This is a genomic window from Nocardia coffeae (genome assembly GCF_019890715.1).
Lineage (GTDB): Bacteria > Actinomycetota > Actinomycetes > Mycobacteriales > Mycobacteriaceae > Nocardia > Nocardia jiangxiensis.
Map to the genome: position 1 here is coordinate 976,000 of NZ_JAINZY010000001.1, position 115,343 is coordinate 1,091,342.

General features: G+C 67.6%; 111 protein-coding genes (2 of these 111 only partly in view). 41 read left to right on the forward strand and 70 right to left on the reverse strand.

Features of this window, described 5'->3' with window-relative positions; genetic code table 11:
* On the reverse strand, positions 1-948 hold the 5' portion of the coding sequence (gene lpdA, locus K7711_RS04235; protein WP_222965003.1) for a dihydrolipoyl dehydrogenase. 456 nt of this gene lie to the left of the window's left edge; 948 of the gene's 1,404 nt are visible here — the first part of the coding sequence; its start codon is at positions 946-948; the stop codon falls past the left edge of the window.
* A gap of 103 nt (positions 949-1,051) precedes the next feature.
* Between lpdA and K7711_RS04240 the strand changes: the two genes are divergently transcribed.
* The gene (locus tag K7711_RS04240) at positions 1,052-3,115 is read left to right on the forward strand and encodes a prolyl oligopeptidase family serine peptidase (protein ID WP_222965005.1); all 2,064 of its coding nucleotides are present in this window, start codon (positions 1,052-1,054) and stop codon (positions 3,113-3,115) included.
* A gap of 1 nt (position 3,116) precedes the next feature.
* On the opposite strand, the gene K7711_RS04245 is transcribed toward K7711_RS04240, so the two are convergent.
* The 6 genes from K7711_RS04245 to K7711_RS04270 form a co-directional block, all read right to left on the reverse strand.
* Entirely contained in the window at positions 3,117-3,977 is an 861-nt protein-coding gene (locus K7711_RS04245; RefSeq protein WP_222965007.1) for an alpha/beta hydrolase family protein, read from the reverse strand.
* A gap of 25 nt (positions 3,978-4,002) precedes the next feature.
* The gene (locus K7711_RS48840; protein WP_222965009.1) at positions 4,003-5,676 is read right to left on the reverse strand and encodes an NAD-binding protein; all 1,674 of its coding nucleotides are present in this window, start codon (positions 5,674-5,676) and stop codon (positions 4,003-4,005) included.
* A 178-nt stretch (positions 5,677-5,854) separates the two neighbouring features.
* On the reverse strand, positions 5,855-6,487 hold the full coding sequence (locus K7711_RS04255; protein ID WP_235746550.1) for a TetR/AcrR family transcriptional regulator: 633 nt from the start codon (positions 6,485-6,487) through the stop codon (positions 5,855-5,857).
* Positions 6,488-6,885: 398 nt separating this feature from the next.
* A complete protein-coding gene (dmpG, locus tag K7711_RS04260) occupies positions 6,886-7,938 on the reverse strand; it encodes a 4-hydroxy-2-oxovalerate aldolase (RefSeq protein WP_040828258.1) in 1,053 nt (350 codons plus the stop codon).
* 14 nt (positions 7,939-7,952) lie between these two features.
* A complete protein-coding gene (locus K7711_RS04265) occupies positions 7,953-8,879 on the reverse strand; it encodes an acetaldehyde dehydrogenase (acetylating) (RefSeq protein WP_222965011.1) in 927 nt (308 codons plus the stop codon).
* Between the two features lie 10 nt (positions 8,880-8,889).
* A complete protein-coding gene (locus K7711_RS04270; protein WP_222965013.1) occupies positions 8,890-9,675 on the reverse strand; it encodes a 2-keto-4-pentenoate hydratase in 786 nt (261 codons plus the stop codon).
* A gap of 140 nt (positions 9,676-9,815) precedes the next feature.
* Here K7711_RS04270 and kstD point away from each other — a divergent pair, with 140 nt between their 5' ends.
* Both kstD and chsH3 read left to right on the forward strand, forming a co-directional pair.
* Positions 9,816-11,510, forward strand: a complete 1,695-nt coding sequence (gene kstD / locus K7711_RS04275; RefSeq protein ID WP_222965015.1) for a 3-oxosteroid 1-dehydrogenase — start codon at positions 9,816-9,818, stop codon at positions 11,508-11,510.
* 40 nt (positions 11,511-11,550) lie between these two features.
* Entirely contained in the window at positions 11,551-12,414 is an 864-nt protein-coding gene (chsH3, locus tag K7711_RS04280; protein ID WP_222965017.1) for an enoyl-CoA hydratase ChsH3, read from the forward strand.
* A 99-nt stretch (positions 12,415-12,513) separates the two neighbouring features.
* On the opposite strand, the gene K7711_RS04285 is transcribed toward chsH3, so the two are convergent.
* The 4 genes from K7711_RS04285 to K7711_RS04300 form a co-directional block, all read right to left on the reverse strand.
* Entirely contained in the window at positions 12,514-12,783 is a 270-nt protein-coding gene (locus tag K7711_RS04285; RefSeq protein ID WP_222965019.1) for an alcohol dehydrogenase catalytic domain-containing protein, read from the reverse strand.
* Positions 12,784-12,931: 148 nt separating this feature from the next.
* Complete coding sequence (locus K7711_RS04290) at positions 12,932-13,882, reverse strand: WS/DGAT domain-containing protein (protein ID WP_235746792.1); 951 nt, start codon at positions 13,880-13,882, stop codon at positions 12,932-12,934.
* Entirely contained in the window at positions 13,882-14,178 is a 297-nt protein-coding gene (locus K7711_RS04295) for a hypothetical protein (protein WP_222965023.1), read from the reverse strand. Before K7711_RS04295 ends, K7711_RS04290 begins: the two co-directional genes overlap by 1 nt.
* Positions 14,179-14,406: 228 nt before the next feature.
* Entirely contained in the window at positions 14,407-15,048 is a 642-nt protein-coding gene (locus K7711_RS04300; protein ID WP_222965025.1) for a TetR/AcrR family transcriptional regulator, read from the reverse strand.
* A gap of 127 nt (positions 15,049-15,175) precedes the next feature.
* Between K7711_RS04300 and K7711_RS04305 the strand changes: the two genes are divergently transcribed.
* From K7711_RS04305 to K7711_RS04340, 8 genes are read left to right on the forward strand one after another with little or no spacing between them, the layout of a single operon-like run.
* Complete coding sequence (locus K7711_RS04305) at positions 15,176-15,976, forward strand: enoyl-CoA hydratase-related protein (RefSeq protein WP_222965026.1); 801 nt, start codon at positions 15,176-15,178, stop codon at positions 15,974-15,976.
* 2 nt (positions 15,977-15,978) lie between these two features.
* Positions 15,979-17,124, forward strand: coding sequence for an acyl-CoA dehydrogenase family protein (locus K7711_RS04310; protein ID WP_222965028.1), 1,146 nt, complete (start codon positions 15,979-15,981; stop codon positions 17,122-17,124).
* 23 nt (positions 17,125-17,147) lie between these two features.
* Positions 17,148-17,894: an SDR family NAD(P)-dependent oxidoreductase gene (locus K7711_RS04315; protein ID WP_222965031.1), complete on the forward strand. Its 747-nt coding sequence runs from the start codon at positions 17,148-17,150 to the stop codon at positions 17,892-17,894.
* A 13-nt stretch (positions 17,895-17,907) separates the two neighbouring features.
* Entirely contained in the window at positions 17,908-19,521 is a 1,614-nt protein-coding gene (locus K7711_RS04320) for an AMP-binding protein (RefSeq protein WP_222965033.1), read from the forward strand.
* A 46-nt stretch (positions 19,522-19,567) separates the two neighbouring features.
* Positions 19,568-20,338 (forward strand): enoyl-CoA hydratase/isomerase family protein, encoded by a 771-nt coding sequence (locus K7711_RS04325; RefSeq protein WP_222965034.1) that lies wholly within the window; start codon positions 19,568-19,570, stop codon positions 20,336-20,338.
* A gap of 2 nt (positions 20,339-20,340) precedes the next feature.
* Positions 20,341-21,234: a 3-hydroxyacyl-CoA dehydrogenase family protein gene (locus K7711_RS04330; protein WP_235746551.1), complete on the forward strand. Its 894-nt coding sequence runs from the start codon at positions 20,341-20,343 to the stop codon at positions 21,232-21,234.
* Between the two features lie 2 nt (positions 21,235-21,236).
* Positions 21,237-22,388, forward strand: a complete 1,152-nt coding sequence (locus K7711_RS04335) for an acyl-CoA dehydrogenase family protein (RefSeq protein WP_222965038.1) — start codon at positions 21,237-21,239, stop codon at positions 22,386-22,388.
* Positions 22,389-22,420: 32 nt separating this feature from the next.
* Positions 22,421-23,593, forward strand: coding sequence for an acyl-CoA dehydrogenase family protein (locus K7711_RS04340; RefSeq protein WP_222965040.1), 1,173 nt, complete (start codon positions 22,421-22,423; stop codon positions 23,591-23,593).
* 187 nt (positions 23,594-23,780) lie between these two features.
* Here K7711_RS04340 and K7711_RS04345 read toward each other — a convergent pair whose 3' ends face one another.
* From K7711_RS04345 to K7711_RS04405, 13 genes are all read right to left on the reverse strand, one after another.
* Positions 23,781-24,209 (reverse strand): hypothetical protein, encoded by a 429-nt coding sequence (locus K7711_RS04345; RefSeq protein WP_222965042.1) that lies wholly within the window; start codon positions 24,207-24,209, stop codon positions 23,781-23,783.
* A complete protein-coding gene (locus K7711_RS04350) occupies positions 24,206-25,480 on the reverse strand; it encodes a DUF58 domain-containing protein (RefSeq protein WP_222965044.1) in 1,275 nt (424 codons plus the stop codon). Before K7711_RS04350 ends, K7711_RS04345 begins: the two co-directional genes overlap by 4 nt.
* Positions 25,477-26,439: an AAA family ATPase gene (locus K7711_RS04355; RefSeq protein ID WP_222965045.1), complete on the reverse strand. Its 963-nt coding sequence runs from the start codon at positions 26,437-26,439 to the stop codon at positions 25,477-25,479. The genes K7711_RS04350 and K7711_RS04355 overlap by 4 nt, the downstream gene beginning before the upstream one ends.
* Positions 26,440-26,471: 32 nt before the next feature.
* The gene (locus tag K7711_RS04360) at positions 26,472-26,993 is read right to left on the reverse strand and encodes a hypothetical protein (RefSeq protein ID WP_235746552.1); all 522 of its coding nucleotides are present in this window, start codon (positions 26,991-26,993) and stop codon (positions 26,472-26,474) included.
* Between the two features lie 34 nt (positions 26,994-27,027).
* The gene (locus K7711_RS04365; protein WP_308014457.1) at positions 27,028-27,960 is read right to left on the reverse strand and encodes a DUF4129 domain-containing protein; all 933 of its coding nucleotides are present in this window, start codon (positions 27,958-27,960) and stop codon (positions 27,028-27,030) included.
* 195 nt (positions 27,961-28,155) lie between these two features.
* Entirely contained in the window at positions 28,156-29,301 is a 1,146-nt protein-coding gene (locus K7711_RS04370) for an RNA polymerase sigma factor (RefSeq protein WP_222965047.1), read from the reverse strand.
* Positions 29,298-29,705 carry a YciI family protein gene (locus K7711_RS04375; RefSeq protein ID WP_222965049.1) on the reverse strand — a complete coding sequence of 136 codons (408 nt, stop codon included), beginning with the start codon at positions 29,703-29,705 and terminating at the stop codon, positions 29,298-29,300. Before K7711_RS04375 ends, K7711_RS04370 begins: the two co-directional genes overlap by 4 nt.
* A gap of 28 nt (positions 29,706-29,733) precedes the next feature.
* A complete protein-coding gene (locus K7711_RS04380) occupies positions 29,734-30,234 on the reverse strand; it encodes a pyridoxamine 5'-phosphate oxidase family protein (protein ID WP_222965051.1) in 501 nt (166 codons plus the stop codon).
* A 129-nt stretch (positions 30,235-30,363) separates the two neighbouring features.
* A complete protein-coding gene (locus K7711_RS04385; RefSeq protein ID WP_222965053.1) occupies positions 30,364-31,173 on the reverse strand; it encodes an SDR family oxidoreductase in 810 nt (269 codons plus the stop codon).
* Positions 31,170-32,447: a DUF2087 domain-containing protein gene (locus K7711_RS04390; RefSeq protein WP_222965055.1), complete on the reverse strand. Its 1,278-nt coding sequence runs from the start codon at positions 32,445-32,447 to the stop codon at positions 31,170-31,172. The genes K7711_RS04385 and K7711_RS04390 overlap by 4 nt, the downstream gene beginning before the upstream one ends.
* A complete protein-coding gene (locus K7711_RS04395; RefSeq protein ID WP_222965057.1) occupies positions 32,444-33,121 on the reverse strand; it encodes a hypothetical protein in 678 nt (225 codons plus the stop codon). Before K7711_RS04395 ends, K7711_RS04390 begins: the two co-directional genes overlap by 4 nt.
* On the reverse strand, positions 33,105-34,328 hold the full coding sequence (locus K7711_RS04400; protein WP_222965059.1) for an MFS transporter: 1,224 nt from the start codon (positions 34,326-34,328) through the stop codon (positions 33,105-33,107). The genes K7711_RS04395 and K7711_RS04400 overlap by 17 nt, the downstream gene beginning before the upstream one ends.
* A complete protein-coding gene (locus K7711_RS04405; RefSeq protein ID WP_222965061.1) occupies positions 34,325-35,533 on the reverse strand; it encodes a hypothetical protein in 1,209 nt (402 codons plus the stop codon). Before K7711_RS04405 ends, K7711_RS04400 begins: the two co-directional genes overlap by 4 nt.
* Before the next feature lie 1,170 nt (positions 35,534-36,703).
* Between K7711_RS04405 and K7711_RS04410 the strand changes: the two genes are divergently transcribed.
* Entirely contained in the window at positions 36,704-37,774 is a 1,071-nt protein-coding gene (locus K7711_RS04410; protein WP_222965063.1) for an LppU/SCO3897 family protein, read from the forward strand.
* Positions 37,775-38,014: 240 nt separating this feature from the next.
* Here the strand turns inward: K7711_RS04410 and K7711_RS04415 are convergent, their stop codons facing one another.
* The 4 genes from K7711_RS04415 to K7711_RS04430 form a co-directional block, all read right to left on the reverse strand.
* Positions 38,015-38,326, reverse strand: a complete 312-nt coding sequence (locus K7711_RS04415) for a hypothetical protein (RefSeq protein WP_222965065.1) — start codon at positions 38,324-38,326, stop codon at positions 38,015-38,017.
* Between the two features lie 315 nt (positions 38,327-38,641).
* Positions 38,642-38,902: a Txe/YoeB family addiction module toxin gene (locus K7711_RS04420; protein ID WP_040828280.1), complete on the reverse strand. Its 261-nt coding sequence runs from the start codon at positions 38,900-38,902 to the stop codon at positions 38,642-38,644.
* A complete protein-coding gene (locus K7711_RS04425; protein WP_067668192.1) occupies positions 38,899-39,183 on the reverse strand; it encodes a type II toxin-antitoxin system Phd/YefM family antitoxin in 285 nt (94 codons plus the stop codon). The genes K7711_RS04420 and K7711_RS04425 overlap by 4 nt, the downstream gene beginning before the upstream one ends.
* 89 nt (positions 39,184-39,272) lie before the next feature.
* Positions 39,273-40,217 carry a DUF3048 domain-containing protein gene (locus K7711_RS04430; protein WP_222965067.1) on the reverse strand — a complete coding sequence of 315 codons (945 nt, stop codon included), beginning with the start codon at positions 40,215-40,217 and terminating at the stop codon, positions 39,273-39,275.
* A 183-nt stretch (positions 40,218-40,400) separates the two neighbouring features.
* Here K7711_RS04430 and dapA point away from each other — a divergent pair, with 183 nt between their 5' ends.
* Positions 40,401-41,291, forward strand: a complete 891-nt coding sequence (gene dapA / locus K7711_RS04435) for a 4-hydroxy-tetrahydrodipicolinate synthase (RefSeq protein WP_222965069.1) — start codon at positions 40,401-40,403, stop codon at positions 41,289-41,291.
* A 188-nt stretch (positions 41,292-41,479) separates the two neighbouring features.
* Here dapA and K7711_RS04440 read toward each other — a convergent pair whose 3' ends face one another.
* On the reverse strand, positions 41,480-42,052 hold the full coding sequence (locus K7711_RS04440) for a TetR/AcrR family transcriptional regulator (protein ID WP_222965071.1): 573 nt from the start codon (positions 42,050-42,052) through the stop codon (positions 41,480-41,482).
* 162 nt (positions 42,053-42,214) lie between these two features.
* Between K7711_RS04440 and K7711_RS04445 the strand changes: the two genes are divergently transcribed.
* Both K7711_RS04445 and K7711_RS04450 read left to right on the forward strand, forming a co-directional pair.
* Positions 42,215-42,802 carry a hypothetical protein gene (locus K7711_RS04445; protein ID WP_235746553.1) on the forward strand — a complete coding sequence of 196 codons (588 nt, stop codon included), beginning with the start codon at positions 42,215-42,217 and terminating at the stop codon, positions 42,800-42,802.
* A 161-nt stretch (positions 42,803-42,963) separates the two neighbouring features.
* Positions 42,964-45,078 (forward strand): oxidoreductase, encoded by a 2,115-nt coding sequence (locus tag K7711_RS04450; protein ID WP_308014458.1) that lies wholly within the window; start codon positions 42,964-42,966, stop codon positions 45,076-45,078.
* A gap of 7 nt (positions 45,079-45,085) precedes the next feature.
* Here the strand turns inward: K7711_RS04450 and K7711_RS04455 are convergent, their stop codons facing one another.
* Positions 45,086-46,009, reverse strand: coding sequence for an NmrA/HSCARG family protein (locus tag K7711_RS04455; RefSeq protein ID WP_222965073.1), 924 nt, complete (start codon positions 46,007-46,009; stop codon positions 45,086-45,088).
* A gap of 101 nt (positions 46,010-46,110) precedes the next feature.
* Here K7711_RS04455 and K7711_RS04460 point away from each other — a divergent pair, with 101 nt between their 5' ends.
* Positions 46,111-46,683: a TetR/AcrR family transcriptional regulator gene (locus K7711_RS04460; protein ID WP_222965074.1), complete on the forward strand. Its 573-nt coding sequence runs from the start codon at positions 46,111-46,113 to the stop codon at positions 46,681-46,683.
* A 52-nt stretch (positions 46,684-46,735) separates the two neighbouring features.
* On the opposite strand, the gene K7711_RS04465 is transcribed toward K7711_RS04460, so the two are convergent.
* From K7711_RS04465 to K7711_RS04500, 8 genes are all read right to left on the reverse strand, one after another.
* Positions 46,736-47,125, reverse strand: coding sequence for a type II toxin-antitoxin system VapC family toxin (locus K7711_RS04465; RefSeq protein ID WP_222965076.1), 390 nt, complete (start codon positions 47,123-47,125; stop codon positions 46,736-46,738).
* Between the two features lie 40 nt (positions 47,126-47,165).
* The gene (locus K7711_RS04470) at positions 47,166-47,393 is read right to left on the reverse strand and encodes an AbrB/MazE/SpoVT family DNA-binding domain-containing protein (RefSeq protein ID WP_222965078.1); all 228 of its coding nucleotides are present in this window, start codon (positions 47,391-47,393) and stop codon (positions 47,166-47,168) included.
* Between the two features lie 317 nt (positions 47,394-47,710).
* The gene (locus tag K7711_RS04475; RefSeq protein ID WP_222965080.1) at positions 47,711-48,880 is read right to left on the reverse strand and encodes a lipid-transfer protein; all 1,170 of its coding nucleotides are present in this window, start codon (positions 48,878-48,880) and stop codon (positions 47,711-47,713) included.
* Positions 48,877-49,293 (reverse strand): MaoC family dehydratase, encoded by a 417-nt coding sequence (locus K7711_RS04480; RefSeq protein WP_222965082.1) that lies wholly within the window; start codon positions 49,291-49,293, stop codon positions 48,877-48,879. Before K7711_RS04480 ends, K7711_RS04475 begins: the two co-directional genes overlap by 4 nt.
* On the reverse strand, positions 49,290-50,183 hold the full coding sequence (locus K7711_RS04485; protein ID WP_222966673.1) for a bifunctional MaoC family dehydratase N-terminal/OB-fold nucleic acid binding domain-containing protein: 894 nt from the start codon (positions 50,181-50,183) through the stop codon (positions 49,290-49,292). The genes K7711_RS04480 and K7711_RS04485 overlap by 4 nt, the downstream gene beginning before the upstream one ends.
* 60 nt (positions 50,184-50,243) lie before the next feature.
* A complete protein-coding gene (locus tag K7711_RS04490; RefSeq protein ID WP_222965084.1) occupies positions 50,244-51,413 on the reverse strand; it encodes an acyl-CoA dehydrogenase family protein in 1,170 nt (389 codons plus the stop codon).
* Positions 51,398-52,462 (reverse strand): acyl-CoA dehydrogenase family protein, encoded by a 1,065-nt coding sequence (locus K7711_RS04495; RefSeq protein ID WP_222965086.1) that lies wholly within the window; start codon positions 52,460-52,462, stop codon positions 51,398-51,400. Before K7711_RS04495 ends, K7711_RS04490 begins: the two co-directional genes overlap by 16 nt.
* A gap of 27 nt (positions 52,463-52,489) precedes the next feature.
* Complete coding sequence (locus K7711_RS04500) at positions 52,490-54,724, reverse strand: acyl-CoA dehydrogenase family protein (RefSeq protein WP_235746554.1); 2,235 nt, start codon at positions 54,722-54,724, stop codon at positions 52,490-52,492.
* 190 nt (positions 54,725-54,914) lie between these two features.
* On the opposite strand from K7711_RS04500, the gene kstR reads away from it, so the two are divergent.
* The 5 genes from kstR to K7711_RS04525 all read left to right on the forward strand — a co-directional run bounded on the left by kstR (position 54,915) and on the right by K7711_RS04525 (position 61,706).
* Complete coding sequence (gene kstR / locus K7711_RS04505; RefSeq protein ID WP_222965090.1) at positions 54,915-55,574, forward strand: cholesterol catabolism transcriptional regulator KstR; 660 nt, start codon at positions 54,915-54,917, stop codon at positions 55,572-55,574.
* 246 nt (positions 55,575-55,820) lie between these two features.
* On the forward strand, positions 55,821-58,394 hold the full coding sequence (otsB, locus tag K7711_RS04510) for a trehalose-phosphatase (RefSeq protein ID WP_222965092.1): 2,574 nt from the start codon (positions 55,821-55,823) through the stop codon (positions 58,392-58,394).
* Positions 58,395-58,579: 185 nt separating this feature from the next.
* Entirely contained in the window at positions 58,580-59,470 is an 891-nt protein-coding gene (locus tag K7711_RS04515) for a metal ABC transporter solute-binding protein, Zn/Mn family (RefSeq protein ID WP_222965094.1), read from the forward strand.
* Positions 59,471-59,961: 491 nt separating this feature from the next.
* Positions 59,962-60,786, forward strand: a complete 825-nt coding sequence (locus K7711_RS04520) for a metal ABC transporter ATP-binding protein (protein WP_235746800.1) — start codon at positions 59,962-59,964, stop codon at positions 60,784-60,786.
* Complete coding sequence (locus K7711_RS04525; RefSeq protein ID WP_222965096.1) at positions 60,783-61,706, forward strand: metal ABC transporter permease; 924 nt, start codon at positions 60,783-60,785, stop codon at positions 61,704-61,706. The genes K7711_RS04520 and K7711_RS04525 overlap by 4 nt, the downstream gene beginning before the upstream one ends.
* Positions 61,707-61,779: 73 nt before the next feature.
* On the opposite strand, the gene K7711_RS04530 is transcribed toward K7711_RS04525, so the two are convergent.
* Complete coding sequence (locus tag K7711_RS04530; protein ID WP_040828488.1) at positions 61,780-62,655, reverse strand: HhH-GPD family protein; 876 nt, start codon at positions 62,653-62,655, stop codon at positions 61,780-61,782.
* A gap of 299 nt (positions 62,656-62,954) precedes the next feature.
* On the opposite strand from K7711_RS04530, the gene K7711_RS04535 reads away from it, so the two are divergent.
* A complete protein-coding gene (locus tag K7711_RS04535) occupies positions 62,955-63,578 on the forward strand; it encodes a carbonic anhydrase (RefSeq protein ID WP_040828313.1) in 624 nt (207 codons plus the stop codon).
* A gap of 106 nt (positions 63,579-63,684) precedes the next feature.
* Positions 63,685-64,371 (forward strand): hypothetical protein, encoded by a 687-nt coding sequence (locus K7711_RS04540; protein WP_222965098.1) that lies wholly within the window; start codon positions 63,685-63,687, stop codon positions 64,369-64,371.
* 11 nt (positions 64,372-64,382) lie between these two features.
* Here the strand turns inward: K7711_RS04540 and disA are convergent, their stop codons facing one another.
* The 3 genes from disA to K7711_RS04555 form a co-directional block, all read right to left on the reverse strand.
* Positions 64,383-65,483, reverse strand: a complete 1,101-nt coding sequence (gene disA / locus K7711_RS04545) for a DNA integrity scanning diadenylate cyclase DisA (protein WP_222966677.1) — start codon at positions 65,481-65,483, stop codon at positions 64,383-64,385.
* Positions 65,484-65,524: 41 nt separating this feature from the next.
* Positions 65,525-66,919 (reverse strand): DNA repair protein RadA, encoded by a 1,395-nt coding sequence (gene radA / locus K7711_RS04550; protein ID WP_222965100.1) that lies wholly within the window; start codon positions 66,917-66,919, stop codon positions 65,525-65,527.
* 104 nt (positions 66,920-67,023) lie between these two features.
* A complete protein-coding gene (locus tag K7711_RS04555; RefSeq protein ID WP_308014460.1) occupies positions 67,024-67,704 on the reverse strand; it encodes a copper chaperone PCu(A)C domain-containing protein in 681 nt (226 codons plus the stop codon).
* 282 nt (positions 67,705-67,986) lie between these two features.
* On the opposite strand from K7711_RS04555, the gene carD reads away from it, so the two are divergent.
* The 6 genes from carD to K7711_RS04585 all read left to right on the forward strand — a co-directional run bounded on the left by carD (position 67,987) and on the right by K7711_RS04585 (position 72,625).
* Positions 67,987-68,475, forward strand: a complete 489-nt coding sequence (gene carD, locus K7711_RS04560) for an RNA polymerase-binding transcription factor CarD (protein WP_019931623.1) — start codon at positions 67,987-67,989, stop codon at positions 68,473-68,475.
* Positions 68,476-68,486: 11 nt separating this feature from the next.
* Positions 68,487-69,230: a 2-C-methyl-D-erythritol 4-phosphate cytidylyltransferase gene (ispD, locus tag K7711_RS04565; RefSeq protein WP_222966681.1), complete on the forward strand. Its 744-nt coding sequence runs from the start codon at positions 68,487-68,489 to the stop codon at positions 69,228-69,230.
* 14 nt (positions 69,231-69,244) lie between these two features.
* Complete coding sequence (gene ispF / locus K7711_RS04570) at positions 69,245-69,712, forward strand: 2-C-methyl-D-erythritol 2,4-cyclodiphosphate synthase (RefSeq protein WP_040828492.1); 468 nt, start codon at positions 69,245-69,247, stop codon at positions 69,710-69,712.
* 89 nt (positions 69,713-69,801) lie between these two features.
* Positions 69,802-71,208 (forward strand): cysteine--tRNA ligase, encoded by a 1,407-nt coding sequence (gene cysS / locus K7711_RS04575; RefSeq protein ID WP_222965102.1) that lies wholly within the window; start codon positions 69,802-69,804, stop codon positions 71,206-71,208.
* Positions 71,208-72,182 carry a 23S rRNA (guanosine(2251)-2'-O)-methyltransferase RlmB gene (gene rlmB, locus K7711_RS04580; RefSeq protein WP_222965104.1) on the forward strand — a complete coding sequence of 325 codons (975 nt, stop codon included), beginning with the start codon at positions 71,208-71,210 and terminating at the stop codon, positions 72,180-72,182. Before cysS ends, rlmB begins: the two co-directional genes overlap by 1 nt.
* 119 nt (positions 72,183-72,301) lie before the next feature.
* Entirely contained in the window at positions 72,302-72,625 is a 324-nt protein-coding gene (locus K7711_RS04585; RefSeq protein WP_040828494.1) for a DUF4190 domain-containing protein, read from the forward strand.
* A 13-nt stretch (positions 72,626-72,638) separates the two neighbouring features.
* On the opposite strand, the gene K7711_RS04590 is transcribed toward K7711_RS04585, so the two are convergent.
* Positions 72,639-73,448: an enoyl-CoA hydratase/isomerase family protein gene (locus tag K7711_RS04590; protein WP_040828495.1), complete on the reverse strand. Its 810-nt coding sequence runs from the start codon at positions 73,446-73,448 to the stop codon at positions 72,639-72,641.
* A 269-nt stretch (positions 73,449-73,717) separates the two neighbouring features.
* Between K7711_RS04590 and K7711_RS04595 the strand changes: the two genes are divergently transcribed.
* The 3 genes from K7711_RS04595 to K7711_RS04605 all read left to right on the forward strand — a co-directional run bounded on the left by K7711_RS04595 (position 73,718) and on the right by K7711_RS04605 (position 76,140).
* Positions 73,718-74,461: an alpha/beta fold hydrolase gene (locus tag K7711_RS04595; RefSeq protein ID WP_222965106.1), complete on the forward strand. Its 744-nt coding sequence runs from the start codon at positions 73,718-73,720 to the stop codon at positions 74,459-74,461.
* Between the two features lie 148 nt (positions 74,462-74,609).
* Complete coding sequence (locus K7711_RS04600; RefSeq protein WP_040828320.1) at positions 74,610-75,782, forward strand: acyl-CoA dehydrogenase family protein; 1,173 nt, start codon at positions 74,610-74,612, stop codon at positions 75,780-75,782.
* Between the two features lie 43 nt (positions 75,783-75,825).
* Positions 75,826-76,140 carry an antibiotic biosynthesis monooxygenase family protein gene (locus K7711_RS04605; protein WP_040828321.1) on the forward strand — a complete coding sequence of 105 codons (315 nt, stop codon included), beginning with the start codon at positions 75,826-75,828 and terminating at the stop codon, positions 76,138-76,140.
* Positions 76,141-76,242: 102 nt separating this feature from the next.
* Here the strand turns inward: K7711_RS04605 and K7711_RS04610 are convergent, their stop codons facing one another.
* From K7711_RS04610 to K7711_RS04620, 3 genes are all read right to left on the reverse strand, one after another.
* Positions 76,243-76,686, reverse strand: a complete 444-nt coding sequence (locus K7711_RS04610; protein WP_222965108.1) for an OsmC family peroxiredoxin — start codon at positions 76,684-76,686, stop codon at positions 76,243-76,245.
* Between the two features lie 209 nt (positions 76,687-76,895).
* Positions 76,896-77,744, reverse strand: coding sequence for an ABC transporter permease subunit (locus K7711_RS04615; protein ID WP_222965110.1), 849 nt, complete (start codon positions 77,742-77,744; stop codon positions 76,896-76,898).
* A gap of 53 nt (positions 77,745-77,797) precedes the next feature.
* Positions 77,798-78,715 (reverse strand): ABC transporter ATP-binding protein, encoded by a 918-nt coding sequence (locus K7711_RS04620; RefSeq protein ID WP_222965112.1) that lies wholly within the window; start codon positions 78,713-78,715, stop codon positions 77,798-77,800.
* A gap of 287 nt (positions 78,716-79,002) precedes the next feature.
* Between K7711_RS04620 and K7711_RS04625 the strand changes: the two genes are divergently transcribed.
* The 3 genes from K7711_RS04625 (at position 79,003) to K7711_RS04635 (ending at position 81,752) form a co-directional block, all read left to right on the forward strand.
* A complete protein-coding gene (locus tag K7711_RS04625; protein WP_308014463.1) occupies positions 79,003-80,199 on the forward strand; it encodes a sensor histidine kinase in 1,197 nt (398 codons plus the stop codon).
* The gene (locus K7711_RS04630; protein WP_222965116.1) at positions 80,196-80,873 is read left to right on the forward strand and encodes a response regulator transcription factor; all 678 of its coding nucleotides are present in this window, start codon (positions 80,196-80,198) and stop codon (positions 80,871-80,873) included. The genes K7711_RS04625 and K7711_RS04630 overlap by 4 nt, the downstream gene beginning before the upstream one ends.
* A gap of 84 nt (positions 80,874-80,957) precedes the next feature.
* Positions 80,958-81,752, forward strand: coding sequence for an LLM class flavin-dependent oxidoreductase (locus K7711_RS04635; RefSeq protein ID WP_222965118.1), 795 nt, complete (start codon positions 80,958-80,960; stop codon positions 81,750-81,752).
* Between the two features lie 15 nt (positions 81,753-81,767).
* Here the strand turns inward: K7711_RS04635 and K7711_RS04640 are convergent, their stop codons facing one another.
* The 19 genes from K7711_RS04640 to ftsH form a co-directional block, all read right to left on the reverse strand.
* Positions 81,768-82,583, reverse strand: a complete 816-nt coding sequence (locus K7711_RS04640; RefSeq protein ID WP_222966683.1) for a TrmH family RNA methyltransferase — start codon at positions 82,581-82,583, stop codon at positions 81,768-81,770.
* Between the two features lie 94 nt (positions 82,584-82,677).
* Positions 82,678-85,224, reverse strand: a complete 2,547-nt coding sequence (locus tag K7711_RS04645; protein ID WP_222965120.1) for an ATP-dependent Clp protease ATP-binding subunit — start codon at positions 85,222-85,224, stop codon at positions 82,678-82,680.
* Positions 85,225-85,467: 243 nt separating this feature from the next.
* A complete protein-coding gene (locus K7711_RS04650) occupies positions 85,468-86,409 on the reverse strand; it encodes an esterase/lipase family protein (protein WP_222965122.1) in 942 nt (313 codons plus the stop codon).
* A gap of 477 nt (positions 86,410-86,886) precedes the next feature.
* A complete protein-coding gene (locus K7711_RS04655; RefSeq protein WP_222965124.1) occupies positions 86,887-87,510 on the reverse strand; it encodes an FHA domain-containing protein in 624 nt (207 codons plus the stop codon).
* 227 nt (positions 87,511-87,737) lie between these two features.
* Positions 87,738-88,103 carry a histone-like nucleoid-structuring protein Lsr2 gene (locus K7711_RS04660; RefSeq protein WP_222965126.1) on the reverse strand — a complete coding sequence of 122 codons (366 nt, stop codon included), beginning with the start codon at positions 88,101-88,103 and terminating at the stop codon, positions 87,738-87,740.
* Between the two features lie 116 nt (positions 88,104-88,219).
* The gene (gene lysS / locus K7711_RS04665; protein ID WP_222966685.1) at positions 88,220-89,686 is read right to left on the reverse strand and encodes a lysine--tRNA ligase; all 1,467 of its coding nucleotides are present in this window, start codon (positions 89,684-89,686) and stop codon (positions 88,220-88,222) included.
* A 298-nt stretch (positions 89,687-89,984) separates the two neighbouring features.
* Complete coding sequence (locus K7711_RS04670; protein ID WP_222966687.1) at positions 89,985-90,407, reverse strand: rhodanese-like domain-containing protein; 423 nt, start codon at positions 90,405-90,407, stop codon at positions 89,985-89,987.
* 5 nt (positions 90,408-90,412) lie between these two features.
* Positions 90,413-91,108: a cysteine dioxygenase gene (locus tag K7711_RS04675; RefSeq protein ID WP_222965128.1), complete on the reverse strand. Its 696-nt coding sequence runs from the start codon at positions 91,106-91,108 to the stop codon at positions 90,413-90,415.
* Positions 91,109-91,285: 177 nt separating this feature from the next.
* Positions 91,286-92,098: a type III pantothenate kinase gene (locus K7711_RS04680; RefSeq protein WP_222965130.1), complete on the reverse strand. Its 813-nt coding sequence runs from the start codon at positions 92,096-92,098 to the stop codon at positions 91,286-91,288.
* 7 nt (positions 92,099-92,105) lie between these two features.
* On the reverse strand, positions 92,106-92,525 hold the full coding sequence (gene panD / locus K7711_RS04685; protein WP_040828332.1) for an aspartate 1-decarboxylase: 420 nt from the start codon (positions 92,523-92,525) through the stop codon (positions 92,106-92,108).
* A 13-nt stretch (positions 92,526-92,538) separates the two neighbouring features.
* Positions 92,539-93,495: a pantoate--beta-alanine ligase gene (gene panC / locus K7711_RS04690; protein WP_222965132.1), complete on the reverse strand. Its 957-nt coding sequence runs from the start codon at positions 93,493-93,495 to the stop codon at positions 92,539-92,541.
* Positions 93,495-94,475, reverse strand: coding sequence for a Rossmann-like and DUF2520 domain-containing protein (locus K7711_RS04695; protein ID WP_235746556.1), 981 nt, complete (start codon positions 94,473-94,475; stop codon positions 93,495-93,497). Before K7711_RS04695 ends, panC begins: the two co-directional genes overlap by 1 nt.
* A gap of 148 nt (positions 94,476-94,623) precedes the next feature.
* Positions 94,624-95,502, reverse strand: coding sequence for a DUF6779 domain-containing protein (locus K7711_RS04700; protein WP_222965136.1), 879 nt, complete (start codon positions 95,500-95,502; stop codon positions 94,624-94,626).
* A 72-nt stretch (positions 95,503-95,574) separates the two neighbouring features.
* Positions 95,575-96,042 (reverse strand): DUF3180 domain-containing protein, encoded by a 468-nt coding sequence (locus K7711_RS04705; protein ID WP_222966689.1) that lies wholly within the window; start codon positions 96,040-96,042, stop codon positions 95,575-95,577.
* Between the two features lie 55 nt (positions 96,043-96,097).
* Positions 96,098-96,634: a 2-amino-4-hydroxy-6-hydroxymethyldihydropteridine diphosphokinase gene (gene folK / locus K7711_RS04710; protein ID WP_222965138.1), complete on the reverse strand. Its 537-nt coding sequence runs from the start codon at positions 96,632-96,634 to the stop codon at positions 96,098-96,100.
* Positions 96,631-97,017, reverse strand: coding sequence for a dihydroneopterin aldolase (gene folB, locus K7711_RS47310; RefSeq protein WP_308014578.1), 387 nt, complete (start codon positions 97,015-97,017; stop codon positions 96,631-96,633). The genes folK and folB overlap by 4 nt, the downstream gene beginning before the upstream one ends.
* A gap of 233 nt (positions 97,018-97,250) precedes the next feature.
* Complete coding sequence (folP, locus tag K7711_RS04720) at positions 97,251-98,084, reverse strand: dihydropteroate synthase (RefSeq protein WP_222966690.1); 834 nt, start codon at positions 98,082-98,084, stop codon at positions 97,251-97,253.
* A 119-nt stretch (positions 98,085-98,203) separates the two neighbouring features.
* On the reverse strand, positions 98,204-98,836 hold the full coding sequence (folE, locus tag K7711_RS04725; RefSeq protein ID WP_222965142.1) for a GTP cyclohydrolase I FolE: 633 nt from the start codon (positions 98,834-98,836) through the stop codon (positions 98,204-98,206).
* 78 nt (positions 98,837-98,914) lie between these two features.
* The gene (gene ftsH / locus K7711_RS04730; protein WP_222965144.1) at positions 98,915-101,266 is read right to left on the reverse strand and encodes an ATP-dependent zinc metalloprotease FtsH; all 2,352 of its coding nucleotides are present in this window, start codon (positions 101,264-101,266) and stop codon (positions 98,915-98,917) included.
* Between the two features lie 470 nt (positions 101,267-101,736).
* Here ftsH and K7711_RS04735 point away from each other — a divergent pair, with 470 nt between their 5' ends.
* Positions 101,737-102,576, forward strand: a complete 840-nt coding sequence (locus K7711_RS04735) for a hypothetical protein (RefSeq protein ID WP_308014466.1) — start codon at positions 101,737-101,739, stop codon at positions 102,574-102,576.
* A gap of 47 nt (positions 102,577-102,623) precedes the next feature.
* Here K7711_RS04735 and K7711_RS04740 read toward each other — a convergent pair whose 3' ends face one another.
* On the reverse strand, positions 102,624-103,445 hold the full coding sequence (locus tag K7711_RS04740) for a DUF1266 domain-containing protein (protein ID WP_040828339.1): 822 nt from the start codon (positions 103,443-103,445) through the stop codon (positions 102,624-102,626).
* Positions 103,446-103,604: 159 nt separating this feature from the next.
* Between K7711_RS04740 and K7711_RS04745 the strand changes: the two genes are divergently transcribed.
* On the forward strand, positions 103,605-103,856 hold the full coding sequence (locus tag K7711_RS04745; RefSeq protein WP_040828340.1) for a DUF2277 domain-containing protein: 252 nt from the start codon (positions 103,605-103,607) through the stop codon (positions 103,854-103,856).
* Positions 103,857-103,975: 119 nt separating this feature from the next.
* Here the strand turns inward: K7711_RS04745 and K7711_RS04750 are convergent, their stop codons facing one another.
* Complete coding sequence (locus K7711_RS04750; RefSeq protein ID WP_308014467.1) at positions 103,976-105,322, reverse strand: PucR family transcriptional regulator; 1,347 nt, start codon at positions 105,320-105,322, stop codon at positions 103,976-103,978.
* 1,063 nt (positions 105,323-106,385) lie between these two features.
* Between K7711_RS04750 and K7711_RS04755 the strand changes: the two genes are divergently transcribed.
* The 3 genes from K7711_RS04755 to K7711_RS04765 are packed head-to-tail and all read left to right on the forward strand — an operon-like array spanning position 106,386 to position 109,649.
* Positions 106,386-107,912, forward strand: coding sequence for an aldehyde dehydrogenase family protein (locus tag K7711_RS04755; protein ID WP_222966694.1), 1,527 nt, complete (start codon positions 106,386-106,388; stop codon positions 107,910-107,912).
* Entirely contained in the window at positions 107,909-108,748 is an 840-nt protein-coding gene (locus tag K7711_RS04760; RefSeq protein WP_222965148.1) for an SDR family oxidoreductase, read from the forward strand. Before K7711_RS04755 ends, K7711_RS04760 begins: the two co-directional genes overlap by 4 nt.
* Before the next feature lie 25 nt (positions 108,749-108,773).
* The gene (locus tag K7711_RS04765) at positions 108,774-109,649 is read left to right on the forward strand and encodes a PfkB family carbohydrate kinase (RefSeq protein WP_222965149.1); all 876 of its coding nucleotides are present in this window, start codon (positions 108,774-108,776) and stop codon (positions 109,647-109,649) included.
* On the opposite strand, the gene K7711_RS04770 is transcribed toward K7711_RS04765, so the two are convergent.
* The gene (locus K7711_RS04770; RefSeq protein ID WP_222965151.1) at positions 109,634-110,317 is read right to left on the reverse strand and encodes a nucleoside/nucleotide kinase family protein; all 684 of its coding nucleotides are present in this window, start codon (positions 110,315-110,317) and stop codon (positions 109,634-109,636) included. The genes K7711_RS04765 and K7711_RS04770 overlap by 16 nt on opposite strands.
* Before the next feature lie 60 nt (positions 110,318-110,377).
* On the reverse strand, positions 110,378-112,744 hold the full coding sequence (locus K7711_RS04775; RefSeq protein ID WP_235746809.1) for a serine/threonine-protein kinase: 2,367 nt from the start codon (positions 112,742-112,744) through the stop codon (positions 110,378-110,380).
* Between the two features lie 191 nt (positions 112,745-112,935).
* On the opposite strand from K7711_RS04775, the gene K7711_RS04780 reads away from it, so the two are divergent.
* Complete coding sequence (locus tag K7711_RS04780) at positions 112,936-114,354, forward strand: amidase (protein WP_222965155.1); 1,419 nt, start codon at positions 112,936-112,938, stop codon at positions 114,352-114,354.
* A gap of 177 nt (positions 114,355-114,531) precedes the next feature.
* Here the strand turns inward: K7711_RS04780 and K7711_RS04785 are convergent, their stop codons facing one another.
* Positions 114,532-115,343 carry the 3' portion of a LysR family transcriptional regulator gene (locus K7711_RS04785; RefSeq protein WP_222965157.1) on the reverse strand. The gene runs 49 nt beyond the window's last position, so 812 of the gene's 861 nt are visible here — the last part of the coding sequence; the start codon falls outside the window, past its right edge — the gene reads right to left on this strand; the stop codon is at positions 114,532-114,534.

Consider the following 115,343-nt stretch of genomic DNA (forward strand, 5'->3'; position numbering starts at 1 on the left):
TTTCGCGGTGACGTCACCGATCGCGTAGATGTGCGGGACGCTGGTGCGCATGTAGTCGTCGATCGCGATCGCGCCGCGATCGGTGAGCTGCACACCCGTGTTCTCCAGGCCGTAGCCCTGCACGCGGGGTGCGAAACCGACGGCCTGCAGTACCTTGTCGACCGTCACGGTCTCGATCGAACCGGACTTGTTGTCCTTGATCGACACCGAGACCTTCGAACCGTTGTCCTCGATGGACTGCACCGACGCACCGGTGGTGATCGTGACACCCAGCTTCTTGTACGCCTTGGTGATCTCCTTGGAGACGTCGGCGTCCTCGTTCGGCAGCGCGCGGTCCAGGAACTCCACGATCCGCACGTCGACGCCGTAGTTCTTCAGAACGTACGCGAACTCCATGCCGATCGCGCCGGCGCCGACGATCAGGATCGACCCCGGCAGATCACGGGTGAGGATCTGCTCCTCGTAGGTGACCACGTTCTGCGACAGCGACGTGCCCGGCAGCAGTTTGGTCTCGGTGCCGGTGGCGATGATCGCGTTGTCGAACGTGATCGTCTCGCTGCCGCCCTTGCTCAACGCGACCGAGAGCGTGTGGGCGTCGGTGAACGTACCGGCCCCGTCGTACTCATCGATCTTGTTCTTCTTCATCAGGAAGTGCACGCCCTTGACGCGGCCGTCGGCGACCTTGCGGCTGCGGTCGAACGCCGCGCCGAAGTCGAAGCTCGCCTCGCCCGAGATTCCGAACGTCCTGGCTTCTTTGGTGAAAATATGCGCGAGCTCCGCATTGCGCAGCAGGGCCTTGGACGGAATGCACCCGACGTTCAGGCACACCCCACCCCAGTATTTCTGCTCGACGATCGCTGTTCGCAATCCGAGCTGTGCGGCGCGGATCGCGGCGACGTAACCGCCGGGCCCGGCGCCGAGAACGACGACATCGTAGTGGGAAGTCACGGCGACGAGTCTAGTCACGGCGTGTTGCCTTGCAGCCGTGGGTGGTGATCCACAACCACAGTTCGCCGCGAGGACCGCGGAGTCCTCGGTAAGAATGTCAGCTATGAGTGGTGCGCAGGAACAGCAGACCGACCCCTACCTCTGGCTCGAGGAGGTGACGGGCGATCGGGCCCTGGACTTCGCGCGCGCACACAACGACGTGGTCGTCGAGCGGTTCGCCACCACGGACCGGTTCAACGAGCTCGAGCATCGCATCCTGGACATGCTCGACACCGACACCCGCATCCCGTACCCGACTCGGCGCGCGCAGTGGCTGTACAACTTCTGGCGCGACGCCGAACATCCCAAGGGCCTGTGGCGACGCACCACCTTCGCCGAGTACGCGACCGACAGCCCCGAGTGGGAGGTGCTGATCGATCTGGACGCGCTGGCCGCGGCCGAGGAGGAGAACTGGGTGTGGGCCGGTGCGGCGGTGCTGCGGCCGGCGCAGTCCCTGGCGCTGATCAGCCTGTCCCGCGGCGGCGCGGACGCCAAGGTGGTGCGCGAATTCGATATGCGGACCAAACAATTCCGCGCACCCGAGGACGGCGGGTTCCACCTCCCCGAGGCCAAATCGCAGCTGAGTTGGATCGACGCCGATTCGGTCTATGTCGGAACGGATTTCGGCCCCGACTCGCTCACCGACTCCGGCTATCCGCGGATTGCCAAGCGCTGGCGGCGCGGCACCCCGCTCGAGCAGGCGCACACCATCCTGGAGGGTGAGGCGACCGATGTCGCGGTCTCCGCCGGATACGACCGCACCCCCGGCTACGAACGCCATTTCGTCTCTCGCGCAACAGATTTCTACAACGAGATCGCCTATCTGATCGAGGACGACGGCACCCTGCGGCGCTTGGAGACCCCCACCGACGCATCGGTGTCCTGGTACCGGGACTGGCTGCTGCTGCGCCTGAAGACACCGTGGGAGGTGGGCGGCGCGACCTATCCCGCGGGTGCGCTGATCACCATGAGCCTGACCGAATTCCTGGACGGCGCAAGGAATTTCGAGACGATCTTCACCCCCGACGAGCACACCGCACTGCACGGCTACGGCTGGACCGAACACCATCTGCTGCTGATCACCCTCGAGGACGTGCAGACCAGGCTCTACGTGCTCACCCAGACCGACAGCGGCTGGACGCGCGAAACGCTCACCGACGTCCCGCCGATGGCGACCACCAATGTGATGAACCTCGACCCGCTCGAGGGCGGCGACGAATTCATGCTCACCTCCAGCGGTTTCACCACACCGGCCACCCTGCTGTCCGGTTCGGTGGGCGGGCCGACCACGCTGCTCAAACAGGAACCCGGATTCTTCGACACCGAGGGCATCGAGACCGAACAGTTCTTCGTCCGGTCCGATGACGGAACGATGGTGCCCTACTTCGTGATCCGGCATCGCGATCGGCGCGGGCAGGCCGGTCCGACGGTGATGTCCGGCTACGGCGGCTTCGAGATCTCCCGCACGCCGGGCTACAACGGCGCGTCCGGGATGGGCTGGCTCGAGCGCGGCGGCACCTGGGTGATGACGAATATCCGCGGCGGCGGCGAGTACGGGCCGCAGTGGCACACCCAGGCGCTCAAGGCCGATCGGCACCGGGTCTACGAGGACTTCTCCTCGATCGCGAAAGATCTCGTGGCCCGCGGCATCACGACCGCACCGCAGCTGGGCGCGGTGGGCGGCAGCAACGGCGGGCTGCTGATGGGCGTGATGCTCACCCGGTATCCGGAACTTTTCGGCGCGATCGTCTGCCAGGTGCCGCTGCTGGATATGCGGCGCTATCACCTGCTGCTGGCCGGGGCGTCCTGGGTGGCCGAATACGGCGACCCGGACAAGCCCGAGGAATGGGAGTACATCAGCAAGTACTCCCCCTATCAGAACGCGCGCGCCGACCGGCCCTATCCGCCGATCCTGCTGACCACCTCCACCCGCGACGACCGCGTCCACCCCGGCCACGCCCGCAAGATGGCCGCACTGCTCGAAGAACAGGGCCACACCCTCTGGTACCACGAGAACATCGAGGGTGGGCACGGCGGCGCGGCCGACAACAAGCAGATGGCGTTCCAGGCAGCGCTGATCTACGAGTTCTTCACCCAGATGCTCATGGAGGACCGCGAGCAGGCGTGAATCACCGGTCCCGCAGCCAGGTTTCGATGCGATCGACGGTGCTGCCGGGATCGGTGATCCAGCCGTTGTGCCCCAACGGTTTCGGCTCGTGCCAGGTCGTCACCGCCGCGTTCGGCAGCTTCTCCAGCAGGTGCGCGGCCGAACCGCGCGGAGTCAGATCGTCGCCCTCGACGGTGATCGACAGCACCGGCAGTTTCAGGCGCGCGATGCGTTCCTCGTAGTCGATGTCCGCACCGACGGGGACGAATCGGCCGGTGCGGGCCAGCCGCGCCCAGTCGGAGATGAGCACCTTGGACTGGCGGCCGAATCCTCCGGCGGTGATGCGGTCGCCGGGCCAGAAGCCCGCGAGATTGGCCGTGAGCGAGATGGCGGCCGGACCCAGCAGCATTCCGGACCGGAAGATACCGCTGTAACCGCGGAAATACGGTGTGCCGGAGGCGATCAGAATCAGCCCGCCCAGGCGTCCGCGGATCCGCGCGGCGTACATCGTGGCGAGTTGCCCACCCATGCTGTGCCCCAACAGAATCGGCGTGCTGTCCGGGAAACGTTCGCGCACCACCTCGAAGATCGCCGGGAAGTCCACCGAGACGAGTTCGTGGTAGCCGTAGGTGCTGTCCGCATCCGGTTTCGGACTGCTGTCGCCGTTTCCGCGCAACTCCCCGATCGCCACGTCCACCCCGCGTCCGGCCAGCTCCCGGGCGAAATCGCCGTAATAGATCCCCGGCACCCCCAGCCCGGGAATGATCACCACCACCGCCCGCGGCGCGTCCGGCGTGATCGGATGCCGATGCTGCCCGCGGGCCGCAACCAACCGCACCGGCACGGTACTACCATCGGGCACCTGAATCGGAACAGTCTCCATGCGGGCACGCTACCGCGCGCACGTCTCAGGCACTGACCGTGTCGGGCTCGGGGGTATCCCCCTCGACGGCTTCGCTGCGCTGCAACAACTCGCCCAATCCGGTGCGGGTGGTGACCACGACGATCTGATTACCTTCGGCGAGTTCGGTATCCGGGGCGGGCTGCCATTCGAGTCCCGCGCCCCCGCTGTGCTGCATGGCGATGACGCGGGTGTGTTCGGGCAGGTCCGCGGTGTCCAGCGGCTTGCCGACCAGGTCCGAACCCGCTTGCACCGGAACCTCGGCGACCATCAGGTGGGCCGCGCCGACCGACAGCGTCGCGATCACCCGGCGTTCACTCATCGCCGCCGCGAATCCGTCGGCGGCGAGCTGGAAGACGCTGCGCACCACGGCTTTGCGCAGGCTGCGCTGCACTCGGTCGGCGAGATCGTCGTCGGACAGGCGCAGCACCACCTGCAGATCGTCGCGATAGGACTGGCCGAGCATGGCGGCCTCGAGATTCACCGCATCACTGCTGGTGGCCAGCACGAGGGCCCGCGCCCGCGAAACTCCGGCAGCGCGCAGCGAATCGTCCCAGGTGGCCTGGCCGATGACGACCGGCGCCCCCAGCGCGCGAGCCTGCGCGACACCGCGCGCGTTCTCGTCGTGATCCAACCCGACCACGCGAACACCGAGGTCACTGAGCTGTTCGAGAACGCGTCGACCGACATTGCCGAGCCCGGCCACGATGACGTGATCGGTGAAGCGGGCCGGGTCGGGCGCGCCGACATCGGACAGTTGCGCCCGCAACACCCCGCCCACCACCAGCGCGGTCACCACCGGCGTCATCGTCAGGCCCAGGAAGGTGATGCCCAGCTGCACCACCTTGAACGTCGTGCTCTTCTCCGGCTCGGGTGCGGCCGCCCCCGCCGCATCCAACATCGTCTCGTAAACCGCTGTGCCCCAGCCAGTTCCAACCATGACGAGCAGGCAGCAGCCGAACGCTATCATCGCGATCAGCCCCAGCAGCAGCCGAATCAGGGCGTGGCGCGCCAGATACCGGATCAGGCTCAACCAGACTCGCGGCGCACCAGGCGAATACGGCTCCCGGCCGGACAGTGCGAGCACCCGCCCGGTCGCGGGCGCGACGGGCGTCAGCGCGATATCCGATCCGGGTCCCTCCACGAGTCCGCACACCACCCGGTCCGCGGGCGTCTCGGCCGAACTCCCGACATACAGGGTGCGGTCGGCAAGCCGCAGATAGTCGAAGGCATTCTCACTGACCGCCGCCGCGATGAACGAGGGCGCGGCCATCTCCGACATGGACAGCACCACACAGTCGGCGAACAACGTCCGAATGCGAAATCCCAAGCCGGTATTGAACATTCGGATGACCAGCCGGATCCCCGGATTCAGCTCGTTCGCCCGCAGCGCCGCGTGAAAGTTCTCCACATCGGCCTGATCCACCAGCGCCAACGCCCGCGCCTCGGCCACTCCGGCCGCACGCAACGTCTTCTCGTCGATCCGCGACGCACACTGGATCCGAACCCGCTCCAACCGCTCGAGCTGCGGGATGTAACTCCCCTCCAGATTCGGCACCACGACCGTCACCGTGGCCCGAGCGAACCGAGTCACCAGGCGCAACGCCAACTGATAAACGAGCGGATTATCCCCGCAGACAACGAAACCCGGCCCCACCGCATGCTCCTGCCCCGAACTCACATCCCCGATGCTAGCGGGCCGAACCTCGCCTCACAGGAACCTTTGCCACGCGACAAAACCGAAACACCAGTTCGCAGCACCAAGTTTCACCAACCCCGGAGAGCACCGACACCCGGTTTGCGGCGCGGTGAGCCCAAGGGCGCCGCAAACCCGCCGGATCGAAGCGGAGGCAGAAAACTCAGGCACCTACCGCACCGATGATGATCCGGCGTAAGACTTGGATGATGTCGTCCAGGCTGGGGCGAGGGTCGGTGCCGCTCCAGGCGTCGACGACGTAGTTGACCGCACCGATGATCGCCAGGACGCGCATCTCGTAATCGCCGGTCGGGATTTCTCCGTGTAGCGCAGCGTCTTCCGCGGCGCCGGCCAGCAGGGCGCCCCAGGCGCGGCGCAATTCCAGCCGGAACTTCTCCACCTTCGGGCCCGCGCCGACCACTTCGACCAATGCCACGCGAGCCTTGCGCGGATCGCGGCCGATGGCCTCGATATAGGAACGCACGCAGGCGTCGATGACCTCGACCGCGGGACGATCGGCATGATCGGCCAATGCGGCGGCCACCGCGTCCCGCGATTGCCGGTCGATCTGTTCGTATAGCTCGAGTAGCAGTGATTCGCGGCCGGTGAACTCCTCGTAGAACTGTCGCGAAGAGAGGCCGGCGTCTTTGCAGATCGCACCGACCGAACTATTTCCATACCCGTCTCTGGCGAACACCGTCAATCCGGACTCCAGAAAACGCGCACGTCGTTGTCGCTGCCGGTCTTCTACGGGCTGCCCGGCGTACATTCTGCCCGCATTAGTCTCCTGTGACATTGCGCCAGACAATACAGAAGGGCCCGATCCCCTCGTCATGGATCGGGCCCTTCGTTTTCACCTTCGACCAACCGGGCATTAGCCGAAAGTTGGCTGTATTACCGGCAATACCGATGACCTACCGCACCGGGCCGGTGTCCAACCGTTAGCCAACTCGGAGCATTCCGAGCGGCCCTCGCAATCATAACCGTTTTATAGGATTTTTCTAGAGTTAATTTGAATCGTCTCACTGAACGCACGCGGAACCGCCCGCCATTCTCCGGAACATCCGGTACGGCTCCATCCACTCATCGCCCGCGAACCGACACTCGTTACAACCCGAAAACTGACACTCGTTACAGCACAACGACGAGGGGCCGCGGACGGTGATCCGTCCGCGGCCCCTCGGGCAGCTGTGGTCAGGCGGTGACGGCCTGCTGCTCGCGCTGAAGTTCCAGCGCGATATCGATCAACTGGTCCTCCTGCCCGCCGACGAGCTTGCGCTTACCCGCGCGCACCAGCATCTCCGCCGCGGAGACCCCGTACCGCTCGGCTTGGCGCTCAGCATGTTTGAGGAAGCTCGAGTACACGCCCGCGTAGCCCATCATCAGAGCCTGACGATCGAGCAGACATTCCTGCGGCATCGCCGGACGCACCACGTCCTCGGCCGCATCGGCGATCGCGAAGAAGTCGATCCCGGTCTTGATCCCGATCTTGTCGGCCACCCCGATGAACGCCTCGACCGGCGTATTGCCCGCGCCGGCGCCGAACCGCCGCGCACTCCCGTCGATCTGCTTCGCGCCCGCGCGCACCGCGTAGATCGAATTCGCCACGGCCAGATCGAGATTCTCGTGCCCGTGGAAGCCGACCTGCGCATCATCACCCAGCTCGGCGACCAGCGCGGAGATGCGATCGGAGACCTGATCCAGCACCAGCGCACCCGCCGAGTCGACGACGTACACGCACTGGCATCCGGCATCGGCCATGATCCGCGCCTGCTTCGCCAGCACCTCCGGCGGCTGCGAATGCGACATCATCAGGAAGCCCACGGTCTCCAGACCAAGATCCCGCGCATAGCCGAAGTGCTGGATGGACACATCCGCCTCGGTGCAGTGCGTGGCGATGCGCACGATCGACGCACCGTTGTCCTGCGAGATCTTGATGTCCTCCTTGACGCCCACACCGGGCAGCATGAGAACCGCGATCTTGGCCTGCTTCGCGGTCTGCGCCGCGATGGTGACCAGTTCCTGCTCGGGGGTCTTGGAGAATCCGTAGTTGAACGAGGATCCGCCCAGGCCGTCGCCGTGCGTCACCTCGATCACCGGAATACCCGAGTTATCCAGGGCCGCAACGATATCGCGCACCTCGGTCGCGGTGAACTGATGCCGCTTGTGGTGCGATCCGTCCCGCAGCGAGGTATCGGTGACGCGAACGTCCAACTCCTGCGAATAGGGCTGCTTCACGTAATTCATGATGGTGCTCCCTTCTACACCCGGGCCGAGAGGATCTGATCGGCGACGACCTCGCCGACCCGCGTCGCGGCGGCGGTCATGATGTCCAGGTTGCCCGCGTAGGGCGGCAGGAAATCGCCCGCGCCCTCGACCTCCACGAACACCGAAACCTTCGCCATGCCACCGGAAACCACGCTCGGCTCGTCGAACTGCGGCTCGTTGAGCAACCGGTAACCCGGCACGTACTGCTGGATGTCCGCGACCATCCGATGGATCGATTCGGCGATCGCCGCGGTGTCGGCGTCCTCGGGAATCGCGGCGAAGATGGTGTCGCGCATGATCATCGGCGGCTCGGCCGGGTTCAGGATGATGATCGCCTTACCCCGCTTCGCTCCGCCGATGGTCTCCACGCCCCTGGACGTGGTCTTGGTGAATTCGTCGATGTTCGCGCGAGTTCCGGGCCCGGCGGACACCGAGGACACCGACGCGACGATCTCCGCGTAGGGCACCTCGACCACCCGCGAGACGGCCGCGACGATCGGAATCGTCGCCTGCCCGCCGCAGGTGATCATGTTGACGTTCGGGGTGTCCAGATTCGCGTCCAGGTTCACCGGCGGCACCACGGCCGGACCGACCGCGGCCGGGGTCAGATCGATCGCGCGGATCCCCGCCTCGGCGTACTTCGGCGCGTACTCCCGGTGCACGTAGGCCGAGGTCGCCTCGAACAGCATGTCCGGCTTCTCGGGCAGACCCAGCAGCCAGTCCGCGCCCTCGTGCGAGGTCTCCAGACCGAGCCCGGCCGCACGCTTCAAACCCTCACTGTCCGGGTCGATTCCGATCATCCAGCGCGGTTCGATCCGGTCCGAACGCAGCAATTTGTACAGCAGATCGGTGCTGATGTTGCCGGACCCGACGATGGCGGCCGAAACCTTCTTCCCGGCGGCATTTCCGTTGTCGCTCACTCGACTCTCCTCAGCTGAAACGCAAACGAACAGAACCGAGTCCGTCGAACTCGGCATGGAAGTCATCACCCGGACGGGCATCGATCGCGCGGGTGCACGAACCGGGCAGCACGATGTCACCGGCCTTCAACCGCACGCCGAACGAGGCGACCTTGCGCGCCAGCCACGCCACCGCGATCGTCGGATCGCCCAGTACCGCATCGCTGCGGCCCTCGGCGATCGGTTCACCGTTGCGGGTCAGGCGGGCGTCGATCTTCTTGACGTCCAACGCATCCGGCGCGATCCGCTCGGGTCCGAGCACCCAGCCCGCCGAGGACGCGTTGTCGGCGATGGTGTCGCACAGCGCGATCTTCCAGTCCTTGATCCGGCTGTCGATCAACTCGATCGAGGGTGCGTAGGCGACCGTCGCGGCCAGCACGTCGGCCTCGGTGCAGTCCTCGCCGGGCAGATCCGCGCCCAGTACGAATCCGACCTCCACCTCGACTCGCGGATAGAGGTACTTCGAGGTGTCCACGGGTGTGTTCTCGAACACTTCCATCTCGCCGAGCAGATGGCCGTAATCCGGCTCGTCCACGCCCATCATCTGCTGCATCGCCTCGGACGAGAGCCCGACCTTGTGGCCGACGACCTTCGCGCCGCCGTCCAGGCGAGCGCGGATGTTCTGCAACTGGATCTCGTAGGAATCGACCACGTCGATGTCGGGATAGCGCGCGACGAGCGGGTCGATCGGCACCCGGTCCCGTTCGGCAGCCGCGAGCTCCGCAGCCAGTTCCCTCCGTACCGCGTCGGACAGCACGCTACTTCCTTCCACTGAGGGCCCGGTCCGGTGACTGAGACAGAAACTGAAACGAGTTTTCCTGCGGAAACTTGCCCCAGCAGTACCTTCTGCCTGACCAATATAGACCAAACGTAGGCCGATTCTATAACGTGTTCTACATGACTGATCGGGAATACGACGTGGTGGTGGTCGGCAGCGGCGCCGCCGGTATGACGGCCGCCCTCGCCGCGGCGCACCACGGCCTGCGCGTGGTGCTCATCGAGAAGGCCGCGCACTACGGCGGGAACACCGCGCGCAGCGGAGGCGGTGTGTGGGTCCCGGGCAACAAGGCGTTGCGCGCCTCGGGCCGCCCCGACGATCGCGAGGACGCGCGCACCTACCTGCACGCGATCATCGGCGACGGCGCACCCGCCGAGCGGATCGATACCTACATCGACCGCGGCGCGGAGGCGTTCGACTTCGTGCTGGACCACACGCCGCTGCAGATGCGGTGGGTGCCGAACTACTCCGACTACTACCCGGAGGCCCCCGGCGGCCGTTCCTCGGGACGTTCCTGTGAACCCAAGCCGTTCAACGCCAAGATCCTCGGCGAGGAGCGGTTCAACCTGGAACCGCCGTACGCGAAGGCCCCGCTGAACGTCGTGGTCACCCAGGCCGACTTCGTCAAACTGAACCTGATCAGGCGTCATCCGCGCGGCATCGTGACCGCCATGCGCGTCGGCGCGCGCACCTACCTGGCCAAGTGGACCGGTAAGCATCTGCTCGGCATGGGCCAGGCGCTGATCGCCGCCATGCGCAAGGGCCTGATGGACGCGAATGTGCCGGTGCTGCTGAACACCCCGATGACCGGACTTGTCGTCGAGGACGGGCGCGTGGTCGGCGTCGAGGCCACGGAAAACGGTGAGCCCGTCACCTTCCGCGCGCGATACGGCGTCGTCCTCGGCTCCGGCGGTTTCGAGCACAACGAGGAAATGCGGCACAAATACCAGCGTGAGCCCATCGGCACCGAATGGACAACCGGTGCCGCCGGAAATACCGGCGACGGGATCGTCGCGGGTATGGCCGCGGGGGCGAATATCGACGTCATGGAGGATTCGTGGTGGGGGCCGACCCTTTTCAAGGGCGGTAAACCGTGGTTCGCGCTCGCGGAACGGAATCTGCCGGGCAGCATCATGGTCGACGCGGCGGGTAAGCGATTCGGTAACGAGTCCGCTCCTTACGTCGAGGCCGTGCACACCATGTACGGCGGCAAATACGGGCAGGGCGAGGGTCCGGGCGAGCACGTGCCCGCATGGCTGGTGTTCGACCAGCGCTACCGGAACCGCTACATTTTCGCGGGTTTGCAGCCTGGCCAGCGGATTCCGTCCCGCTGGATGGAAAACGATCTGATCGTGAAGGCCGACACCCTCGCGGAACTGGCCGCGAAGATCGGCGTTCCCGAACAGGCGCTCGCGCAGACCGTCGAGCGGTTCAACTCCTTCGCCGAGAAGGGCAAGGACGAGGACTTCGGCCGCGGCGACAGCGCGTACGACCGCTACTACGGCGACCCGACCGTCAAGCCGAACCCGAGCCTGGCCGGGCTGGTGCAGGGCCCGTTCTACGCGGCGAAGATGGTGCCGGGCGACCTGGGCACCAAGGGCGGGCTGGTCACCGACACCTCCGGACGGGTGCTGCGGGAGGACGAGACCGTCATCGACGGCCTCTACGCCTCGGGCAACTGCTCGGCGCCGGTGATGGGACACACCTACGCCGGTCCGGGCGCGACCATCGGCCCGGCGATCACCTTCGGCTACCTCGCGATCAAGGACATCACCGATCGGGTGAAGCCCGCGGCCGACACCGCTCAGCGGTAGCGCGGTCGACAACGCGACCACGATCAGCTAGGAGAACTACATGCCGATTGATCCGAAAGTTGCCCTGGGAGCGGCACTCGCGCCGCAGGAGTTCGCGTGGACGCCCTCGGATGTGCAGCTCTACCACCTGGGCCTGAGCGCGGGCGCGCGCTGGACCGATCCGGGCGAGCTGCGCTATCTGGACGACCGCGCCCCGCAGGTGCTGCCGACGTTCGCGACGGTCGCGCCGACCATGCGGGTCACCGAGCCGCCGCGGGTGAGTTTCCCGGGCGTGGAGATCGACCTGGCCAAGGTGGTGCACGCCAGCCAGGAGGTCGTGCTGCACCGGCCGATCCCGGCCGAGGGCAAGGCGTCCAGCACCGGGCACATCACCGAGGTGTGGGACAAGGGTTCCGCGGCGGTGGTCGCGCACGAGACCCTCGTCACCGGTTCGGACGGCGAATTGCTGTGGACGGCCAAGTCATCGATCTTCGCCAAGGGCGAGGGCGGTTTCGGCGGCGAACGCGGACCCAGCAGCAAGATCGAATTGCCGGACCGCGCACCGGATTTCAATGTGACCACTCCCACACTGCCGCAGCAGGCCCTGCTCTACCGCATGTGCGGTGACCGCAACCCGCTGCATTCGGATCCCGAATTCGCCCGCGCCGCAGGGTTTCCCAACCCGATCCTGCACGGACTGTGCACCTACGGCCTGGTCTGCAAGACCGCCGCGGACATCGTCCTGGACTCGGACACCAGCCGAATCACCGGATTCCGCGCACGTTTCGCCGGTGTGCTCTATCCCGGGGAAACAATTCGGTCCCGAATGTGGTTGGAAAGTAATGAGCTCGTCATCGCGGCCACGGTGGTGGAACGTGAAGAGGCTCCGGTTCTCAGCGACGTCCGTCTGACGTTCACGTCCTAGAACCACCCTCGACCCCGCCGTCCCGGCGCCGGAGGAGGTACGCAGCGGTCCCTCATCCCGCTGCACCCTTCGTCCCGCCGGGACGGCGGACTCCATTTCTTACACTCGGACAAGAACTTTGGTGGCGCGGCGGTCGGCGCGCCGCAGCGTCACCACATCGGCGCCGAGATCCTCGACCACGCCGACGAATTCGTGCCCGCACGCGGGTCCGGCCACCGGCCCCGGCCGTCCGGCGAACGCGCGAATATCGGTCCCGCAGATCCCGGCCGCGATCACCCGCACGACCGCATCGGTCGAATCCCGCACCCCCGCATCGTCCACCTCGCCGACGACGATCTCACCGGGCGCGTTCAGCAGTACCGCTCTCATTCACTTTCCTCACGAGAACACCTGTGAGCCAGTGCATTCGCACCGCTGACAGGTAAACAACACCGACCGCGTTCGAGTCGGCGGATAGACGTCCTTCAGCGCCGACACAGCACCATCACGCACGTGTCGGGAATGCCTGGGGGCCACCTCATCTCGCACCCGGCGACATCGGTTCGGCGGAGTCCCTGCGCCCCGAATTCACACCGGTCGCGGCGGCGAGTACGGCGACCTCCTCGGCCCAGTTCCGGGCCAGCTCAGCGGCATGGGCCACACCGGTATCGGTCAGCACGGACAGGGTCGCGGTGGACCTGTAGCGGGTGAGGATGGTGAAACATCCGTGCCCCGGCGGCAGCCAGGGCAGCGCGCACAGGTCCTCGACGGGACGTTCCAGAACGGTCAGCGCCGGGGCGGACCGGAACACCGAGGCGGTCAGCGCGACGTTGCGCCGATCGCCGAGCCGCCGCAGCGCGGGGCCGCTCCACCGGACCGGCACCTGGTCGATCAGCGCCCGCGCACCGCTGCGCGCCGAGGACATCCGTCGTTGCGACATCCGTTGCGCCGCAAGGTGAAGCCGCCGACCCGGATCCGCGGTGGCGGTGGGCAGCGCGATGCGGACCAGCCCGAGATGAACGCCGCTGCGATCGTGCTCGTCGGGACACCGGGTGTCGACCGGGACGCACACCGGCACATCCGCAGCGACCGCCGTCCACCGCCGCACCGCCCCCGCCAGGGCCGCCAGATGCACCTGCCCGACGCTGACCCCCGCACCGTCCGCGATCGCCCGCAACTCGGCCACCGGCACCGCGGCGGTGTCGATCCGGCGCTGCCCGGTGAGCTCACCGAACACCGTGAGCTCCGGCGCGGAACGCAAGGTGCGCAACACATTCGGCACCACCCGCGCCGCCGCCGGCGCACTGCCCGCCGACTGCTCGACCGTCGAGGCCGCGCGTCCGGCGAACAACACCTCGAGCGCCCGCATCACCGCCGTCCCGTCGAGTACGCCGTGATGCACCGCGAAAGCCAGCCCCCACTGCGCACCCTCACCGGGCAGCAACCACATCCGCCACAGCGGATGATCGTGACTCGGCGGATCCGGCATCACTCGCGAATCGGCGCCACCTCGACCGGCCCCGCCGTCAGCATCCGCACATGGTTCTCGATATCGAACTGCGGGTCCGGCTCCCAGTCGACCTCCGCGGTGAGCCGATGCGTCAGCGCCGGAACCAGTCCGACCCGGCTCGACACCTGCGCCCGCAACTCTCCCAGCGACGGAGCCACCCCGCCGCAACGCAGCAGAACCCCGAAATACACATCACTCGGGTCCGCGGCCACCTGCTCCATCGCGACAAAGGTGTGCGTCAGCAGATCGGGATCGGCCGGACGGTGCAACGACATGGACGGGACTGTGGCACGCAGCCACACCCCGCACAATATGCCCGAGGCAAATGACCAGCGTCGGCAACAAGACTTCACACGCCCGACACGAATTCCCCACCGCAGTTCAATCAATGGTCGACCGCGAGAAATCCTTCCGCCCTTGCCGATAGCCGAGTCCGCGACTCCACCGCAACGTCGTCGCCGACGCGATTCCGGGCAGGCATACCCGACGGTTCGGAGGAGGGTTCACTCCGCTTCGGGATTGATCCCGACCAGCATCATCAAGGTGTCGGCCAGTTCGGCGACCGCATGCTGCTGGGCCTTGCCGGTCAGGTCGGCGCACCACAGCGGCGCCTGGCTCATGGCCGCGTGCATGCACTGCAGGACGGTGTCGACGCCGGTGACGGTGAACTCACCGGACTCGACTCCGGCCTCCACCAGCCGCCGGAACAGCTGATCGTGCCGTTGCCGCAGGTCCTTGATGCGTTCGCGCTGAGCGTCGGGCCATTCGCGAGGCATCAGGAAAAGCCGCAGGGCGGCCGGATAATCGCGCACGGCGATGGTGACGTGTTCGTGGATCAGCGCGCGCAGTTGCGTCGTGGGCGTGCCCTCGGTGGCGACCAGATGTTCCTCGAGCCGTGCGGTCCACTCGTTGCCGAGCGTCTCGATCGCGGCGGTGCCGAGTTCGTCCTTACTCGAAAAGTAGTAGTACAGCGAGCCTTTGGTGACATCGAGACGTTCGGCGACGTCCTCGAGGCTCACCGCGTCGTACCCGCGCTCGCCGAACAGCTCCGCGGCCGCGGCGAGGATCTCCTGGATCCGGCGGCCACGTTTGCGCTGCACCCGGCCGGACGCCGGGCTCGCCTGCGCGGTCGGTGAAGACGTCATCAGGTTCTCCCCTCTCTCGTAGCTCTCCCGCGGACTCGACCCGAGAGTACCGGTTTGACTCTCAATTCAATTATTGACTCCATAGTCAAAGTTTGTCACGATGGTCAAACAACGAGAGGAGCGGGAGATGAGCACGTACGAGGACATCCGCTACGAGACCGAGGGTCCGGCGGCGATCATCACGATCAACCGGCCCGAGCGATACAACGCGTTCCGCGGTAAGACGGTCGAGGAGCTGATCCGGGCCTTCCGCACCGCGTGGGCGGATCGGCAGGCGCAGGCGGTCATCCTGACCGGCGCGGGCGAGAAGGCGTTCTGCACCGGCGGCGACGTCAAACAGCGCGCGGAGACCGGTGACTACGGCCCGACCGAGAGCGGCATGTTCGAGATCGGCAACCTGCACAAGCTCATTCGCGATATCCCCAAGCCGGTGATCGCCGCGGTGAACGGCATCGCCGTGGGCGGCGGGCACGTGCTGCACGTGCTGTGCGACGTCTCCATCGCCAGCGAGACCGCCCGCTTCGGCCAGGCCGGTCCCAAGGTCGGCTCCTTCGACGCCGGATTCGGTTCGGCCTATCTCGCCCGCGTCGTCGGCGAGAAGCGCGCCCGGGAGATCTGGTTCTGGTGCCGCCAGTACAGCGCCGTCGAGGCCGAGCGCATGGGCCTGGTCAACGCCGTCGTCCCGGCCGATCAGCTCCGCGAGACCGCGCTGGCCTGGGCGAACGAGGTCGCCGAGAAGAGTCCGACCGCGATCCGGTTCCTCAAGCAGTCGTTCAACGCCGACACCGACCACCAGGCGGGCCTGTCCAATCTCGCCATGTCGGCACTGGATCTGTTCACCGCCTCACCCGAGGGACTCGAGGGCGCGGCGGCGTTCGCCGAGAAGCGCAAGCCCGATTTCAACTCGCACGTCGACTGGCACTACTGATCATGGACTTCACATTCGACGACGAGGTCGAGGCGTACCGGCAGGAGTTGCGGCGCTTCGCGACCAAGGTCCTGGCCCCGCACTATCAGTCCGACGACAAGGCGGCGAAACTGCGCCCGGAACTGGTGGCCGACATGGCCCGCATGGGGCTGACCGGATTGCGCATCCCGGAGCGGCACGGCGGGCAGGACGCCAGCGCGGTGATCGCCGGCATGGCCGCGGAGGAAGTCGCGCGCGGTGATTTCAACGCCACCTACCTGATCATCGTCAACGCGCTGGTCAGCGATATCCTCGCCCGCAACGCCACCGAGGAGCAGCAGGCGGCCTGGCTGCCGGACATCGCTTCGGGCGCGATCGTGCCCGCGTTCTGCATCACCGAACCCGGCCACGGCACCGACGCGGCCGCACTGGAAACCAAGGCCGAACCCGACGGCGACGGCTGGCGGATCACCGGCGAGAAGACCTCGATCACGCTCGGGATGTCCGCGCACCGCGCGCTGGTGCTGGCCCGCACCGGTGGGCCCGGGGCGCGCGGAGTCAGCGCGTTCTGGGTGGATCTCGACGACCGCTACGTCTCGCGAGCGGCGTTCGACGATCTCGGCAGCCGCGCGATCGGCAGGGCCACACTGCATTTCGACGGTCTGCCGGTCGGCCGCGACCGGCTGGTCGGCGAGCCGGGAGCCGGATTCGTCTCGGTGATGCAGGGTTTCGACTACTCTCGCGCGGTCATCGGGCTGGCTTGTCTCGGCGCAGCGCAGGTTTCCCTGGACGAGGCGTTGCAGTGGGCTCGCGATCGCACGGCATTCGGCAATCCGATCGGCGCCTTCCAGGGGGTGTCCTTCCCGCTCGCGGAGTACGCCACCTATCTGCGCGGGGCGCGGCACGTCTGCTACGAGGCGTTGTGGCGCAAGGACAACGGGATCGAGCACAGCACCGAGGCCGCGATGGCCAAGTTCTGGGCCCCCAAACTGGCCGCTGAGGTCATCCACCAGTGCCTGCTGACGTTCGGGCATCTGGGCTACTCCAGTGAGAGTCCGGTCGGACAGCGGATGCGCGACGTCATCGGACTCGAGATCGGCGACGGCACCGCGCAGGTCTCCAAACTCGTCATCGCCCGAAATCTGCTGGGCCGCAGCTTCGCTCCCTGAACCACCGAGAAAGGAAGTCCGCCATGGGCACACTCGAGGACAAGATCGCCATCGTGACCGGCGCCGGACAGGGCATCGGCCGCGGTATCGCCGAGAAGCTCTACGCCGAGGGCGCGACGGTGGTCATCGCCGACATCAACGAGAACACCGCGAAAGACACTGCCGCCGAACTGGGTTCGCGCGCCGTGGGCCTGCGTGCGGACGTGACCGCGCCCGAATCGGTCCAGGCCATGGTCGAGCAGGTCCGTCAGCAGTTCGGCCGCATCGACGTGCTGGTCAACAACGCGGGCTGGGACAAGGCCGCCCCCTTCGTCGACTCCGATCGGGCCGACTGGGATCGGGTGATCCAGATCAACCTGTACGGCGTGCTGAACACCTGCAAGGCCGTACTGCCGATCATGGCCGAACAGAAGTCCGGCACGGTGGTCAACGTCGCCTCGGATGCCGGACGGGTCGGCTCCTCGGGTGAGGCCGTCTACTCCGCGGCCAAGGGCGGGGTCATCTCGTTCACCAAATCCGTTGCGCGCGAGATGGCCCGGTATCAGGTCAACGCCAATGCGGTGTGCCCCGGCCCGACCGACACCGCCCTGTTCGCCTCCATCGGCGGCGACGATCCGCGCCTGCGCGAGGCGCTCACCAAGGCGATCCCGTTCCGCCGGCTCGCCCAGCCCAGCGACCTCGCCAATGTGGTCGCCTTCTTCGCCTCCGACGAGGCCGCCTACGTCACCGGCCAGACCGTCAGCGTCAGCGGCGGCCTCACCATGAGCTGAACCGGAGTTCGCCATGCCATTCGCGACGATCCTCACCGCCGAGCAGATCGACCGCTACACCCGTGCGGGTTTCTGGCGAGATCGCGTCATCACCGACTATCTGGACGAGGCCGCCGCCGACGCTCCGGACAAGCTCGCCTTCGTCGACTCACAGCGACGAATCACCTACGCGCAGTTGCGATCTGAGGTCGATCGCTGCGCGCTGGGACTGCTGGAACTGGGTGTGCGCCCCGGTGACGTGGTGTCCTTCCAACTGCCCAACCGGATCGAATGGATCGTGACGCATTTCGCCGCGACCCGCATCGGCGCGATCAGCAATCCGCTGATCCCGATCTATCGCGAGCGCGAGGTCGGATTCATGGTCGCCATGGCGAAATCGAAGGTGCTGGTCGTTCCGGCGGAGTTCCGCGGCTTCGACTATCCGGCCATGGTCGAACGCATCCGGCCCGAGCTTCCCGACCTCGAACATGTTCTGGCCGTGGGATCTTCGTGGGACGAGTTCATGAGCACCCCGTGGGAGCAGCGTCGTGATGCGGCCGAACTCGCCACGCTGCGGCCCGATCCGAACGAGGTGACGCTGCTGATCTTCACCTCCGGCACCACCGGTGAGCCCAAAGGCGTGATGCACACCCACAATACGGCCGTCGCGGCGAACGATCCGCTGCCCGCGCGCCTGGGCATCACCGCCGACACGGTGTTCCACATGGCCTCGACCCTGGCCCACCTGACCGGATTCCTGTACGGCGCAAGACTTCCCGTGCAGAATGCGGCAACCTGCGTGTTGCAGGACGTCTGGGATGCCGAACGTTTCACCGAACTCGTCGCCGAACACCGCATCACCTACACCTCGGGTGCGACGCCGTTCCTGCACGACCTGCTGGCCGCACCGCACCCGGCATCTCACGACATGTCCTCCCTGCGCCGGTTCTGCTGTATGGGTGCGCCCATTCCGCGGGCGATCGTGCGCGAGGCGCGGCGCACCCTGCCGGGCACGGTCGTGCTCGGAGGCTGGGGACAAACCGAGGATGCGCTGGTCACACTGGGCGTACCGGGCGATCCGGACGAGAAGATCATCGATACCGACGGTTATCCGTGGCCGGGTATGCGAATCCGGATTCTCGGCCCGGACGGGTCGGAAGTACCGCCGGGCGCCGAAGGTCGATTGCAGGTGGCCGGGCCGTTCCTGTTCGTCGGCTACGCCGATCGCGAGCAGCTGACCCGGGAGTGCTTCGACGGCGACTGGTTCGACACCGGCGACCTGGGCAGTGTCGACGCCGAGGGCTATCTGCGCATCGCGGGCCGCACCAAGGACGTGATCATCCGCGGCGGGGAGAACATCCCGGTCGCGTACGTGGAGAACGTGCTGTACGAGCATCCGGACGTCGAGGCCGTCGCCGTCGTCGGGGTGCCCGACCCCCGGCTCCAGGAACGCGCCTGCGCATGCCTGGTGCTCAAACCCGGTGCGGCCGAGCTGGATTTCGAGGCACTGCGCACCTTCCTGTCCGGCAAGGGCGTCGCCAAACAGTACTGGCCCGAGCGGCTGGAAATTCTGCCCGAACTGCCCCGCACCGCGAGCGGCAAGATCCAGAAATTCCAGCTGCGCGCACGCATCGGCGACAGCGTATGAACGGACACCACGCACCACGAATTCTATTGATCGGCAAGGACTCTCGATGACATACGACACCGTTCGCACCGACGTCGCCGACGGCGTCGCGGTGCTCACCCTCGATCGCCCCGATGTGCGCAACGCCATCGATCGGCAGGTGCAGGCCGATGCGCGGGCCGCGCTCGCGACGTTCCGCGACGATCCCGAGGTCGGCGGGGTGGTGTTCACCGGCGCAGGCGACCGGGCCTTCGCCGCCGGAGCCGATATCAGCCAGCTGCGCGACTACACCCTGCACACCGGGCTGGCCGCGGAGATGCAACGGCTCTACGACGAGGTCGAGGCGTTCGAGAAGCCGACCATCGCGGCGGTGAACGGCTACGCCCTCGGCGGCGGCTGCGAGCTCGCTCTCGCCTGCGATATCCGGATCGCTTCCCCCACAGCGAAATTCGGCCTGCCGGAGACGATGCTGTCGGTACTGCCGGGCGCCGGCGGGACCCAGCGCATGGGCCGCCTGATCGGGATGGGCCGGGCCATCGAGCTGATCCTGACCGGACGCCTGGTCGACGCCGCCGAGGCGCACGCGATCGGGCTGGTCACCGCCGTCACCGACGATCCGGTCGCGACGGCGCGGGAGACCGCACAGAACATCCTGCGACGCGGTCCGCTGGCCGTCCAGCTGGCCAAACTCGTCATCCGCACCGGCATGGACGCCGATCAGCGCACCGGACTGGTCGTCGAGCGGCTGGCCCAGGCGCTGCTCTACACCACCGACGACAAACGTGAAGGCGCACAGGCGTTTCTGGCCAAGCGTCCCGCCGCGTTCACCGGGAGCTGACCATGATCTCTCGCATACTCGTCGTCGGCGCGGGCGCGATGGGCGCGCAGATCGCGCTGACCGCGGCCCTGGCCGGATACGAGGCCGTACTCACCGATATCGACGACGGCCGCCTCATCCGGGCCCGATCCGAACTGACCGATCTGCTGGCCGCGCGCGTCCGCAAGGAACGCCTCACCGAGACGGCCACACAGTCCGCACTGGACCGGCTCACCTGCACCTCCGAGACGGATCGGTGGGCGCCCACCGTGGATTACGTCATCGAAGCCGCGGTGGAGAAGCTCGACGTCAAACGAAAGCTGTTCGCGCACCTCGATGGCCTGCTCCCCGAACACGCCATCCTGGCCAGCAATTCCTCCGGCTTCGTCCCCTCCCGGCTCGCCGACGCGACCGATCGACCGGACCGGGTCTGCAACCTGCACTTCTTCAATCCGGCGCTGATCATGCGCGGCGTCGAAATCGTGCGCGGGCCACAGACTTCCGATGACACGGTGCAGACGTCGGTACAGCTCGCCGAACGACTCGGCAAGACCCCCGTGGTGCTGGACCGGGAGATTCCGGGCTTCCTCGCGAACCGGATCCTCAATGCCGTGCGCGACGAGGCGATCGCCCTGCTCGAAGCCGATATCGCGACCGTCGAGGCGATCGACAGCATCTGCCGCACGGCGCTGGGCTATCCGATGGGCCCGTTCGAACTGATGGATCTGACCGGTGTGGACATCGGATATCTCACCAAGACAGCGCGTTTCGAGGAGTCGGGCGATCCGCGCGACGCACCCAGCCGCAGCGTCGCCCTGCTCGTCGAGCGCGGCGAGCTGGGCCGCAAGACCGGCCGCGGCTGGTACGACCACGCCGCCGACGGCACCGCATCCGCCCGACCCCGCCCCCAGGAGTGACCATGGATCTGACCCTCACCGAAGCTCAGCTCGAATTCCGCACTTACGCACGGCAATTCCTGGACAGCGAGGTCGTGGCACAGCGAGCCGCCTGGGATCGCGCCGAGAGTGTGGACATCTCGATCGTGCCGAAACTGGGTGCGATGGGTTTCTTCGGCCTGACCATTCCCGAGCAATACGGCGGGCTCGGCGGCGACTACCTCACCTACTGCATCGGCATGGAGGAACTCGGGCGCGCGGATTCGGCGGTGCGCGGCATCGTGTCGGTGTCGATGGGACTGGTGGGCAAGGTGATCCTGTCGCACGGCACCGAGGAGCAGCGTAAGCGCTGGCTGCCGCGGATCGCGGACGGTTCGATGCTGGCCTGCTTCGGACTCACCGAACCCGACACCGGTTCGGACGCAGGGAATTTGAAGACCCGCGCCACCCGCGAGGGCGACGAGTACGTGATCGACGGCCAGAAGATGTTCATCACCAACGCGACCTGGGCCGATCTGTGCCTGGTCTTCGCCAGGACCGGCGGCCCCGGCCCGAAGGGCGTCTCGGCCTTCCTCGTGCCCACCGACACCCCTGGATTCGAAACCCGGGAAATCAAAGGGAAATTGGGCCTGCGCGGCCAGGCGACCGGCGAGATCTTCCTGACCGATGTGCGCGTCCCGGTCTCGGCCCGGCTCGGCGAGGAGGGCCAGGGTTTCGGCATCGCCATGCATTCCCTGGACAAGGGCCGCGTCTCGGTCGGCGCGGGCTGCGTCGGCATCATCTCCGGATGTCTGGACACCGTGGTGGACTACGCGACGCAGCGACAGCAGTTCGGCCGCCCGCTGGCCTCGTTCCAGCTGATCCAGGACATGATCGCCGACATCTCGGTGGAACTCGACGCCGCGCGGCTGTTGGTCTGGCGCGCAGCCGATCTCATCGAACGCGGTGAGCCGTTCGGCACGGCCGCGTCCAAGGCCAAGTACTTCGCCAGCGAGGCCGCGGTGCGCGCGGCGAACAGTGCGATCCAGATCTTCGGCGGCTATGGCTACATCGACGAGTACCCGGTGCAGAAGTATCTGCGCGATGCCCGGGTGATGACCCTCTACGAGGGCACCAGCCAGATCCAGAAGCTGCTCATCGGGCGTGCCGAGACCGGCGTCAGCGCATTCCTGTGAGCGACCAGACCACCCGTGTGAAAGGACTCCCCATGCCCACTCCGCAGACCCCGCTCGGCCTGTTCGGCATCGAAGAACTGATCGGCGAGGAGGATCGGGCGATCCGCGACACCGTGCGCGCGTTCACCGCCGATCGGCTGCGCCCGCATCTCGCGCAGTGGTACGAGTCCGCGACCATTCCCGCCCGCGAATTGGCCGGGGAATTGGGCAAACTCGGCGTGCTGGGGATGCATCTGGATGGTTACGGATGCGCCGGAACCAGTGCCCTGGCCTACGGGCTGGCCTGTCTGGAACTCGAGGCCGCCGACTCCGGACTGCGCAGCCTGGTCTCGGTGCAGGGCTCGCTGGCGATGTTCGCCATCCACCGATGGGGTTCGCCGGAGCAGAAGGACGAGTGGCTGCCGCGCATGGCCGCCGGGGAGGCGATCGGCTGTTTCGGGCTGACCGAACCGGATTTCGGCTCCAACCCGGGCGAGATGCGCACGCACGCGCGCCGTGACGGGGACGACTGGGTGCTCGACGGTACGAAGATGTGGATCACCAACGGCTCGGTCGCCGATGTCGCGGTGGTGTGGGCGCAGACCGAGGACAAGATCCGCGGATTCGTAGTCCCCACGGACACACCGGGTTTCAGCGCGCCGGAGATCAGGAACAAACTGTCCCTGCGAGCTTCGGTGACCAGTGAGCTGATCCTGGACGGAGTCCGGCTACCGGCCTCGGCGATGCTGCCCGAGGCGCGCGGCCTGTCCGGACCGCTGTCGTGCCTGAACGAGGCGCGCTTCGGGATCGTCTTCGGCGCGATCGGCGCGGCGCGGGACTGCCTGGAGACGGCCATCGCCTACACCCGCGACCGCGACATCTTCGGCAAACCGCTCGCCGCCTACCAGGCCACCCAGCTCAAACTCGCCGATATGACGGTCGAACTGGGCAAAGGCATGCTGCTGGCCCTGCACCTGGGCAACCGGAAGGATGCGGGCACGCTTCGCCCCGAGCAGGTCAGCCTCGGCAAACTCAACAACGTTCGCGAGGCCCTGACTATCGCACGCGAATGCCGAACCCTGCTGGGGGCCAACGGGATCAGCCTGGAATATCCGATCCTGCGACATGCGGCCAATCTGGAGTCGGTGCTGACCTACGAGGGCACCTCCGAGATTCACCAATTGGTGATCGGACAAGCGGTGACCGGCCATGCGGCCTTCCGCTGAGCGCGGATTCAGTCCTTGGGGAAGCCCGTGGTGAACAGGCCGCCGATCGCGACGGCGCAGATGACGGCGACAACAGGGATGATCCACATGCAAGCAGACTACAAGCCGTAGTAGTTGCCGAGGCATAATTGTGCGCAGCATCACCGCAGGCAGAGCAGGGTAATGATCAACGGGCGGGCGCCCGAACTCAGTCGTCCGCCCGTGCGGCAACGCCCCTGATCACCAGTGCGAACACCAGCACCACCAACACCGGCGCGGCCAGCGGCACCCATTCCAGCCGCGCGGGCACCTCGGTCGCCAGGACCGCCACGGCCGCGAAACCCACCGCGCCCGCCACCGACGGCAGCGTCGTCGGAACCACCCCGACCGGTGCGGACACCGTGGCGGTGTTGAGCAGGTAGGTGGTGGCGACCAGTCCCGTCGCGGCCGCGGCGAGCGCACCGGAATCGGCCCAGGCCAGCGCCCCGAGCGCGACCAGCACCGCACCCACCGCGCAGGTCCGCAGCCACCACCCCGCGACCACCAGCACCGCGGCCGGAATCGCGAACCAGGGCATGACGATTCCCACCGCCGTGGTCAGCAGCAGACCGGACAGCACCGCGAGGAATCTGGTCATCTCCGCACCCGCACCAGTCGTCGGCGGTCCGGGATCAACCGCATCACCTGATCCAGCCGGGTGCCCTCGGCCCAGGACACGATGTCCACCCCGACCGTGCCCATATCCCGGTACATCGCCATCCGCTCCAACTGCCACATCCGCGCCATCGTCGGATCCAGTTCCTCGCGAAACGGCGTGCCGCGCAACACATCCACGACCACCACGACATGTCCGCGCTTGCGCAGATCGATCAGGGCCAGGGCGAATTCGGTGTCCAGCATCGTGGAGAACGCCACCACGATCGCGCCGAGCGGCACCGCGGCGTGCGGGACCAGCGAGCCGGAGGTGGATACGTGCTCATCGCCCACGTCGAGCACGGTGTCGACGATGCGGTAGAACTGCCGTCGCCCGATATCGGCCCGCAGCCAGCGCGGCGACTGCCCCAGGCAGACCACGGCGGTGCGGTCGCCCGCCTGCAGCGCGGTCTGCGCCACCTGCGCGGCCCCGCGCACCGACAACTCCAGCGATTCCGCCGCAGGACCTGGCGCCTGCAGCGAATTGTCCAGCAGTACAACGACATCCGCGGCACGGTTGGTCAGCCGCTCGGTGACGTGCAGCCGGCCGCGCCGCGCGCTCACCGACCAGTTCACCGTGCGCAGCGGATCGCCGGGCGTATACGCGCGAATGTCGGCGTACTCGACCCCGGGCCCCTGACGGCGAGTCAGATGGGTGCCGATCCGTTCGGGATATTCGGTGCGCGGCAGGCGCATCGGCTGCGGATCGGCGATCGGGTACACGTACACCTGCCCGGCGGGCAGGCTCACCGCCGCGGTGGCCAGCCCCGCCGGACTCAGCGCCGTCACGCGGATCCGCATCGGATAGCGGCCCCAGCGCGCGGCCGACAACGCCATCCGCAGTCCGGCCGGCGCGGTCCCCGAGTCGACCGACTTCTCCACGCGCAGTTCCATACCGTCGAGCGGTTCGGGCTTGCAGCGCAGCAGCGCATGCCCGTCCTCGACGAAGGCCGCCGCGGACAGCACCACCTCCTCGCCTTCGAAGCAGCGCAGAACGCCCCCGCCGTCCACCTGGATCTTGGTGCGCGCCAACTGAATCGGCGCGGTGGCCAGTACGCCGAGCATGGGCGCGGCGAACACCACCAGCTGCCAGCGGCCCAGGACCACCGCAGCCGCGAGCGCGATCCCGCCCGCCACGGCGAGCATGTAGACCAGGGCAGCGGGCCGCCAGCGTAGTTCGACCTCGGTCGCCGAGCTCGAATCCCGGTGTCTCATGTCCCCATGGCCCGCGGAACCCGCAGGCGCCGAAGCAATTCGGAGATGACGTCCTCGCCGCGGATGCGCCGCACCCACATCTCCGGACGCAACGTGATGCGGTGCGCCATCGCCGGAACGGCCAGGGCCTTCACATCTTCCGGAACGACGTAGTCGCGGCCCTGCAACAACGCGCGGGCGCGGGCCATCTGCACCAGATCCAGTTCCGCGCGCGGACTGGCGCCGACCTCGACCTGCGGATGACTACGGGTCGCCGCGGCCAGCGAGACCACGTAACCGACGACGTCCGGGTGCACGGTGACGAATTCGACCGCATGCCGCATCTCCAGCAGTCCGGCGGCATCGACGACCTGCCCGACCTGCGCCGGCACCGCCCCCCGTTCGAGGCGGCGGCGGATCATATGCGTCTCGTCCTCCTCGGACAGATATCCCAGACGCAGTTGCAGGGCGAAGCGATCCAACTGGGCCTCGGGCAGCGGATAGGTGCCCTCGTACTCGATCGGGTTGTCGGTGGCCAGCACGACGAAAGGCTGTGGCAGCGGGAAGGTTTCGCCGTCGATGCTGACCTGGCCCTCGGCCATCGCCTCGAGCAGCGCGGCCTGGGTCTTGGGCGGCGTGCGGTTGATCTCGTCGGCCAGCAGCATATTGGCGAAGACCGGGCCCTTGCGGAAGTTGAACCGCCCCGAGTTCATGTCGTAGATGGTGGAACCGATCAGGTCCGCCGGTAGCAGATCGGGGGTGAACTGCACGCGGGTGAAGTTCAAACCCAGTGCCGCGGCGAAGGATCGGGCAATCAGCGTCTTGCCCAGCCCGGGTAGATCCTCGATCAGGACATGACCGCCGGACAGCACCGCGATCATGATCAGCTGCAATTCGTCCTGCTTGCCGACCACGACCCGCCCCACCTCGCGCAACACCGCGTCGGTGCGTTTGACAGTCGCGTCCAAAGGTTTCGTCATATCTGAACTCGCACGTGTTTCCAACCCTGTTTTCACATTTCCTGAAGCCGACGCAGGATCTCGTCCAGCGCGGCGCGGCCCGGTGCTCGCGAATTGTCATCGCGCAGTTGGGAATCGGCCGGATCCACCCAGCGCCACAATTCCGGCCCGAATTGCAGCCGGCCGGCGGCCTCGGTGGCCCGCCGGTCCTTGGCGATGCGATGTCCGCTCGACAATTCGAACTCCTTGGCCAGCAACGGCCGCAGATGCCGATCCCAGTCCGCGCGGCTGCCGTCGGCTCGGTCGACGAGCATCTCCGCGCGGGCCCGCCAGCGGAACAACATCTCCGCCGGCCCGTTCTCGATATCACTGTCCGCCGGATCGGCCGGACCGTCGGACTTCGTCCGCTCGGCCAGCGACCGCACCAGCATGACCACCGCGCACAACACCAGTACCCCCGTCAGTACCGGTAGCAGTGCACGTTGATTGTCGTAGCCGACCGCCTCGATCAGCAGGATCAACGCGATCGACCCGCCCACGACCGCCCCGCGTCCCCATTCGGACATCCCGGTCATGGGCCCACCTCGCCGATCGTGGGCTGTGCATCGTTCACGATTCGGCCCTCTGCAGATCGCCCAGCACGATGCGCAGCAGCTGTTCTGCTCTCATACGTTGCCACTCCAGCATCGAATGCGGGCTGAATCGCGCCTCCTCGAAGAGAATGACCAGCTCACGGGCCGAAGCGTCGCGCAGGACGCCGCGGTCGAAGGCGCGGGCCAGCACCTCCGAGGGGGTGTCGGAGATCAGCGGAGCCACCTCGCGGGCGCGCGCGAGACCGCTTTCCATGGCGACGTAGCAGGCGATGATGGCCGCTCGCGGATCCTTGCCGGAGGCGATCATCGCGGCCAGGCCCATCTCGGCGACCTGCGCGAGCGACACCGCCTGCTCGGCCGGTGCGGGCTCGGGCTCGGCCGCCGGTTGGTGCACGCGGCGACGAGTACCGACCCCGACCACGATCAATCCCACGATCGCCGTCAAGATCAGCGCGCCCGCCGAGACCCCGATGACGATCATGGCGTCGGGACTCAGCGGCGATTGGACCTCCGGCCCCGACGACGGCGGGGTGGTGGACGGCGGCGCGGGAGAGGGTTGCGCGCCCGGACTCTGCGACGACGACGCCGGATGCACCACGCTGAGCTGATAGATCGCCCAGCTCAACGCACCGAACACCGCGACCACAGCCAGCGTGACCAGCAGGAACAACCCCAGCTGACGCTTGCGCACCGGCCGCCGCACCCGATCCGGATGCGCGTCGGGCAGCGCCAGCGGCAGTCGATGCTGACTGGTGATCACACCCGCCAGCAGAATCACCACCGACACCAGCGACAGCACCGGCATCAACGCCACGGCGATCACCGACGGCGGCGACCCGATATGCGGCCCGGCGCCACCCGGCAGATATCCGCGCAACGCGATGACGACGAGCGCCAGCAGTGCGATCAACCCGATCGCACGCGGAATCGCCGTACCCACCCCGACCACGGGCTGTTCTCCAATACCTCAGCACTGCCACAAGCAGGCACATCGTTACATGCCGAATGGTCCGTCAGAGGCGAAATCGCCAGAGCAACCGCATTTCGACTGCGTACAGCCACCGCGATTGGGGCGGGATCAGAAAAGTTTGTGAAATAGCACAATGGCCGGTGTCGGATACTCGACATATTCCGGTCTCACCGATCACGGACGCAATATCTCCCGCACCCGAGCGGCCTCGCGGGTGAGGTGGGCACGCTCGGCCACACTCGGGGCCGTGTCGGCGGCTGCCACGTACAACTCGGCGGCCCGCGCAAGATCACCGGCGCGTTCGAGGAGGTAGGCGTGGACCGCGTCGTATCGCGGAATGCCGGGATCCACTTCGCGCAACTCCGCCAGCCCGGCCTGCGGTCCGTCGGCCTCGCCGACCGCGACCGCGCGATTGAGCCGCACGACCGGGCTGCCGGTGAGCTGCAGCAGTTCGTCGTACCACTCGACGATCTGCACCCAGTCCGTCTCGGCGGTGCTCGGGGCGTCCGCGTGCAGCGCGGCGATCGCGGCCTGCGCCTGATATTCGCCCAGCCGATCGCGAGCCAGCGCCGCCTGCAGAATCATCACTCCCTCCGCGATGAGCCTTGTGTCCCAACGGGATCGATCCTGTTCGGCGAGTGGGATCAGCCGCCCGCCCGGACCGGTGCGCGACGCGCGGCGGGCATGGTGCAGCAGCATCAGGGCCAGCAGTCCCGCGACCTCGGGCTCATCGGTCGCAGCGGCGAGCTGACGGGTCAGGCGGATCGCCTCGGCCGCGAGGTCGATATCCCCGCTGTAGCCCTCGTTGAATACCAGGTAGAGCACCCGCAACACCGTGGCCGGATCGCCCGGCCGATCCAGCGGCAGCCCCGCGATACGTCGCTTGGCCCGGCTGATCCGTTGCGCCATGGTCGATTCGGGCACCAGATACGCCGTCGCGATCTGCCGCGTCGTCAGACCGCCGACGGCACGCAACGTCAACGCGACCGCGGAACTCGGCGACAGCGACGGGTGCGCGCACAGGAAATACAGCCACAGCGAGTCGTCCACCCCCGCCACCGGCCCGCTCGGCGGCTCGACCTCCACCGCGAGTTCCCTTCCCCGCCTGGAGTTTTCGGCCCGAGCAGCATCGAGGAACTTGCGCCAGGCGACCGCGACGAGCCAGCCCTTCGCATCGCGCGGCGGCTCGTCCGCCCAGCTCTCCAACGCCCGAATCAGCGCCTCCTGCACGGCATCCTCGGCCGACGCGAAATCCGCTCCGCGCCGGACGAGGACACCGATCACCGCGGGCACGAGTTCGCGCAGCAGCGACTCGTTCACTCGGTCATCGTGCACGTCGCGGACAGGAACGGCCGCAGCTCCAGCCATTCCCGGATCGGCCGCCCACCCGCACCCGGCGCCTCGGACAACTCGGCGGCCAGCTCGAGCGCACGCTCATAGGTCTCGACGTCGATGATCATCCATCCGGCGATCAGGTCCTTGGTCTCCGCGAACGGACCGTCGGTGAGCGGCGCGCGACCCTCGCCGTCCGAACGCACGAACGTCCCCTGCGGCGAGAGCGCCTGATGGTCGACGTACTCGCCGGTGCCCACCAACTTCGCCGCGAAATCCTCCATGTACTGCACGTGCGCGGTGATCTCCGCGGGTGTCCACTGGTCCATCGGCACGTTGTTGACCGAGGCGGGCGCACCCCGATAGTGCTTGAGCATCAGGTACTTCATCATCAACTCCTCGTGTTCGTCCGGGTGGCGGTCAGCACGCGTGCTGGCGTTCGGCCCGCTGCGCGATCAGTTCCTCGACCGCACTGGGCAGGGTGTTCTCGAAGTCGATCAGCTTCACCCAGGTCGGAGTGACGACGATCCGGACCATCCCGTCGTACAGCGACCGCACCTCGGCCTCCCACTCGACACGCTGCTCGGGCGTCATCTGGTAACTCCCGTTCATCTGCAGATACTCCTCCGGAATGCCGTCGACGACATCCAGCTCGGCCCGCCCGCGAATCAGCAGGATCTTGGGCGGATGCACCTCGGTGTCGATCGTCAGCGCGACCTGTGGATTGTGCCGCAGCGAGGGCAGTTTCGGCGCGTTCTTCGTGGTGCACAGCACGATCTGCGAGCCGTTCCAGGTAAACGCGATCGGAATGTTGCGCGGCGTGCCGTCCTTGGCGACGTACGCCAGGCGGAGCAGATCGCGGGCCAGCAACTCCCGGCTGATCGGTCGGTCGAGGATATCGGTGATCTCGTGCTGGTGCATCGCTGTCGCTCCTGTCGTCAGGTCCTCGAGCGAACCGTTCTCGGCTGCTCGCACCCCTGGGACGGAGCCGCTCGCCCGTTCTCGACATCCCGCGACAAATTTTTTTCCGGCGATGTTCCCGAGGCGTCGCTACCGCACGACGCCCCCGAATACGTCGAGGTTCGCCCGAGCCCACTGCTCGAACGAGACCGGATCCCGGCCGGTGATCTCGCGCACCGTGGTCGTGACCGCCTGCTCGAGCGGCCTCGGGTCGTCCCGGATATCCGCGATTTCCCGCGCATGCGCCGGGAGCGCTGTGAGATCGGTTCGGCGATAGGCGATCTCGTGTCCGAGCAGTCGCGCGAGCACGGCGACCCGCTCCCGCTCACTGATGGCGTTCGGGCCGGTCAGATGCGGGCTGCGGTCGCGCAGGCCACCGTCGGCGAGCGCGCGGGTGGCGACCGCCGCGATATCCGACGGCGCGATCACCGGCAGCGCCACATCCGGATTCCGGCCGCTCACGCGTCGTTCGGCCGCGATCTGCGGCGCCCATTCCGCCGCGTTCGAGGCGAAATGTCCCGGCCGCAGGATCGTCCATTCCAGGGCTGATGCCCTCACCGCTGTTTCGGCCCGGCGATGATCGCTGCCGATCACCGACTCCGGGCGACTGACCGCGGCGAGCGTCGACACCAGCACGACACGTCGCGCACCCGCTCGCTCGGCGGCTGCCAGCAGCCGCCCCTCATATCCCGTGGCCAGCAGAAATACCGCATCGCACCCGGCGAACGAGGAGGCGATCGTCTCGGGGGCGGCCAGATCGCCGATCGCCCATTCGAGTAGCGGGTGCGTGCTGTGGCGGGGTCGCCGGGACACCGCGCGCACCGCGATCCCCTCGGCGCACAGCTGCCGAACCAGCTCCGACCCGACATTGCCGGTGGCGCCGGTGACCGCGACCCTCACTGCGAGTCGGTGCGACGCCGGTAGGTGGCGGTGGCGTCGTCGCGCTCGAGATACTGCTTGTCCACCAATTCCCTGCGCAGCGTGGCGAAGTCGTCGTCGAACACCGAGCACAGCTCGTTGACGTGCGGTTCCGGCGCCCACCGGTCCGAGCTGAGCTGATCGGCGATAACGCGCAGGAATGCGGGGCGGTCGGCGGTGAAGAATTTGGGGCGCGGCGCGCGCGGCGTCTTCTTGGTCAGGCGCAGGAACCGCGTCCAGTGCTCGTCGTCGACCACGATCCGCTCGTCCCGCTTGGCGAGCAGCCCGAGCGCGAACAGGCGGGTCAGGCATCCGGTGACATCGCGAGCCGACATCCGGAGCGTGCGAGCCAACTCCGCCACCGAGTCGACGCCGGACCCCACCGCGAACAGCACGGCCCGGTTGGCCGGGTCCGCCATGGTGCGCAGGGTGTCCACGGCGGTGTCGGTCAACCGATCGGGATCGTGGAAACCGAGGCTCGCGAACCGCACCGGCGCACCGGTCATCGCGACCATCTCCGCCGTGAACTCCGACTCGCGGGGCGCCTCCAGCGGCAACCGCTTGCGGATCAAACCCACCCCCGTCTGCCGATATTTGTGCAGCTCCGGCAGGGTGAACACCTCGACATCGTCGGGATGGCTGTGCATGATCGCCTGCCACAACGGGCTCGGGACCGACTCCAGCGATTGGGTGTCGTCGGCGTGTTCCACCATCGACGGCCAGTACGGATCGTGCAGGGCCAGGATGCCGCCCGCGGCGATCCGCGGCCACAGAATGTGCAGGAACCGCGCGTCGTCGATCAACGAACCGGCGTCGACCCAGGCGAAATCGAAGGGCCCCGTCTCGTCCAGAACCGCGGCGGGCACATCGAAGAAGTTGGCGTTCACCAACTCCACGAAGTCGAACCGCTCACCGTGACCGCGGAAGTACCGCTCGACCAACTGCTGGGTGGACCCTTCACCGGTGCCGTCGTCGAAACTCCAGAACCGGGGCCGGTATTCGCCGCGAGCGTGTCCCGGGGCGAGCACGGTCCGGCGTTGCGACGGCGTACCCGAATCGAGCACCGCACCGTCGCGAGCGTGTTCGGCCACCGCTCGCTCGACACCCGCGGCGATCGCCAATGTCGAGTCACCCGAACCGATTTCGATGATCCGACGGGGCCGGATCATGGTGATCAGCGCCGCGACCAGCGGTCCGGAGTTCTCCGTTCCCATCCCGTCGGCGAACAGTTCCGCAGGCCGGTCGTCCAGTGTCATCGCGTCAGCCTCCGCAGTACGCCCGCCCGGAGCAGCGCCCGGACACCCGTGGTTTCGTGGAATGGGTCCGGAATCGGCTCGCCGGTTTCGCGCAGCGCGCCGACGAGTTCGGCGAGCCTGGGGCGCATTCCGATGGTGCGCCCGGACAACAGGTTCACCGCGAAATCGACACCGTCCCGGCGGATCAGCTCGGCGGTCGGCTCCACCATGAGGTCGCTTCCGACGGTGCCGGTCAAGGGTGCGTCCACCTCGATCAGGCCGTGCCTGGCCAAGCCGACCAGCAGGCCGGGCTGCGCCGAATACACCCCGTCGTCGGCGAGGGCGCGCGAGAACGCCGCCGGATCGGTGCCGTGGCGCAGCAGGCCGAGGGTATGCGCCGAACATTCGAAGAACGATCGGGCGGCCCGATTCACGACCATCGACGTCCGAGCCGGTCCGGATCCGAGAATACTTGTGGCGCAGTCGAATCCGGTCGCATCCCTGTGCATGCCGATCGTCGCGAGCAAGGGAACGTCGCGGACGAAGGCGGTATCCGGCAGATCGTGGAAACTCGCCGTGGCGATCCTGACCGGCGCGGCCGGTTCGGTCCGCGCGGCATAGTCCGCGACCGCCCACAACGGTGCCCCGGTACCACGGCACACCGTCGCCTGACGCGCGTCAAGCGCTGCTTTCACGAATTCCCCCAGTTCTCTTGTCATTTCCGGATACGACGATGACGATTCCGGTGGCCAGCGCGAGCAGACTGCCCACGATGATGATCGCCGCACGCGACAGCAGCGACGAGGCCGCGAGCGTCACCACGAATCCCGTCAGCGCCGCGGCCTGCAGTAGCGCGGAGTACACCGGAAACAGCCTGCTCATACTGTCGCGCGGGATCGCGTCGAAGATCACGGTGCGCAGTTCGGCGTTGCGGACGCCGTTGCACACGCCCATCACGAACAACAGTGCCAGCACCGTCCACACCTCGGCGGTGAGTACCAGCAGCAGGATCGACAGGGCCATCGTCGCGGTCCAGCCGCCGACCCCGACCCGGCTGTGATCACGTTTGAACGCGATCCGGGCAAGCCCCGGCCCGACCACCAGGCCGACGCTCAGACACGTTATCGCGCAACCGAACTCGCCCGTGGTCAGATGAACGTCCTGCTGCGCGAAGGAAACCAGCACCGCGTTCAACGTCACCAGCGCGGCGACACCGGCCAGCACCGCGACGAAGAACGGCCAGGCGCCGACCAGTCCGAAGAATTCCCGGACGTCTTCTGGCCGAAATCGCCTGCCGGGCACAGTAACCGGCTCGATTACTCGACGTCCGACGACCACGACGGCGGTGGCCACGACCAGGCTGCCCGCCACCATCGCGACCGCGGCGATCGAGGCCACGGCGCGGCCGCCGAGCAGGCCCGCCGCGAATCCGGCAGCCGCCGGACCGACCAGAACGCCTGTGTTACGGGCGGTTTCGACGATGCTGCTCACCGTCGAGGTGGCCACACCGGGGAACGCCGCACTCATGTACGGCGCGAGTCCACTGCCGGTCAGGGTCATGGCGATACCCGCGACCGTCGACACCGCGACCGCCTGCCAGAAACCGGGCAGCACCACATAGCACGCGAGGACGGCCGCACCGACGACGTTGCCGAGCAGGATCACCAGTCCGGTGGGCAGCAGGCTGTAGAGCCGCAGCGAATAGAACGCCGTCGACACCGATCCCAGCATGCCCGCGATCAGAATCGTCGCCATGTGCGCGACCGAAACCGATCCGTACTGCAGGGCGAGGTTCACCTGGATCACCTCGTCGGTGAACGTCGTCGCCAGGACACCGGCGACAACGGCCCACCCCGCCGCGAGCTGCCGACCGAACAGAGTCGGCGCGGCCACCACCGTCATGCTGTGACAACCCCCCACGTCCACAGTGCCTGGAACAGTGACGCCACCGCGGGCGACCGGTCAACTTTAGCAGTGAGCGTTGCGGGCAACCGGTCACCGACCGCGGTCTCGCCGTAGCCTTCCAGGAACGCGGACAGGGCGGGATCGGTGTCCAGGACCGCGGCCCGGCCGTTGCCCGAGATCAACACGGTCGCACCGGACCTGGTCGCGGCGACGACCACCTCGCGCCGTTTGTGCGGCTGCGAACCGGCCGGCGCGGCCGGGGCTTCGGGGCGGGCACAACCCAACTGCCCCGACGTCGTCCAGCACAGTGCGGCGGACAGCAGCTTCAATTCCAGGCTCTCCGCGGCCGCCGCCTGCGATACGCCGTCCAGCCAGGTGTAGACCTCAGCGGAGTTCAGGCCCTTGCCCGACGGGTTTCGCGACAGGATCGCCTCGATCTCACGCCGGGTCTGCAACCACAGCCGGTCGTGGTGATTGACGTCCTCGAACAGGGCGACATTCGAATTGACCGATACGCCCGCCGTCGACTCGGCCACGTGGATCTCGCGGGCCGGAAAGTAGGTCACGACGTCCGGATCGCATTCCAGCACAGTTGATTCCGACCGGTACTGCTCGTAGTCGGTGGTCGGCGTGCGCATGGTGGCATCGAAGGCTTCCGGCCAGGTGAGCAACTGCTTGCCGCCCCGAAGGTTGAACCCGAAGCTGTGCGCGTCGTCGATGTGCGCGCCCACGTGTGTCTTCTCGTAACGGCCGACGAAGCAGTCGAAGTCGACGCGCCCCGCGGGCCTGCGCCCGGCGGCCGCGACCACGTCGTCGACGAAATCTTTGGCGAAATCCCACAGTTCGGGCGAAACCTTGTGCAGTCCGAAAAACGCAGTGGCCCAGGATCTTCCGGATGCGAATGACGCACACCGCTCCAGATAGTCGGTCAACCGGCGATCGGATTCCCGCGGAACGAGATGAGGCTCCGGCTGCGGGTTCGACGGTTTGTTGTCGAGCGCGCTGACCATATTGGCCACCGAATCCTTGCGCCCTCGCCCCTCCACCTGCTCGAGGGTCCGGCGACCGATGACCTTGATGGCGTCGAAAACTTTTGCCTCATCCGGGAATTCGACGGACAACTGCGCCCGAGGGACGACCGCGGCTCGCCGGTCCCAGATATCTTCGAAAAAGCTGTTCGGAATGGCGACGGCGCCGGACATCCGAATCTCCTTTCAGCGCAGGGCCGAAACGGTCACGCCGCAGCGCGACGTGACCGTTCACGAGAGCTGTCCGACCTCAGAGTTCGACCGGCCCGGCAACCTTGGAGCCGATCTTGGTGAACTCGGCCTCGAAGGTCTCGAACCCGTCGATCTCGTTCACACCGGTCTCGTTCTCACTCATGACAAACCTCCAATTCACGCCCCCCACAACGCGATACTTCGATTCTCGCCGGGAGCGCCCCCAGTCGAGCACAGCCACCACCACCTCCGGAACCACACAACCACCCACCCCGGACCACCCCCACCCCACCGATCTCATCCGGTCCGGCCACCCCACCCCCACCACCAGCAGTTCCACACCCCCGCACCGCACCCCACGAACCAGCTCTCAACCGAATGCCCCTGTTCGGTCCGGACAACGTGGCGCCGGGTTCTCTGCGCGCCCGAACCCCAACGGCCGAAACGAAATTCACTGCCCCGTCGGGTCACACACGTGATCTCAGGGCAGGTTGCAGTCGGCCCGCACCGAGCGAACTTCACTCCGACTGAGCAGCCGGCGACATTCGCGAATGAAACACTGGTTGCACCTGGGCCGTCTGATCCGCATCGATGACATATCGATGGCCGGTACCCGAGATGGTTGCCGAACTCCGCGAGCAATCCGAATCCATTCGGCAGTACACGATGGGTCCGGCCTCGCCCACCGAACCGTGTGCGCCTCGGCCATCGCTCATCAATGCGTTTCATCGCCGCCGAGTCCAGATGACATCGCCTCCGTCGCGAATCGGCGCAAACACGGAGAGTTCCCCTGGGTGGGCAGTGTGACCGATTCGGGCACCGGGTTCGGCGAGGGCATGCAGGACGTCGCCCCGACTGCTGCTCCCCGCCGACGACCAGCGGTCGACGACCGCAGCCGATCATGGTCGACAGGGCAGGGCAGCGCTGCGCGGACTCTTTCTCGCTGGCAACCGCTGTGGTGCGACGGTAACGTTTCGGCGGTCGTGTCGAGGAACATCGGGGGAACACTGCGCAGGCGGCGGTTGTCGCTTGTGGATTCGTGTCCGCTCGGCGGTTCTCAGCGGCCGACGGGGTGTGGCGGTGGCACGCGAGGGTGCCGGGCCGCGGGAATCTCGCACCCCTGGTGGACGAGAAACCGTAAGGACATCACGAATGCAACCGCAACCCCCGCCGGGACCGTCGAACAACCCGTCGGGACAGTCCGGAAACCCGCAGGACGGGACCGGCAATCCCCAGTCACAGCCCGGATATCCGCAAGGGCAGTTCGGATATCCGCAGCAGGGACAGCCCGTGCCGGGGCAGACGGGATATCCCCAGCAGGGACAGCCCGTTGGTTATCCACAAGCGGGCCAGCCAGTTCCGGGGCAGACGGGATATCCCCAAGCCGACCCGACCGCGCAGATGCCGCAGGGCTGGGGACAGCAGCCCGGTTATCCACAGCAGGCCGATCCGAGCGGGTACCCGCAGCAGGGACAGCCCGCAGCGGATCCGACCGCTCACCTGCAGCAGACACCTGGTCAGCCGAGTTATCCACAGCCGGGACAGCAGGGCTTCGGCCAGGGGCAGCCGAGTTATCCACAGGGACAGTCGGCCCCCGGGCAGCCGGGCTACGACCCGAATGCTTATCCACAGGGCCCGATGCTGACTCCGGGCGGGCAGCCGTCCTGGGGCAGCAATGCGGCCTCCGGACTCGGCGCGGGCGCGGCAGGTGTGGGCCGCCGGCTCAGATCCGGACTCGGCTCCCTGGTCGGACTCGTGGTCGTGGTCGGCCTGATCTACCTCGCCAGCTGGGGTTGCCACCAGATCAACAAGCCCGACGCGGAGAAGGCCCAGGTCGGCCAGTGCGTCAAGGTCGGGGGCACCACCAACGACCCCAAGGTCGACATCACCGACTGCAGCAGCATGGACGCCAACTACAAGGTGGCCGAACGCCAGGACAAGAGCAGCTCCACCTGCCCCGAGGGCAACTACGCCAGCGTCTGGCAGACCGGCTCCGGCGGCTACAACCTCTGCCTGCAACTGAACGTCAAAGACGGTGACTGCCTCAACAAGCAGTTCGACAACACCACAAAGGTCGCCTGCGACAGCTCCGAGGCCAACTACAAGGTCACCAACGTCCTGAACAACACCACCAGCGACAGCGGCTGCAGCAACTCCGCCACCAAATACCTCACCTACTCCAAGCCTGAGGAAATGGTCGTCTGCCTGAGCACGGTGCACTGACCGATCGGCCCCGGTTGCCCTGTGAGCGCACAGGGTCTGCCGGGGCCGACTGCGTCACCGATGACTTCGATGCGGGTGTTGCGAGCTGCATCCGTTCACGACGGCAGCTAACGTTTCGGCCGCTGCCGGTCGTGCTGCGACAACAGTCACGCTCGAACCGGTCGTCGTTGTCCCTTCCCGAGGTCATGGCCCCGATGAATGCGCCGAACTCGAGTCGCCGATTCCGTCAGCTCGACGCCGCTAGTCGTCGCGACCCTCGCCCAGGCGCTGCGCGGTCTCGAAAGCTTCGGCCAGGTGTGCGTCGGCAACGTCTCGTCGACCGACTACAGCCGCAGCCAAGCCCGACTTCAAATGCAGTCTGCCCCACATCGATAGCGTCTTCGGATCGTCCTTACCGATCTCACTTTCGATTCGGCTGCGGCTTGCTTCCATGAACCGCTCGGCCGTGTTCCAGTCGGCTGCGGAGATCATCTCCCCAGCGCGCTGGTAATCGCCTCCCAGAACGGCCAATTCGTCGCCGGACTGGGCCGCTGCCCACTCGTAGCGGTCCACTGCCGCGGATTGGTCGCTGGCCTAATGAAGCGCCCAAGATGCCATTCACCGAGACGCAAACTCACCAGGTGATGCAAACCCACCGGAATTGCCGTCATAGTTACTGTGCGCGCAAAGACGCCGCATGGATGGTTCTGATCGATGCTGGACACATCAGGCCCAGGACACATTCGGATCGAATCTGGTTCTCTCTCAGCGGAATACCGAGCATTCGCCGAGCAGGCACAGGATGTGGCCGACCGGTTGATACAAGTAGTTCCGAAGCTGGTCGTCACTATCGACGCCGAAGTCCGACCAGAACTGCCGCTGTGAGTCCTACTCGTAGTGGTGGCGGCACGACAGGACGCGGATTACCTCGTCCTCGACCTGGTACACCAAGCGATGTTCCTGGGTTATCCGCCGCGACCACCAGCCGGCCAGATTGTGTATCAGCGGCTCCGGCTTTCCGATGCCATCGGCTTGGCCATGGGCGGCAATGTCATCGAAGAGGCGGTTGATCTTGCGCGCCGCCGCCCTATCGTTCGCGACCGTCCAGGTGTAGTCGTTCCACGCCTCGCTCGAGAACTGGAGCTTCACGCCACTCCCGACGAATCGTCGTGGTCTGGTACGTCCAGACGTTCACCGGGGACGAATCCACCGGCCGCGAATTCTTCCAGCCCGCGTTGCAGATGTCTGGCATTGGCGGGAGTTCCGAGTAGATGTGCGGTCTCTTTCAGCGCCTCGTATTCGCGCAGCGAAACGACAACCGCCGGTTCATGACCCGCGCGGGTGACGACAACCTCATCGAGGTCGTCGGTAGCGGACTCGAGCACTTTCGCCAGGGTCGCACGAGCCTCGGTGTAGGAGATCTGCCTCATACGAATCAATGTACAGGTTTCGTGTACAGAAGTGAGCGGGCGTCTGGGGATCAACGGCGTCATCACCGATCCCACCGCGAGGACAGGGGTCACCAGAGCTGCTCTGGAATCAGAACTGTCCAAACCTGCCCCGGCGCGAAGGAGATGACTGTACCGGTGGCGGTTGTATAGGTTGTGCCTGCCTGTGGGGAGGGCCGGGACCACACGGCCGGGAACGCTTGACCGTCGCGAAGTACGAGTGCCCGACCGCTGCCGGTCGTCTGGGCCACGGGTGAGACGCTGCCCGCGACGTCGCGGACCGTCGAATCGCGCACCTGCACACTCTGCAGCACGACCGTACTTGCCATGAGCTGTCCGGTATCGGCAGTGGTGTAGGCGGCACCGTCCATGGACACCAGCCACCGGTGGCTGCTGGGTGACCAGTCGAAACCGATCACCGCGGCCTGATACCGCGCTTCCTCATGTTGCGTGGGTCGGCCACCGGCAGGCATAGGACCGAAGTGCAGTTGCGAAGCCGCCGGCCAGCCACCGCCTTCGGGCAACTGGTCAGAGCGGACGAACAGGTTGTGCGGCGCGGCGCGACTGTAGTCGCGGTAGTACGCCGCGGATTGCCGATCGGCCGAGGCGTTCTGGAGCGAGGCGGAATCGACGGATGCGACCAGCTCAGGTGCGGCACCAGAGGATGCCAACGTCGGGTTGCCGAACTGGTCCAACAGCGTCAGATCCGTTTCCCGCGCACTTCGGATAGGTCCGATCACCGGGGGTTTGCGGGTCGAGAACACGGCGGCCAACCGGCTCGAACCACCCTCGACCGGCTCGACGTAGACCACATCGGCGGCTCCGAGCCCTACCGGTGGCCGTGCCTGCGGACTGTTGTCTATCTTCGCGACCAGCACGGGCGCCCCTGCCCGGGAAGATGTGCCCGGGTCGGACGGAGCGCGCTCGGGTCGGGTGCCGCTGATGTACGCGATTACAGCGCACATCCCCAGTGCCGTCAGGAACGCGGCAATCCACATCCACCGTCGCTGTTGCATAGGGCAACCCTCTGGCGTGATTTTACGCCGCACTCGACCACGGCAGGAGCGGTCGAGCCGGTTGCCGGGTGAGGCTCGTGCCCCCGGCGAGCCGCCCGCGGAACCACTCCGACGACGCCCTTCGCATGGGCACGGGCCTTCCGCACGGGCGGTGAGGTGCTCGCCGGATGTAATCTCACGATCATGGTGGACACCCCCTTCGGTCGAGTCATCACAGCGATGGTGACCCCGATGCACGCCGACGGCTCGATCGACTACGACGGCCTGCAGAACCTCGCCGTATATCTCGCCGACCACGGCCATGACGGATTGCTGGTCAACGGGACCACGGGTGAGTCCGCCACCACCACCGACGAGGAGGACTACGCCTGCGTGCGGGCGGTCGTCGAGGCCGTGGGCGACCGTGTCGAGGTGATGGCCGGCTGCGGCACCAACGACACCGAGCATTCCACTCGTGCGGCGCGCGAGATGGTCGCCTGCGGGGCCGACACTCTGCTCGTTGTCACGCCGTACTACAACAAGCCGCCGCAGGACTGCATCCTCGAACACTTCCGTCTGGTCGCCGAGGCCGGCGGCGGTGTGCCCGTCATGCTGTACGACATCCCGGGCCGGACCGGGACGGCGCTGAGCACCGATACCATTCGCCGCGCGGCCGACATTCCCGCCGTGCGCGCCGTCAAGGATGCCAAGGGTGATTTCTTCGAGGCCAGCCGGCTCATGTCGCAGACCGACCTGCTCTGGTATTCCGGCGACGACGTCGTCAACCTGCCACACCTCGCTCAAGGCGCGACCGGCGTCGTGTCGGTGGTCGGTCACGTCGCGGGCGATCGCTACGCGGAGATGATCGCCGCCGTCGACCGCGGCGACCTGTCCCGGGCACGCGAGATCCACCGGCGTCTCATCCCCGCCGTCGATGCGATCATGCACGTCTCGCAGGGCGCCATCCAGTCCAAAGCCGCGATGAAAATGCTCGGCGTCATCTCCTCCGATGCGCTGCGTATGCCATACCGGCAGGGCCCGCCGGAGCATCAGCAACGACTGCGTGCCGGACTCGAGGAATCCGGTCTGTTGTAGACAGGCCCGACCCGCGCGGCTGGCGGCGCCCCACTCGTGAGAGAACAAGATGTGGGCGATCCGGCCGACCGAACTTTCGTCGGCCACGGATGATCAAGGCTTCTCGGGCGCCGGATCACTCCGCGCCCAGGGCATCTCGCCGCGAGGTCGCCACCGAGCTCGTCCGGTGGCAACAGCGCGAAGCGGCGCTAGCCGTCCGCTCCCTGGCGGCTGCGGTACCCCAACAACCCCTCGACCCCCCGCAAGAACGTCTCGCAGATAGGTTTCGGGTCCGTCAGGCACCCCGCCGCCATCGCCCCGTCCCGCAGCATGACGAAGTGCTGGGCGGCGGGGTCCGCATCGGGTTTGCCTGTGGCGGTGAAGAGTTCGGTCATTGTGTTCAGGAACCATTGGCGGTGGTCCAGGACGGCTTGATGGACGGGGTGGGTCGGGTCGGGGAATTCGGCGGCGGCGTTGAGGAATGCGCAGCCTCGGAAGCCTTCTCGCTGGATGTCGTCGGCGATGGATCGGGCGACGGCTCGGATGATGTCGTCGGGGGTCGAGGTCGGGGTGCGGGCGGCGTCGACCTGGGCGCGGACTGCCTCGTCGGCTTGTTTCAGGTAGGCGACCAGGAGGTCGTTCTTGCCGGGGAAGTGGCGGTAGAGCGTCGCGCGGGTCACTTTCGCCTCGCTGACGACGCGTTCGACGCCCACGGCGTGCAGGCCCTCGGCGTAGAAGAGGCCGGTCGCCGTGTCGAGCAGTCGAGACCGTGCTTCCGACATTCGTTCCCATCCGTTCCCTCGAAGTGTCGACCTCAGGCTAACAGAAAGAACGATCGGTCTTGACATTCGTGAGCGGCTGCCGCAAGCTCAGGTGTACCGATCGTTCTTTCTCTCTACGGGACGTCGGGATCATCCAGCGCTTCACCGATCGAGAGGGACCTGATGTCCAGCCCATTCGCCACCGACGCCCGCGACATCGAGACCGTGACCGAGGCCGCCCGCGACACCCGGACGCTGCGGAATCTGTACTACGTCCGATTCGGATTCGCCATCGTCTGGGCGGTCCTGATGATGACGGTCGCCAAGACGATCAGCCCGGGAACCATTGCGCTACTGGTGATCTACCCGCTGTTCGACGTTGCCGCGGCCGTGGTCGACTTCCGCTCCTCGGGCAGCACACGCGCCAAGACGCCGCTCTACATCAACATGGGTCTGAGTCTGCTGGCCACCATAGGGCTGGCCGTCGCGGTCAGCTCCGGTATCCCGAATGTGTTGCGGGTGTGGGGTATTTGGGCGATCACGGCCGGCATCGTTCAGTTGGCGGTCGCGATCCTGCGCTACCGGCTCGGTGGTCAGTGGGCGATGATTCTCAGCGGTGGGATTTCCGTTCTTGCCGGTAGCAGTTTCATCGCGATGGCGGGCGGGCCGAAAGCCGCGCTCACCTCCGTCGCCGGATATGCGGTCCTGGGCGGTGTTTTCTTCCTGATCTCCGCGATTCGACTGCATCGCGTAGCAGCGAAGGCCAAGTGATATTCGCAGCCTGACATTCCGCTCGCCCGACCCGGCTGTTCGCCTCGGCCGCTATGGGCGAGCGGATGCGTTTCGCAGTTCATCGCGGCGTGTCGCGCGGTGGAGTCTCGGTGATCGGGAATGGTGCGGTGACATACGACGGTGAGATCTAGCGTTGATTTGTGACCCGTAAAGCGACTTTTCCGCACCTGCTCGCCCCCGGAACCATCGGGCCTGTCACGGTGCCCAATCGGGTTGTCCTGCCCGCGATGGATATGAATCTGTGCGAGGACGGAGAGATCGAGCAGGAGGATATCGAGCATTTCGTTGCTCGCGCGGCCGGTGGGACGGGGCTGATCATCACCGGGTGCTGCGCCGTGGCCTATCCGGTCGGGTGCGCGAGCACGAAAGAGCCTGGGCTGTCCGAGGATCGGTTCATTCCCGGACTCCGGGCGCTTGCCGATGCCGTACATTCGGCGGGGAGCAAGTTGTGCGTGCAGATGACGCATCACGGGAAGATCGCCCGGATCGATACCGTCGCCGGACGACCGCTGTTGGTGCCGTCGATACCGACCGGGTCGGCCGACCTTTCCGCGTTGGGGGACAACACTTCTGGTGAATTGCAGAAGATGGCGGCGGTGACCGGCGGTAAGCAGGCCACCTATCGCGAGGCCACTCAGGAAGATATCGATTGGGTGGTGCGGTGTTTCGCGGAGGCGGCCGGGCGGGTGCGGGCCGCCGGTGGCGATGCGGTCGAGATTCACTGCGCGCACGGCTACATACTCGGCGGATTCCTGAGCCGGGCGGACAACAAACGCACCGACGGATACGGTGGGGCGCTGGCGAATCGGGCACGATTGGCGGTCGAGGTTATCCGGGCGGTCAAGGTGGAAGTCGGTGACTCGCTGGCGATTCTGGTTCGCATCGCCGGACGGGAATTCGGCGAGGACGACGCGTTGACCACAGAGGAAGCCGCACAGGCGTCCGCACTGTTCGAGGCGGCCGGCGCCGACGCAATCCACGTCACCGGATGGGGACGAAATCCGTTCTCCAACTTCACCGATGGTCCGCTGCCCGATCGCGTCGGCGCGTACACGGAGTTGGCAGCCGAGGTGAAGAAGGCGGTGTCCGTTCCGGTGATCACCGTCGGCCGGGTACTCCCGGAAGTCGGCGAGAAGGCGATCGCCGAGGGGAGAGCCGATTTCGCCGCGATGGGACGACAACTGCTCGCCGATCCCGAGCTGGTGAACAAGCTCGCGGCCGGGACCCCGGAGGACGTCCGGCCCTGCATCAATTGCTATGTGTGCGTTCAGGAGAACTTCTGGGACGACACCCCGATCTGCGCGGTGAATCCCGCCTTGGGCAATGAGAAACTGCTGCCGCTGTCGCCCGCCTCGACTCGGAAACATGTCGTCATCGTCGGAGCGGGCCCCGGCGGCCTGGAGGCGGCCCGCCTCGCCGCCGAGCGCGGACATCGAATCACCTTGCTGGACAAGACAGATCGACTCGGCGGCACCCTCTGGTTCTCCAGTCTCACCACGCCGGATAATCAGCGTCTGCTGAACTGGCTGAAGGTCCAGGTCGAGCGATTGGACATCGATATCCGCTTGAACACCGAGGCCACCGCGGCCTCGATCGCAGCCCTGAAGCCGGACGTGGTGGTGGTGGCCACCGGCGCGGTGCGTGGACGCCCGGACGTTCCCGGCGGCGATCTGCCGCACGTCCATACCGGAGACACCCTGCGTGCCTTGATGACCGGGTCCGGCGACGTCTCACAGGTGCCGCCGCTGCTCCGTACGATCGCGAAACTCGGCAAACTGTCCGGCATCACCCGAAGTCCGGGCGCCATCCGCGCCGTGACCCGAAAGTTCCTGCCGATGGGCAAGAACGTCGTGGTGATCGGTGGTTCGCTTGTGGGACTGGAACTCTCGGAATTTCTCGCCGAACGTGGCCGCAACGTCACATTGCTCGAGGAGGGACAGCAACTCGGCGTCCCCATGGCGATGCCCCGCCGCTGGACAGCGGTCCGCCACGCGACCGAACACGGCGTAACGATCCACCGGCATGCAGTAGTGGAGCGAATCACCGAGCAGCATGTCGAGTTTCGCGTTGCCGACAAGACGATGACCGCCCCGGCGGACATGGTCGTCGTCGCCTCGAAGGTCTCCGCCCAGGCTCCACTCGCCGAAGCCCTCGAAGGCGCGGTGCCCGAGGTACACGTCATCGGAGACGCCGCCGAGGTCGACTACATCCAGGGAGCAATTCACTCCGCGTGGAAAGTCGCCGCCGAGCTGTGAACGACTCTCAGGCGACGGGCCGAAGGGACCGACGGGCCCATTCCTCGAAGCTCGTGACAGCGATGCCGAGATCCTTGGCGTACTCCGGACGGGCGGGCTGAGGGACCACGTTCAGCAGATCCAGACCAGCACCCATGGCAGGCATTCCGGCGGCCAGGGCTTGTTCCTCCGTCATGTTCGGTGCGGGCAGAGGCGTGTTCAGCACGCGGGAGAGAACTTCGGCGATTTCGGTCATCGTCGAAAGGTCACTGGCCAATTCGAGTTCGACGCCGTCGAACCGCTCGGGGGCGGTGAGGGCCGCAGCGGCCGCGCGGCCGATATCGTCCACCGCGACCAGCGATAGGCGAGTCTCAGGGTTGATGACGCTCACCAGTCCGCCTTCGATGCCACGCGGGAACAGGTAGGCCGCGGAGGGCAGGAAGTTCTCCATGAATGTCGCGGGCTTGAGCAGCGTCCAGTGCGGGAAGCCCGCCGCACGAACCCGGTCCTGGAGCGCTGCCTTCGTTGCCAGACTGGCCTCGGCCATCGGCCAGCGCCCCTTGATCCAGCGCGGGTCTTCGGTGCGCTGCCCCGCACCGGATACGGAGGTGTGCACGAACTGCGGCACCCCCGCGGCCCGCGCACCCTCGATAAGGTTGACCCCCTGGGCTATCTCACTGTCGAAATCTGGCCCTGCCGTGCTGAATTCGGGCATCTGCACGGAGAACACGGCCCGCGCCCCTTCGGCTGCTCGGATGATCGAATCGCGATCGCGCAGATCGCCGGTGACCAGTTCGGCGCCGAGCGCCGCGACGGCCTCGGCTCGCGCGGTGTGCGGATCGCGGACCAGAGCCCGGACTCGGACGCCCGCGTCGAGCAGGGCGCGCGCAGTCGCACCACCCTGCTGACCTGTGGCGCCGGAGACCAGAACCGGCGCGGAAACTGTAGACATGATGCCCCTCACGTGCGGATTCACTAAACGGCGAGGCCCGCCGTTTACCTTCCTCTAAGATATGGCGGGGCCCGCCGTTTAGCAACCCAGGAGGTGAGGTCGTGCCCGAACACCAGCGCGCCGACGCCCGTCGCAACTACGCACGCGTCCTCGCGGTAGCGGAAGAGGAGATCGCCGCCCACGGCGCCGGTGCGTCCCTGGAGCAGATCGCCCGCATCGCGGGAGTGGGTTCGGGGACCGTGCGCCGCCATTTCCCCACCCGCCGCGCACTACTGGAAGCGGTCTCCCACAAGCGAATCGAAGCGCTGTGCGCCCGCGCCGAGGAGCTGATCGATTCCGCGGACAGCCGCGGCGCGTTGCTGGACTGGCTGGGCGACGTCCTCACCTACTGCATCAGCGCACGAGGACTGGCGGCCGTATTGGCGCACGACAGCGCCACAACCGACCCGGTACACGACAACGCCTGCTCGTCAGCCCTGGAAGAGGCCGGAAAACCGTTGCTGCACCGCGCAATTCAGCAGGGCACCGTGGAAACCACCGCAACCGTCGAGGAATTGATCATGCTGATCGTCGGCATCGCCCTCACCGCGGAAGGCTGCGCCGATCCCGCCCCTCAGGCCGACCGGCTGCTCGAGCTGACCATAGCCGGCCTGCCCACAGGACGGCCGACGTAGCCCGGACCGCACGAACCGGTTGTGTGACCCACCCCGAGGAAGCGGCCGAGGCTTATGGCGCGATCACGTGTACGCGCGGAAAGTAGGTCCTGAAGCGCGCCGCATCCCGAGTGAGCAATCGATACCCGGCAACCACCGCATGCGCACCGATGTAGAAGTCGGGAAGTGGGCTGCGCTTCTCTCCACCCTTACGGCGGTAGGCGACGAACGCCTTGCCGGCCACGAATCCGGCCGCATACGGCAGATCCTCCCGTCCCAGTTCGCTCTCGGGAAGTGCCGCATCGAGATCCTCGATGGTGTCGAAACCGGCAGCGACCTCGGCGTAGACGATCGGGTTGATGATCACCGACCCGAGATCGCGAGCTCGGGCAAGCGCATCATCCGACCAGTCCGCCCAGGTGGGATCGTCGGTGAGAACATCGAGCAGTACACACGAATCCACCAGTGTGATCGGACGATCAGAAACCGCCCGAAGGACCGGCTCATTCGCCACGGAAAAGTTCCATCAGCTCATCGGTTGTCATCTTTGTCGTGGCGCGACCGCGCATATGCTTCACCAGGCGCTTACCGCGGCTCTCGGCCCCTTCTCGCCGCACGATCTGCAGAGCACCGCCCACTTCGACGATATCCACCTCATCCCCCTCTTCCAGCGCATATTTGTGCCGCAACTCCGCGGGAATCGTGACCTGCCCCTTGCTGTTGAGCCGCATCGGCCACCTCCCGTAATACGTAATACCAACGATACGTATTACGTACCTGAGCCGCAACAGCTGTTCAACTGGTCCGTACCGACAGAATCAGCACCGAAGCGATGCGCTGGTCGCCGGGACATGAGGACAGCGCGATTGTTCGCCGAGAGCTGCAACTCCGACAGGTAATCAGCAGACACCGACGTCCGCGAACGTGGCACTGACGATTCGGAGGCAGAGAAACGCGGGCCTGACGGACATGGACGCACTGTTCACGCCGACGGCCCGCACCCCGGGGCATGCGCGGCCCTCGGGGTACGGGGTACGGGGTACGGGGGTCAGCCTGCGGTGAGAACCAGACCCGATGTGGGGACGCCGGTTCCGGCGGTGACGACGATGTTCTGGACGTTGTCGACGGGGTTGACCGAGGTGCCGCGGATTTGGCGGACGGCTTCGGCTATGCCGTTCATGCCGTGGATGTAGGCCTCGCCCAGTTGGCCGCCGTGGGTGTTCAGCGGCAGGCGGCCGCCTACCTCGATGGCGCCGTCGGCGATGAAGTCCTTGGCTTCGCCCCGGCCGCAGAAGCCGAGTTCCTCGAGTTGCATGAGGACGAAAGGGGTGAAGTGGTCGTAGAGGATCGCCGCTTGCATATCCTCTGGGCGCAAACCACTCTGGGCCCACAGCTGGTCGCCGACCAGGCCCATTTCCGGCAGGCCGGTGAGCGCGTCACGGTAGTAGCTGGTCATGACGTACTGGTCCGCTCCGGAACCCTGTGCGGCACCGGCGATCACGGCCGACTTCTGCGGAAGGTCGCGCGCCCGTTCGGCACTCGTGACCACGATGGCCACGCCGCCGTCGGTCTCCTGGCAGCAGTCCAGCAGGTGCAGCGGCTCGGCGATCCAGCGCGAATTCTGGTGGTCCTCCAGGGTGATCGGCTTGCCGTAGAAGTGGGCCGCCGGGTTCACGGCCGCGTGCTTGCGATCGGCCACCGCCACCGTGCCGAAATCCGCACTGGTAGCGCCGTATACGTGCATGTAGCGCCGGGCGACCATGGCCACCTGCGCGGCGGGGGTGCCCAGGCCCTGCGGATATCCCCAGGCCGCATCCACGCCAGAGGAGGTCGGCGCAGCGGCCAGGTGAGTGGCGAACTGGCCGAACCGATGTCCGGAACGTTCGTTGAAAGCGCGGTATGCCACAACGACATCCGCGATTCCGGTGGCCACCGCCATGGCGGCCTGCTGCACGGTCGCCGCCGCCGCACCGCCGCCGAACGGGATGTTGCTGAAGAACTTCAGATTCGGCACGCCGACCGCACGGGCCACCGCGGCCTGGGTGTTGGTGTCCATCGTGAACGTGGTGAGACCGTCCACATCCGCGGGCGTCAGCCCGGCGTCCGCCAGCGCCGCGGTGACCGCCTCCGCGGCCAGACGCAATTCGCTGCGCCCCGAATCCTTCGAGAAGTCGGTGGCCCCGATGCCGACGATGGCGGCCTTGCCGCTGATACTCATGCGGTCTCCTGCAACTCGATCACGGCCTTGGCGGTGATGTGGTCGCCGAGGCTGTCCCGGCCCACCACATCGATGTGGACCTGCGCACCCTCGATCGCGGTCACGGTGCCGCTCAACGTCAGCGTGTCACCCGCGTAGAGCGGCACGCCCAGGCGCAGGGCCAGCGATTTCACGATTGCGCCGGGTCCGGCCCAATCGGTGACGAACCGCTGCACCAGACCGGTATCGGTGAGGATGTTGACGAAGATGTCCTTCGAACCCCGCTGCACCGCCTTGTCCCGATCGTGGTGCACGTCCTGAAAGTCCCTGGTGGCCAAGGCCGAACTGACCACGAACGTCGGATCGGCGTGAATCACCAACTCGGGCAGCGTATTTCCGACCTGCACTGCCGAGGGCTGCAAAGTTCCGCTCATCGGACCGCCTTCCAGTACGGCAGCGTGTTGTCGTCGTCGAGCTTCTCGAAGGCCACCTCGACCGGCGTGCCCACGCCGACCTCGCTCGGCTCGATGCCGCGCAGCTCGCCCAGCACGCGCACACCTTCTTCGAGTTCGACCAGGGCCACCACGAACGGCAACGTCCGTCCGGGCACCTGCGGCGCGTGGTGCACCACATAGCTGAACACCGTGCCGCGCCCCGAGGCCACGACGTAGTCCGGCGTCTTCTCCTTGTCCTGCCACAGCGCCGGAATCGGCGGATGACGCAGCGAGCCGTCCGGCAGACGCTGAATCCGGAGCTCGCCGAGTTTGGTGCCCTCCCAGAAGAATTCGGTATCCTGGGACACGATCGGCCGAACGCGTTTGCTCAGATCATCCTGCGGCGCAGCCGGTTTCCCGGTTCCGGGCACGAATTTCAGCATCCGGAAGGACATTTCGGTGACGGCCTCGTCCCCGACGTACCAGGTCAACAGGTAGGTGGCGAACCAGCCCTCCCCCAGTGCGGTGCGCTTGGGACCGACCAGATCCTTCAATCGGGTCCGCGCGTACGGGCGCTCACCCAGCTGCAGATACCGGTGATAGGTCTGCTCGCAGTTGGTGGCCACCACCGAGGTGTATCCGGCGGCGTCGAGCAGATCGTTGACCGCGTTCATCGGATCGTCCGAGGGCCGCGCCCCGTGCAGGCCGGGCATGGTCCACACCTGCGCCATCGCGGGCGGCGCGACGATGCCCGGATGCCCCGCGGCGCGCGCGACCTCCTCGTCGGCGTAGATCGGATTCGCGTCGCCGATGGCCTCGACCCAGTTGTTGATCATCGGCTGATTCACCGGATCGCGACCGTAGCGGGGGGCGCATTCGCCCTGCGCCATGATCCGATCTCCGGCGGCGACGATCTCGTCGGTTGTGCTGGTTTCCGGCACTCCAGGCTCCTATCTCGGTACGCGTGGCAGCTGCAGGCCGGCAGTCGCGATGAGTTCGCGCATGACTTCGTTGACGCCGCCGCCGAAGGTCACCACCAGGTTCTGCTTGGTGCGCCGGTCCAGCCAGCCCAGCAGCTCCGCGGTCGCGGGTTCGGCCGGATCGCCGTAGCGGCCGACGACCTCCTCGGCCAAACGTCCTGCCTCCTGCAGGGATTCGGTCGAGTAGACCTTGGTCGCGGAGGCGTCGGCGATGACCCCGTTGGGATCCTCGGCAGCGTGATCGGCCTTCGCCGCGACCTGCCAGTTCAGCAGTTCGTTGAGCCGCGTCATGGCGTGCAGGCGGCCCAGTGTGCGCTGCACCCCGGACTCGCCCAGCACATCCTGCGCCTTCGCCCAGTCGTGCACGCGATCGTAGAGCTGTTCGATCTTGCCCGACGGCCCCAGGCCCACCCGCTCGTGATTGAGCTGGGTGGTGATCAGCTTCCAGCCCCGGTTCTCCTCGCCCACAAGCATGTTCGCGGGCACGCGGACGTTGTCGAAATACGTCGCGTTGGTGTGGTGCGCGCCGTCGCAGGTGATGATCGGGGTCCAGGAGTAGCCCGGATCGGTGGTGTCCACGATCAGGATCGTGATGCCGCGATGCCGCGATTCGGTGGTGCCGGTGCGGCAGGCCAGCCAGATGTAGTCGGCCTCGTGCGCGCCGGTGGTGAACACCTTCTGCCCGTTGATGATCCAGTCGCCGTCGGAGTCGCGCACGGCGCTGGTGCGCAGCGCGGCGAGGTCGGTCCCGGCCTCCGGTTCGGAGTAGCCGATCGCGAAATGGATGTCGCCGGAGAGGATTCCGGGCAGGAACTTCTGCTTCTGCTCGTCGGTGCCGAACTGTTGCAGTGTCGGGCCGACGGTGAGCAACGTGACCAGCGGCAGCGGCACATCCGCGCGCACCGCCTCGTTGTAGAAGATCTGCTGTTCGACGGGCCCGAATCCCTGGCCGCCGAACTCCTTCGGCCAGCCCACGCCGAGCCAGCCGTCCCGGCCCATGCGCCGCACCACCGCACGGTAGGCGTCGCCGTGCCGGTTCACCAGCATCTCGGCCTCCTCCTCGGGAGTGACGAGATCGGCGAAGTACGAACGTAGTTCAGCGCGCAGCGTGCGCTGTTCGAGCGTCAGATCGATGAACATCTGGCCCCCAGACGGTCCAGCCGGAACGATTCGCCGCCGAGCCAGCGGGCGATGTCCTTGGCCTGTGAGTAGTAGCGATGCAGTGGATGGGTCACGTCGACGCCGATACCGCCGTGCAGGTGATGACAGGTCTGCATGGCCGCGGGCAGATCCGAGGCGACCGCGTAGGCCAGCACCTCCAGATCGTCGTCCACCCGGTTCTGATGTTCCGGGCTGTCGTTCGCCTCGGCCAACGCCCAGTTCGCCGACACCGCCGCGACGTGCAGCGTGCGCGAGACGACGTAGACGTCGGCGATCTCCTGTGCCACAGCCTGGAATTCGGCCAGCGGACGACCGAACTGCTGACGGGTCCGCACATGTTCGGCGGTCAGCGTCAGCACACCCTTGAGCAGCCCGTCGGCGACCGAGCCGATCGAGGCCAGCGCGAGCCGGTGCAGAACGCCGATCTCGACCGACAGCAGCTGTTCGGCCGGGATGACCACATCGTCGAATTGCACGGAGAATTCCGGGAATCCGGCCGAGGTCGGACTCTCGACGCGGCTGATTCCGGTCGCATCGCCGTCCACCACGGCCAGACCCGCATCGGTCGGCACCAGTATCCACTGCGCTTGATCCGCGTACGGCACAGCGGTTTTGCGACCGGAGATCCGGACCGAATCACCCTCGGTGACAGCGGTGGTCCGCGGTGCGGTGGTGAACGGCGCACCCGGTTCGTGCAACGCGGCGGTGAGCACCGCGCCCTTTGCGACAGCGGGAAAGATCTTCTCCGCCAGGGCATCGGGAAGATTGCCCACCAGCGGCAGCACACCCAGACCCAGCGTCGCCAGGGCGGGCACCTGCACCGCGTCGGTGGCCAGCTCGGTCAGCATCGCCGACACCTCGAGCAGGCCCATATCGTCGCCGCCGAAACGTTCGGGAAGGGCGACGGCCAGCAGACCACTGTCGACGAGGGTGGGCCAAAGCTCGATATCACGCTCGGTATTGCGTTCCAGCAAGCTTACGACAACCTCGGCGACAGCGTCCTGGCTCTCGTCTCTGTTGAAGTCCAATTCCATGCTCCAGATCGAGGTGTGGACCTACGCCTGCGGTTCGCGCGGGAGTCCGAGTATCCGTTCACCGGCCACCGTCAGAAGGATCTGTTCGGTACCGCCCGCAATCGACAAACAGCGCGTCAGCAGGAATTCTTTCACCACGTCGATGTCCTGCGCACCCGCCGTACCGGCGAGTTCGACGGCGAATTCGGCGACCGCCTGCCGGTGCCGCACACCGACCAGTTTGCGTACGCTGCTCTGAGGTCCCGGATCACCGCCGGCGAGCATGCGCTGCGCCGCACGAGTCTCCAGCAATAGTCCAGCAACAGCGTCGGAGACCAGCTCGCCGATCCGGTCGGCGATCAGCTCCGCACCCGGGCCCGAGGTCGGGGCCGCGGCGATGAGTTCCTCCAGGGCGTCACCGATTCCGCTGCCGCCCATGGCAACTCGCTCCGAGGACAGCGTCGATCGCGCGATCTTCCAGCCCGCGCCGAGCTGGCCGACGAGGCCGTCGTCGGGGACGAAGACGTCGTCCAGGAACACCTCGGAGAAGCGCGCCTCGCCGGTGATCTGCACCAGCGGCCGCACCTCGATTCCGGGGCTGCTCATCTCCACCAGGAAATAGCTGATCCCCCGATGCTTGGCTGCGCTCGCATCGGTGCGGGCCAGGCAGATCGCCCAGTTGGCGACATTGGCCAGCGAGGTCCACACCTTCTGCCCGCGCAGCTGCCAGCCGCCGTCCACGCGCGTCGCGGTGGTGCGCAACGCCGCCAGATCCGATCCGGCCTCGGGCTCGCTGAACAGCTGGCACCAGATCACCTCGCCGCGCAACGTCGGCCGCACGAAACGTTCGATCTGCTCCGGACTGCCGTGCTGCAACAGGGTGGGCACCGCCCAGTTGCCGATCGTGATGTCCGGCACCGTGATTCCGGCCTTGCGAACCTGTTCGTCGATCAGCGTGCGCAGGATCGGTCCCGCGCCCCGGCCGTACGGCGCGGGCCAGTGCGGTGCGAACAGGCCGGTGTCCACCAGGGCATCTCGCTGCTGCTCGACCGGAAGTGCCGCGATCCGAGCGAGATCCGCGGCGAGTTCGGTCGCCTGCGCGGCGTCCAGCCCGAGCGACTCCCACGCCTCGGCGTCGTTGCGAATGTCGTCACCGGCGCCGGCTTCGGCGCCTGCGAGCGAATCCAACGCGACGCCCAGATCCAGCCCGACCGTGCGGCGATCACCGCGGCGCACCAACTCGGTCACCCGGGCCCGCCACGGGCCCGAACCACCCAGCAGCTGCCGCAGCGCGATCGCGCGACGCAGGTAGAAGTGCGCGTCGTGCTCCCAGGTGAAGCCGATGCCGCCGAGCACCTGGATGCAGTCCTTCGCGGTCTGGACCGCAGCGTCCAGCGAGATCGTCATCGCGATCGCGGCCGCGATCGGGAGTTCGGGATTGCGTCCCTGATCGACCGACGCGGCGGCCGCGGCGTCGGCGGCGACCGCGCGGATCAACTCCGCCCGGCACAGCATCCAGGCGCAAATATGTTTCACCGCTTGGAATTCGCCGATCTTGCGGCCGAATTGTTCACGGACCTTGGCATATTCGGTGGCGGTCTCCAGGCACCAACCCGCGATCCCGGCAGCCTCGGCCGCGACCAGCGCCGCGGCGAGATCCCGTACGGCATAACCGGGTTCGAAGACGTGCTCGGCGGGCACCCGCACCCCGGCGCATTCCACGCCGGCCAGCGGAGTGCTGTGGTCGAGCGGTTCGAGTGGGTCGATGCGGAGTCCGGCCGCGTCCGGCGTGATCAGGCACCACGCCTCCCGATCGCCGCGCAGCACCGGCAGCAGCACCGCGCCGCCGGGCGCCGCGCCCAGTACGGTCGGCCACGTCCCGGTGAGATCCAGGTCACCGGATCCGTTGTCCTGCACCCGAACCGGATCTTCCAGTGCGACGCCGCACGGCGTATCCTCGGCCAGAGCCGCGCCGGTGACCAGACCGGCCAGGGCGGTCGAGAGCACCGGTCCGCCCACCAGATCATGGGCCGCCTGCTCGATCAGCACGGCCAGATCGCTCACAGAACCGTCCGCGGCGCCTTCACCCTCGGCCACGGCAACGCGGAAGACGCCCAGCCCGACCAGGCTGGACCAATACTCACGCCAGGAATCGGCCGCTCGGTGTTCGTCGGTACCGGTCGAGGAGCTCGGGTGGTCACCCTCCGCTGCCGCCTTCGACCCCAGTCCAGCGCGCATTGTTGCAATCGGGCCGACCGTCGCCGCCCATGCGCTCATCGACTCCTGAACGGCTTTATGCTCGTCAGTGGTGGCGATGGTCACACTCCATACCGCCTTTCCGGCGTGACTCCCACACCTAGAACATGTTCTAATATCCTCATCGGGCGGATGTCAACCGCCGTCCCGCCAAACAGACGAGACGCACCTCGTCACCGGATGAGGCTTGTGCAGGAAAGGACTTTCATCGATGGCCAGTCCCTCCCGAGAGCAGGCAACAGACTCGGGGGCGCAGAACGGCGGCCGTTCACGCGCGACCCCGGTGTCCACGCTCAGTGAGGACGAACTGAGCTCGACCGCGCAGCGCGAACGCCGCAAACGCATCCTCGACGCCACCCTGGCCCTGGCCTCCAAGGGCGGGTACGACGCGGTGCAGATGCGTGCGGTGGCCGAACGCGCCGACGTCGCGGTGGGGACCCTGTACCGGTATTTCCCGTCCAAGGTGCACCTGCTGGTCTCGGCGCTGGCCCGCGAATTCGAGCAGTTCGACAACAAACGCAAGCCGCTGGCCGGGCAGAGCCCGCGCGAGCGCATGCACCTGATGCTGACCCAGGTCACCCGTGCCATGCAGCGCGACCCGCTGCTCACCGAGGCGATGACCCGCGCGTTCATGTTCGCGGACGCATCGGCCGCCGCCGAGGTGGATCGGGTCGGCAAGGTGATGGACCGCTTCTTCGCCCGCGCCCTCGACGAGGATGAACCGTCCGAGCGCGATCTGGCGATCGCCCGGGTGATCAGCGATGTGTGGTTGTCGAATCTGGTCGCCTGGCTGACCCGTCGCGCCTCGGCGACCGACGTCGCCGAACGCCTCGAATTGACCGTCGACCTGCTGCTCGGCTCGCAGGCCTGACCCGGAACCGGATCGCGACACTCACACCGAATCGAGGTGACTCGCCGATGCGAGCAGACTCGCCGGGTTTGGGACGTTTGTCGTGGCTTCCCTGTGGCTAATAAGGTGACGCACCGCAGGAGACCTCACAGACGGGGTCGCGCACGGCCGATACGTCGGCGACGTGCGCGAAACACGTGAGCAACCCCCACCCAGTAAGGTTTCTCGCGCCCCCGGTATTTCTCCTCCGATCACAAGGTTGGATGCGTGAGCGCACAGGATCTGCCAATCGAACTTCGCCGTGCGTTGTCGGCGGTGGCCCGCATGCCGCGGCTACTGGTCGCTTCGGACTACGACGGGACACTCGCGCCCATCGTCAGCGACCCGGCGAAAGCCTATCCCCACAGGGAGTCGGTGAGCGCTCTGCGCGCGCTCGCCGGCCTGACCGCCACCACGGCGGCCGTCATCTCCGGCCGGGCCCTGCGAGATCTCGCGGCGCTGTCCCGGCTCCCGGTCGAGGTGCAGCTGATCGGAAGCCACGGTTCGGAATTCGACGTGGGTTTCGTCCATGCCATCGATAACGACGCCCGCAAGCTGCTGCAGGAGGTGCAGAACTCGCTGACCCGCATCGCCCAGGACAACCCGGGCGTCTCGGTCGAGGTCAAACCGGCCAGCGTGGCGCTGCACGTGCGCAATGCCGCCCCGGAGGTCGGCCGCCGCGCACTACAGCAGGCGAGCCAGGGGCCGGCCAGCTGGGTGGGCGTGCAGGTGACCGAGGGCAAATCGGTCATCGAACTGGCCGTCATCCAGACCGACAAGGGCGCCGCGCTGGACATCATCCGGCACCAGGAGGGCGCGTCGGCGGCGGTGTTCTTCGGCGACGACGTCACCGACGAGAAGGCGTTCGCGCGTCTGGCCGGGCCGGACGTCGGCATCAAGGTCGGCGACGGCGCGAGCGGAGCCGGATATCGGGTCGCCAGTACCGAGGAGGTGTCCAAGGCCCTGGCGTTCCTGCTCGAGGAGCGCCGCACCTGGCTGGCCGGTGCTTCGGCCCCCCGAATCGAACGGCTGACCATGTTGGCCGGCCCCCGCGCGAAATCCCTGGTCACCCCCGACGGCACCATCACCTGGCTGTGCCATCCGGAGCCGGATTCCGCGGCGGTGTTCGCGCATCTGCTCGGCGGACCCGAGGCCGGGCATTTCACCATCGTGCCCGAGCGGCCCGGACTGCCGTTGTCGCAGCGCTACATCGACGGCACCATGACCGTCGAAACCCGTTGGGCCAGTTTGCAGGTCGTGGACTACCTGCCGCACGACGTGGCGTCCGAGCGGACCGATCTGACCCGTGTCATCACCGGTGACGCCAAGGCCGTGGTCACCTTCGCGCCCCGTCCGGAGTTCGGGCAGGTGCCGGTCACGCTGGTGCAGGAACCGTCCGGACTGCGCGTGCACGGCACGAACGATCCGATCGTGCTGCGTTCGCCGGGCGTGCAGTGGACGATCCTCGAGGAGGGCATCCACCACGTCGCCACCGCGGTCGTTGATCCCTCGCGCGGGCCGATCGTCCTGGAAATGCGTTGCGGCACCTCGGATCTCGCACCCGCGATGGCCAGCGAGCCGGACCGGCGCAGCGAGGCCGAGCGGTACTGGAAGGAGTGGGCGGCGACGCTGGAGCTGCCGCCGCTGAAGCCGGATCTGATGAAGCGTTCGGCGCTGACCCTGCGCGGCCTGGTGCACGCGCCGTCCGGATCGATCATGGCCGCGGCCACCACCTCCCTGCCGGAGGACATCGGCGGCGTGCGCAACTGGGATTACCGCTACTGCTGGCTGCGCGATGCCTCGCTGACCGCGCACGCACTGGTGGCGCTGGGCTCACTGACCGAGGCCGAGGACTTCCTGGCCTGGACGCACCGGGTGCTCGAGACGCTCGCCGGCCCCGAACGCCTGCACCCGCTGTACACGCTCTACGGCGAGACCCTGGGCCCCGAGGCGGTGCTTGATCAGCTGCCCGGTTACGCCGGATCCCGGCCGGTCCGGGTGGGTAACGCGGCCAATATGCAGGTGCAGCTGGACGTGTTCGGACCGATCGTGGACCTCATCGCCGCCCTGGCCGACGCCCGCGGACACAAGGGCATTCTCGACCCGGCCCAGGCCCTGCCCGACCGGGACTGGGAGCTGGTCACGGCGATGGTGTCCGCGGTGCGGCGGCGCTGGAGCGAACCCGATCACGGCATCTGGGAGATCCGCGGCAATCCGCGGCACCACGTGTACTCGAAGGTGATGGGCTGGCTGACCGTGGACCGCGCGGTGCGGCTGGCGACCAAGTTCGGCCGTCGGGCCGATTCGAGCTGGGCGGAACTGCGCGACACCATCGCCGACGAGGTCAAGGCCAAGGGCTGGAACGACGAGGTGCAGTCCTACACGGCCGCCTACGACGGTTCGGACCTGGACGCGGCGACCCTGCACATCGGGTTGAGCGGGCTGATCGAGCCGTCCGACCCGCGATTCGAGGCGACGGTCGTGGCGACCGAGGCGGAGCTGCGCAGCGGCTCGACGGTGTACCGGTACCACCACGACGACGGGCTGCCCGGCGGCGAGGGCGGATTCCATCTGTGCGCGGCCTGGCTGGTGGAGGCGTATCTGCTGATCGGCCGGCGAGCCGATGCGGAGGCGTTGTTCGCGCAGCTCGTCGACGTCGCGGGGCCCACGGGCCTGCTCAGCGAGGAGTACGACCCGGTCGCCGAGCGATCCCTGGGCAATCACCCGCAGGCGTACAGCCATCTGGGGTTGCTGCGGTGTGCTCAGTTGCTGAGTCAGCCGGTTCCGGCGCTGGCGCAGTGACGCGCTAGTTCGTCCGAGATCCCTCGAACGGCCTGTCCGAATCGGACGGGCCGTTCGTGCGTCGGGATGCCGAGTGCGCGGTGTCACAGGGACGAATCGGACAGACGATACCGCCGGTTCTGGACACGTGAGCTACATTCAAATGGAAATCGTTTCCGTTATCGGTAGTGCCAGGAGTACCCCGCGTGTCCAGAAGTCTCACTGCTCGAGTTGCTGTCATCGCATTCGGGGTTGCCACCGCCGCAGCACTGACCGCATGCGGAACTTCGAAGAACGGCTCCGGCAAACCGTCCATCGTCGCCTCGACCAACGTCTGGGGTAGCGTCGCCGCCGCCGTCGCGGGTCCGGATGCCGAGGTCACTTCGCTGATCTCCAGCCCCACCGACGATCCGCACTCGTACCAGACAACCCCGGTCGACGCCGCGAAGATTCAGGACGCCGACCTGGTCGTCTACAACGGTGGCGACTACGACGAATTCGCCGAGAAGGCCACCGAGGGGCGCGGCAAACCCACCATCGACGCGTTCGCGTTGCGTCCGGCCACATCGCCGAAGGACGACAACGAACACGTCTGGTACGACGTGCAGACCGTCGGCGCGGTCGCGACCAAGATCGCCGCCGAACTCGGCGCCATCGACAAGGCGCACGCCCAGGCGTACACCGATCGCGCGATCCAGTTCGACTCCAAGTTGAAGAACATCCGCGCGATCACCGACCAGATCGCCACCGACCACGCCAAGGCCCCGGTCCTGCAGACCGAGCCGATCGCGCACTACCTCCTGCAAGCCGCCGACGCCGACGACCGCACCCCACACCCCTTCGAGGAGGCCATCGAACAGGGTACCGATCCGGCGCCCGCCGATCTGGCGGCCGTGCGAGACCTGTTGAACGGCAAGCAGGTTCGCGCCCTGGTCTACAACATCCAAACCGAGGACAAGACCACGCAGAGCATCGCGGCCACCGCGAAGGCCGCCGGAATCCCCGTCGTCGACGTGACCGAAACCCTGCCGGAGGGCACCGACTATCTCGGCTGGCAGACCCGGAACGCCGAGGCCCTGGCCGCGGCCCTGAACTGATCGGCAACACCATGCCCACTCGCACCTCCCGCACCTCTGCTGAACCCGCTGCGCCGGAACCGGATTCGACCACACCGGATACGTCCGCAAACGGCGTCCCCGCGACCACCCCGGACTGCCCCATCTGCGGGTCGACCGATTCTCCGGACGCCGAGCCCCAGGCCAGCGCAGCGCGCGACGAGCTGCACGGGACCTCCTCGACCGCAACGGAATCCGATTCAGCCCAAAAGATCGACTCGACCGGGCAACCTGCTACGGGCAACGGCGCCGGAACCCCGGATGCCGAAGTCCTGGATTCCTCGAAGCGTAGTTCGACCGCGGCGACACCCCACGCTCTGAACAAAATCTTCTCAGCAGCAACGGAATCCGATGAGGTTCAGGGAAACGGCACGGCTGGTCCGGCAAACGAGCTGCGAAAACCGGCCGCTGCGACACCCAGCGATCGCGCCGAAAGTCCGGCTGTAGCTTCCGAAAAGGACGATCCCGAGGCTCTGCCGATTTCGGCAGCCGCGCGGGATCGCGGGCCCGTCGTGCGACTGCGAGGGGCGCGGTTGTCCTACGGGGAGCGGACACTGTGGGACGGGCTGGATCTGGCGGTGGAGGCGGGGGAATTCATCGCGATTCTCGGGCCGAACGGTTCGGGGAAGACCTCGCTGTTGCGAATGTTGCTGGGACAGGTCGCGCCGAGCGCGGGGGCGGTGGAGATCGCGGGAGTCCCTGCGCGGGTGGGTAATCCACATATCGGCTATGTGCCGCAGCAGAAGACGATCGATGCGGGCGTCCGGTTGCGCGGGGTGGACCTGGTGGGACTCGGCGTGGACGGGCACCGGTGGGGGCTGGGATGGCGCGGGCGCAAGGAGCGGCGGCGCAGGATCGCCGAGGCGGTGGCGCAGGTGGGCGCGCAGCATTATGCGCACGCGCCGCTGGAATCGATGTCCGGCGGTGAGCAGCAGCGGCTGCGGGTGGCGCAGGCACTGGTCGGCGATCCGCGAGTGTTGCTGTGCGACGAGCCGCTGCTGAGTCTGGACATGGCCAATCAGCGACTGGTGGCCGAACTGATCGACGCGCGGCGGCGCAGCCACGACACCTCGGTGCTGTTCGTGACACATGAGATCAATCCCGTTCTGCCGCTGGTGGATCGGGTGTTGTATCTGGTCGACGGAAAGTTCCGGATCGGCACGCCGGACGAGGTGATGACCTCCGAGGTGCTCTCTGAGCTGTACCGCACCGAAGTCGATGTGTTGCGAGTACGTGGACGGCTGGTCGTCGTCGGAACCGGAGACACCATGGACGCACTCGGCGGGGAGCACCGATGAACGAGAAGCTCACCGACATCTTCACCAAACTGCTCGACTTCCACACCACCGCCGATCTGCTGTCCTACGACTTCGTGCAGCAGGCGGTGCTGGCCGCGGCGCTGCTGGGCCTGCTGGCCGGGGCGATCGGCCCGCTCATCGTGAGCCGTCAGATGTCCTTCGCGGTGCACGGCACCAGCGAACTGTCCCTGACCGGTGCGGCCGCGGCGCTGCTGGCCGGAATCGGGGTGGGCGCGGGCGCGATCATCGGCTCCGTGGTCGCGGCCGTGATGTTCGGCCTGCTCGGATCACGTGCGCGCGAACGAGATTCGGTGATCGCGGTGGTGCTCTCGTTCGGGCTCGGGCTCTCGGTGCTGTTCCTGTGGCTGGGGCCCAGCCGTGCCGGATCGAAGTTCTCGCTGCTCACCGGTCAGGTGGTCAGCGTCGGCAACAACGGGCTCACCCTGCTGTCGGTCTGCACCGCCGGTGTTCTGGTGGTACTCGCATTCATCTATCGCCCACTGCTTTTCGCCAGCACCGACCCGGAAGTGGCGGTCGCCCGCGGCGTCCCGGTACGGGCGCTGTCGGTGGTCTTCGCGGTACTGCTGGGCGTCACCGCCGCATTCGGCGTCCAGATCGTCGGCGCGCTGCTGGTCCTGTCCCTGCTGATCACCCCCGCCGCTGCCGCCGCCCAACTGACCGCGAGTCCGCTGCGCGCCGCGATCCTGTCCATCGTCTTCGCCGAACTCGCCGCAGTCGGCGGCATCATCGCGTCGCTGGCTCCGGGAGTCCCGGTGTCGACATTCGTCACCACCATCTCCTTCGCCATCTACCTGATCTGCCGGGCCGTCGCGCCGCGTCTCAACTCCGGTCGACGCAGACGAATTCAGGCCCCCACCGCGACGCCCGCACCGCGTGAGGCGAGCGTCACTTCGAGCTGAGTCGACCCCGTCCGGACACTCGCCGCATGCGGCCGGTTGCCCTGCGGCGCAGCCATTATCCGAGACGCGCCGATCAGCTCCCGGCTTCTCCCGCCAGTGCGAACAGGCCATCCGGGGTCTGTTCCACGAGACCGTCGGTGAGCAGGGAGTCCAGGGCGCGGGCGCGCTGGCCGGGATCGCGGGTCCAGGCCAGGTCGAGGGCGACGCGTTCGACGGGGCCGGAGGCTCCGCGCAGGACGTCCAGCAGTCGACCGCGGGCCTGACGGTCGGTGCCGTCGTATTTCTGGGTGCGCCGCACCACATCCGAGGCGGGACGTCCGGCCGCGAGCCAGGCACAGCGCGGCAGCGGGCACAGGTCGCAGTCGGGGGTGCGGGCGGTGCACACCACCGCGCCCAGTTCCATCAACGCCGCGGAGAACACTGCGGCACGGTCGATTCGGACCGGAAGCAGCTCCTCGGTCTCGACCAGATCGCGGGCCGCGGGGTTGCCCGCCTCGGCCCGGCCGTGCACCGCACGTGCGACGACCCGGCGAACGTTGGTGTCCACCACCGGAACTCGCTGCCCGTAGGCGAAACATGCCACGGCCCGCGCGGTGTACGCGCCGATCCCCGGCAGGCCGAGCAGCACGTCGACATCGCCGGGCACCTCGTCACCGTGTTCGGCGGCCAGCACCCGCGAACATTCGTGCAACCGCAGCGCGCGCCGCGGATATCCCAGTTTCCCCCAGGCGCGCAACACCTCCCCAGGCGAGGCCGCCGCCATCGCCGACGGCACCGGCCAGCGCGCCACCCACTCCCGCCATATCGGCTCCACCCGAACCACCGGCGTCTGCTGCAACATGATCTCGCTCATCAGGATCTGCCACGCCGAAACCCCCGGCCGCCGCCACGGCAGGTCCCGCGCCGTCTCCCCGTACCAGTCGATCAGCACATCGGAGTCGATACTCATCCACGCACCCCCAATGTCCACCCACGGCGCCCGGCCTCGACACTTCCCGGATCCACCGCCCACACGAGCGAATTCAGCTGCCGAACCATCACACAGCCATGATTCACCCCCGGTCCGCGCCACCCGCACCCGGTCCGTTCGGTTGCGGCCATCGCGGCGGGATGCCGCTGCCACCCGCCGAGATCACCGGGGAACGCCGATGCCCTCACAATCGGGCCGGACGGTATCTACGCAGACATTTGCCGGTATGTAACCATGCGGACTGGCCGGTAACCGCGAGCGCGTGGAAAATGGGACGCATGCCTCAAACCAACCCGATCACCGCCTGGAAGACCCTCCGCGAGGGCAACGACAGGTTCGTCAGCGGTAACCTGCAGCACCCCGGTCAGGGCAGCGCGGACCGGGCCAAACTCGTGCACGGTCAGCAGCCGGCGGCGATCCTGTTCGGGTGCGGCGACTCCCGCGTGGCCGCCGAGATCATCTTCGACCAGGGCCTCGGCGATATGTTCGTGGTCCGCACCGCAGGGCACGTGCTGGACGACTCGGTGCTCGGATCCATCGAATACGGCGTGGAGATCCTGAACGTGCCGCTGATCGTGGTGCTCGGGCACGACAGTTGCGGCGCGGTCGCCGCCACCATCAACGCGCTCGACGGCGGCGACGTCCCCGGCGGATTCATCCGCAGCCTGGTCGAACGAGTCACCCCCTCCATCCTGCTCGGCCGCCGCGAGGGCCTGACCGGCGTGGACGAGCTCGAGGCCCGGCACGTCGTGGAAACGAGCCGACTGCTCATGCAGCGCTCGATGATCATCTCCCAGCGCGTCGCCACCGGTCAGTGCGCGATCGCCTCGGTGACCTACAAACTCGCCGACGGCCGGGCCCACCTGCACCGTTCGGTGGGCAACATCGGCGAAACGGTCTGAACCGACCGTAGATCCGGCGAAACGTACCCGGTTCCACAGCTGTTCCACACCGACACGCCGCGCAGCTGAGCGGCGGGTCAGGTGATCGTGCCCTTACCGTGGTGTCGTGCTGGAACCGACTGGACCACTGCCGCCGGAGATCTACTGGCGTCGTCGCGTGTTCGCCATCGGCGCGATCGTGATCGCGCTGGCGCTGGTCATCTGGCTGGCGATCATGCTGTTGCACGGCGGCGGCTCGTCGGGCTCGACGGCCGCCGCGACGTCCACCTCCGCGAACGCCGCAGGGCCCGCGGCCGGTTCGGCGACGACCACTCCCGCGGCGACGTCCACCCCCGATGCGGCGGCCTCGGCCAGCGCGACGCCGTCGGGCACGGTGAACGCCACCGCGGCCAGCGCACCGGCCGCCTGCCCGGATCAATCACTGGCGGTGAAGGTGACCGTCGGGCAGCCGAGTTACAAAGCGGGTGACAAGCCGGTGTTCGGGATCGTCATCACCAATATCTCGACCATGGCCTGCTCCCGCGATATGGGTTCGGGTCTGCAGCAGGTCTCGGTGCAATCCCTCGACGGCCAGCGCCGTCTGTGGACCAGTACCGACTGCGATCAGGGCGGCCAGCCCGACGTGCGCACCCTCAACGGCGGTCAGCAGGCGGCCTTCACCCTCACCTGGTCCGGCACCACCTCCCAGGCCAACTGCGCGGGCGACCGCGTCCCCGTCCCGGCGGGCTCCTACGCGGTCAGCGCCCAGTTCGGTTCCGTTCGCAGCTCCCCCGAGACGTTCAACATCTCCTGATGCGATTCGGCTCAGACGCCGCCGGATTCGGCGAGGCGGGACAGCCCCTCGCGGATCTGGCGGGCCAGCTGGTTGTCGATGCCGTCGAGGGTTTCCAGTTCGTCGGCGGTCGCGGACAGCAGGCTCGACAGCGAACCATACACCGCGACAACGGATTCCACGCTACTCAACGAGACTCGCGGAATCTCGGCGAGCAGCCGGTAACCGCGCGGGCACACCGCGGTGTCCAGCGCCTCGAGAGTGGCCGGAAAGCCCAGTGCGGGACCGAGGTTCACCAGATCCAGCAGATCCACCTCGAGCAGACCGTCCAGTTCGAGCAGAGCCGCGTCGACATTCGCCTCGTCCACCGGATGCGCCCGCAGATAGTCCCGGACCAGCAGTCGCCGCAGGGTTTCGGTCTCGCCGACCAGTTCGGCGAGCTGCAGGGCCAGCTGACGGCCGTCGATACCGAGTTCACCGACGTCGGAATCGATCTCGCGGCCGACCCGGCGCACCAGTTCCAGGCAGTGCAGGACGGACAGCACGTCGCGCAGGGTGGTGAAATCCTCCAGCTCCACCATCGACAGCAGCCGCGCGGTCTCGTCCAGCCGCGAACGGTAGCGCTCGAGTGTGCCCATGGCCTGATTGGCGCGCGAGAGAATCGACTGCGAGGGCTGCACCAGATGCCGCAGACCGCCCAGATACACCGTGACGATCCCGGTCGAGCGGCTCACCGAGATCACCGGATAGCCGGTCTGCGCCGCGGTGCGCTCGGCGGCCTTGTGCCGGGTGCCGGTCTCCACCGTGGGCAGCGCGGGATCCGGGACCAGATGCACATTGGCCCGCCGGATGCGCCCTCCGTCGGTCGAAAGCACCACTGCGCCATCCATTTTCGATAGTTCGCGCAGACGCGTCGGGGAGAACTCGACATCGAGCTCGAACCCGCCGTCGCAGATCCGCTCCACCGGCTCGTCGTGCCCGAGCACGATCAGCGCGCCGGTGCGGGCCAGCAGGATCCGATCGATGCCGTCACGCAACTGCGTGCCCGGAACCAGCCGGGCGACCACGTCGCGCAACGCGAGATGTTCGCTATCGCAGTGCACCACAGTGGAATTGGAATGCTCGCCGCCCATCGCGGGCTTGCCGAGCAGATTGGTGACCCAACGGCCAGGGTTCATTCGGCAGCCTCCGCATGTTCGCCCCCTCGCTTCGACAAACCACTCAACGCAACTGCCGCACGCACATTCGCCACCTCGCGCACCCGCATGGACAGGCCGGAGCAATCCACGCCCGGCGGCACCAGCGCCTCAGTGAAACCTAGCCGCTCGGCCTCGGCGAGGCGACGCCCGGCCCCCGTGACACGCCGAACCTCACCGGCCAGCCCGACCTCGCCCAGGATCACCAGGCCACCGGGCAGCGCGATGCCCCGCTCGGAACTCGTGATCGCCAGCGCGACAGCCAGATCCGCCCCGGGCTCGGTGAGCCGCATACCGCCCACGGTGGCCGCGTACACATCGTGTTTACCGAGGTAGACGTGGCATCGGCTCTGCAGCACCGCGAGCACCATGGAAACCCGGTTGTAGTCCAGACCGCTGACCGCCCGGCGCGGCGCGGGCGCGGGCGTCGACACCGTCAGCCCCTGCACCTCGGCCAACAGCGGACGTTTACCGTCCATCGCGACGGTGATCGCCGTACCCGGCACCGGATCGGCGCGATGGTGCAGGAACAGTCCGGACGGATCGGGCACACCGGCGATGCCGTCGTCGTGCAGTTCGAAGCAGCCGACCTCGTCCGCGCTGCCGAAGCGATTCTTCACCCCGCGCACCATGCGCAGCGTGGAATGTTTGTCGCCCTCGAACTGCAGCACCACGTCGACCAGATGCTCGAGTGTGCGCGGACCGGCGACATTGCCGTCCTTGGTGACGTGCCCGACCAGCAGCACCGCGATACCGCTGGCCTTGGCCAGCGAGGTCAGCGCCGCGGTCACCGCGCGCACCTGCGTCACCCCGCCGATCACGCCCTCGGCATCCGCGGCCAGCATGGTCTGCACCGAGTCGACCACCAGCAGCGAGGGCCGCACCTGCTCGACATGCCCGAGAATGGTGGCCAGATCGGATTCGGCGGCGAGGTAGACCCGCTCGTGCACCGCGTCGGTCCGATCGGCGCGCAACCGCACCTGTCCGGCGGACTCCTCCGCGGTCACATAGAGTGCGCGTTCCTCCCGCTGGCGCGCCCAGCGGTGGGCCACCTCGAGCAGCAACGTCGATTTGCCCACACCGGGCTCGCCGGACAGCAGCACCACCGAACCGGGCACCACGCCGCCGCCGAGCACCCGGTCCAACTCGCTCACACCGGTCGGCCGGGCACGGGTGACCGTCGAATCGATGGTGGAGATCGGTGCGGCCGCCGTCGAGGGCAGCAGGGCCCGCCGCCCGGTCGCGACCGATGCGGGCGCCGCGGCCTGCTCATCGATGGAACCCCACTCGCCGCAGGAAGGACAGCGTCCCACCCACTTGGCGACCTCGTGCGAACAGGCGGAGCAGCGGTAGAGCGATTTCACCTTGGGCACGTGCGCAGCCTAGGGATCGACTCCGACAGACTCCGCGTACCCCGCCCGGCCACGCTGTGCGTCACGACTGCTCGGGCGGCCGACGGACCGGTTCCCGCCCCGGATCAGCTCGCGCTGTTCGGGGTGCTGCCCGCGTCGACCGGAACGTTCACCAGAACGGTCCCGGCCTCCTTGAAGTTGAAGGTCACCGGATACGTCGGACCGGGGGTGATGTCCTTGGTCAGACCCGAGATCTCGACCAGGATCGGCTTGGCCGCACCGGAGGCCGGCTTACTGGTGGCCGCCGCCGACGCGGAGGTGGACGGCGTGGTGGTGGCGGTGCCGGACGACGGCGCGGTGGTGGTGGCGGTGGTCGAGGCGACCGGCGCGCTGGACTCCACGGCCTGCGGGCCACCCGCGACGACGGTCCGGCCCGGCTCCAGGGTCGTATCGGCCGGAGTGACCTCGATGGTGCCCAGGTCGGTGGTGATGCTGCTGAGCTCGTCGGGCTTGGACGCGCCCTCGTTGACCACGCTGAAGGCGATGATCGCCTTGCCACCCTTGGCGTTGGTGTACTCCTCGGACTGCGGCAGCAGGATGCGCACATCGCGCAGCGCCACATCGCCCACGTTGGCGGTGTTGCCGTTCACCGCGGAGACCTGCCGCGCGGTCTGCGCGATCTGGCCGGAGCTGCAGCCCGACAGTGCGAGTGCGGCACCCGCGGCCAGCGCGGCAACTGCAACAGCACTGCGACGCACGGCGCTGCGGCGCGCCTGGGACGCTGTGGTGGCTTTCAGGGCAGTCACGGGTTGTCCTCCATGTCGACCGGGCTCACTCCACGATGCAGAGTAGTAGTACGGAGCGTAATAGTTGTCCGGGCGCGCGGATCGACGGGGCCCTGACGGTTTCCCGCGCCACCCCCGCCGCGCACGGGCCCGGCCGTAACTTGTTCTGGCACAACAGGATGCACAACGTTTTGGTTCTGTCAACCCCCAGCGCCCGGCTGTTGTGGCCCTGACCTGCGTCGTTGATCGCGCCGTTATCGAGTCGCATGTTAAACTGTGAGCATCGAAAGGGGCACGGGACACATGATTTTTAAGGTCGGAGACACCGTCGTTTACCCCCACCACGGAGCGGCGCTGATCGAAGCTATCGAGACTCGCACCATCAAGGGTGTGCAGAAGGAGTATCTGGTCCTGAAGGTCGCCCAGGGCGATCTCACCGTACGGGTTCCCGCCGAGAATGCCGAATACGTCGGCGTTCGTGACGTCGTGGGCCAGGAGGGTCTCGATCGAGTCTTCCAGGTGCTACGTGCGCCGCACACGGAGGAGCCGACGAACTGGTCTCGGCGTTACAAGGCCAACCTCGAGAAGCTCGCCTCCGGCGATGTGAACAAGGTGGCCGAGGTCGTGCGTGATCTCTGGCGGCGCGAACAGGATCGCGGCCTGTCCGCCGGCGAGAAGCGCATGCTCGCCAAGGCCCGTCAGATCCTCGTCGGTGAACTCGCCCTTGCCGAGGGCACCGATGATGTCAAGGCCGAGACTCTGCTCGACGAGGTTCTCGCAGCGGCCTCCTGATCGTGAACCAACTGCACGACACGAGTCGTGTCGTGGCATTGGTGCCTGCCGCCGGTCGGGGCGTGCGCCTGGGTGAGTCCATACCCAAGGCGTTCGTCCCGGTCGGCGGCAGCCCCATGCTCATACTCGCTATCGACGGCCTGATCGCGTCCGGAGTCGTGGACCACATCGTGATCGCCGCGCCCGCCGAACTCCTCGACGAGGCGCGAATTCTGCTGGGCCACCGCGCCGAACCGGCATGCCCCGTGCCGGTGAGCGTGGTCGCCGGCGGCGCGGAACGCACCGATTCGGTGCGCGCCGGAATTGCCGCCGCACCGCAGGCCACCCATTTCCTCGTGCACGATGCCGCGCGCGCCCTGACGCCGCCGTCGATGATCGCGCGGGTGGTGGCCGAACTGAAGTCCGGTTGCCCGGCCGTCGTACCGGGTCTGCCGGTCGCGGACACGATCAAATCCGTGGACGCCGACGGCGAGGTCACCGGCACCCCCGATCGCTCGGTTCTGCGCGCGATCCAGACTCCCCAGGGTTTCGACGGCCGACTCCTGCGGGACGCCTATGCCGCCGGAATGCACGCGACCGACGACGCGGGCCTGGTCGAAGCCTTCGGCGCGCGCGTGCGCGTGATTCCCGGCGATCCGCTGGCGTTCAAGATCACCACCCCGTTGGATCTGCGCCTGGCCCGCACCCTGCTCGCCGAGCGCGACACTCCCGGCCGCGCCGAGATTTCCGAACAGTTGAACACGGTGACGCGATGACCGATCCGGCCTCGATGCGCGTGGGCATCGGCACCGATGTGCACCCGATCGAACCCGGTCGTCCCTGCTGGATGGCCGGGCTGCTGTTCGAGGGCGAGAGCGGCTGCGCCGGTCACTCCGACGGTGACGTCGGCGCGCACGCGCTGTGCGACGCACTGCTGTCGGCGGCCGGACTGGGCGATGTGGGCGCGGTATTCGGCGTCGGGCGGCCCGAATGGGCCGGCGTGTCCGGTGCGGACATGCTGCGCGAGGTCCGCCGGCTGCTGGCCGAGGACGGATACACCATCGTCAACGCGGCCCTGCAGATCATTGGCAATCGTCCCAAGATCGGACCTCGCCGTAGCGAGGCGCAGGATGTCCTGGGAGAATTACTCGGTGCACCGGTTTCGGTGTCCGGCACGACCACCGACGGTCTGGGACTCACCGGCCGCGGCGAGGGTGTAGCGGCGGTCGCCACCGCGTTGCTGAGTTGTCGTAACTAACTCGCCCGCACCCCTGAGCTGCCGGATATCCCGTACCCGGCACCTGCCCCGTACCTCATGCAAAATTCCTGACAGTAGGATGGCTGGTCGTGACTCTGCGCCTCTTCGACACCGCGACGCGGACCCTGCGTGATTTCACGCCTCTGGTCCCCGGCCGAGCGTCGATATATCTGTGTGGCGCCACGGTGCAGGGCGAGCCGCATATCGGACACGTCCGCAGTGGAGTCGCGTTCGACGTCCTGCGCCGCTGGCTGCTCGCGGGCGGTTACGACGTCGCATTCGTGCGAAATGTCACCGATATCGACGACAAGATCCTGAACAAGGCCGCCGCGGCGGGCCGTCCCTGGTGGGAGTGGGCCGCCACGCACGAGCGCGCCTTCGACCGCGCCTACGCCGCACTGGGTGTGCTGCCCCCGTCGGTGGAGCCGCGCGCGACCGGGCACATCACCCAGATGGTCGAGATGATGCAGCGGCTGATCGACCGCGGTCACGCCTACGCCTCGTCCGGGAACGTCTACTTCGATGTGCGCAGCTATCCCGAATACGGCGCGCTGTCCGGGCACAGGCTCGACGATGTGCATCAGGGTGAGAGCGCGGGCGAGGGCAAACGCGATCCGCGCGACTTCACGCTGTGGAAGGCCGCCAAACCCAATGAGCCGACCTGGCCCTCACCCTGGGGTCCGGGCCGCCCCGGCTGGCATCTGGAATGCTCGGCGATGGCCGGGTTCTATCTCGGCCCGGAATTCGACATCCACTGCGGCGGTATGGATCTGGTGTTCCCGCACCACGAGAACGAAATCGCCCAATCCCGTGCCGCCGGTGACGGTTTCGCGCGGTACTGGTTGCACAACGGCTGGGTGACGCTGGGCGGGGAGAAGATGTCCAAGTCGCTCGGCAACACCCTGGCCGTGCCGAATGTGCTCGAAAACGTTCGGGCCGTGGAACTTCGGTTCTATCTGGGCAGTGCGCACTACAGCTCGATGCTGGAGTACTCCGATCAGGCGCTGCGCGATGCGGCCCAGACCTATCAGCGGCTCGAGGCGTTCGTGCGCCGGGCGACCGAACGCCTGGGCGAGATCCCGGTCGGCAAGTGGACCGACGCGTTCGCCGAGGCGCTGGACGACAACCTCGGAATTCCCAAGGCGCTGGCCGAAATTCATCGGGTCGTGCACGAGGGCAACAAGGCGCTGGAATCCGCCGCGACCGACACCGCCCGCGAGGCAGCCGGACAGGTGCGTGCGATGCTCGGCATCCTGGGTGTGGATCCGCTGGATCCGCACTGGTCCGGGCCGCAGGATTCCTCCTCTGCGAACGACGCGCTGGAGATTCTGGTGCGCGCCGAACTCGAGCGCCGGCAGCACGCTCGCGCCACGAAGGACTGGGCCGAGGCCGACGCGGTGCGCGATCGGCTGCACGAGGCGGGGGTCGAGGTCACCGACACACCCGACGGCCCCGAATGGTCGCTGGTGTCACCGACGGCACGAAAGGCGAACTGATGGCAGGCAATTCGCAAAGGCGCGGCGCGGTGCGCAAGAGCGGCACCAAGAAGGGCCAGGTCGCCGGGTCCGGCGGGAAACGTCGTCGTGGACTCGAGGGCCGGGGCGCGACTCCGCCCGCGACCGAACGCAAATACCACCCCGCGGCCAAGCGGGCCGCCGCGGCGGCCAAGGCCGCGGCCAAGTCCGGCGGCGGTTCGGGCGGCGGCCGGGTTGCCGGACGCCGCAACGCCGATGGGCCCGAACTGGTGCTCGGCCGCAATCCGGTGGTGGAGTGCCTGCGCGCCGGCGTCCCGGCGACGGCGCTGTACGTCGCGGTGGGCACCGAGAACGACGAACGGCTCACCGCCTCGGTGAAACTCGCCGCCGACGCCGGTATCTCGATCCTGGAGGTGCCGCGCACCGACCTGGATCGCATGAGCTCCAACGGATTACATCAGGGCATGGCCCTGCAGGTGCCGCCGTACCGGTACGTCCACCCGGACGATCTGCTCGAATCCGCCCGGGGCTCGGGCGAACCCGCGTTGCTGGTGGCGCTGGACAACATCTCCGATCCGCGCAATCTCGGCGCGGTCATCCGCTCGGTCGCGGCCTTCGGCGGACACGGCGTGGTGATTCCGCAGCGGCGCAGCGCGAGCGTCACGGCGGTGGCCTGGCGGACCAGTGCCGGCGCCGCGGCGCGGCTGCCCGTCGCGCGCGCGACGAATCTGACTCGCACACTGAAGGATTGGGCCTCGACCGGCGTGCAGATCGTCGGCCTGGACGCGGGCGGGGACACCGTCCTGGACGAATTCGACGGCACCGCACCGACGGTCGTGGTGGTCGGTTCGGAGGGCAAGGGTCTGTCCCGGCTGGTGCGAGAGACCTGCGACGAGATTCTGAGCATCCCGATGTCCGGGCCGGTCGAATCGCTGAACGCGTCGGTCGCGGCGGGTGTCGTACTGGCCGATATCGCACGTCAACGCCGGTCCTGACCGAGCCGAATCGGCCCGTCCGGGAGGGGAATTGCGCCCGCGAACGGGCCGGTCGCGGTGAATTGGCGCGCGTCCGGCCGATGAAACGGCCCGTGTCACCGTAGACTTGGACGGTGTCCATGTGGAATGAGCAGCCCTACTGGGGAGAGCTGCCCGATCAACCGGTCGGTCCGGCGGTCGAGCACCCGCACGCGACGACCGTGCTGCTGCTCGGCATCCTGAGCATATTTTGTTGCGGCGCACTGGGTCCGGTTGCATGGGTCCTGGGTAAGCAGGCGCTGAATCAGATCGAGCAGTCCGATCAGCTCAATCACGCCTACGGCGCCACGCTCGGCGGGCGTTCGCAGATACTCGTCGGATACGTCCTGGGCATCATCGGCACGGTCCTGATGGTCCTGGTGGCCATCGTCTTCCTGCTGATGGTCCTCGGCGGACGCGCCTGAACCGACCGGGTCGTCAGTCCAGTCCGGGGCGTTCGGGCTCGGAAGGCACTTCCCAGGCGGGCCATTCACTGCTGATGCTGCCGGTCCATCGGGGCGGGCGGCGGTCGCGGAATGCGGCCATCCCCTCGCCTCCGTCGAGGCTCCGCCCGACGTAGCCGTTCAGCTCGGTCTCCATCCGGCCGACCGCCTCCTGGGTCATCCCCAAGCCCTCCCACAGCAGCCGCTTGGACAGCGCCGCGGGCAGCGGTGCGGATCCGCCCGCGATGTCGTGTGCGACGGCCATGGCGGTCGGGAGCACCTCGGAGCCGTGCAGGCAGCCGTTGGCCAGGCCCATCGACTTGGCCTCCTCGCCGTCGAAGGTGCGGCCGGTGAGCATGATGTCCGCGGCATTGGCCATGCCGACCAGCCGCGGCAGCGTCCAGTGCGCATAGCCGTCGGCCAGGACCGCGCGACGGACCTGATTGAGCCCGTACACCGCGTCGCGAGCCATGTATCGCAGATCGCACTGCAGTGCCAGGGCCAGGCCGACGCCGACTGCGTGACCGTTGACCGCCGCGATCACCGGTTTGCGCACCCGCCACGGCGGCGGATCGAGGGTGGCGCTGACCTCACCGACCCGGTGGGACAGATCCGCGCCCGCGCAGAAGGCCGGCGGCGTCCCGGTGAGCACGACCGCGCGGATCGCGTCCTCGACATCGCAGCGGCGCAGTGCCGCACCGAGTTCGTCGGTCAACTCCGGGGTCAGCGCGTTCTGCTGCGCCGGACGATTGAGCGTGAGTACCGCGACGCCGCCGGAAACATCGACGTGCAGTTCCGAACTCATGCAGTGTCCTTCCGGCGCGAACGGGTCCGCCGCGACAGATCGTCGCAGCTGTTCCCGACCGCAGATGTCTTTCCGCACGACCCGGCCTCACGCGGCATGAGGCCGCCTCGGACGTGCTGTGTACCTGACGCACGAGCCGATCCGCGGGACCCGCTCTTGCGTGCGACAACATCCTAGGACACCGGCGCCGGGTATCCCGGGGGCGTGCGCATTCAGGACATTCGCACCCGCCGACGCGGCCGAGGGAGTCCGCCGTATGGTCGGAGCCGATGCTGATCGACGAGGGTGGCACAGGTGTGCCGATTCTGCTGTTGCACGGGCTCATGGGCAGCGCGCGGACGTGGCGCGCACAACTGGACTGGCTGCGCCCGTTCGGGCGGCTCTACACCTTCGACGCGGCCGGACACGGCCGGCCCGCGCCCCCGGAGCTGACCACCGAGGCGTTCGTGGCGGATCTGGCCACGGCCACCGCGCGGATCACCGAGCCGATGGTGGTGATCGGTCACTCGATGGGCGGACTGCACGGGTGGATGTTCGCCGCGGCCCATCCGGACCGGGTGCGTGCGCTGGTGGTCGAGGATATGGCTCCGGACTTCCGCGGCCGCACCGCGCGGGACTGGGCGGAGATGATCGATGCCTGGCCGCAGCCGTTCCCGGACCAGGACGCGGTCCTGGATTTCTTCGGTCCGGTGGCCGGGCGCTACTTCCTGCAGGCGTTCACCCACGGCCCCGACGGTTACCGGTTGCACGGCGCGGTCACGACGTTCCGCGACATCTCCGAGGAGTGGGGTACCCGGGACTTCTGGTCGCAGTGGGATGCCGTGCGCGTGCCCGCTCTGCTGATCGAGGGTGAGCACACCATCACCCCGCCCGGCCAGATGCGCCGCATGGCCGCGGATCATCCGCAGGCTCGCCACGTCCTGGTTCCCGATGCGGGCCACCTCGTGCACGACGACCAGCCCGCCGCCTATCGCGCCGAGGTCACCCGCTTCCTGTCCGAGGTTCTGGGCTGATCCACCGCGGCATGTATCCGTGATCCTGCTCGCCGATCAGCGCCGTGAAGTGCGACGATGTGCGCGAAGAGATTTGAGGGCGTCTGCCGTCAGTCCGTGTCGCGATGCGTCGTATGCTCGTCGCAGGCCAACGAACGAAGGTGACCAGATGATCGATTTCTCGATTCCCGCCGACCTCGCCGCCGAACGTGATCGGGTGCGGCAGTTCGTCATCGACAAGATCGTTCCCTACGAGCGCGATCCCCGGGTGACCTCGCACGGGCCGACCGACGACCTGCGTCAGGAACTGGTGGAGCTGGCGCGAGCGGAGAAGTTGCTGACCGTGCAGGCCCCGGTCGAGCTCGGCGGACGCGGACTCACCCACGTCGAGCAGGCCGTGCTGTACGAGGCGGCGGGCTGGTCCACGCTCGGCCCCGTCGCGATGAACTGCGCCGCACCCGACGAGGGCAATATGTTCCTGCTGTCCAAGGTCGCGGACGCGCAGCAGATCGACCGGTACCTGATGCCGGTGATCACCGGTCACCAGCGTTCGGTCTTCGCGATGACCGAACCGGACGGGGCCGGATCGGATCCGGGTCAGCTGGCCACCACCGCCACCTTCGACGGCGAGAATTTCACCGTCAACGGCCGCAAATGGCTCATCACCGGCGCGGACGGGGCCAAGACCTGGATCATCATGGCCCGGCTCGAGGCCAACCCGCACCTGCCCGAGGGGCCGACGTTGTTCCTCACCGAGGGCGACACCCCCGGCATCGTCATCGAGCGCACGATGAACACGATGGACCGCAACTACGTCGGCGGGCATGGCGTGGTGCGATTCGAGAACCTCACGCTGCCAAGGGAATCCGTCCTCGGCGAGACCGGCCAGGCACTGCGGTACGCGCAGCTGCGCCTGGCCCCGGCCCGCCTGACGCACTGCATGCGCTGGCTGGGAGCGGCCGAGCGGGCACAGAGCATCGCGGTCGAGCACGCGCGCACCCGCACCGCATTCGGCAAGCCCATCGGCGAGCACGAGGGCGTGTCGTTCCTGTTGGCGGACAACGAGATCGCGCTGCATCAGTGCCGCCTGACCATCTGGCACGCCTGCTGGCTGATGGACAACGGCCACAAGGCCCGGCACGAGAGTTCGATCGCCAAATCCAGTGTGTCCGAAGAACTTTTCAAGGTCGCGGATCGCTGCGTCCAGGTCCTCGGCGGCATCGGCATCAGCGACGAGACGGTCGTGGAGATGATCTTCCGCGATATGCGCGCCTTCCGCCTGTACGACGGCCCCACCGAGGTCCACAAGTGGGCCATCGGGCGTCAGGTGCTACGCGGCTGAGGACGGGAGCAGCGGCTTCCCACAGTAGGGCTATGGTCGGCTTATGGCTGTTGTCAAAATCAATGCAATCGAAGTGCCCGAGGGTGCGGGGCCCGAATTGGAGAAGCGGTTCGCGGGCCGCGCGCACGCGGTGGAGAACTCGCCCGGCTTCCTCGGGTTCCAGCTGCTGCGCCCGGTCGCCGGTGACAATCGGTACTTCGTTGTCACGCAGTGGGATTCGGAGGAGTCCTTCGCCGCGTGGCGGGACGGCCCGGCCAAGACGGCGCACGCGGGTGATCCGTCCCGTAAGCCGGTGTCGACCGGTGCCTCGCTGCTCGAGTTCGAGGTCGTGCTCGACGTCGCGGCGAAGCCCGCCTAGTTCACCCATTCACTGTTCACCCGGTTCGTAGCGGGTGGATCGGGCCCCGCGTGCGGTGTCACCGGGGCCCGATCCGTGCGCGGGCTCGACCCGCGCGATGCCTCAGTCCTCGAAGCTCGCGTCCAGCTCGATGGTGCCGACGCCGGCCAGGGCCTTGCTGATCGGGCAGCCTGCCTTGGCCGCCTCGGCGGCCTTCACCGCGCCCGCGGCGTCCAGGCCGGACACCCGGCCCCGGACGGTCAGCTTGATGCTGCTGAGGCGGAAACCGCCCGCCGGATCCGGTCCGAGCGTCACATCCGCGTTGACGTCCAGGCTCTGCACGGTGCCGCCGGCATTGCCGATCTCCGCGGAGCACGCCATCGCGAAACAGGACGAATGCGCCGCCGCGATCAACTCCTCCGGACTGGTGGTGCCCTCAGCGGTGTCGGCGGTGCGCTTGGGGAACGACACGTCGAACTTGCCGACTCCGGAGCTGGCCAGCTCGACCTGTCCCGAGCCGTCCTGCAGTCCTCCGGTCCATGCGGTACGTGCGCTACGTGTTGGCATCGAGGTCCTTTCTGTGTTTTTGGCCTCCGCTTCGCTCCGGCGGGTTTGCGGCGCCCGAAGGCTCACCGCTCGGCCACGTGTCGGGCACTCGTTCCTCGCACCCGCCACGCGTCCGAGCGGCAAGCCGCGCCGCAAACCGGAGGTTGGCGTTGTCCGGGTCGACGTTACTCGGAGTTCGACGTCATCCGGGGGTCGACGAGGGTTGCGGCTCAGGCCATGTCGCGACGGTGCAGCAACCACACCATCGCGACCGCGAAGACTACGATGTAGACCGCGAGGACCACGAAAGACGCGGGGCGCGAGAGGATGTCGAGCACACCCGGGGTCGACTCCCCGGAGATCGTGCGCATCGCGCCGGCGAGCGAACCCGCCGCGGTGCCGGGCAGGTGATCGGTGATCGCCCGGATCGGCGCGAAGATCGAGGCGACGCCGCGCAGCAGATTCTCCACCACCAGCACCCACACCAGCCCCAGGCCGACGGCCAGCGCCGGACCGCGAGCCAGCACGCCGATCACCGCGCCCGCCAACGTCCACATCCCGAGAATTACTGCACCCGTGAGGATTCCGAGCAGTGAGCGTCCGGCACCCGGCAGCGCGAGCGACTGATGCTGCACCGTGCCGATGATCGCGGCCACACCGGTGTCGACCACGAACGCGGTGAGCACCAGCGCGACGACCACCACGGCCAGGGCAAGCACCGTCCCACCGGCCACCCGCGCGCGCGAGGGCCCCTGGGTGAAAACGGTCTTCCAAGTGCCCCAGCCGTATCCGCTTCCGGTCACGAGCGCACCCAGCACCAGCATCAGCGCACCGCCGAACATCGCCATCCCCTGCGTGAACACCTCGGGCACCGCGGCGGGCAGCATCTGCTGCAGCAGGATCGCCCGTGGCTGCCCGTTGGACATACGCATCGACGAACCCGTCGCATAGGCGAGATAGTTGAACAGATAGGCGAAGACCAGGTTCAGCACAATCCAGGTGCCCAGGATGATCCAGAACGCGGGCCAGCGGCGTAGGCGGGCGAATTCGGATCGGGTGCAAGCGATCAGGTCGGTCATGACAGGTTCTCCAGCTTCGTCGTCTCGAACAGCGGGCACAGCCTGCACCCCGGTCACGACGCACGCTCCAGCGTCGTCAACTCGAAGAAGACCTCCTCCAGCGAACGTTCGTCGCTGCGCAGTTCCAGCAGGTCCGCACCCGCCTCGACCACCGCACGTGCCACCTCGGGCGCCATTGCCACACCGGCATCGACTCTGATGCCGCCGGTGGTCAGCAGTGCGGTTCGCTCGCCCAGTACGGCACGGACCGCCGGGAAGGCCAGTTCCACCGGTTCGGCTCGCAGGAAAAGCGTTGCCGTGCCGCGTAATTCGCGCACCGTCGATTCGGTGAGCAGGCGGCCCTGCGAGATGACGCCGACGCGGTCGCAGATCTCCTGCACTTCGCTGAGCAGGTGCGAGGACAGCACGACGGTGTGCCCGTCGCCGGCGAGTCCGGTGATGAGCTCACGCATCTCGGCCATTCCGGCCGGATCCAGGCCGTTGGTGGGTTCGTCGAGGATCAGCAGATCCGGGTGACCCAGCAGGGCCGCGGCGACCCCGAGACGCTGTTTCATCCCCAGCGAGTAGGCGCGGAACCGGTCGTTCCCGCGGGCGGCCAGGCCGACCCGGTCGAGCGCCTCCTCCGCGTCGTCCCGGGTGCAGCCCCGATAACACGCCAGCACCCGCAGGTTGTCCCGGCCGGACAGGTACGGGAAGAAGCCCGGCCCCTCGATCAGCACCCCGATCCGGCGCAGCGCCGCGGGATCGCCAGGACGCCGGCCCAGGACGCTCGCGCGGCCCGAGGTCGGCCGGATCAGGCCCACCAGCATGCGCAGCGTGGTGGTCTTCCCGGCCCCGTTCGGTCCGAGGAAGCCGTAGATCTGCCCGGCCTCGACGGTCATGCCGACGGCGTCGACGGCGGTGTGCGTGCCATAGCGTTTGGTCAGCGCCTCGGTGCGCACGACCGCCGCGGCGGGATCCGATTCGTTCATGACATCGAGAATCCGCCCACGACCTGGCCGGGCACATCCGCCGACGGGCGTGACCGGGCATACGTATCCGGACGTAACCCATCTCCCGCAGCGACCGGACCCGCACGATCGGACCATCCGGATACCACGCGCCACAAGTGGCGTCCGGCATCAGCGCGATCGGACCCATGCACCCGAACACAACCCGCCCCGACGTCCGGGAACCGGTGCGATCGGTCCGTACGTATCTGGACGTAATTCGCTGCGCGGGGCGTCCGGAACCGGCGAAGCGGCGTTACGGTTCGATTGTGGAAGCGCGCGTGCGGCCCAGTGGCCGGGTTCTGTTGCCGGCGCTGATCGCCGCCGTCGTCCAGGTGGGGGCGGGTGCCAAGGCGAATGCACACTGGCACGAGACCGGCTCGCGGCAGCTCGATGCCCTCGGCTACGCGCTGCTGCTGGCGGGCCCGTTGCTGCTGCTGGCGCGACGGGCGTATCCGCGCGCGGTGCTGTACGCGGTGCTTGTCGTCACGCTGGCCTATCTGGTGCTGGGATACGGGTACGGCCCGATCTTCATCGCGCTGGCGATCGCGTTCCTGGCCGCGGCCCGACGCGGTTCGCGCTGGTGGACCTATCCGATCGTGCCGCTGGGCTATCTGCTCATGGTGTGGCCCGCGCCGTTCACGCGCGGGCATCCCACCAATTACTGGCAGATCATCGGGCTGTTCGCCTGGCTGTCGGTGCTGGTGGCGTTGGCCGAGGGGATTCGGCAGCGGCGTGCGGTGCTGATCGCCCGACGGCAGCGGGCCCAGGACGCTCAGCGGAACGAGCAGGCCGAACGAGCGCGCGAGCAGGCTCAGCGCGAACAACGGGCCACGCAGGAGCGTCTCGCGATCGCTCGCGAGCTGCACGACGTTCTCGCGCACAGTCTTTCACTGATCAACGTGCAGTCCTCGGTGGCGCTGGAACTGCTCGACCGCAAACCCGAACAGGCCGCGACAGCGCTGGCCGCGATCAAATCCGCCAGCCGCGACGCACTCGGCGAGGTGCACGCGCTGCTGCAATCCATTCGGTCGGGAGCGGAAACCGTTGCCGCACCGACGAGTCCGGCCGTGCGGGTGGGCGATCTCGACGCGTTGATCGAACCCGCTCGCGCGGCGGGCCTGCTGGTCCGGACCGAGGTGACCGGCGATCCGCTACGACTGCCCGCCGTTCTGGACGTGGCCGCCGCCCGGATCGTCCAGGAATCGCTGACCAACGTGCTGCGGCACGCCCCCGGCGCGAGTGCCGTTGTCGGCGTGCACTATTCCCCGGACGAGCTGCGCGTCGTGGTCGAGAACACCGCACCCCCGAATACTCCACAACCATCCACAACCCCGGGCGGCAACGGCATCCCTGGCATGCTCGAACGCGCACACGCACTCAACGGTGAGCTGTCCGCCATCGCGTTGCGCCACGGCGGATTCCGCGTGACCGCACGTCTTCCGATTCCCCAGGAGCCCCGATGACCCCCGAACGCCACGGTATCCGAGTTCTGGTGGCCGACGATCAGGCGCTGGTGCGCGGCGGATTCGCCGCCCTGCTGGACGCGCAGGAGGGTATCCGCGTCGTGGGCGAGGCCGACAACGGCGAACAGGCGGTGCGGATGTCCCGGGAACTGATGCCCGACGTCGTACTGATGGATATCCGGATGCCGGTGCTGGACGGCCTGGCCGCCACCCGCGCCATCGCGGCCGATCCCGCATTGAGCGCGGTGAAGGTGGTGGTGCTGACCACCTTCGAACTCGACGAGTACGTCTTCGAGGCAATGCGTTCGGGCGCAACGGGATTCCTGGTCAAACATACCGAACCGGCCGATCTGGTCCGGGCGGTGCGCGTGGTGGCCGAGGGCGATGCGCTGCTGTCCCCCAGTGTGACTCGCCGTCTGGTCGCCGAATTCGCCTCCCGCGCGAAGCCCGCGCCCGCAGCCGAACTCACCGAACTGACCGACCGCGAACGCGAGGTGATGAGCCTGGTCGCCGAGGGCCTGACCAATGCCGAGATCGCCGAACGCCTGTTCATGAGCCCCGCGACCGCCCGCACGCACGTCAGCCGAATCCTGTTGAAGCTCAACGCCCGTGACCGGACCCAGCTGGTCGTGATGGCCTACGAGTCGGGATTGGTGCGGCCGGGCTGGCAGTAACGGATCGGCCGCGCCCATGCGGGAATGATCGACCGGTTCCGGGGCGCTGAGTGATAGAGCAGACATTTTTTCGCAGGAGGTTCGATGACCATTCGATTCGGCACGATGCAGGCCCCCGGATCGGCGGCGGACTGGCTGAAGACCGCCAGAAACGCTGAGCGACAGGGCTATCACACGATCCTGATGCCCGACACGCTGCGCACCGCGTCCCCCTTTCCGGCCCTGGCAGCCGCGGCGGCGGTGACCACGACCCTGCGCGTGCGCCCGAACGTCATCGCGGCGCCGCTGCGAACGGCCGCGGTCGCGGTGCGGGAAATCGCCGCGCTGCAGCAACTTTCCGACGGACGCTTCGAACTGGGCATCGGCATCGGACGCCCCGATGCGGTCCAGGAGGCCGAAAAGCTCGGCAGGCCCGGCGGTTCGGCATCCGAGCGACGCGCGCATCTGATCGAGATCGTGGCGGCCGTGCGGGCCGAGGTCGACCCCGCGCCGCCGGTCATGATCGCCGCCTCGGGTCCTCGCATGCTCGCGGCAGCGGGACGGATCGCCGACCGCGTCCTGCCCGCGCTGTATCCGGCTGCCACCGAGAAGGATCTGGCCGGGATCATCGCCACGGTGCGCGAGAATGCCGATCGCCCGGTCGCTTTCACCGGTCAACTGATCGGCATCGGCGATCAGCTGGCCCCGCCGCCGGGCAACTGGCAGGTCCCGAGCGCCGCCGAACTGCGCGAAGCGGGTTCGGTCGGTCTGCTGCCCGCCGACCCCGCCGAGGCCGCCGCCATTCTGGAATACCGCCGCGACACCTACGGCATCGATGAGGTGATCGTCCCGGGCGCACTGGCCGAGGCGTTCCAGCCGATCCTCGATCGCCTGCGCTGAACGACGCGTGCGGCGCTAGCGCTGAACCGCGCGACGCTGCCGGGCCGCTTCGTACAGCAGGACCGATCCCGCGGTGGCGGCGTTGAGGCTGCTCGCGCCGCCGCCGATCGGGATGCGCACGATATCGTCGCAGGCCTCGCGCCAACGCGCGCTCAGGCCGCTGGTCTCGTTGCCGATGACGATCAGGCGCGGCCCGGTCAGGTCGTAGTCGGCGATATCGGCGGTGCCGTGCTCGTCGGTTCCGACGACGCGCAGCGGAGTTCCAGCCCGCTGCCGCTCGTGTACCCAGGCCGACACTTCATCGGTGGATCGAGCCCGCACCACCGGCAGGCTGAACAGCGAACCCGTACTCGCCCGCACCGCTTTCGGATCGTAGATATCCGCGGCATGACCGGTGACCACGACGGCGGACGCACCGAAGGCATCGGCCGAACGGATCAGCGTGCCGACGTTCCCCGGGCTCACCGGCCGATCGAAGACGATCCCGAAAAAGTCCGGCCCACAGGCGATTCGGTCGAAGTCGTCGGGCCGGGCCACTCCCACCGCGATCAACTCCGGCTCGCCGGACCCCCGCTCCCCCAACTCGGCCAGCAACTCGGGCGCGACATCGATGACCTCCGCGTCGCTGTCCTCGATGATCCCGCGTGCCCATTCGGACAGCTGCCTGCCCTCCGGCCGCAATAGGCTCTCGAACCGCCACCCGTTCGCCGCCGCCAGCGAGATCGGCCGCACCCCCTGAATCAGGAACACCCCGGCGCGCTGCCGCTTGTTCCGATTCGTCAGCAACGCCTCCCACTGCTGAAACCTGGCATTTCTGACGGTGACCTTCAGCGTTCGGCCTTCCTGTCGGGGTCCGGACCTCGCCCGGACATGGGCAACGGCCCCTTCCCGAAACCGGGAAGGGGCCGTGCGACGGTACTGCCTATTACTCTCCGGCCGCGGTGGCGGATTCACCGGCGAGTGCTGCCACCGGCTTCTCCTCCTCTTCCGCGGGCTTGGCGGGCTTGGCCCGACCGACGAAGGTGAACTTGGCGTCCTCGCCCTGGCCTTCGCCGTCCCAGCCCTCGACGTCGACCGAGACGATCTGGCCGGGGCCGATCTCGCCGAAGAGGATCTTCTCCGACAGCTGGTCCTCGATCTCGCGCTGGATGGTCCGGCGCAGCGGGCGAGCGCCCAGCACCGGGTCGAAGCCGCGCTTGGCCAGCAGACTCTTGGCCTGCTCGGACAGCTCGATCTCCATGTCCTTGTTCCGCAGCTGGGTGGCGACGCGGTTGATCATCAGGTCCACCATCTCCACGATCTGATCGGTGGTGAGCTGGTGGAAGACGATCACGTCGTCGATGCGGTTCAGGAACTCGGGGCGGAAGTGCTTCTTCAGCTCGTCGTTGACCTTGAGCTTCATCCGCTCGTAGTTCGAGCCCTCGTTGTTGGACTGGGTGAAGCCCAGGCCGACGGCCTTGGAGATGTCCGAGGTACCGAGGTTCGAGGTGAAGATCAGCACGGTGTTCTTGAAGTCGACCGTGCGACCCTGACCGTCGGTGAGGCGGCCGTCCTCCAGGACCTGCAACAGGGTGTTGTAGATCTCCTGGTGGGCCTTCTCGATCTCGTCGAACAGCACGACCGAGAACGGCTTGCGGCGCACCTTCTCGGTGAGCTGGCCGCCCTCCTCGTAGCCGACGTAGCCCGGAGGGGCACCGAACAGCCGCGAGGCGGTGAAGCGGTCGTGGAACTCGCCCATGTCGATCTGGATGAGCGCGTCGTCCTCGCCGAACAGGAAGTTCGCCAGCGCCTTGGACAGCTCGGTCTTACCGACACCGGACGGACCGGCGAAGATGAACGAGCCCGAGGGACGCTTCGGATCCTTCAGACCGGCGCGAGTACGGCGGATGGCCTTGGACACGGCCTTGACCGCGTCCTCCTGGCCGATGATCCGCTTGTGCAGCTCGTCCTCCATACGGAGCAGACGGGTGGTCTCCTCCTCGGTGAGCTTGAACACCGGGATACCGGTCCAGTTGGCCAGCACCTCGGCGATCTGCTCGTCGTCGACCTCGGCCACGACATCCAGATCACCGGAGCGCCACTGCTTTTCGCGATCGGCACGCTTGGCGACGAGCTGCTTCTCCTTGTCGCGCAGACGCGCGGCCTTCTCGAAGTCCTGCGCGTCGATGGCGCTTTCCTTCTCCCGGCGCGCATCGGCGATCTTGTCGTCGAATTCGCGCAGGTCCGGCGGTGCGGTCATGCGACGGATGCGCATCCGGGCGCCGGCCTCGTCGATCAGGTCGATCGCCTTGTCCGGCAGGAACCGGTCGTTGATGTAGCGATCGGCCAGCGTCGCGGCCGCGACCAGCGCGGAGTCGGTGATCGAGACGCGGTGGTGCGCCTCGTACCGGTCCCGCAGGCCCTTGAGGATGTTGATGGTGTGCTCGACGGTCGGCTCGCCCACCTGGACCGGCTGGAACCGGCGCTCCAGGGCGGCGTCCTTCTCGATGTACTTGCGGTACTCGTCGAGGGTGGTCGCACCGATGGTCTGCAGCTCGCCGCGGGCCAGCTTGGGCTTGAGGATCGAGGCCGCGTCGATCGCGCCCTCGGCCGCGCCCGCACCGACCAGCGTGTGCAGCTCGTCGATGAACAGGATGATGTCGCCGCGGGTGTTGATCTCCTTGAGCACCTTCTTCAGGCGCTCCTCGAAATCACCGCGGTAGCGGCTGCCCGCGACCAGGGAACCCAGGTCGAGGGTGTACAGCTGCTTGTCCTTCAGCGTCTCGGGGACCTCGCCGTTGACGATGGCCTGGGCCAGGCCCTCCACGACGGCGGTCTTACCGACGCCGGGCTCACCGATCAGCACCGGGTTGTTCTTGGTGCGGCGGCTCAGCACCTGCATGACGCGCTCGATCTCTTTCGAGCGGCCGATGACCGGGTCGAGTTTGCCCTCGAGCGCGGCCTGGGTCAGGTTGCGGCCGAACTGGTCGAGCACGAGCGAGGTGGATGGGGTGCCCGACTCGCCGCGCGAGCCCGACTCCACCGGCTCCTTGCCCTGGTAGCCCGAGAGCAGCTGGATGACCTGCTGACGCACCCGGTTGAGGTCGGCGCCGAGCTTGACCAGCACCTGGGCGGCCACGCCCTCGCCCTCGCGGATCAGGCCGAGCAGGATGTGCTCGGTACCGATGTAGTTGTGGCCGAGCTGCAGCGCCTCGCGCAGGCTCAGCTCCAGCACCTTCTTGGCCCGCGGGGTGAACGGGATGTGCCCGGACGGGGCCTGCTGACCCTGGCCGATGATCTCCTCGACCTGGCTGCGCACACCCTCCAGCGAGATGCCGAGCGACTCGAGCGACTTGGCCGCGACACCCTCACCCTCGTGAATCAGCCCCAGCAGGATGTGCTCGGTACCGATGTAGTTGTGGTTGAGCATCCGGGCCTCTTCCTGGGCCAGGACAACGACACGCCTCGCGCGGTCGGTGAACCTCTCGAACATCGCTCCCTCACTCTCCTGCTCCGACATTCCGGCATCCGGCGCTTCAGACGACTGAGCGCAAGCCTGCCATGAAGCCCTGGGGTTGCATCCCCCGCCTCCACTCTAGTTGGCCGGGGTCGCGGGCGTCGTCCGTCCACCCTATTGCGAACGGGCGACAACTCGACTCATTCATGCATAACGCGACGGTCCCCGTAATCGTTTCCGTCCCAACTATGCCCACAGCGAACAGGGAACGGGTCCGAGCTATCCACCGGTCAGCGGGGCGATGAAGTGACAGGGCACCGGCCGCGGGTGGCCCGGATCCAGGGCGTTCAGGGCGAAGGTTGCCGCGCGGGCGCTGCCCGCTATACCCGCATGTTCCGAGTAGTCGGCTGGACAACCATCCTGGACGAGAATGTTCGTGGTGCGCGGACCGGGGACCAGGCCGACGGTGTACGGGACGACCGCCTCGTCGTAGCGGGTCTCGATATTCGTATAGGTCACGTGCGGGTCGTAGACGCCGTCCGCGTCGAGCGAACGCACGAATTCCGAGGTTCCGGCCATCTCACTACAGGACCGGCAGAGGTTCGCGCTGATCAGAGCGTCCACCGCGGGTTCCGCGCCGAGTCCGCGCGCGAACGCGCGCACCGGATCCGCGACCGGGCCGTAGGTGCCGAGCCAGGGTGCGGCGATGGCGACGAACCGGTTCACCTCGCTCGCCCCGCCGAGCCGCTTGACGAAGTAGTTTCCGACCAGATTGCCCTGCGAGTGCCCGACCAGGTCCACCCGCGCCGCGCCGGTGGCCGCCAGCACCCGGTGCACGAAGGCCGCCAGCTGAGCCGAGCTGTCCTCGATCGGAGCCATCCCGCCGATCGCCGAGAGCGGCCACGGCACATCGAGCGCACCGTAGGTCAACGCGTAGACGCAGTACCCCGCATCGGCCAGCAGCGGCGCGTACACACCCCAATTGGTTTGCGCCCCACCGCCCGTGCCGTGCACCAGCACGACCGGATCCGGATGCGCGGCACTCGGACGGCAGGACCAGTCGTTGGATCCCGGCAGCGAACCGCCCGGATGAGCCAGTTCGTCCGGGATACCGGAGAAGAAGTCGTAATCGACGGGATAGTCGGCGGTGGATCCCGGCGCGGCGGGCACTCCCACCGCCGCGCCCCCCGCACTCACCCACAAAGCGGTCAGTATCGCCATGATCAGCAAGGATCCGGACAACTTACGTCGCGGCGCAGTACGCATGGCCACTCCCGACTCGAAACGCGTACCCGAACATTAAGTGGAACGCGTTCTACCCGAGGCGAGAATGAGAAAGCCGCTACATAACCGTGTCACAAGACCACCGGCATATCTCGTTCCGAACGGCCCCGCCACCGCCAGTGATGTGATGCTGCAAGCCCCGCCTGCCCCATGACCACTGTCTACCCCTGATGACGACAGGCCCCCCTCCCCGCACAACAAACCACCTCCCACGCGCCCGGCGCCGAAGCGTCTCCGCCCCGCTGGTAGTCGCCCGCGAAGCGAAAGGCTCAGCAAGAACACCCCCAAGGTTTTCGGCGCGGGCTCGTCGCTGCGCCCTCGAAGCGCATGGCCGAAGGCCGAGTCTCGAGGGCGCAGCGACGAGCCTTACAGCGCCGAAAACCCGCCGGAGCGAAGCGGAGGCAGAAAATACAGCTACAAGTCGCGGTCGGCGATGATGCCGCTCTGGATGGCCAGGCCGGCGAGGCGGACTCGCTTCTGGTTCTGCGGGAGGTCTTCCACCCCGAACTTCGAAAACAGCGTGCGCAGATGGGTTTTGATGGCGTCGACGCTCAGGAACAGCTCGTCGGCGATCTGCTGATTCGATGCGGGCGTGGCGAATCCGGCGTTGTTCTTGTACGGGCGACACAGCGCGATCAGCACCGAGCGCTGGGTATCGGTCAGTGAGCGCAGCGTGGGGAAGGTGCCCGAGGAGATGCGCGTCGCGTCATCGGCCGCGCCGCCGTAGTCGTGGAAGGACACCAGCGAGGTGCCCACTCGGATCCGGTCCCCGGCGGCGAGGCGGCGGCGGCCCGCGAGACGTTCGCCGTTGACGAAAGTGCCGTTGCGAGAAAGTCCGTCGTCGACGATGGTCCACTGGGCGCCGAGATACTCCACTGCCGCGTGTAGTCGGGAGACCTCCGCGTCCCAGGACAGGGTCAGATCCGCCTGCGGTGAGCGGCCGATGGTGATGCGCTGCTGATCAGGACTGAGTGTCAACTCCTGTTGACGACCTGTATCGTCGGCGAAGCGCAGGAACGATCCCCGAAAACCGCTCACCGTGACGACACCTCGGTCATCGGAACCAACGACGTATTCTGCACAGTTTCCATGGTGCCGCGCCCTCCCAGCACGAGCAAGATCGTAAAGCGGATACCCCCGCAAGTAGGGTCACCGGTTATATCCGATATGCATGAAAACGCCGCCGCTGTCCGGATGTCGCACGATTCCTCCGGACCGCGGCGGCACAATGGGAACAACCCGTCGGCTTCCCGGCGGCCGATGAACTAGCTGGCGCGACCGACTTCCTTGTTGTACGCGTCGGTAATTTCCGCGGAGATACGTCCGCGCGCGGAGACCTTGTGGCCCTTGCGGCGCGCCCATTCACGAATTGCCGCACTCTGCTCGCGATCCATCGACACACGACTCTTCGGCGCGCCGGCGTTCACTGCGGCCTTGCCGCTGCGCCGACGGCCGCTCACCCGACGTGCACTGGCGACCCAGGTTTCCAGGCCGTCACGCAGCTTCGCCGCGTTTGTCGTGGACAAGTCGATCTCGTATGAAACACCGTCGATCGCAAACTCGATGGTCTCATCCGCGATGGACTCCCCATCGACATCGTCGATCAGGCTAACGGTGACCTTCTTTGCCATGAGATGAACGTCCTCTCGAAATCGTGCGACCCGCATACTAGGCCGATACCCGAGTCGAGAATACCTCGAATTCGGAATTTTCCAAGCCGGGGTCAGTGGAATGAATCCGGTACGACTCAGCGCGCCGCCGGACGCACAATTGGGAACAGTATCGTTTCTCGGATTCCGAGCCCGGTCAACGCCATCAGCAAGCGATCGATTCCCATACCCGTTCCGGTGGTCGGCGGCATACCGTGTTCCATCGCGGCGAGGAAGTCCTCGTCCAACCGCATCGCCTCGTCGTCACCGGCCGCGGCCAATCTGGCCTGATCGATGAACCGCTCGCGTTGAATGACCGGATCCACGAGTTCGGAATAGCCCGTTGCCAACTCGAAGCCGCGAACGTACAGATCCCACTTCTCGGTCACTCCGGGCACACTGCGATGCTGTCGGGTCAGCGGTGAGGTCTCCACCGGGAAGTCGCGCACGAAAGTCGGCGCGTAGAGCTTGTCCCCATAGACGTGCTCCCACAGTTCCTCGACGAGTTTGCCGTGTCCGTAGCCCTTGCCCTCCGGAATTTCCAGACCGACCTGTTCGGCCAGCGCCAGCAATTCCGGTACGGTCGTTTCCGGAGTGACCGGCACACCCAGCGAGTCGGACAGCGACGGGTACATCTCCACGGTGTTCCACTCGCCGCTCAGATCGTATTCGGTGCCGTCGGCCAGGGTGACCGCCTGCGTTCCGAAGACCTCCTGCGCGACCTCCTGGATCAATTCCCGCATCATCCGCGCGGAATCGTCGTAGGTGCCGTACGCCTCGTAGGTTTCCAGCATCGCGAACTCGGGGGAATGCGTGGAATCCGCGCCCTCGTTGCGGAAGTTGCGGTTGACCTCGAAGACCTTCTCGATACCGCCGACCACGCAGCGCTTGAGGAACAGCTCCGGCGCAATGCGCAGGTACAGATCGATATCCAGGGCATTGGAATGGGTCACGAACGGACGCGCCGCCGCACCGCCGTGCAGGGTCTGCAGCATCGGCGTCTCGACCTCGAGGAAACCCCTGCGCTCCAACGCATTTCGCACCGCACGCACGACCTTGACGCGAGTGCGCGCCATTTCCCGGGCTTCCGGTCGGATGATCAGATCGACATAACGCTGCCGGACCCGGGACTCCTCGCTCAACTCCTTGTGCGCGACCGGCAGCGGACGCAGCGACTTGGCGGCCATCGACCAGGAATCGGCCATGACGCTCAATTCACCGGTACGCGAGGAGATCACCTCGCCGTGCACGAATACGAAGTCACCGAGATCCACATCGGCCTTCCAGGCCGCCAGCGCATCGGCGCCGACGCCGTTCAGGCTGATCATCGCCTGCAGCTTGGTTCCGTCGCCCTCCTGGAGCGTGGCGAAACACAACTTGCCGGTATTGCGCACGAATATGACGCGCGCGGCGACACCGACCGTCAGACCGGTCTGCGTATCGGGTTCCAGATCGGGATAGGCCGCCCGGATTTCCGCGAGTGTATGTGTGCGCGGAACCACCACCGGATACGGTTGCACCCCCTCCTCGAGCAACCGCTCACGCTTGTCCCGGCGAATCCGCATCTGCTCGGGGACATCGACTTCCGCTGCGGCAGGACGGCTTTGCCCCGCGGGTTTCGAGCCCGCGGCGCGACCGGATGACGGGGTGTTCGGGGTGCTCACGGCACATACCCTATCGTGCTCGGGAAATCGTTCGACGCGCCGCCCGAGCACTACCGGGCCGCACCCCGCCGACGGCATTTCCGGCGCCTCGACAGGTATGCGCGAGCGGGCACGGCGAAACGCGCCGGAAAGGTGATATTCCGGACACCAACCCGAAATCTATTGCGCCGGTCCGCCGTTCGTCTCGAGAACCAGAGAATTACAGCGAGACGAGCGCGCCGACCTCCCGGCTGAAGTGTGTGGCGCCCGCCGCGACCGACAGCAGCCCGGCCGCCTTCAGCGCCTGATATCCACCCACCAGATCGGTGGCCCGGCGCAATCCGAGCCGCTGCAGCGACGCCGCGGCCAGACTCGAGGTGTACCCCTCCGAGCACACGATGATCCATTCCACATCGTGATCCGCGGCCAGGGCCAGACGTGCGGAACTGGTCGGATCAAGCCGCCATTCCAGCACATTGCGTTCGATCACCAGCGCGCCCGGCAGAGTGCCCTCCTTACCGCGCTGCGCCTGCGGCCGGATGTCGACCAATAGCGCGCCGCGCTCGATCGCCTGCGGCAATTCGAACGCGTAGATCCGCGCCAGCTGAGCGCGGGCCTCGTCCAGCATGTCGTCGATCGTCAGATGGGTCATTTCACATCGCCTTCGGGGTGTGTGGCCGCGCCCGGATTCGACGGCAGGATGCCGCTGGTGGCCGTGTCGGGCTCGGGCTCGTCGGTGAGTACGGTCCGGGTGCGGCGCAGCGTGCCGTGGCCGGTGACCTCGTAGTAGGACATGGCGGACAGGGGTGGCGAGTACGCGTGCACGGACAACGTCGGATCCATCGGCCCGAGTTCGGCTTTCGCGCCGGGCACCAGATCGGGGGCGCGCACCACGTCGTGCACCCAGCCGAGCGGGAACGACGCCTGATCACCCGCGGTCAGCGTGCGCTCGCGCAATTCCCTTCCGTTCCAACGGAATTCCGATAACGCGCCGCTGAGCACGGTGAGCGCGCCCAGCGACCCGGCATGATCGTGCAGTTCGGTGGAGTGGTCCGGCACCCAGCTGATCAACCAGACGTCCACCTCGTCGTCGGCGAGCAGCCTTGTGGCCCAGCGGTTTCCGGTGGGCCAGGCACCGCCCGCCGGGAACAGGTGGTCGTACCGGCCGGCCAGCACGTCCTCGGCGCCCTCATCGGTCAGACGCAGCAGATCGGCCGGGCGCAGCCGCGTGGGCAGCGCAGAAGCCACGGCGCGATCGGTGATATCGGTGGACAGCCGGGAATTGGCGGCCGAGAAATGCGGCGGAACGATGCGTGCGGGACGAGTGATACCTGCGGAACGCATGAGAGAGGCTCCAGGAGAAGTGGCGGTCGGGGGCGGATACGAAGCCCCGACATCAGCCGAGGCGAATCAGCCTCGACAACACTCCTGGATGCTCACGCGGTGGGACACGAGCGCAATAGTAGCAGCGGATCACGGCAGCGCACACCACGGTGTGGCCGATCCGACAATCCGCTACTTCTACGGCCGCGCCCGCGCCGAACCGCCCGAACGCTGCTGGTTGCGCTCGTAGACCAGACGCAGGCCCTCGTGCGTCAGATGCGGCTCGTGATGGTCGATGGTCTCCGATTCGGGCACGATCAGCGGCGCGCTCGGCCCGGTCGCGACGATCGCGACGTCATCTCCGGCGAAGGCGTCGAGTTCGTCCCGAATCCGATCGATCAGACCGTCGACCAGACCGGCGAAACCGAAGATCGCTCCGGACTGCATGCACTCCATACTGTTCTTTCCGACCACCGAGCGCGGGCGGGCGAGTTCCGCGCGTCGCAGCGCCGTACGCGCCACCAGCGCCTCGGTGGAGATCTCCACTCCGGGCGCGATACTGCCGCCGAGGAACTCCCCTTTGGCCGAGACCAGATCCACGCAGACCGCGCTGCCGAAATCGACCACGATCGCCGGAGAATTGAAACGCTGATATGCCGCAAGACAATTCACGATGCGGTCCGCGCCGACTTCCTTGGGATTGTCGACCAGCAGCGGAATTCCGGTCCGCACGCCCGGCTCGACCAGCACGTGCGGCAGATGCCCCCAGTACCGGCTCATCATCTCGCGCAGTTCGCGCAGCACCGGGGGGACCGTCGAGAGCGCCGACACCCCCACGACCTGCTCGATCTGCTCACCGACCAGCCCGCGCACCTGCATCGCGAACTCGTCCGCGGTCAACAGCGGATTGGTGTGCGTGCGCCAGGTCCGCACCAGCTTCGCATGCTCTCCGCTGCCGGAGAACAGGCCGATTTCGATACTGGTATTGCGCACATCGATCGTCAGCAGCATCGGACGCTCAGGCCGGGGTGAGCGAACGCGGAGACGTCAGGCCGGAGCCCTCCGGGGCATGTGCCGGGTCGGCGCCGAGGTGGACCGGCCGGTTGTGTTCGTCGACGAACACCACGTGCGGGGTGTACTCGCGCAGTTCGGCCTCGTCCATCATGCCGTAGGCGATGAGGATGACCAGATCGCCCGGATGTACCAGATGTGCTGCCGCGCCGTTGATTCCGATCACTCCGGAGCCGCGTTCACCGGCGATCACGTAGGTCTCGAGGCGGGCGCCGTTGGCGATGTCGACGATGCAGACCTGCTCGCCCTCGAGCAGATCCGCGGCGTCCATCAGATCCGGATCCACGGTCACCGAGCCGACGTAGTGCAGGTCGGCCTGGGTCACCGTGGCGCGGTGGATCTTCGACTTCATCATGGTGCGCAACATCGTCGTCGTCTTCCTATGCGGTCGCCGGAGCGTGGTCGGGGGTGGTCGGGTGGCCGTCGATCGGAGCCCCGATCGTGAGCGGCATGTTGTCGATCAGGCGCGTCGCACCGACGCGGGCGGCGACGAGCAGGCGGGCATTGCCGTTCCAGGCCGTACTTGCCTGCGCCGCACCGGATTCCGGAATCGGGCGCAGGTCCGCGGTGCGCAGTTCCAGATAGTCGATCTCGATATCGGAGCCGGTGTCCAGGACCGCGCGCGCGGCCGCGAGCACCCCTTCGGGCCCCAGGCCCGCGGCGTGCCGGCCGGCGGTCAGCGCCGCGGACAACGTGACCGCCAGATCGCGCTGCACCGGATCCAGGTAGCGATTGCGCGAGGACATGGCCAGCCCGTCCGACTCGCGCACCGTGACCACCGGAACGATCTTCACGTCGAAATTCAGATCCCGCACCAGCTGCCGGATCAGGGTGAGCTGCTGATAATCCTTCTCGCCGAAGAACGCCTCGTGCGGCCGGGTGATCTGCAGCAATTTGCCCACCACGGTCAGAACGCCCGCGAAATGCGTTGGGCGGGAAGCACCTTCGAGTTCCGCGCCGAGCGGGCCCGGATGCACCGAGGTGCGCGGGCCGTCCGGGTACATATCGGCCGCGCTGGGTGCGAAGACCAGTTCCACACCTTCACCGCGCAGCAGTTCCACATCGGCGTCGAGGGTGCGCGGATATTTGTCGAGATCCTCGTTCGCGCCGAACTGCAGCGGATTGACGAAGATCGAGACGATCACGACCTGATTGGTGCGCCGCGCCTGACGGACCAGTTCGAGGTGCCCGTCGTGCAGTGCGCCCATGGTCGGCACCAGCGCGACCTTGCGTCCCACCGAGCGCAGGGCGCCCGATACCGCGGTCACCGTCGCCGGATCGTGCAGGACGGTCAGCTCGCCGGGTTTGTACGCGCCGCGCAGTTTCGGATCGAACATCAGCTGTGCCTTTCTTCCGCCTGATCGGCGCCCTCGATGTCCGCGTGATGCGGCGCACCAGGTTCGCAATCTTTCAGCAAATGGAGCAGATCACCGTCCGCGCGCACCCGTTCGGCCGTGCGCAACGACAGTGCGCGATAGCCCTCGGCCAGCCGCGGATCGGTTTCGGCCAGGGCTTTCAGGTGCGCGGCCACCGCGTCGGCGTCGCCGCGCGCCACCGGACCCGTCAGCGCGGCCTGTCCGCGACGCAGCGCGTTCTCCAACGCGGCCGACGCCAACGGCGCGAGCATGCGCTCGGCAAGCCCGTTCGGCTCCTCACCGACCAGTTCCTGCCCGAGCAGTCCCGGACCGGTCAGCGCGGCGCGCAGCGCGGACACCGCATCGACGACCAGGGTGAGCAGATGATTGCTGCCATGCGCGAGGGCCGCGTGATAGAGGGTGCGATGCTCCTCGGCCACCCGGACCGGTTCGCCGCCCATCTCGATCACCAGCGACTGCGCGATGGCATAACCGATCTCGTCGGCCGCGGTGATCCCGAAACAGGCGTTGGCCAGGCGGGTCAGATCCTCGTCGTGGCCGGTGAACGTCATCGCGGGATGGATCGCCAAGGGCAGCGCACCCCGCTCGGCCAGCGGTCCCAGCACGCCGACGCCGTTCGCACCCGAGGTGTGGCCGACGATCGTGCCCGGCCGCACCACCTCCGCGGCCGCGAGCCCGGCCACCAGCGCGGCCAGCTCACTGTCCGGCACCGCCAGGATCAGCAGCTCACTGCGCCGGGCCACCTCCTCGGCGGGCAGAATCTGCGAATCCGGCAATCGGGTGCGGGCACGCTGTATCGAGGCATCCGAGATCGCGGATACCCCGAAAACGATGTGACCGGCACGTTCGAGTGCCGCGCCCACCGCCGAGCCCACGCGTCCCGCCGAGACGATTCCCACCGTCAGCCGTGCGGGCGCAGGGTCGGCCCCTGAGACAGGCATGTCCGAGGTCACCATTGTCCTCTCGAAGTCGTTCCAGTCCCGCGACTACGGCGGGTACCGGACGTTACGTTCCCGAGAATAGAACCCCGCAGCTCACGCGACCAGAGCCACCCCCGGTGACATTCGCCGCACTATTGCCCTGGCGAGATCAGCTCGCGCCGCGCTCGGATTGCAGGTTGGCCATGATCTCGGCGACCGAGAGTTTGCGGCCGGAGTAGCCGTCGCCGGAATCGGCGAGGCGCCTGCGGCGGGTGGTGGAACGGAGCGGGGTCGGGCCGGGCGGGGTGTCCGCGACGTGCGCGGCTTCCTCGGGGGTGAGCCCGAAGTTCGCGGCCTCCTCGGCCTCGGCGGCGGCCAGGTCCTCGGCGGTGACCACCGAGGTCTCCGCGGTGACCGGCTCGTCGTCCGGGCTGGCGAACGCGGGCGGTTCGGGGTGGTCGGGTTCGAAGACCGGCGTCACCGGATAGCGGGCGACGACCGGGGAACTCCAGGCGTCCCAGGTATCGGTTTCCTCCGGGCTATCGTTCGCCGGGGCGTGCGTCACGGCGGCGGCGCCGGGCAGTTCCTGCAGACGAATCGCGTCGGCCCGCAGAGCCGGACGCTCCGCGAGCAGATCGCCGTCGAACAGGCGCTGCAGACTCTCGCGCAGCACGGTCAGTTCCGCGCGCAATGCGGCCATCTCACCGGCGTCTGCGGCGACCTCCTGCCGGACGCGGGCCTCGACGCCGAGCTCGTACTCGCGCCGCGCGGTGACCTCACGCTCGAGTTGCAGCTTGTACACCGTCCGCAGATCCCGCACCTTGGCCTGGTCGACCGCGGCCTCACGGCGATAGCGGGACGCGGCCAGCGCGCCGATGACCGCGGCCCACAGCGCCACGACGAGACCGACTCGGATCAACTGCAGACTGCTGCTGAAAATCAGGAAAGCACTGGCGATCAGACCGAGCAGAATCAGACCGCCGATGATCAATTTCCCCGCGTCAACCCGTCGGCTGCGGGAAGTACTGCTTCGGGCGGGTGGCACCATGCCGACAGGGTAGCTTGCGTTCGGGGTTCCGGCTCGCAGCTCAGGGGGTAATTCCGGGCATGAAGTTTGCCATTAAGTAGCTGGTTCGTCGGGCGGTTCACTGGGCGCCCGGCAGCAATACTCCAGCCACAGAGCCGCCGCGACGAGCGCTACCCCGGCGATCAATCCGACGATCGCACCCGGCATATCCGAACTCGCCGCACGCAGCGTCGAATGCTGCGGCAGCGCCCAGATCAGGAAGCCCAGCCACACCCCCGCCGCCAACGAACCCACCTGAGCCGACGCCTTCGCCAGCGCGACAGCGCGCGCCGCGGTGATCGGATGCAACTGCCTGGGCCCGTCGCCGATCCGCTGATCACCGACCCGCGCCCGAATCACGAAGGCCAGCACCGCATCCAGTGCGGCCACCGGATACAGCGACGCACCCGCGATCACCGTGATCGGCGGGAAACTCGAATACGCCCAGCGCGTCGCGACCCAGGCGACCACCGCGGCGACGAAGACGTTCGCGGTCAGATCCAGGATCTTGGTCGGCTTCATGACGTTCATGCCACGGCCTCACTCGTCACGTGCGGTACGCACGACGCCGCATCCCTCACGACACCGCCCGGCGCAAGGTCAGCTCGGTCAGTCGCACCCCGTCGCGTTCGGCCCGGTCCAGCGCGTCCAGGAGTTCGCGCACCGGACTCGGGCGGCCCTGCACCTCGAGGATCGCATCGGGTTCGACCTCGATCCACGGCACCAGGACGAAGGCGCGGTTGTGCGCCTGCGGATGCGGCAGGGTCAGGGTCGGGTCCAGGCTCCGGCACACCCGCAGTCCCTCGGGCCGATGCTCCGCACACCAGACCACGTCGACGTCGAGAGTCCGTGCGCCCCAGCGCACCTCGCGAACCCGTTCGGCCGCCTGCTCGAGTTCCTGGCCGCGCCGCAACCAGTCTCGCGCGCCCGCGGCCGGATCTTCCACCAGCAGAATGGCATTCAGATAGTTCTCCTGCGGCACCCCGCCCCAGGGCGCGGTCGAGTACACCGAGGACACCCCGACGACCCAGGGCGCGAAGGCGTCCACCACGCTGCGCAGATGGGCCAATCGATCGCCCAGATTCGAGCCGATCGACAACACCGCCCGACTCATGCCGCACCTGTCCCGGCGGACTCGGCCGAAACCTCGGCACGGGTGCGGGTGGCGACCACCCGGACGTCGGCGAAGGTGTGCGGAATCGGGGCCGACGGCTTGTGCACCACCACCTCCGTCGCGGTCACCCGCGGATCGGTCATCACATCGTCGGCGATCTCGCAGACCACCGTCTCGATCAGATTGCGCGGCGGCCCCTGCACGATCGCCACCGCGCGCTCGGCCAGCTCGCCGTAATGCACCGTATGCGAAAGATCGTCCGTCGCGGCGGCTTCGGTGAAATCCATCCACAACGTGATGTCCACCAGGAACTCCTGCCCCTCACGCCGCTCGAAATCGAAACAACCGTGAAACCCGAACGCCCGCAACCCCACCAGCTCTATGCGGTGTTCTCTGGCCTCCGCTTCGCTCCGGCGGGGTCGGGGCCCCCGAAGGGCCGATTCTTCCCTCCTCCGCTCCTCCGCTTCGCTCCCCCGCTCCGTCACTCCAGAATCGACCCGGGCCCCGACCTCGGGGTTGGCGTTTTGCGGGGTGAGCGCCCCGGGCAGCCCCGAGGCGGCGTCGCTGAGAGTAGCCGAATCGGCTGAGTGCCCAGGGATTCGATCGGGTTCTCGCGTCATCGGATGGCTCCCTCTGTGGTACCGGATCGATCGGCGGCGCGGGACCAGGCGTCGGTCACGGTAATGGCATCGAGGGATGCGCGCACATCGTGGACCCGCACGCCCCAGGCGCCGTGCTCGGCGGCCAGTGCGGAAATGGTTGCGGTGGCGACCTCGCGGCCGTCGGGGGGACGCAGGTCCTGGCCCTCGGCCAGCAGCGCGCCGAGGAAACGCTTGCGGGAGGCGCCGATCAGGATCGGCAGGCCGCTCGCCGCATAGCCCGGCAGAGCGGCCAGCAGGGCCCAGTTGTGTGCGGCGTTCTTGGCGAAACCCAGTCCGGGATCCAGCACCAGACGATCGGTGTCCACCCCGGCTGCCACCGCGAGATCCACCTGGGTGCGCAACTCGTCCCAGACCTCGGCGACCACGTCGTCGTAGTGATCGGCCGGACCGGTGTGCCGGTAGTCCGCATTCGCCCGCCAGTGCATCAGGATCCACGGCACCCCCGCCGCGGCGACCACCTTCGCCATATCCGGATCCGCGCGTCCGCCCGACACGTCGTTGACGATCCACACGCCCGCCTCGATCGCGGCCTCGGCGACCCGTGCGCGCATGGTGTCCACGCTCGTGGGCACACCCGCCGCGGTCAGCTCCCGGATCACCGGCGTCACCCGTGCGGCCTCGGCGGCGGGATCGACCCGCACCGCGCCGGGACGGGTGGACTCACCACCCACATCGATGATGTCCGCACCCATCGCGTGCAGGGCCAGGCCGTGCGCCACCGCGAGGCTCGGATCCAGATAGCGGCCGCCGTCGGAGAACGAATCGCTGGTGACGTTGACGACACCCATCACCACACACGAACGGCCGTCCCGCGGAAGAATCCGCAACCCGGTGCGGGCTTGGGCACCTGGTGTTCCCCGATCCTCCGTCACGCCCCGGGCGGGCTCGCGATGCGTGGCCAAGGCGCTCACTTCCGGAGTATCAGATCCAGGGCTTCGGCACGCGAGCTGGCGCTGCTCTGCAGCAGCCCGCGCACCGCCGACGTGGTGGTGCTGGCGCCGGGCTTGCGGATACCGCGCATCGCCATGCACAGATGCTCCGCCTCGACCACCACGATCGCGCCGCGCGGATCCAGCTTGCGCATCACCGCGTCCGCGATCTGGCTGGTGAGCCGCTCCTGCACCTGCGGGCGCTTGGCGTACAGATCCACCACGCGAGCCAGCTTCGACAACCCGGTCACCCGGCCGTGCGGGCCCGGAATGTATCCGACGTGCGCGACCCCGTGGAAGGACACCAGATGATGTTCACAGGTCGAGTACAACGGGATGTCGCGCACCAGGACCAATTCCTGATGCCCCTCGTCGAACGTGGTGTTCAGCACCGCGTCCGGCTCGGTGTACAGGCCCGCGAACATCTCCTTGTAGGCCCGCGCGACCCGGGCCGGGGTTTCGAGCAGCCCGGGACGATCGGGGTCCTCCCCGACCGCGATCAACAACTCCCGCACCGCGGCCTCGGCACGAGCCTGATCGAAACCACGTCCCGTGCCGAGCGCGACCAGGTCGGTGGCTACGCCGGAGTACCCATTGTTTTCGGCCGACACTCGACGACACCTCCACAAAAATCCTTGGATACCGGGCAAACTTCCGGTACCCCGACCGTCGAGCCTAACCACCAGTGGTCAGTTCCGGCCGTTCGGTCCGTCCCATTCGCCGCCCTCGCCCTCGCGGGGCATGGTGTATCCGGCATCCTCCGGATCGGCCTGCTGATGCTGCGGCCGCTGATAACGCTGCCCGCCAGCGGCGGCCCAGCCGCCGTTGTTCTGCTCACCGCTATATCCCGGCTGCTGCGCGGCGTCCTCCTGCGGCGGCCAGCCCGGAGCCGACCAACCCGCCGGAGCGCCGTAATCGGGCCGGGAGCCGTGCGTACCGCCCTGGTTCGGATAGGCGGGCGGCTGGCCCTGGTATCCGGGCGGCGGCGTCTGGTACCCCGGCTGCGGCGCGGGATGTCCCGGCTGCTGGCGGTACGCCTCCTGCGGATATCCGTTGGCCGGAACCGGCTGCGGCGCGGCGGCTTCCAGCGCCTCGTCCGGCCACGGCTCGCCGCGCTCGGCGGCCAGCTCACGCGGGGTCTTCACCGGCGGACGATCCGAGGGGACGCGCTCGCCGAAGTCGTTGAACGCGGTGATCCGCGGCCGTTTGACGACGGTGGTGAGCACCTGCTCGAGTTCCTTGCGGTGCAACGTCTCCCGCTCGAGCAGCGCGGTGGCCAGCGAATCCAGCTCGTCGCGGTACTCGTTGAGGATCGCCCACGCCTCGGTGTGCGCGGCCTCGATGAGGTTGCGCACCTCCTCGTCGATCTCGCGGGCCACCTCGTGCGAGTAGTCCGAATTCGTTCCCATCGACCGGCCCAGGAACGGGTCGCCCTGTTCCTGCCCGTACCGCACCGCGCCCAGTCGCGCGCTCATGCCGTACTCGGTCACCATCGCGCGAGCGATCTTGGTCGCCTGATCGATATCCGAGGACGCGCCGGTGGTCGGCTCGTGGAACACCAGCTCCTCGGCCGCGCGACCGCCCATCGCCATCACCAGGCGGGCGATCATCTCCGACCGGGTCATCAGGCCCTTGTCGTCCTCGGGCACCGTCATCGCGTGGCCGCCGGTGCGGCCGCGGGCCAGGATGGTGACCTTGTAGACCGGCTCGATATCCGGCATCGCCCAGGCGGCCAGCGTGTGCCCGCCCTCGTGGTACGCGGTGATCTTCTTCTCGTGCTCGCTGATGATGCGGCTCTTGCGGCGCGGACCGCCGATGACGCGGTCCACCGACTCCTCGAGCTGCGAGCCGTTGATCACATTGCCGTGCTCACGCGCGGTGAGCAGCGCGGCCTCGTTGATCACGTTGGCCAGATCCGCGCCGGACATGCCGACCGTGCGCTTGGCCAGACCGTCCAGGTCGGCGTCGGACGCGATCGGCTTGCCCTGCGAGTGCACCCGCAGGATCGCGCGACGCCCGGCCAGATCCGGATTGCTGACCGGGATCTGCCGATCGAACCGGCCCGGTCGCAGCAGCGCCGGATCCAGGATGTCGGGCCGGTTGGTGGCCGCGATGATGATGACGCCGGTGCGATCGCCGAAACCGTCCATCTCGACCAGCAACTGGTTCAGCGTCTGCTCGCGCTCGTCGTGGCCGCCGCCCAGGCCCGCGCCGCGCTGGCGGCCGACCGCGTCGATCTCGTCCACGAAGATGATGCAGGGGCTGTTCTGTTTGGCCTGGTCGAACAGGTCGCGCACGCGGGACGCGCCGACACCGACGAACATCTCCACGAAGTCCGAACCCGAGATGGTGAAGAACGGCACACCGGCCTCGCCCGCGACCGCGCGCGCCAGCAGCGTCTTACCGGTGCCAGGCGGGCCGTACAGCAGCACGCCCTTCGGGATCTTCGCGCCGAGGGCCTGGTAGCGAGCCGGATTCTGGAGGAAGTCCTTGATCTCGTAGAGCTCCTCGACCGCCTCGTCCGCCCCGGCCACATCGGTGAAGGTGGTCTTGGGCATGTCCTTGGACAACTGTTTGGCCTTGGACTTGCCGAAGCCCATCATGCCGCCGCGACCACCGCCCTGCATGCGGGCCATCACGAAGACGAACACGATCAGCAACGCCACCATCGGCAATACGAACAGCAGCACCTGAGTGAGCCAGCTGTCCTGCTTGACCGACGTGTTGTACGGCGCGCCGGAAGCCTGCACATCCTTGAGGATCTGCGCGGACACCTCGCTGCCGCCCGGATACTTCGCCAGGATCTGGGTCTGGTTGCTGGTCGCGTCGTTGCCCTTGTTCAGGGTGATGCGCAGCTGCTGCTCTTTGTCGTCGATCTGGACCTGATGGACGTTGGCCTTGTCGGCGAGCTGAGTGAGCGCCACCGATGTGTCGACGTTCTTCCAGCCGCGCGTGTCGTTGCTGAAATAGCTGACCAGATAGATCACGAGCAGAATGCCCGCGACTATGGCCAGGTTGCGAAACACTGTCTTGCGGTTCATAGAGCGTCGGCCGGCGGGCCAGTCCTTTCCGGTGATTCCGGTATGTGCCTGCGTGCGTCGCGGTGCATCCGCACCATCAACCCGCCCCGGTCGGAGCGAACGGATGCGGACACGCCACGTTACCGCGTACGGTCTAACCGATACATCGCGCAGTTCGGCAGCTAATGCAGTTCAACAAGTAAACGGTCGGAGAACGCAGCTGGTTCCCCGGCCCGTACTCGGGCAGACACCCCGCGGCGTCTGCCCAAGCAGTCACAATCATGGCATGCACCACCTATTGTGAGCGACAACACAACCCTGTGGTGTGAACGATGGGTCCGGCGGTAGTCCCGCACCGGAGCCCGCGAGCACCGCAAGTCAGGCAGAGCGCAGGGGGTATGGACATAGTCGAGCTACGGACACCCACAGCGATACTGCGCCACGGCGCCGGGCGGCTTCAGGTCCTGCGACCGGGCGCCGAAGGCGAGCGCGTGCTCGATGTTCCGGTCTCCGACCTGCTCAAGGTCCGGCTCAACCGGCGTGTCGACGACGCGGTGGTCATCGAGATCTATCTCCGCTATCCCAGTCCGGTCCTGACCGGAGTGCCCGCCGACCGCACCCCGCTGCCGGTGCTGATCGCCGAGCACGACATGCCGACCGCGACCGTGATCGTGGAGCGCCTGAACAACCAGATCCTGGAGACCCAGCGCATCGATATGTCGGTGCCCGATCTCACACCTCCGGCGCCGGCGTGGGGCAAATCCGGCCCGACGCGCGCCGATGTGGACCGCGCGGTCCGGCGGATGGCGCCGCGGCGCGAGGCGAAGACGGCGATCGGCGCGTTGCACCGGATGGTCGGCCCCGACGAGTTCGCCCTGGAGACCGCGTTGGCCGCGGCCACACCACCCATCGGGCGCGGGCGCGGCCTGCTCGCCGTCACCACCGAGCGGCTGCTGTTCCTGTCCGTCGGGGCGACCGAGAACTACGCCTACGAGGTGCCGGTTTCGGCACTGCTGTCGGCGCGGCAGGTGGATCACCCTGCCGAGGAGGGCGCCGATCCCTCCGCCGAATTCGGCATGTCCGTCTACGACGGCAACCAGACGATGTACTTCACCGGCGCGGACCGGGCCGACACCGATCGTATGGTCGGCGCGCTCAACTTCGCCATCCAGCGCGAATCGGCGGACGGCGCGGTCGCCCCGCCCGATCCCGGGGTATCGCAGCTGTATTCGGAGTGGGAACTGCTGGTGGAGCGGCATTCGCTCGGCATGGTCGACGATTCGCAGTTCCAGCGTTACGGACGCGGGATCCTGCGCTCGCTGCCGGATTGAGTTTCCGAGCGGGCGGATTTACTCGGAATTCGAGTGAATCCGCGTGCTCACTCCGATTGCAGGCTGATCCGACGCCACGGTGAGGTCTCGCGCTGCCACAGGCGGATGAGTTCCAGCCGCCGGTCGACGCCGCCGGATTTGAGTTCGGCCAGGTCTTCACACGCCTGCCAGTAGGTCCAGCCGGTCAGGTAGGCGTCGCCGAACTGCCGCCAGTTGCGGTAGCGGCGTTGCGCGGGGGTCAGGGCGCGCATCACGTATTCCCAGGCCACGTCGGCGTCGAGGTATCCGGCGGTGAAGGCCATCCGGGCCACCGCGACGACGCGGGCCAGATCCCAGGCCTGGATGTCCGCGGGCAACGGCTGCACCAGGTGGTCGACCAGATCCAATTTGATGGCCTGGGACCAGATGTCGTAGTCGCGCACCAGCGCCTCGGGGTTGTCCATCCCCCTGAACGCCCCGACCTGACGCAGGAAGGCCCGTTGCTTGTCGGCCCGCTCGCCGAAACGATCCCGCTCGGGCGAGTTGATCCCGGCCATGACCAGTGGATGCACCATCGCGTAGAGCGGCGAGTGCATCCCGTCCAGGAGTTGTTCCATCGAGGCCATCGCCTCGGCCCCGTCGGTGATGCCCCACGCGCCGGTCAGCGTGTCGATGGCCAGCTCGCGCCGGTCGCCGAGCGGATGCTCGCGCTCGGGTCCGAGCAGCAGCGCGTCGTGGAACGCGTCCCAGCGCGCCGAATAGAACGCGCCCAGCGACAGGGCCCGCAGCTCGTCATCGGAGATCTGCGCGCCGGACCAGTGATCGTCCTCGCGCCGATCGAGTTCTTCGTAGGGGAAAGTGGTCAGTGTCGGCAGGTCGCGGGCAGCCATATCACCGATTGTGTCCCATCTGTCTCGGCCGGGCCCGCTATTCCGCGGACAGTGTCTGAATGCCGACGCTTCGGTCGGCAAAATTTAGCAACGCAGAGTTTTCACATTGGCTGCTCGTTGCGCTGTCATGAGACCCGAGCGAGGGCTAGTCTCGGCGCCATGTGTAGGAACATCACCGTCCTGCGTGGGCTGGAACCTGCCGCGACCGATCAGGAGATCTTCGCGGCAGCGCAGCAGTACGTGCGGAAGGTCGGTGGGCTGACGGGGCTGTCCTCGACGACGAAACCGGCCTTCGACAAGGCGGTCGCGGCTGTCGCGGCGGCGACCACCACGCTGCTGGCCGAACTGCCCGAGCGCCGGGTGCCGCCGTCGACCGAGCCGCCGCTGCGCCGCCTCGCCGCCACCGACTGATGCCGTAGCCCCGACCCGGGCACGCCGCACCCGCACCCTCGCGGGTAGCTCGCGTGCCCACCACATGCCGTTCCCGAACGGCATCGCGTCCCCGGCCGGGTCGCACGACCCGACCGTCTTCAACTGTGCCCTCGGACTCCGTACACCGCCGCGCAGTCCAGGGCGATTTCCAGATGCAGGCTGCGTTCCTCGATCGGCCGGCCGAGTAGCTCGGTGATCCGCTGCAGTCGATAACGAACCGTATTCCGGTGCACACCAAGCTCTTTGGCCGCCGCGTCCGGGCTCCGGCGGCAGCGTAGATAGGCGTGCAGGGTCTCGCGCAGCCGTGCGGCGTTCACGCCCGGCCGGGCCAGCGCACCCAGCTCCCGCTCGATCAGCGCGCGCATCGCGGCCTCGTCGGCCCCGGCCACATAGGCCACCTCGACCTGTGGATAACACAGCACCCGGCCGAGATCGACGACCGCGCGTTCGGCGACCTGCCGCGCGGCCACCGCCTCGCGATGACTCTCCCGGAATCCGGCGATCTGCGCGGCCGGGCCGCCGACGGCGATCCGCACCGGGGGCTCGACGGTGGCGGGCAGCCGATCGAGGCCGGTGTCGGCATCGACGCCGATCCACGCCCACAGCGCGCTCGCCCCGGACGGGACGGTGAGGGCGCCGCCGCCGAGCGCCGTGGCCAGTCGCGCGACCACGCGTTCGAGGGTTCCGAAGATCTCCGCATCGCCGGGGTCGGCCGCGGGCCGGGCATCGCGACCGGATACGACGACGTCGCCGACGAGCCGGGCAACGCCATTGCCGGGCATGCCGATGTCACCGCCGGGCAGAGCGACCTGCGGCTGCTGTTCGTCGGTCCACAGCACACAGGCGATGTGCCGCCCGGAGAGACGGTAGCCGAGTCGGGCGGAGGTGGATTCGAGGTCCGGGTTCGCGCCGGCCAGCAGGGAGCGCACGATCTCGGTGCGTTGGTTCAACGCTGCGCGCAGGCCCCGCTCGCGTTCCTGCATGTACGTCCCGGTGAGCGCTTCGACCGAACTGCTCACCCACAGACTGGACCGCTCGAACAGGCGCAGCAGCACCGCACGTTCGATATCCGGTGGGGGATGGCGTTTTTCGAGCGTCTCGGTCATGTATTCCAGCACGGCTTCCTGGCCGAGGTGGTAGACACGGAGCAGCAGTCGCAGATCGTGACCGCGCCGGGCGACCGTGCGGGCGAAGGCGTGCGCCTCGGGCGGCACCGGGTAGTCCGTCCGGTCCTGGGTCAGCCCGCCCAGCATCACCAGCGCGTGCGCGCGCGTACTGGCCGCCAGATCGCGGCGCATGTCGCGATCGGTGAGTTCGGGCAGCCGCCCGACGATCGCGGTGTCCAGCCGGTCCACGACCTGATCGAGGGTTTCGGTGCGCAGAGTTTCGGCGACGAAATCGGCGATCCACTGCCGAACCACCACGGCGGTCTGCGCACTCGTCACGCCACACCCTCCGATTTTGTCCCCGATGCACAAAAACGCCGGGAATAGTTGACCGTAACTGCCAAGAACTCCGCACCCGATTGTGCCACGATCATAGGCCAGTGAACTGATTCACATTTGCCCCGAAGTAGCCCACGTGGGAGATCCGATCGTGTCCGAATCCGAATCCGAACCGCGCAAGCCCGCGGCCCGCAAGTCCACCGGCAGCACCCCGGCGCGGAAAACCACCAAATCCACCGCAGCGAAGAAAACCACCACCGCGAAATCCACCCAGCCCAAGACCGCAGCCGCGAAACGCGCACCGGCCAAGAAGTCCGCGCCGAAGCGCGATACACCCGAAACAGTCAGCGACGCCTCGGCCGACAGCACGGCCGCGATCGCGAGCACAACCGCCGCAGCGAGCACCCCGTCCGAAAACACCTCTGCCACGAGCGAATCCACCTCGGTGACAACGGACGAACACAGCACGGCACCCGATGAGAAAGCCGCAGAAACGAATACGACAGCCGAGCCCCCGACCTCGAAGGGCGCCACCACCGACGAGGGAGCCACTGCCGAGAGCAGTGCGGACCAGGGTGTCACAGCCGACGAGCCGAGGGCCGTGGACACTTCGGACGACAACGCGACGACCGCGGGCGCCCCCTCGACCGACGTCGAGCAGGCATCTGCCGAGAAGGCCACGGCCGCAGGTATTTCCGAGGACCGCTCGGCAAACGCGAGCACCGGCGCCCGCACCGCCGAACCGGCCGCGGCCGACCGCGGAAACAACGAGGAGGTGGCCGCCGAGGCGATCACGGCCGACGAGTCCGCAACTCCGGGAACTGCTGCCGAGTCGATCGCGGACGCGGGGACGGCGGCTGCCGAGGTTTCGCCGGGCCGGGCGGCAGGTTCGAGCACCGTGGCCGACGGCGGATCGACTGTCGCAGCGGACAGCGGGGATGTCGTGACAGCTGGCGATGCGCGAGTGACCGCCGAGAAGGTCACGGCCGCAAGCGGATCAGGCGATGATGCCGGTGCGGACGGACGGGCCGATGGCGGGGAGCCAAGTGCGGCGACCCACGGAATCACCGTGCGTAATCCGGCTACCGGAGAGGTTGTCGGCGCGGTTCCGGCGCAGTCGGCCGATGAGGTTGCCGCGGCGGTTCGGGAGTTGCGGCTGTATCAGCCCGAATGGGAGGCGATGGGCGCCGACGGGCGCAAGAAGTGGTTGTTGAAGCTGCAGGACTGGTTGATCGACAACACCGATCGGCTGGCCGACGTGGTGCAGTCCGAGACGAGCAAGCCTCGGGTGGACGCGCTGATCGATCCGAGTTTCGCGGTGGATCTGCTCGGCTACTACGCCCGGCGGGCCGGGAAGTTCCTGGCCGACGAACATCCCTCGCCACACAGTCCGCTGGGCCGGGTCAAGCGGTTGACCACGGCGTATCGGCCGTATCCGGTGATCGGGATCATCACGCCCTGGAACTTCCCGCTGGCCATGCCCGCGCTGGATGTCATTCCGGCGCTCGCCGCGGGGGCCGCGGTGCTGCTCAAACCCTCGGAGGTGACGCCGCTCTCGGCGTTGGAGCTGGCGCGCGGCTGGGCCGAGATCGGTGCGCCGCCGGTGTTCACGGTGGTCACCGGAGCCGGGGAAACCGGTGCGGCCGTGGTGGATTCGGTCGATTACGTGCAATTCACCGGTTCCACCGCGACGGGTAAGCGGATCGCCACGGCCTGCGCCGAGCGCCTCGTGCCCTACAGCCTGGAACTGGGCGGCAAGGATCCGGCGATCGTGCTCGCCGACGCCGATATCGACCGTGCCGCATACGGAGTCGCGTTCGGCGGACTGTTCAACTCGGGTCAGGTGTGCATCTCGGTGGAGCGGGTGTACGTGGAGGCCCCGATCTACGACGAATTCGTCGACAAGCTCACCGCCCACGTGCGCGAGCTGCGGCAGGGCGCGGACGGCCGCGAGCCGGAACACGAACTGGGCGCGATGGCGAACGAGGCGCAGAAGACCATCGTCGCCCGGCACGTCCAGGACGCGATCAGCAAGGGCGCCAAGGTGTTGACCGGCGGCAAGGCGACCGGGGTGGGCACCTTCTTCGAACCCACCGTGCTGGTCGACGTCGATCACCAGATGACGTGCATGACCGAGGAGACCTTCGGTCCCACGCTGCCGGTCATGAAGGTCGCCGATGAGGCCGAAGCCGTTGCGCTGGCGAACGATTCGATCTACGGTCTGTCCGCATCGGTGTGGACCGGAGACAAATCGCGCGGGGAACGCGTTGCGCGGCAACTGAATGCGGGCGCGGTCAACATCAACGACGTATTCGCCAACCTGTTCAACTTCGCCCTGCCGATGGGCGGCTGGCAGCAGTCCGGCGTCGGCGCGCGCTGGGGCGGTGCGGAGGGTCTGCGCAAATACTGTCGCAAACAGGCGATCACGACGCCGATCCTGCCGACCCAGCAGAAGGAGCCGTTCTGGTTCCCGTACAGCTCGGGAAAGCTCGTCTTCGCACTGTCCGCCATGCGAGCGGCGGGCGCGCGCGGCATGCGTCGGCTGGGCGTGTTCGATGTGATCAATACCGTTGGAGGTAAGGGTAAATGACCGATGTGAGCATCATCCGCGGCAAGGTCGTGGTGATCACCGGCGGTGCGCGCGGCATCGGCCTGTCCACCGCGAAGGCGCTGCAGAAACTCGGTGCGAAGATCGCCATCGGCGATATCGACGAGACGGCGGTCAAAGAGTCCGGCGCCGCATCGGATTTCGAGCACTACGGCCCGCTCGATGTCACCGATCAGCGCTCCTTCAACGACTTCCTGGACGAGGTCGAACGGCAGCTGGGCCCGATCGACGTACTGATCAACAATGCCGGAATCATGCCCACCGGCAAGCTGATCGACGAGCCGGACGCCCTGACCCGCCGGATTCTGGACATCAACGTCTACGGCGTCATCCTGGGGTCCAAACTGGCCCTGGCGCGCATGCTGCCGCGGCACAGCGGGCACATCATCAACATCGCCTCGCTGGCCGGTGAGACCCACATTCCGGGCCTGGCCACCTACAACGCCAGCAAGCACGCGGTGCTCGGCTTCAGCGACACGTTGCGTGAGGAGTACCGCGGCAGCGGGGTGGCGATCTCCTCGGTGCTGCCGACGCTGACCAACACCGATCTGGGCTCGGGCGTCACCGCGCCCAAACTGCTGCGCGCGGCCGAGCCGGAGGAGATCGCGGCGGCCATCGTGCAGATGCTGGCCTCGCGCCGGTCGAAGGTCCGGGTCACCACCGTGGCCGGGGTGATCTCGCAGATCGTCGGGCTGCTGCCGCAATCGGTCGGCGATGCGATCGGCCGTTCGCTGGGCTCGCAGCGCGCCTTCCTCGACGATGTCGATGCCACGGCGCGCAAGAAGTACGAGGACCGGGTGCGCGGCACCGAGGAGTAGCGGGCTCGCGCGCTAGGGTCGTGCCATGGCAACAGCGGTGTTCGTCGGGCTGTCCACGCTCGATATCGCCTATTCGGTAGCGCGGTATCCGCAGGAGGATTCCAAGACCCGGGCCCAGGACCAGTTCCTGGGCGCCGGGGGTCCGGCAGCCAATGCGGCGGTCGCCTACGCGGCGCTGTCCGGGCGGACACCGGCACTGGTCACCGCACTCGGCGAACATCAACTGGCCCAACTGATCCGGCAGGATCTGGACGATTTCGGCGTCGCCCCGATCGATGCGACACCCGGCGCGCGACATCGCCCGCCGGTGTCCTCGATCGTGGTGGCGACCGAAACCGGCACGCGCACAGTCGTTTCCGTCGACGGGTCACAGATTGTCGCACCCTTCGATCCGGCCCACTTGGGCCCGATCAACGACGCGTCGGTGGTCCTGGTCGACGGCCACTATCCCGAACTGGCCTTCGGTTTCGCCACCGCCGCCCGCACACGCGGTATCCCGGTGATCCTCGACGCCGGACGTTGGCGGAACTCCCACGCCGGTCTGCTCCCGCTGGTCGACATCGCCATCTGCTCGAAGGATTTCGCACCGCCCGGCCGCACCGACGACCTGTTCGACCACCTGCACGCTCAGGGTGTGCGGTACGTCGCGGTGACCCACGGCGACGAACCCATCACCTATTCGACGCCCGATGAGCGCGGCGCGATCGAGGTGCCACCCGCCGCGGCGGTCGACACACTCGGCGCCGGAGATATCCTGCACGGCGCGTTCTGTCACTATCGCGTTGCGGGCCAACCTTTTCCGCAGGCGCTACGCAGCGCCGCCGCCATCGCGACACTGTCCTGCGCACACCTCGGCACGCGCGAGTGGATTCGTGCCCTGCCCGATCACGCGAGCCGATAGTGCGGCCCGTCGCCGTGCAGCACCAGATCCGCGCGATCGCGGGTCGCGGCGACCAGTTCGGCGTTCAGCAGATCGCTCCGGGCGACCTTGGCCTCGGCGAATCCGGCGCTCTTGCCGCCGCGAATATGCCTTTGCAGCAACCGATTCCGTAAGGTCTCGACCGGAACGTCCAGATACCAGACCTCGTCGAGACAATGCCGCACCGCCGACCAGCGCGCCGCGCCGACATCGCCGAGCAGCAGATAGTTCCCCTCGGTGATAACGATCGTCTGCCGGTCGAACACCACCCCGCCGGGCACCGGATCGTGCCGTTCCCGGTCGTACAGCGGCCACGGAACCGCTTGTCCCGGAGACGTTTCCCGCAGTCGGCGCAGACCTGCGAGATATCCCGCGACATCGAAGGTGTCCGGCTCCCCCTTGCGCGCCGTGGCCCCGGCGATCCGCAATTCGGCATTGCTCAGATGAAACCCGTCCATCGGCGCGACCGCGGCGATCGCGGCCCCGGCCAGCGCATTCACCGCATCCCGCAGCCCTGCGGCGAACGTGGACTTACCGGCCCCCGGCGGCCCGGCGATCCCGAGCACGAACCGCCCGTCGACCCGCTGCGCATGTTCCCGCACCCGCCGCGCCAGACCGTCGAGTGACATCTCGGCCTCGTTGCGAGTCATGGTGCCGACCCTACCGACCGCCCGTTCGGCCGCAGCGCACGCGCTCGGCCGGGACCGCGGTCACCGCCGACCGGGTACCGCCGAGGTCCGCTCGCCACGCTGCGCCACACTCGGATCCACCACCCGCTGCAACGCCTGCAGGTCCGCTTCCAGGGCGCGGAACAGCACGTAGGCGATCAGGAAGGCGACGATCGCGCCGACGCACAGCAGGCGCACGGTCGGGATCACCGACTGAATGTCCCGCGAGGACAGGAAGGTCAGGCCCGCGACGGCCAGCAGCGGGACCGAGGCGGCCATGGCCAGGAATGCGGTGCAGCGGCGGCCGAGGCGGCGCAGGTGCGCGGCATCGTCGATGGCGATGTCGCCGTGCCGCAGGAACATCGGATAGATGCATCGAATCGTGTAGAAGTTGATCAGGAAATACGGATAGGCCACGGCCATCGCACCGCAGATGAGCAGCGAGGCCAGGAAGTGCACCACTATCGACGCGGTGACCTCGCCGGTCGCGACCTGCAGCGTGATCGGGAAAGTGAGCGCGGCCAGGCTCCACAGCGAAAAGCACACCAGCACAGCGCGATCGCCCAGCAGCAGGGCCGCGGATCTGGCCTCGGCGAGCACCGCCGGATCCACGTCGCGTCCCTTGCGCAGTCTGCGCGGCACGCTGAACAATCGCCGCGACAGATAGACCACCACCACGATCCCGATCGGGAAGAACACTCCGTTCACGATGGTGGTCAACCCGATGAAGTAGTGCTGCGCCGGAATGCTCAGCCGATCGATGATCAACATCCGGTTGTGCTGGATGTTGAACAGCGAGGCGATCACATTCGGCATACCGATGGCCAGCACCACCACCGGCACCAGCCAGGCCCGCGCGCGCAACCGCCAGCTCGACGGCGGCGGATCGACCAGATCCCGGCCCCGCTTGTCCAGGCAGAGTTCGAACTGCTGGGCCAGTTCCGCGCCGTCGGTCCAGCGCCGCTCACGATCGCATTCGAGGCAGGTCAGCAGGACCCGGCGCAGCGCGGCCGGGCAATCCGGTGGAATCCGGTCGATGGCGGGACGGCCGACTCCGGCGCAGCGGCGTTTCAGCATCGCCGACAGGGTGGTGACATCACCCGCCTCGCTCGGACTGGTGTCGTCGAACGGCTTCGCGCCGGTGAGCAATTCCCACAACACCACGCCGAGCGAGTAGATGTCCGAGCGGGTGTCCAGATCCGCGGCGGTGCGCTCGCGTTCGGGATGACATGCCTCGAGCTGTTCGGGTGACATGTACGCCAGCGAGCCGCCGAAGTAGGCGACCGGGCTGTCCCCCGCGATCGAGCGGCTGAAGCTGATGTTGAAATCCGCGAGCTTGGGCACCGCTTCCGCGGTCAGCAGCACGTTGGCCGGTTTCACGTCCCGGTGCAGCACCCCCTGCGCGTCGGCATAGCACAGCGCCTCGGCGAGCCGGCGACCGAGCCAGGCGACGGTCTCCGGCCACGACAGATTCGAAATCTCCGCGCGCACACTGGAATCCGCGGGCCGGATCTCCCCCTTCTCCTCCATCGCCGCGTCCACCGCGTCCAGCAGCAGCTGTCCGGTGCGCTGTTCGGGCGGGGTGGCCCGGACCCAGCGCAGCACGCTCAGCAGCGTCCCGCCGGGCAGGAACTGCATGTACAGCAGCCGCAGGCGGCGCGAGGCCGGATCGCCGATACCGGGATCCTCCAGCAGACGCTGATCGAACACCCGCACGATGTAGTCGTGGTCGAGCTGGGCGAGGGTCTGCGGTTCGGTGCCGCGATCGGCGGAGATCTTCACCGCCACCAGGCGTTGCAGGGTGCGCTGCCGGGCCAGGAACACCCGGGCGAACGCGCCGCTGCCCAATCCGGTCAGCAGATCGAAGTCGTCCACCCGCTGGCCGATCTCGAAACGATCCAGGGCATCGCCGGAGGGAGCCAGGGGCGCGGCGGTCAGCGCGGCGGTGGTGCGGGTCGCCTCCGCCGCCCCGATGCTGGTGACCGTGAACTCCGGGCCGACCCGGCGGGTACTGAGATCCTCGTCATCGGCGTTGAGCAACTCCCGCAGCTCGACGGCCTGATCCGGATATTCGCGCAGGCATTCGCGCGGGTCCACCCGATCACCGCTGTGCCGGCGGATGACGAATTCCTCGTAGACCAGTCCCGCCGGGATGAGGCGCGGCACGAGCTCCGGAAATTCCGCACAGTAGTCGCGCAGCCGCTTGGGCGCGGACGCCTGCGGTAGCGGCTCGGCGTCCCGGCGTCCCAGCGGATTGCGCAGCCAGCGCTGCCGCAGATCGACGCGGATCAGCTCGACCAGTGCGCCCAGTCGCAGTGTCTGCGCATCGGGCAGGTAGTCCGTGATCTGCGGCGGGCCCCCGGCGGAGTCCCAGGCTTCGGCGAATTCGGCCACAGCGGCGAATTCCATCCCGACCGCGACTCGGCCCAACCGGTCGTCGGCATCGGAACTGTTACTCATCTGCACACCTACCACCTGGACCCGACGTGAGATTCCGCCACACCCCACATCATCATCCCCCCGCCGCCGCCGAAATGATAATTTGCGCATCAGCACCGAATCAGCCCATATCGACCACGACGCGACGGGGGCTAAACAGCATGCACAACGAGGGCTCCGCGATAGCGGACGCAACTCCGGCCACGTCGGTGTCACCCGCTGCACGGGCGGTACCGGCCGGTCATCCGGAAACGGCCATTGACGTCGCGGCGGCGGTTCGCGACGGGGCCGCCGATCCCGGACAGGTCGTCGAGGCGGCCCTCGAGCGCATTCGCAGAGCAGACCCGCTGATCGGCGCTTTCACCGTGGTTCGAACCGAACAGGCCGCCGCGGAGGCCCGCGCGGTGGCCGAGCACGCCGACCTGGAGGCGCTACCGCTGGCGGGTGTGCCGATCGCGGTGAAGAACAACATCGATGTCACCGGTGAGGTGACCCGGGGCGGTTCGCTGGCGGGCGGCGAACGTCCGGCCGCGACGGACCATCCGGTGGTGCGGCGGCTGCGCGCGGCGGGCGCGGTGATCGTGGGACTCACCGAACTGTGCGAATTCGGACTGTTCGGCACGACCGACACCACGGAGCGAATCACCCACTCCCCCTGGAACATTCGTTACAGCGCGGGCGGGTCCTCGGGTGGGGCCGCGGCGGCGGTCGCGGCCGGGCTGATTCCGGTGGCGCACGGGAACGACGGACTGGGCTCGGTGCGCATCCCGGCCGCGGCCTGCGGCGTGCTCGGGGTGAAACCCGGCCGCGGCGTGGTGCCCGCCGAGGTGGGCCTCGATTCCTGGGGCGGGATGACCGAGAACGGCGTCCTGGCGACCACCGTCGCCGACGCCGCGCTGACGTTGTCGGTGCTGGCCGATCAGCCCGCGCTGGCCGACCTGGAACCGCCCGCCGGACTGCGCGTCGCGCTGGCCGTCGGTTCGCCCTCGCGGCTGATCCGGGTCGACGAGCAGTGGGTGCGGGCCGCCTCCGATGCCGCGCTGACCGCACGGGCCGCCGGGCACACCGTGCAGGAGGTGCAGCTGCCGTATTCCGGTGCGGCGCTCGCGCTCGCGCTGCGCTGGGTCGGCAATGCCGCGCGAGAAGCGGCCGCGGTAGCTCATCCGGAGCGACTACAGCAGCGCACCCGCACACATGCCGCTGTGGGCCGTGCGGTGTTGCGCGCCGGATTGATCCGTGCCGGGCAGGTCGATCGCATCGAATCCCGGCTGCTGGACTTCTTCGATCACCACGATGTGGTGATCACCCCGACGCTGGCCTGCCCGCCGCCGCGCGCAGCGGCCTGGCACCGTCGCGGCTGGTTCATGAATATGCTTGCGAGCGTTCGATTCTCGCCGTTCACGCCGCTGTGGAACCTGGTCGGCTGGCCCGCATTGAGCATCCCGATGGGACTGCATCCGCGCACCGGCACACCGGTGGCCGCCCAACTGGCGGGCCCGCCGGGCAGCGAATCGACCCTGCTACGCCTGGCCGCCCAACTCGAGTCCGAACGCCCCTGGCAACGGACAGCCACTCCCTGACCACGCCCCTCCCGCAGCACCGAGCTCCACCCACCTGAGAGAACGCCGACACCAAGGTTCGCGGCCCGTCTCGCCGGTCGGACGCGTGGCGGGTGCGAGGAACGAGTACCCGACACGGGGCCGACCGGTGAGACTCAGGGGGCCGCGAACCGCCGCAGCGAAGCGGAGGCCAAAAACTCAGAAGCCTCCGGCCAAGACTCTGTTCGCGAAGTCGAGGATGGTTGCGCGGTCGTCGTCGGCGCGCCAGGCCACGGCCAGCTCGCACGGGGGCAGTCCCGCGACCGGACGCGCGGTCAGGCCCGGCCAGCGGTACATCGGCACATTGCTCTCGGCCAGCAGGCATACGCCCAGGCCCAGGCTGACCGCCTCGAGCCGCTCCTCCGCCGTCGCGGCCTCGCCGCCGACCTTCGGCGCACGACCGCCGCGCGCGTCGTTGCCCAGCCAGAATTCGCGTGCGGCGCCCGCCTCGGGCGGCATCGCGACGAACGACTCCTCGGCCAGTTCGGCGAACTCGATGGTGTCGCGGTCGGCCAGCGGATGGTTCTCCGGCAGCAGCACCCATCGCGTTTCGGTGCGCAACACTCGCCAGCGGTAGCGGCCGATGTCGGGGACCGGAAGCCACATCAGCGCCAGATCGGCCTGTCGTCCGGCCAGTCCGCTGGACGGATCGGTCCAGGACGCGGAGTGCAGGGCGAGCCGATGTCCGCTGGCGCTCTCCAGATCGGCGATGAGCCCGCGCCCGATCGAACTCTCGATGCCGATGCGCAGCACCTCGCCGGCTTCCTGCAGCGCGATGTTGGTGACCTCCCACAGCTCGAGGATCTTGCGCGCGCCCTCGAGCAGTTCCTTGCCCGCGACGGTGAGCGCCACGCTGCGCTGATTGCGATCGAACAGCACTACATCGAGCTGACGTTCGAGCTGGCGGATCTGCCGCGACAGGGTGGGTTGAGCGATGTGCAGCCGCTGAGCGGCATTGGTGAAGTGCAGTT

Excerpts from the sequence above, each read along its gene's own strand:
- K7711_RS04240 (WP_222965005.1), top strand. The coding sequence starts at position 1,052 with ATGAGTGGTGCGCAGGAACAGCAGACCGACCCCTACCTCTGGCTCGAG.
- K7711_RS04245 (WP_222965007.1), bottom strand. The coding sequence starts at position 3,977 with ATGGAGACTGTTCCGATTCAGGTGCCCGATGGTAGTACCGTGCCGGTG.
- K7711_RS04255 (WP_235746550.1), bottom strand. The coding sequence starts at position 6,487 with ATGTCACAGGAGACTAATGCGGGCAGAATGTACGCCGGGCAGCCCGTA.
- dmpG (WP_040828258.1), bottom strand. The coding sequence starts at position 7,938 with ATGAATTACGTGAAGCAGCCCTATTCGCAGGAGTTGGACGTTCGCGTC.
- kstD (WP_222965015.1), top strand. The coding sequence starts at position 9,816 with ATGACTGATCGGGAATACGACGTGGTGGTGGTCGGCAGCGGCGCCGCC.
- chsH3 (WP_222965017.1), top strand. The coding sequence starts at position 11,551 with ATGCCGATTGATCCGAAAGTTGCCCTGGGAGCGGCACTCGCGCCGCAG.
- K7711_RS04285 (WP_222965019.1), bottom strand. The coding sequence starts at position 12,783 with ATGAGAGCGGTACTGCTGAACGCGCCCGGTGAGATCGTCGTCGGCGAG.
- K7711_RS04290 (WP_235746792.1), bottom strand. The coding sequence starts at position 13,882 with ATGCCGGATCCGCCGAGTCACGATCATCCGCTGTGGCGGATGTGGTTG.
- K7711_RS04295 (WP_222965023.1), bottom strand. The coding sequence starts at position 14,178 with ATGTCGTTGCACCGTCCGGCCGATCCCGATCTGCTGACGCACACCTTT.
- K7711_RS04300 (WP_222965025.1), bottom strand. The coding sequence starts at position 15,048 with ATGACGTCTTCACCGACCGCGCAGGCGAGCCCGGCGTCCGGCCGGGTG.
- K7711_RS04305 (WP_222965026.1), top strand. The coding sequence starts at position 15,176 with ATGAGCACGTACGAGGACATCCGCTACGAGACCGAGGGTCCGGCGGCG.
- K7711_RS04310 (WP_222965028.1), top strand. The coding sequence starts at position 15,979 with ATGGACTTCACATTCGACGACGAGGTCGAGGCGTACCGGCAGGAGTTG.
- K7711_RS04315 (WP_222965031.1), top strand. The coding sequence starts at position 17,148 with ATGGGCACACTCGAGGACAAGATCGCCATCGTGACCGGCGCCGGACAG.
- K7711_RS04320 (WP_222965033.1), top strand. The coding sequence starts at position 17,908 with ATGCCATTCGCGACGATCCTCACCGCCGAGCAGATCGACCGCTACACC.
- K7711_RS04325 (WP_222965034.1), top strand. The coding sequence starts at position 19,568 with ATGACATACGACACCGTTCGCACCGACGTCGCCGACGGCGTCGCGGTG.
- K7711_RS04330 (WP_235746551.1), top strand. The coding sequence starts at position 20,341 with ATGATCTCTCGCATACTCGTCGTCGGCGCGGGCGCGATGGGCGCGCAG.
- K7711_RS04335 (WP_222965038.1), top strand. The coding sequence starts at position 21,237 with ATGGATCTGACCCTCACCGAAGCTCAGCTCGAATTCCGCACTTACGCA.
- K7711_RS04340 (WP_222965040.1), top strand. The coding sequence starts at position 22,421 with ATGCCCACTCCGCAGACCCCGCTCGGCCTGTTCGGCATCGAAGAACTG.
- K7711_RS04345 (WP_222965042.1), bottom strand. The coding sequence starts at position 24,209 with ATGACCAGATTCCTCGCGGTGCTGTCCGGTCTGCTGCTGACCACGGCG.
- K7711_RS04350 (WP_222965044.1), bottom strand. The coding sequence starts at position 25,480 with ATGAGACACCGGGATTCGAGCTCGGCGACCGAGGTCGAACTACGCTGG.
- K7711_RS04355 (WP_222965045.1), bottom strand. The coding sequence starts at position 26,439 with ATGACGAAACCTTTGGACGCGACTGTCAAACGCACCGACGCGGTGTTG.
- K7711_RS04360 (WP_235746552.1), bottom strand. The coding sequence starts at position 26,993 with ATGACCGGGATGTCCGAATGGGGACGCGGGGCGGTCGTGGGCGGGTCG.
- K7711_RS04375 (WP_222965049.1), bottom strand. The coding sequence starts at position 29,705 with ATGATGAAGTACCTGATGCTCAAGCACTATCGGGGTGCGCCCGCCTCG.
- K7711_RS04380 (WP_222965051.1), bottom strand. The coding sequence starts at position 30,234 with ATGCACCAGCACGAGATCACCGATATCCTCGACCGACCGATCAGCCGG.
- K7711_RS04390 (WP_222965055.1), bottom strand. The coding sequence starts at position 32,447 with ATGACACTGGACGACCGGCCTGCGGAACTGTTCGCCGACGGGATGGGA.
- K7711_RS04400 (WP_222965059.1), bottom strand. The coding sequence starts at position 34,328 with ATGACGGTGGTGGCCGCGCCGACTCTGTTCGGTCGGCAGCTCGCGGCG.
- K7711_RS04405 (WP_222965061.1), bottom strand. The coding sequence starts at position 35,533 with ATGTCCGGCGCCGTCGCCATTCCGAACAGCTTTTTCGAAGATATCTGG.
- K7711_RS04410 (WP_222965063.1), top strand. The coding sequence starts at position 36,704 with ATGCAACCGCAACCCCCGCCGGGACCGTCGAACAACCCGTCGGGACAG.
- K7711_RS04425 (WP_067668192.1), bottom strand. The coding sequence starts at position 39,183 with ATGAGGCAGATCTCCTACACCGAGGCTCGTGCGACCCTGGCGAAAGTG.
- K7711_RS04430 (WP_222965067.1), bottom strand. The coding sequence starts at position 40,217 with ATGCAACAGCGACGGTGGATGTGGATTGCCGCGTTCCTGACGGCACTG.
- dapA (WP_222965069.1), top strand. The coding sequence starts at position 40,401 with ATGGTGGACACCCCCTTCGGTCGAGTCATCACAGCGATGGTGACCCCG.
- K7711_RS04440 (WP_222965071.1), bottom strand. The coding sequence starts at position 42,052 with ATGTCGGAAGCACGGTCTCGACTGCTCGACACGGCGACCGGCCTCTTC.
- K7711_RS04445 (WP_235746553.1), top strand. The coding sequence starts at position 42,215 with ATGTCCAGCCCATTCGCCACCGACGCCCGCGACATCGAGACCGTGACC.
- K7711_RS04455 (WP_222965073.1), bottom strand. The coding sequence starts at position 46,009 with ATGTCTACAGTTTCCGCGCCGGTTCTGGTCTCCGGCGCCACAGGTCAG.
- K7711_RS04470 (WP_222965078.1), bottom strand. The coding sequence starts at position 47,393 with ATGCGGCTCAACAGCAAGGGGCAGGTCACGATTCCCGCGGAGTTGCGG.
- K7711_RS04475 (WP_222965080.1), bottom strand. The coding sequence starts at position 48,880 with ATGAGTATCAGCGGCAAGGCCGCCATCGTCGGCATCGGGGCCACCGAC.
- K7711_RS04480 (WP_222965082.1), bottom strand. The coding sequence starts at position 49,293 with ATGAGCGGAACTTTGCAGCCCTCGGCAGTGCAGGTCGGAAATACGCTG.
- K7711_RS04485 (WP_222966673.1), bottom strand. The coding sequence starts at position 50,183 with ATGGCGCAGGGCGAATGCGCCCCCCGCTACGGTCGCGATCCGGTGAAT.
- K7711_RS04490 (WP_222965084.1), bottom strand. The coding sequence starts at position 51,413 with ATGTTCATCGATCTGACGCTCGAACAGCGCACGCTGCGCGCTGAACTA.
- K7711_RS04500 (WP_235746554.1), bottom strand. The coding sequence starts at position 54,724 with ATGAGCGCATGGGCGGCGACGGTCGGCCCGATTGCAACAATGCGCGCT.
- kstR (WP_222965090.1), top strand. The coding sequence starts at position 54,915 with ATGGCCAGTCCCTCCCGAGAGCAGGCAACAGACTCGGGGGCGCAGAAC.
- K7711_RS04525 (WP_222965096.1), top strand. The coding sequence starts at position 60,783 with ATGAACGAGAAGCTCACCGACATCTTCACCAAACTGCTCGACTTCCAC.
- K7711_RS04530 (WP_040828488.1), bottom strand. The coding sequence starts at position 62,655 with ATGAGTATCGACTCCGATGTGCTGATCGACTGGTACGGGGAGACGGCG.
- K7711_RS04535 (WP_040828313.1), top strand. The coding sequence starts at position 62,955 with ATGCCTCAAACCAACCCGATCACCGCCTGGAAGACCCTCCGCGAGGGC.
- disA (WP_222966677.1), bottom strand. The coding sequence starts at position 65,483 with ATGGGCGGCGAGCATTCCAATTCCACTGTGGTGCACTGCGATAGCGAA.
- carD (WP_019931623.1), top strand. The coding sequence starts at position 67,987 with ATGATTTTTAAGGTCGGAGACACCGTCGTTTACCCCCACCACGGAGCG.
- ispF (WP_040828492.1), top strand. The coding sequence starts at position 69,245 with ATGCGCGTGGGCATCGGCACCGATGTGCACCCGATCGAACCCGGTCGT.
- rlmB (WP_222965104.1), top strand. The coding sequence starts at position 71,208 with ATGGCAGGCAATTCGCAAAGGCGCGGCGCGGTGCGCAAGAGCGGCACC.
- K7711_RS04585 (WP_040828494.1), top strand. The coding sequence starts at position 72,302 with ATGTGGAATGAGCAGCCCTACTGGGGAGAGCTGCCCGATCAACCGGTC.
- K7711_RS04590 (WP_040828495.1), bottom strand. The coding sequence starts at position 73,448 with ATGAGTTCGGAACTGCACGTCGATGTTTCCGGCGGCGTCGCGGTACTC.
- K7711_RS04595 (WP_222965106.1), top strand. The coding sequence starts at position 73,718 with ATGCTGATCGACGAGGGTGGCACAGGTGTGCCGATTCTGCTGTTGCAC.
- K7711_RS04600 (WP_040828320.1), top strand. The coding sequence starts at position 74,610 with ATGATCGATTTCTCGATTCCCGCCGACCTCGCCGCCGAACGTGATCGG.
- K7711_RS04605 (WP_040828321.1), top strand. The coding sequence starts at position 75,826 with ATGGCTGTTGTCAAAATCAATGCAATCGAAGTGCCCGAGGGTGCGGGG.
- K7711_RS04610 (WP_222965108.1), bottom strand. The coding sequence starts at position 76,686 with ATGCCAACACGTAGCGCACGTACCGCATGGACCGGAGGACTGCAGGAC.
- K7711_RS04615 (WP_222965110.1), bottom strand. The coding sequence starts at position 77,744 with ATGACCGACCTGATCGCTTGCACCCGATCCGAATTCGCCCGCCTACGC.
- K7711_RS04620 (WP_222965112.1), bottom strand. The coding sequence starts at position 78,715 with ATGAACGAATCGGATCCCGCCGCGGCGGTCGTGCGCACCGAGGCGCTG.
- K7711_RS04630 (WP_222965116.1), top strand. The coding sequence starts at position 80,196 with ATGACCCCCGAACGCCACGGTATCCGAGTTCTGGTGGCCGACGATCAG.
- K7711_RS04635 (WP_222965118.1), top strand. The coding sequence starts at position 80,958 with ATGACCATTCGATTCGGCACGATGCAGGCCCCCGGATCGGCGGCGGAC.
- K7711_RS04645 (WP_222965120.1), bottom strand. The coding sequence starts at position 85,224 with ATGTTCGAGAGGTTCACCGACCGCGCGAGGCGTGTCGTTGTCCTGGCC.
- K7711_RS04650 (WP_222965122.1), bottom strand. The coding sequence starts at position 86,409 with ATGGCGATACTGACCGCTTTGTGGGTGAGTGCGGGGGGCGCGGCGGTG.
- K7711_RS04660 (WP_222965126.1), bottom strand. The coding sequence starts at position 88,103 with ATGGCAAAGAAGGTCACCGTTAGCCTGATCGACGATGTCGATGGGGAG.
- lysS (WP_222966685.1), bottom strand. The coding sequence starts at position 89,686 with ATGCGGATTCGCCGGGACAAGCGTGAGCGGTTGCTCGAGGAGGGGGTG.
- K7711_RS04675 (WP_222965128.1), bottom strand. The coding sequence starts at position 91,108 with ATGCGTTCCGCAGGTATCACTCGTCCCGCACGCATCGTTCCGCCGCAT.
- K7711_RS04680 (WP_222965130.1), bottom strand. The coding sequence starts at position 92,098 with ATGCTGCTGACGATCGATGTGCGCAATACCAGTATCGAAATCGGCCTG.
- panD (WP_040828332.1), bottom strand. The coding sequence starts at position 92,525 with ATGTTGCGCACCATGATGAAGTCGAAGATCCACCGCGCCACGGTGACC.
- panC (WP_222965132.1), bottom strand. The coding sequence starts at position 93,495 with ATGTTCGATCCGAAACTGCGCGGCGCGTACAAACCCGGCGAGCTGACC.
- K7711_RS04695 (WP_235746556.1), bottom strand. The coding sequence starts at position 94,475 with ATGCCTGTCTCAGGGGCCGACCCTGCGCCCGCACGGCTGACGGTGGGA.
- K7711_RS04700 (WP_222965136.1), bottom strand. The coding sequence starts at position 95,502 with ATGGTGCCACCCGCCCGAAGCAGTACTTCCCGCAGCCGACGGGTTGAC.
- K7711_RS04705 (WP_222966689.1), bottom strand. The coding sequence starts at position 96,042 with ATGAAGCCGACCAAGATCCTGGATCTGACCGCGAACGTCTTCGTCGCC.
- folK (WP_222965138.1), bottom strand. The coding sequence starts at position 96,634 with ATGAGTCGGGCGGTGTTGTCGATCGGCTCGAATCTGGGCGATCGATTG.
- folP (WP_222966690.1), bottom strand. The coding sequence starts at position 98,084 with ATGGGTGTCGTCAACGTCACCAGCGATTCGTTCTCCGACGGCGGCCGC.
- ftsH (WP_222965144.1), bottom strand. The coding sequence starts at position 101,266 with ATGAACCGCAAGACAGTGTTTCGCAACCTGGCCATAGTCGCGGGCATT.
- K7711_RS04740 (WP_040828339.1), bottom strand. The coding sequence starts at position 103,445 with ATGGCTGCCCGCGACCTGCCGACACTGACCACTTTCCCCTACGAAGAA.
- K7711_RS04745 (WP_040828340.1), top strand. The coding sequence starts at position 103,605 with ATGTGTAGGAACATCACCGTCCTGCGTGGGCTGGAACCTGCCGCGACC.
- K7711_RS04760 (WP_222965148.1), top strand. The coding sequence starts at position 107,909 with ATGACCGATGTGAGCATCATCCGCGGCAAGGTCGTGGTGATCACCGGC.
- K7711_RS04765 (WP_222965149.1), top strand. The coding sequence starts at position 108,774 with ATGGCAACAGCGGTGTTCGTCGGGCTGTCCACGCTCGATATCGCCTAT.
- K7711_RS04770 (WP_222965151.1), bottom strand. The coding sequence starts at position 110,317 with ATGACTCGCAACGAGGCCGAGATGTCACTCGACGGTCTGGCGCGGCGG.
- K7711_RS04775 (WP_235746809.1), bottom strand. The coding sequence starts at position 112,744 with ATGGAATTCGCCGCTGTGGCCGAATTCGCCGAAGCCTGGGACTCCGCC.
- K7711_RS04780 (WP_222965155.1), top strand. The coding sequence starts at position 112,936 with ATGCACAACGAGGGCTCCGCGATAGCGGACGCAACTCCGGCCACGTCG.